Annotated in this window: 104 protein-coding genes and 1 pseudogene (1 of these 105 running past the window's edge); 56 read left to right on the top strand and 49 right to left on the bottom strand. The window is 71.2% G+C overall.

The window, feature by feature from the left end; genetic code table 11:
• The 5 genes from MFF64_RS10960 to MFF64_RS10940 form a co-directional block, all read left to right on the top strand.
• Positions 1-673, top strand: partial view of a muconate/chloromuconate family cycloisomerase gene (locus MFF64_RS10960; protein ID WP_099901076.1) — the 3' portion only. Its footprint begins 497 nt before the window's first position; only the last 673 of its 1170 coding nucleotides appear in the window; its start codon lies beyond the left edge, outside the window; its stop codon occupies positions 671-673.
• Between the two features lie 4 nt (positions 674-677).
• Positions 678-956 carry a muconolactone Delta-isomerase gene (catC, locus tag MFF64_RS10955; protein WP_099901074.1) on the top strand — a complete coding sequence of 93 codons (279 nt, stop codon included), beginning with the start codon at positions 678-680 and terminating at the stop codon, positions 954-956.
• Between the two features lie 277 nt (positions 957-1233).
• The gene (locus tag MFF64_RS10950; RefSeq protein WP_238190763.1) at positions 1234-2580 is read left to right on the top strand and encodes an MFS transporter; all 1347 of its coding nucleotides are present in this window, start codon (positions 1234-1236) and stop codon (positions 2578-2580) included.
• A gap of 78 nt (positions 2581-2658) precedes the next feature.
• Positions 2659-3906 carry an FAD-dependent monooxygenase gene (locus MFF64_RS10945; protein ID WP_099899987.1) on the top strand — a complete coding sequence of 416 codons (1248 nt, stop codon included), beginning with the start codon at positions 2659-2661 and terminating at the stop codon, positions 3904-3906.
• 690 nt (positions 3907-4596) lie between these two features.
• Positions 4597-4893, top strand: coding sequence for a hypothetical protein (locus MFF64_RS10940; RefSeq protein ID WP_099899985.1), 297 nt, complete (start codon positions 4597-4599; stop codon positions 4891-4893).
• A gap of 5 nt (positions 4894-4898) precedes the next feature.
• Here the strand turns inward: MFF64_RS10940 and MFF64_RS10935 are convergent, their stop codons facing one another.
• From MFF64_RS10935 to hppD, 3 genes are all read right to left on the bottom strand, one after another.
• Positions 4899-6626, bottom strand: coding sequence for an ABC transporter ATP-binding protein (locus MFF64_RS10935; RefSeq protein ID WP_238190760.1), 1728 nt, complete (start codon positions 6624-6626; stop codon positions 4899-4901).
• 174 nt (positions 6627-6800) lie between these two features.
• Positions 6801-8264, bottom strand: coding sequence for a methyl-accepting chemotaxis protein (locus MFF64_RS10930; protein WP_099899983.1), 1464 nt, complete (start codon positions 8262-8264; stop codon positions 6801-6803).
• Positions 8265-8849: 585 nt separating this feature from the next.
• A complete protein-coding gene (gene hppD / locus MFF64_RS10925; RefSeq protein WP_238190758.1) occupies positions 8850-9980 on the bottom strand; it encodes a 4-hydroxyphenylpyruvate dioxygenase in 1131 nt (376 codons plus the stop codon).
• A gap of 115 nt (positions 9981-10095) precedes the next feature.
• Here hppD and MFF64_RS10920 point away from each other — a divergent pair, with 115 nt between their 5' ends.
• Both MFF64_RS10920 and MFF64_RS10915 read left to right on the top strand, forming a co-directional pair.
• Positions 10096-10584: an Lrp/AsnC family transcriptional regulator gene (locus tag MFF64_RS10920; protein ID WP_099905416.1), complete on the top strand. Its 489-nt coding sequence runs from the start codon at positions 10096-10098 to the stop codon at positions 10582-10584.
• Between the two features lie 108 nt (positions 10585-10692).
• Positions 10693-11736: a patatin-like phospholipase family protein gene (locus tag MFF64_RS10915; RefSeq protein WP_099905418.1), complete on the top strand. Its 1044-nt coding sequence runs from the start codon at positions 10693-10695 to the stop codon at positions 11734-11736.
• 20 nt (positions 11737-11756) lie between these two features.
• Here the strand turns inward: MFF64_RS10915 and MFF64_RS10910 are convergent, their stop codons facing one another.
• Positions 11757-12188 (bottom strand): CBS domain-containing protein, encoded by a 432-nt coding sequence (locus tag MFF64_RS10910; RefSeq protein WP_099905420.1) that lies wholly within the window; start codon positions 12186-12188, stop codon positions 11757-11759.
• Positions 12189-12320: 132 nt separating this feature from the next.
• Entirely contained in the window at positions 12321-13139 is an 819-nt protein-coding gene (locus MFF64_RS10905; protein WP_099905422.1) for a rhomboid family intramembrane serine protease, read from the bottom strand.
• 488 nt (positions 13140-13627) lie between these two features.
• On the opposite strand from MFF64_RS10905, the gene MFF64_RS10900 reads away from it, so the two are divergent.
• Positions 13628-14233, top strand: a complete 606-nt coding sequence (locus MFF64_RS10900) for a PAS domain-containing protein (RefSeq protein WP_099905424.1) — start codon at positions 13628-13630, stop codon at positions 14231-14233.
• A 60-nt stretch (positions 14234-14293) separates the two neighbouring features.
• On the opposite strand, the gene MFF64_RS10895 is transcribed toward MFF64_RS10900, so the two are convergent.
• The 3 genes from MFF64_RS10895 to MFF64_RS10885 all read right to left on the bottom strand — a co-directional run bounded on the left by MFF64_RS10895 (position 14294) and on the right by MFF64_RS10885 (position 16397).
• Positions 14294-14671 (bottom strand): hypothetical protein, encoded by a 378-nt coding sequence (locus tag MFF64_RS10895; protein ID WP_099905426.1) that lies wholly within the window; start codon positions 14669-14671, stop codon positions 14294-14296.
• Between the two features lie 83 nt (positions 14672-14754).
• A complete protein-coding gene (locus MFF64_RS10890; protein WP_238190757.1) occupies positions 14755-15480 on the bottom strand; it encodes an NUDIX hydrolase in 726 nt (241 codons plus the stop codon).
• A complete protein-coding gene (locus MFF64_RS10885) occupies positions 15480-16397 on the bottom strand; it encodes a PhzF family phenazine biosynthesis protein (protein WP_238190756.1) in 918 nt (305 codons plus the stop codon). Before MFF64_RS10885 ends, MFF64_RS10890 begins: the two co-directional genes overlap by 1 nt.
• Positions 16398-16497: 100 nt before the next feature.
• Between MFF64_RS10885 and MFF64_RS10880 the strand changes: the two genes are divergently transcribed.
• A complete protein-coding gene (locus MFF64_RS10880) occupies positions 16498-17646 on the top strand; it encodes a nucleotidyltransferase family protein (protein ID WP_238190755.1) in 1149 nt (382 codons plus the stop codon).
• 43 nt (positions 17647-17689) lie between these two features.
• The gene (locus MFF64_RS10875; RefSeq protein WP_238190754.1) at positions 17690-18694 is read left to right on the top strand and encodes a DUF2891 domain-containing protein; all 1005 of its coding nucleotides are present in this window, start codon (positions 17690-17692) and stop codon (positions 18692-18694) included.
• 19 nt (positions 18695-18713) lie between these two features.
• On the opposite strand, the gene pdxY is transcribed toward MFF64_RS10875, so the two are convergent.
• The gene (pdxY, locus tag MFF64_RS10870; RefSeq protein ID WP_099902718.1) at positions 18714-19562 is read right to left on the bottom strand and encodes a pyridoxal kinase PdxY; all 849 of its coding nucleotides are present in this window, start codon (positions 19560-19562) and stop codon (positions 18714-18716) included.
• Between the two features lie 217 nt (positions 19563-19779).
• Here pdxY and MFF64_RS10865 point away from each other — a divergent pair, with 217 nt between their 5' ends.
• Positions 19780-21186 (top strand): amidase, encoded by a 1407-nt coding sequence (locus tag MFF64_RS10865; protein ID WP_238190753.1) that lies wholly within the window; start codon positions 19780-19782, stop codon positions 21184-21186.
• A 115-nt stretch (positions 21187-21301) separates the two neighbouring features.
• Positions 21302-21826 (top strand): DedA family protein, encoded by a 525-nt coding sequence (locus tag MFF64_RS10860; protein ID WP_099907588.1) that lies wholly within the window; start codon positions 21302-21304, stop codon positions 21824-21826.
• Between the two features lie 282 nt (positions 21827-22108).
• Here the strand turns inward: MFF64_RS10860 and MFF64_RS10855 are convergent, their stop codons facing one another.
• From MFF64_RS10855 to MFF64_RS10840, 4 genes are all read right to left on the bottom strand, one after another.
• Positions 22109-23113, bottom strand: coding sequence for an ABC transporter substrate-binding protein (locus MFF64_RS10855; RefSeq protein WP_099907586.1), 1005 nt, complete (start codon positions 23111-23113; stop codon positions 22109-22111).
• A gap of 24 nt (positions 23114-23137) precedes the next feature.
• Entirely contained in the window at positions 23138-23923 is a 786-nt protein-coding gene (locus MFF64_RS10850) for an ABC transporter permease (RefSeq protein ID WP_099907591.1), read from the bottom strand.
• A gap of 22 nt (positions 23924-23945) precedes the next feature.
• Positions 23946-24776, bottom strand: coding sequence for an ABC transporter ATP-binding protein (locus MFF64_RS10845; RefSeq protein ID WP_207768241.1), 831 nt, complete (start codon positions 24774-24776; stop codon positions 23946-23948).
• A gap of 128 nt (positions 24777-24904) precedes the next feature.
• Positions 24905-25159 (bottom strand): PepSY domain-containing protein, encoded by a 255-nt coding sequence (locus MFF64_RS10840; RefSeq protein WP_106427162.1) that lies wholly within the window; start codon positions 25157-25159, stop codon positions 24905-24907.
• Positions 25160-25387: 228 nt separating this feature from the next.
• Between MFF64_RS10840 and MFF64_RS10835 the strand changes: the two genes are divergently transcribed.
• Entirely contained in the window at positions 25388-25870 is a 483-nt protein-coding gene (locus tag MFF64_RS10835) for an MmcB family DNA repair protein (protein ID WP_238190752.1), read from the top strand.
• Positions 25871-25902: 32 nt separating this feature from the next.
• Here MFF64_RS10835 and MFF64_RS10830 read toward each other — a convergent pair whose 3' ends face one another.
• Together MFF64_RS10830 and MFF64_RS10825 are read right to left on the bottom strand one after the other, a co-directional pair.
• Positions 25903-26853, bottom strand: coding sequence for a phosphatase PAP2 family protein (locus MFF64_RS10830; protein ID WP_238190751.1), 951 nt, complete (start codon positions 26851-26853; stop codon positions 25903-25905).
• 122 nt (positions 26854-26975) lie between these two features.
• On the bottom strand, positions 26976-27611 hold the full coding sequence (locus tag MFF64_RS10825; protein ID WP_238190750.1) for a PilZ domain-containing protein: 636 nt from the start codon (positions 27609-27611) through the stop codon (positions 26976-26978).
• Positions 27612-27868: 257 nt separating this feature from the next.
• On the opposite strand from MFF64_RS10825, the gene MFF64_RS10820 reads away from it, so the two are divergent.
• A complete protein-coding gene (locus tag MFF64_RS10820) occupies positions 27869-29119 on the top strand; it encodes an MFS transporter (RefSeq protein WP_099907579.1) in 1251 nt (416 codons plus the stop codon).
• Entirely contained in the window at positions 29116-29826 is a 711-nt protein-coding gene (fhuF, locus tag MFF64_RS10815; protein ID WP_099907577.1) for a siderophore-iron reductase FhuF, read from the top strand. Before MFF64_RS10820 ends, fhuF begins: the two co-directional genes overlap by 4 nt.
• A gap of 92 nt (positions 29827-29918) precedes the next feature.
• Here the strand turns inward: fhuF and MFF64_RS10810 are convergent, their stop codons facing one another.
• Together MFF64_RS10810 and MFF64_RS10805 are read right to left on the bottom strand one after the other, a co-directional pair.
• Complete coding sequence (locus tag MFF64_RS10810) at positions 29919-30716, bottom strand: DUF4915 domain-containing protein (protein ID WP_238190749.1); 798 nt, start codon at positions 30714-30716, stop codon at positions 29919-29921.
• A 1025-nt stretch (positions 30717-31741) separates the two neighbouring features.
• Positions 31742-32641, bottom strand: coding sequence for a LysR family transcriptional regulator (locus tag MFF64_RS10805; RefSeq protein WP_099904749.1), 900 nt, complete (start codon positions 32639-32641; stop codon positions 31742-31744).
• Positions 32642-32864: 223 nt separating this feature from the next.
• Between MFF64_RS10805 and MFF64_RS10800 the strand changes: the two genes are divergently transcribed.
• From MFF64_RS10800 to MFF64_RS10770, 7 genes are all read left to right on the top strand, one after another.
• Positions 32865-34385, top strand: coding sequence for an ABC transporter substrate-binding protein (locus tag MFF64_RS10800; RefSeq protein WP_099904757.1), 1521 nt, complete (start codon positions 32865-32867; stop codon positions 34383-34385).
• Between the two features lie 11 nt (positions 34386-34396).
• On the top strand, positions 34397-35311 hold the full coding sequence (locus tag MFF64_RS10795; protein WP_099904752.1) for an ABC transporter permease: 915 nt from the start codon (positions 34397-34399) through the stop codon (positions 35309-35311).
• Positions 35308-36228, top strand: a complete 921-nt coding sequence (locus MFF64_RS10790; protein ID WP_099904754.1) for an ABC transporter permease — start codon at positions 35308-35310, stop codon at positions 36226-36228. Before MFF64_RS10795 ends, MFF64_RS10790 begins: the two co-directional genes overlap by 4 nt.
• Positions 36229-36283: 55 nt before the next feature.
• Entirely contained in the window at positions 36284-37699 is a 1416-nt protein-coding gene (locus tag MFF64_RS10785) for a M20 family metallopeptidase (protein WP_099903204.1), read from the top strand.
• A 258-nt stretch (positions 37700-37957) separates the two neighbouring features.
• Positions 37958-39571: an ABC transporter ATP-binding protein gene (locus MFF64_RS10780; RefSeq protein ID WP_238190748.1), complete on the top strand. Its 1614-nt coding sequence runs from the start codon at positions 37958-37960 to the stop codon at positions 39569-39571.
• A gap of 82 nt (positions 39572-39653) precedes the next feature.
• Positions 39654-40886, top strand: coding sequence for an aminotransferase-like domain-containing protein (locus tag MFF64_RS10775; RefSeq protein WP_099901660.1), 1233 nt, complete (start codon positions 39654-39656; stop codon positions 40884-40886).
• A gap of 108 nt (positions 40887-40994) precedes the next feature.
• Positions 40995-41975, top strand: a complete 981-nt coding sequence (locus tag MFF64_RS10770; protein WP_238190747.1) for a catalase family peroxidase — start codon at positions 40995-40997, stop codon at positions 41973-41975.
• Positions 41976-42066: 91 nt separating this feature from the next.
• Here MFF64_RS10770 and MFF64_RS10765 read toward each other — a convergent pair whose 3' ends face one another.
• The 3 genes from MFF64_RS10765 to MFF64_RS10755 are packed head-to-tail and all read right to left on the bottom strand — an operon-like array spanning position 42067 to position 45147.
• Complete coding sequence (locus MFF64_RS10765; protein WP_099901902.1) at positions 42067-43659, bottom strand: sodium:solute symporter family transporter; 1593 nt, start codon at positions 43657-43659, stop codon at positions 42067-42069.
• Positions 43660-43673: 14 nt separating this feature from the next.
• Positions 43674-43937, bottom strand: a complete 264-nt coding sequence (locus tag MFF64_RS10760; protein WP_099901904.1) for a DUF485 domain-containing protein — start codon at positions 43935-43937, stop codon at positions 43674-43676.
• 46 nt (positions 43938-43983) lie between these two features.
• Positions 43984-45147 carry an NADH:flavin oxidoreductase/NADH oxidase gene (locus MFF64_RS10755; RefSeq protein ID WP_238190746.1) on the bottom strand — a complete coding sequence of 388 codons (1164 nt, stop codon included), beginning with the start codon at positions 45145-45147 and terminating at the stop codon, positions 43984-43986.
• Between the two features lie 257 nt (positions 45148-45404).
• On the opposite strand from MFF64_RS10755, the gene MFF64_RS10750 reads away from it, so the two are divergent.
• Entirely contained in the window at positions 45405-46307 is a 903-nt protein-coding gene (locus tag MFF64_RS10750) for a helix-turn-helix domain-containing protein (RefSeq protein ID WP_238190745.1), read from the top strand.
• A 228-nt stretch (positions 46308-46535) separates the two neighbouring features.
• On the opposite strand, the gene MFF64_RS10745 is transcribed toward MFF64_RS10750, so the two are convergent.
• The 6 genes from MFF64_RS10745 to MFF64_RS10720 form a co-directional block, all read right to left on the bottom strand.
• Positions 46536-47366, bottom strand: coding sequence for a BLUF domain-containing protein (locus tag MFF64_RS10745; RefSeq protein WP_099902126.1), 831 nt, complete (start codon positions 47364-47366; stop codon positions 46536-46538).
• Positions 47359-49092, bottom strand: a complete 1734-nt coding sequence (locus tag MFF64_RS10740) for a putative bifunctional diguanylate cyclase/phosphodiesterase (protein WP_238190744.1) — start codon at positions 49090-49092, stop codon at positions 47359-47361. The genes MFF64_RS10745 and MFF64_RS10740 overlap by 8 nt, the downstream gene beginning before the upstream one ends.
• Positions 49093-49441: 349 nt before the next feature.
• On the bottom strand, positions 49442-50059 hold the full coding sequence (locus tag MFF64_RS10735) for a class I SAM-dependent DNA methyltransferase (RefSeq protein WP_099903988.1): 618 nt from the start codon (positions 50057-50059) through the stop codon (positions 49442-49444).
• A complete protein-coding gene (locus MFF64_RS10730; RefSeq protein ID WP_099903989.1) occupies positions 50056-50835 on the bottom strand; it encodes a PIG-L deacetylase family protein in 780 nt (259 codons plus the stop codon). The genes MFF64_RS10735 and MFF64_RS10730 overlap by 4 nt, the downstream gene beginning before the upstream one ends.
• Positions 50835-51971, bottom strand: a complete 1137-nt coding sequence (locus MFF64_RS10725) for an acyl-CoA dehydrogenase family protein (RefSeq protein WP_238190743.1) — start codon at positions 51969-51971, stop codon at positions 50835-50837. Before MFF64_RS10725 ends, MFF64_RS10730 begins: the two co-directional genes overlap by 1 nt.
• Positions 51964-53199 (bottom strand): glycosyltransferase family 2 protein, encoded by a 1236-nt coding sequence (locus MFF64_RS10720; RefSeq protein WP_238190742.1) that lies wholly within the window; start codon positions 53197-53199, stop codon positions 51964-51966. Before MFF64_RS10720 ends, MFF64_RS10725 begins: the two co-directional genes overlap by 8 nt.
• Positions 53200-53469: 270 nt before the next feature.
• Here MFF64_RS10720 and MFF64_RS10715 point away from each other — a divergent pair, with 270 nt between their 5' ends.
• Together MFF64_RS10715 and MFF64_RS10710 are read left to right on the top strand one after the other, a co-directional pair.
• The gene (locus MFF64_RS10715; protein ID WP_238190741.1) at positions 53470-54114 is read left to right on the top strand and encodes an outer membrane protein; all 645 of its coding nucleotides are present in this window, start codon (positions 53470-53472) and stop codon (positions 54112-54114) included.
• Between the two features lie 477 nt (positions 54115-54591).
• Positions 54592-55692, top strand: coding sequence for a hypothetical protein (locus tag MFF64_RS10710; RefSeq protein WP_099901831.1), 1101 nt, complete (start codon positions 54592-54594; stop codon positions 55690-55692).
• A gap of 37 nt (positions 55693-55729) precedes the next feature.
• Here MFF64_RS10710 and MFF64_RS10705 read toward each other — a convergent pair whose 3' ends face one another.
• A complete protein-coding gene (locus tag MFF64_RS10705; protein ID WP_238190740.1) occupies positions 55730-56923 on the bottom strand; it encodes an MFS transporter in 1194 nt (397 codons plus the stop codon).
• A gap of 91 nt (positions 56924-57014) precedes the next feature.
• On the opposite strand from MFF64_RS10705, the gene MFF64_RS10700 reads away from it, so the two are divergent.
• Positions 57015-57572: a TetR/AcrR family transcriptional regulator gene (locus MFF64_RS10700; RefSeq protein ID WP_238190739.1), complete on the top strand. Its 558-nt coding sequence runs from the start codon at positions 57015-57017 to the stop codon at positions 57570-57572.
• Positions 57573-57806: 234 nt separating this feature from the next.
• Here MFF64_RS10700 and MFF64_RS10695 read toward each other — a convergent pair whose 3' ends face one another.
• Positions 57807-58382, bottom strand: coding sequence for a cytochrome b (locus tag MFF64_RS10695; RefSeq protein WP_099902327.1), 576 nt, complete (start codon positions 58380-58382; stop codon positions 57807-57809).
• Positions 58383-58565: 183 nt separating this feature from the next.
• Here MFF64_RS10695 and radA point away from each other — a divergent pair, with 183 nt between their 5' ends.
• The 6 genes from radA (at position 58566) to MFF64_RS10665 (ending at position 66882) form a co-directional block, all read left to right on the top strand.
• Positions 58566-60020 (top strand): DNA repair protein RadA, encoded by a 1455-nt coding sequence (gene radA / locus MFF64_RS10690; protein ID WP_238190738.1) that lies wholly within the window; start codon positions 58566-58568, stop codon positions 60018-60020.
• A 118-nt stretch (positions 60021-60138) separates the two neighbouring features.
• Entirely contained in the window at positions 60139-60732 is a 594-nt protein-coding gene (locus MFF64_RS10685; protein ID WP_099904125.1) for a CvpA family protein, read from the top strand.
• A gap of 259 nt (positions 60733-60991) precedes the next feature.
• A complete protein-coding gene (purF, locus tag MFF64_RS10680) occupies positions 60992-62494 on the top strand; it encodes an amidophosphoribosyltransferase (protein ID WP_099904127.1) in 1503 nt (500 codons plus the stop codon).
• Between the two features lie 19 nt (positions 62495-62513).
• Positions 62514-63287, top strand: coding sequence for an SDR family NAD(P)-dependent oxidoreductase (locus MFF64_RS10675; RefSeq protein ID WP_099904123.1), 774 nt, complete (start codon positions 62514-62516; stop codon positions 63285-63287).
• 582 nt (positions 63288-63869) lie between these two features.
• The gene (locus tag MFF64_RS10670) at positions 63870-66386 is read left to right on the top strand and encodes a sensor domain-containing protein (protein ID WP_238190737.1); all 2517 of its coding nucleotides are present in this window, start codon (positions 63870-63872) and stop codon (positions 66384-66386) included.
• A gap of 91 nt (positions 66387-66477) precedes the next feature.
• Entirely contained in the window at positions 66478-66882 is a 405-nt protein-coding gene (locus MFF64_RS10665; RefSeq protein WP_099907956.1) for a dihydrofolate reductase family protein, read from the top strand.
• A 309-nt stretch (positions 66883-67191) separates the two neighbouring features.
• Here MFF64_RS10665 and MFF64_RS10660 read toward each other — a convergent pair whose 3' ends face one another.
• Entirely contained in the window at positions 67192-67680 is a 489-nt protein-coding gene (locus MFF64_RS10660) for a P-loop NTPase family protein (RefSeq protein ID WP_099907955.1), read from the bottom strand.
• Between the two features lie 102 nt (positions 67681-67782).
• A complete protein-coding gene (locus MFF64_RS10655; protein ID WP_099907953.1) occupies positions 67783-68649 on the bottom strand; it encodes an SDR family oxidoreductase in 867 nt (288 codons plus the stop codon).
• Between the two features lie 120 nt (positions 68650-68769).
• Between MFF64_RS10655 and MFF64_RS10650 the strand changes: the two genes are divergently transcribed.
• Both MFF64_RS10650 and MFF64_RS10645 read left to right on the top strand, forming a co-directional pair.
• Positions 68770-69666: a LysR family transcriptional regulator gene (locus tag MFF64_RS10650; RefSeq protein WP_099907951.1), complete on the top strand. Its 897-nt coding sequence runs from the start codon at positions 68770-68772 to the stop codon at positions 69664-69666.
• A 208-nt stretch (positions 69667-69874) separates the two neighbouring features.
• A complete protein-coding gene (locus MFF64_RS10645) occupies positions 69875-70045 on the top strand; it encodes a hypothetical protein (RefSeq protein ID WP_165795868.1) in 171 nt (56 codons plus the stop codon).
• A gap of 13 nt (positions 70046-70058) precedes the next feature.
• Here the strand turns inward: MFF64_RS10645 and der are convergent, their stop codons facing one another.
• The 3 genes from der to MFF64_RS10630 all read right to left on the bottom strand — a co-directional run bounded on the left by der (position 70059) and on the right by MFF64_RS10630 (position 73024).
• Entirely contained in the window at positions 70059-71405 is a 1347-nt protein-coding gene (der, locus tag MFF64_RS10640; protein ID WP_099907949.1) for a ribosome biogenesis GTPase Der, read from the bottom strand.
• 99 nt (positions 71406-71504) lie between these two features.
• Positions 71505-72299, bottom strand: coding sequence for a tetratricopeptide repeat protein (locus tag MFF64_RS10635; protein ID WP_165795869.1), 795 nt, complete (start codon positions 72297-72299; stop codon positions 71505-71507).
• A 131-nt stretch (positions 72300-72430) separates the two neighbouring features.
• Entirely contained in the window at positions 72431-73024 is a 594-nt protein-coding gene (locus MFF64_RS10630; RefSeq protein ID WP_099907945.1) for an NnrU family protein, read from the bottom strand.
• A 101-nt stretch (positions 73025-73125) separates the two neighbouring features.
• On the opposite strand from MFF64_RS10630, the gene MFF64_RS10625 reads away from it, so the two are divergent.
• Positions 73126-74283 (top strand): glycoside hydrolase family 183 protein, encoded by a 1158-nt coding sequence (locus MFF64_RS10625; RefSeq protein ID WP_099907943.1) that lies wholly within the window; start codon positions 73126-73128, stop codon positions 74281-74283.
• A 64-nt stretch (positions 74284-74347) separates the two neighbouring features.
• Positions 74348-74941, top strand: coding sequence for a COG3904 family protein (locus tag MFF64_RS10620; protein ID WP_099907941.1), 594 nt, complete (start codon positions 74348-74350; stop codon positions 74939-74941).
• A 182-nt stretch (positions 74942-75123) separates the two neighbouring features.
• On the opposite strand, the pseudogene MFF64_RS10615 reads toward MFF64_RS10620, so the two are convergent.
• Positions 75124-75546 (bottom strand): annotated as a pseudogene (locus MFF64_RS10615) (EamA family transporter).
• 169 nt (positions 75547-75715) lie between these two features.
• Here MFF64_RS10615 and MFF64_RS10610 point away from each other — a divergent pair.
• The 3 genes from MFF64_RS10610 to MFF64_RS10600 all read left to right on the top strand — a co-directional run bounded on the left by MFF64_RS10610 (position 75716) and on the right by MFF64_RS10600 (position 79367).
• A complete protein-coding gene (locus MFF64_RS10610; protein WP_238190735.1) occupies positions 75716-76897 on the top strand; it encodes a cupin domain-containing protein in 1182 nt (393 codons plus the stop codon).
• A 107-nt stretch (positions 76898-77004) separates the two neighbouring features.
• Positions 77005-77928, top strand: a complete 924-nt coding sequence (locus MFF64_RS10605; RefSeq protein WP_099901833.1) for a LysR family transcriptional regulator — start codon at positions 77005-77007, stop codon at positions 77926-77928.
• Between the two features lie 101 nt (positions 77929-78029).
• Positions 78030-79367 carry a globin-coupled sensor protein gene (locus MFF64_RS10600; RefSeq protein WP_238190733.1) on the top strand — a complete coding sequence of 446 codons (1338 nt, stop codon included), beginning with the start codon at positions 78030-78032 and terminating at the stop codon, positions 79365-79367.
• On the opposite strand, the gene MFF64_RS10595 is transcribed toward MFF64_RS10600, so the two are convergent.
• The 3 genes from MFF64_RS10595 to MFF64_RS10585 form a co-directional block, all read right to left on the bottom strand.
• On the bottom strand, positions 79354-81456 hold the full coding sequence (locus MFF64_RS10595; RefSeq protein WP_238190731.1) for an FUSC family protein: 2103 nt from the start codon (positions 81454-81456) through the stop codon (positions 79354-79356). The genes MFF64_RS10600 and MFF64_RS10595 overlap by 14 nt on opposite strands.
• Before the next feature lie 109 nt (positions 81457-81565).
• The gene (locus MFF64_RS10590) at positions 81566-82348 is read right to left on the bottom strand and encodes a TIGR04290 family methyltransferase (RefSeq protein ID WP_238190729.1); all 783 of its coding nucleotides are present in this window, start codon (positions 82346-82348) and stop codon (positions 81566-81568) included.
• Positions 82345-82956, bottom strand: a complete 612-nt coding sequence (locus tag MFF64_RS10585; RefSeq protein ID WP_099906113.1) for a histidine phosphatase family protein — start codon at positions 82954-82956, stop codon at positions 82345-82347. The genes MFF64_RS10590 and MFF64_RS10585 overlap by 4 nt, the downstream gene beginning before the upstream one ends.
• A gap of 294 nt (positions 82957-83250) precedes the next feature.
• Between MFF64_RS10585 and MFF64_RS10580 the strand changes: the two genes are divergently transcribed.
• From MFF64_RS10580 to MFF64_RS10560, 5 genes are all read left to right on the top strand, one after another.
• Complete coding sequence (locus MFF64_RS10580) at positions 83251-83655, top strand: hypothetical protein (RefSeq protein WP_099906115.1); 405 nt, start codon at positions 83251-83253, stop codon at positions 83653-83655.
• 19 nt (positions 83656-83674) lie between these two features.
• On the top strand, positions 83675-84586 hold the full coding sequence (locus tag MFF64_RS10575) for a polysaccharide deacetylase family protein (protein ID WP_099906117.1): 912 nt from the start codon (positions 83675-83677) through the stop codon (positions 84584-84586).
• Between the two features lie 210 nt (positions 84587-84796).
• A complete protein-coding gene (locus MFF64_RS10570) occupies positions 84797-86800 on the top strand; it encodes a methyl-accepting chemotaxis protein (protein ID WP_238190727.1) in 2004 nt (667 codons plus the stop codon).
• Positions 86801-86968: 168 nt separating this feature from the next.
• Positions 86969-87091, top strand: a complete 123-nt coding sequence (locus tag MFF64_RS10565) for a ribbon-helix-helix protein, CopG family (RefSeq protein ID WP_133123645.1) — start codon at positions 86969-86971, stop codon at positions 87089-87091.
• A gap of 496 nt (positions 87092-87587) precedes the next feature.
• Positions 87588-87737 carry a hypothetical protein gene (locus MFF64_RS10560; RefSeq protein ID WP_165795820.1) on the top strand — a complete coding sequence of 50 codons (150 nt, stop codon included), beginning with the start codon at positions 87588-87590 and terminating at the stop codon, positions 87735-87737.
• 4 nt (positions 87738-87741) lie between these two features.
• On the opposite strand, the gene MFF64_RS10555 is transcribed toward MFF64_RS10560, so the two are convergent.
• Positions 87742-88575: a PIG-L deacetylase family protein gene (locus MFF64_RS10555; protein WP_238190725.1), complete on the bottom strand. Its 834-nt coding sequence runs from the start codon at positions 88573-88575 to the stop codon at positions 87742-87744.
• 5 nt (positions 88576-88580) lie between these two features.
• Positions 88581-89510 (bottom strand): glycoside hydrolase 5 family protein, encoded by a 930-nt coding sequence (locus tag MFF64_RS10550; protein WP_238190722.1) that lies wholly within the window; start codon positions 89508-89510, stop codon positions 88581-88583.
• Between the two features lie 176 nt (positions 89511-89686).
• Here MFF64_RS10550 and MFF64_RS10545 point away from each other — a divergent pair, with 176 nt between their 5' ends.
• The 3 genes from MFF64_RS10545 to MFF64_RS10535 all read left to right on the top strand — a co-directional run bounded on the left by MFF64_RS10545 (position 89687) and on the right by MFF64_RS10535 (position 92815).
• Positions 89687-91081, top strand: a complete 1395-nt coding sequence (locus MFF64_RS10545; RefSeq protein ID WP_238190720.1) for an amidohydrolase — start codon at positions 89687-89689, stop codon at positions 91079-91081.
• Between the two features lie 188 nt (positions 91082-91269).
• Positions 91270-92043 carry a ferredoxin--NADP reductase gene (locus MFF64_RS10540; RefSeq protein WP_099901263.1) on the top strand — a complete coding sequence of 258 codons (774 nt, stop codon included), beginning with the start codon at positions 91270-91272 and terminating at the stop codon, positions 92041-92043.
• Positions 92044-92080: 37 nt separating this feature from the next.
• Positions 92081-92815, top strand: a complete 735-nt coding sequence (locus tag MFF64_RS10535) for an aspartate/glutamate racemase family protein (RefSeq protein WP_238190808.1) — start codon at positions 92081-92083, stop codon at positions 92813-92815.
• Positions 92816-92895: 80 nt separating this feature from the next.
• On the opposite strand, the gene MFF64_RS10530 is transcribed toward MFF64_RS10535, so the two are convergent.
• The 5 genes from MFF64_RS10530 to MFF64_RS10510 form a co-directional block, all read right to left on the bottom strand.
• A complete protein-coding gene (locus MFF64_RS10530; RefSeq protein WP_099904203.1) occupies positions 92896-93345 on the bottom strand; it encodes a Zn-ribbon domain-containing OB-fold protein in 450 nt (149 codons plus the stop codon).
• Positions 93346-93350: 5 nt separating this feature from the next.
• Positions 93351-94517: a thiolase family protein gene (locus MFF64_RS10525; protein WP_099904202.1), complete on the bottom strand. Its 1167-nt coding sequence runs from the start codon at positions 94515-94517 to the stop codon at positions 93351-93353.
• A gap of 2 nt (positions 94518-94519) precedes the next feature.
• The gene (locus MFF64_RS10520; protein ID WP_099904200.1) at positions 94520-95434 is read right to left on the bottom strand and encodes an SDR family NAD(P)-dependent oxidoreductase; all 915 of its coding nucleotides are present in this window, start codon (positions 95432-95434) and stop codon (positions 94520-94522) included.
• A 178-nt stretch (positions 95435-95612) separates the two neighbouring features.
• Positions 95613-97715 carry an acetate--CoA ligase family protein gene (locus MFF64_RS10515; RefSeq protein WP_238190718.1) on the bottom strand — a complete coding sequence of 701 codons (2103 nt, stop codon included), beginning with the start codon at positions 97713-97715 and terminating at the stop codon, positions 95613-95615.
• Complete coding sequence (locus tag MFF64_RS10510) at positions 97702-98907, bottom strand: ABC transporter substrate-binding protein (protein WP_099903681.1); 1206 nt, start codon at positions 98905-98907, stop codon at positions 97702-97704. The genes MFF64_RS10515 and MFF64_RS10510 overlap by 14 nt, the downstream gene beginning before the upstream one ends.
• Before the next feature lie 191 nt (positions 98908-99098).
• On the opposite strand from MFF64_RS10510, the gene MFF64_RS10505 reads away from it, so the two are divergent.
• On the top strand, positions 99099-99962 hold the full coding sequence (locus tag MFF64_RS10505; protein WP_099903679.1) for an IclR family transcriptional regulator: 864 nt from the start codon (positions 99099-99101) through the stop codon (positions 99960-99962).
• Positions 99963-99970: 8 nt separating this feature from the next.
• Here the strand turns inward: MFF64_RS10505 and MFF64_RS10500 are convergent, their stop codons facing one another.
• Positions 99971-101023, bottom strand: coding sequence for an SDR family oxidoreductase (locus tag MFF64_RS10500; RefSeq protein ID WP_238190714.1), 1053 nt, complete (start codon positions 101021-101023; stop codon positions 99971-99973).
• 78 nt (positions 101024-101101) lie between these two features.
• Here MFF64_RS10500 and MFF64_RS10495 point away from each other — a divergent pair, with 78 nt between their 5' ends.
• Complete coding sequence (locus MFF64_RS10495; protein WP_099901943.1) at positions 101102-101467, top strand: MmcQ/YjbR family DNA-binding protein; 366 nt, start codon at positions 101102-101104, stop codon at positions 101465-101467.
• A complete protein-coding gene (locus MFF64_RS10490; protein ID WP_099901940.1) occupies positions 101464-101706 on the top strand; it encodes a hypothetical protein in 243 nt (80 codons plus the stop codon). The genes MFF64_RS10495 and MFF64_RS10490 overlap by 4 nt, the downstream gene beginning before the upstream one ends.
• 20 nt (positions 101707-101726) lie before the next feature.
• On the opposite strand, the gene MFF64_RS10485 is transcribed toward MFF64_RS10490, so the two are convergent.
• On the bottom strand, positions 101727-101888 hold the full coding sequence (locus MFF64_RS10485) for a hypothetical protein (RefSeq protein ID WP_165795674.1): 162 nt from the start codon (positions 101886-101888) through the stop codon (positions 101727-101729).
• Between the two features lie 84 nt (positions 101889-101972).
• Complete coding sequence (locus tag MFF64_RS10480; protein ID WP_099901937.1) at positions 101973-102206, bottom strand: hypothetical protein; 234 nt, start codon at positions 102204-102206, stop codon at positions 101973-101975.
• A gap of 202 nt (positions 102207-102408) precedes the next feature.
• Between MFF64_RS10480 and MFF64_RS10475 the strand changes: the two genes are divergently transcribed.
• On the top strand, positions 102409-103329 hold the full coding sequence (locus MFF64_RS10475) for an oxidoreductase (RefSeq protein ID WP_238190712.1): 921 nt from the start codon (positions 102409-102411) through the stop codon (positions 103327-103329).
• An 8-nt stretch (positions 103330-103337) separates the two neighbouring features.
• Here the strand turns inward: MFF64_RS10475 and MFF64_RS10470 are convergent, their stop codons facing one another.
• Positions 103338-103748 (bottom strand): phospholipase A2 family protein, encoded by a 411-nt coding sequence (locus MFF64_RS10470; RefSeq protein WP_099902752.1) that lies wholly within the window; start codon positions 103746-103748, stop codon positions 103338-103340.
• A 357-nt stretch (positions 103749-104105) separates the two neighbouring features.
• On the opposite strand from MFF64_RS10470, the gene MFF64_RS10465 reads away from it, so the two are divergent.
• Positions 104106-104318, top strand: coding sequence for a hypothetical protein (locus tag MFF64_RS10465; protein WP_099902754.1), 213 nt, complete (start codon positions 104106-104108; stop codon positions 104316-104318).
• Here MFF64_RS10465 and MFF64_RS10460 read toward each other — a convergent pair whose 3' ends face one another.
• Entirely contained in the window at positions 104319-106184 is a 1866-nt protein-coding gene (locus MFF64_RS10460) for an ABC transporter ATP-binding protein (RefSeq protein WP_238190709.1), read from the bottom strand. It abuts the gene before it with no gap.
• A gap of 80 nt (positions 106185-106264) precedes the next feature.
• Between MFF64_RS10460 and MFF64_RS10455 the strand changes: the two genes are divergently transcribed.
• The 4 genes from MFF64_RS10455 to MFF64_RS10440 all read left to right on the top strand — a co-directional run bounded on the left by MFF64_RS10455 (position 106265) and on the right by MFF64_RS10440 (position 111132).
• Positions 106265-107662 carry an amidohydrolase family protein gene (locus tag MFF64_RS10455; protein WP_099902109.1) on the top strand — a complete coding sequence of 466 codons (1398 nt, stop codon included), beginning with the start codon at positions 106265-106267 and terminating at the stop codon, positions 107660-107662.
• A gap of 82 nt (positions 107663-107744) precedes the next feature.
• Positions 107745-108020 (top strand): hypothetical protein, encoded by a 276-nt coding sequence (locus MFF64_RS10450; protein ID WP_099902107.1) that lies wholly within the window; start codon positions 107745-107747, stop codon positions 108018-108020.
• Positions 108021-108125: 105 nt separating this feature from the next.
• Entirely contained in the window at positions 108126-109955 is a 1830-nt protein-coding gene (ilvD, locus tag MFF64_RS10445; protein WP_238190707.1) for a dihydroxy-acid dehydratase, read from the top strand.
• Between the two features lie 13 nt (positions 109956-109968).
• Entirely contained in the window at positions 109969-111132 is a 1164-nt protein-coding gene (locus tag MFF64_RS10440; RefSeq protein WP_238190705.1) for a winged helix-turn-helix domain-containing protein, read from the top strand.
• Positions 111133-111866 lie beyond the last annotated feature (734 nt).

The following is a 111866-nucleotide window of genomic DNA, read 5'->3' as shown; positions in this document are numbered from 1 at the left end:
CGCCGAAGCCGAAGCCAAGCTCGCGGCGAGGCTGCACCGCACCTTCAAGATCAAGATCGGCGCGCAATCGCCGGAGGCCGATCTCGCGCGGCTGGCCCGCCTCGCGAAGGCGCTCACCGAGCGCGCCACCCTGATCGTCGACGCCAACCAGGCCTGGGACGAGACCACCGCCCGGCGCTGCCTGCCGTGTCTCGCCGATCTCGGCATCGCCCTCGTCGAGCAGCCGCTGCCGGCCTGGAACGTCGCCGGAATGGGCCGCCTGCGGGCGCGGGACAGGGTGCCGCCGCTGCTCGCCGACGAGTGCGTGTTCACCTCGCACGACATGCTGGCGGTCGCCGAGGCGGCTGCGGCCGACGCCGTCTCGCTCAAGCTCGTCAAGCATGGCGGCCTCGTGGGTCTGCGCAAGGTCGCGGCGGTGGCGGAGGCCGCCGGCATCGGTCTCTACGGCGGCTGCCTGTTGGAAAGCTCGGTCGGCGCCGCGGCGCATCTGCACGCCTTCGCGGGCCTGCGCGACCTCGCCTGGGGCTGCGAGCATTTCGGGCCGCAGATCCTCACCGGCGACCTCGTCACCGAGCCGCTGGCCTTCCACGACTTCGCGGTGCACCTGCCCGAGGGCCCCGGCCTCGGCGTGACCCTCGATCCCGACAAGCTGCGCCACTACGCCCGGAGCTGATCCCATGCTGTACTGCGTCGAGATGGACGTCGCGATCCCGCACGGCCTCGATCCCGAACACGTCGCCAAGCTGAAGGCCGACGAGAAGGCCAGAGCCCAGGATCTCCAGCGCCAGGGCAAGTGGCGCCACCTGTGGCGGGTGGCCGGACGCTACGCCAACGTCAGCGTCTTCGACGTCGAGAGCCACGACGAGCTGCACGACATCCTGTCCGGCCTGCCGCTCTTCCCGTTCATGACGATGCGCGTGACTCCGCTCGCGCGCCACCCCTCGGCGATCGGCTGAAGCACCTCGGATCACCGGTGCAGCCGAAACGGCTCTCATCGTGACACCCCTCCTGGTCATCCCGGGGCCGCGCAGCGGAACCCGGGATCCAGACGCTCAGAGAGTACCGAACGAAGCGGAACGCGGGCCCTCAGTCCTGAATGCCCTCTGGTTCCGGGTTCCGGGCTCCATTGCGCGGCCCCGGAATGACCAGGAGAGCAGAAAGCCTGTCGATCGTGTCGACAGATCACAGCGCAATCATGCGCGATACCAAAAAATATCAGGAGGAAACCAGCCCATGCCCAATCCACGCAGCATCGACGTCCAGGACGTCATCAACCGCCACGGGGTCTCCCGCTTCCAGATGCGGATCGTGCTCCTGTGCTTCCTCGTCGTCGCCATCGACGGGTTCGACACCGCCGCCATCGGCTACATCGCCCCGGCGCTCCGCGCCCAGTGGGGGGTGAGCCAGGCGCAGCTCGCGCCGCTGTTCGGCGCCGGGCTGTTCGGCCTGATGATCGGCGCCTTCCTGTTCGGCCCGCTCGCCGACCGGGTCGGCCGCAAGGCGATGCTGATCGTCACCACGGCGTTCTTCGGCCTCGCCAGCCTCGCCTCGGCCTGGTCGACCTCGATCGAGATGCTGACGATCCTGCGCTTCGTCACCGGGCTGGGCTTGGGCGGCGCGATGCCGAACGCCATCACGCTGACCTCGGAATACTGTCCCGAGCATCGCCGCTCGTTCCTCACCATGGCGATGTTCTGCGGCTTCACCGTCGGCTCGGCGCTCGGCGGCTTCGCGGCGGCGCACCTGATCGCCGATTTCGGCTGGCCCTCGGTGCTGGTCATCGGCGGCGTGCTGCCCCTCGCGCTGGTGCCGGTGCTGATGCTCGGCCTGCCGGAATCGGCGCGCTTCCTCGTGCTCAAGCAGGCCCCGGCCGAGACGGTCGCGCGGCTCCTCGCCCGCATCGCCCCGGCGGAAAATTTCTCCGGCGCGGTCTTCACCGGCATCGCCAAGCCCAAGGGCTCGCCGATCGGCCAGCTCTTCCAGCCCGGCCTCGTCGCCGGCACGCTGTGCCTGTGGCTCACCTTCTTCATGAGCCTGCTGATCTTCTACCTGCTGTCGAGCTGGCTCCCAACCATCATCAGCAGCGCCGGCCTCACCCTCAAGGAGGCCTCCCTCGTCACGGTGATGCTCGCCACCGGCGGCACCGTCGGCGGGCTGGTGCTGGGCACGCTGATGGACCGGATGAACCCGCACGCGGTGCTGGGCCTGTCCTACCTCGCGGCCGCCGGCTTCGTGGCCCTGATCGGCAGCGCGACCAGCTCGGTGCCGCTGCTGGTGGTGGCGGTGTTCGGCGCGGGTTTCTGCGTCGCCGGCTCGCAGATCGGCATCAACGCCCTCTCGGCGAGCTACTACCCGACCGCGAACCGCGCGACCGGCGTCGCCTGGGCCAACGCCGTCGGCCGGGTCGGCTCGGTGGTCGGCTCGATGATCGGCGCCTCGCTGATCGGCCTCGGCCTCGGCCTGCCGGCGACCTTCGGCATCGTCGCGGTACCGGCGCTGATTGCGGCTGGCAGCATCCTGCTCAAGGGACGGCTCGGCACCCCGGCAGCCCGCCTCGCCCCGGTGCTCCAGAGCCCGTGAGGCTCCCTTGCCCTGCGCGAGGCGCCATCGCCCCGCGCGGGCTCCTCGCGTCCGTGAGCCGTCCCAGGGAGATCCGACATGACGCCGACATCCTCCGCTTCCGCCAAGCCCCTGCGCGTCGCCGTGATCGGCGGCGGCATCGGCGGCCTGACCCTCGGCCTCGCCCTGCGCGCCCACGGCCTCCGAGCTACCATCTACGAGCAGGCGGCGGAGCTCGCCGAGATCGGCGCCGCCGTGGCGCTGTCGGCCAACGCGACGCGGGAGCTCGACCGCCTCGGCCTCGGGCCGGCGCTCGCCGCCGTCTCGACCGAGCCGACCGAGCTGATCTACCGCGACGGGCGCAGCGGCGCCCGCATCGCCGCCCACCCGGTCCGGAAAGGCGGCGCCTACCGGGCCAGGTTCGGGGCGCCGTATTACGGCGTGCACCGGGCCGACCTGCAGAAGGTCCTGAGCGGGGCGCTCGCCGGCGAGGACCTGCATCTCGGCCATCGCCTCACCGCCCTCGATCAGCGCGGCGACGCGATGGCGCTCACCTTCGCGAACGGCGCCGAGGTGGAGGCCGACCTCGTGATCGGCGGCGACGGCGTGCGCTCCGAGGTGCGGCGCTGGATCACCGGCGGCGAGACGGTGCGCTATTCCGGGACCAGCGCCTTCCGGGGCGTGGTGCCGATGGGCCTGCTGCCCTCGCTGCCCGACCCTGAGGCGATCCAGTTCTGGATGGGGCCGGACGCGCACCTGCTGCACTACGCGATCGGCCGCCAGGCGGATTCCGTGAACTTCTTCGCCGTCGTCGAGGGGCCGGAGCGCTGGACCTCCGAGCGCTGGCTCGCCGGGATCGCACCGGGCGAGCACCGCGCGGGCTTTTCCGGCTGGCATCCGGCGGTGATCGAGATGCTGGACGCCCTGCCCCAGACCCAGCGCTGGGGCCTGTTCGTCACCGATCCGCTGCGGCGCTGGCACCGCGGCCGAGCGGTGCTGATGGGCGACAGCGCCCATGCCATGCTGCCCCATCATGGCCAGGGCGCCAACACCACGATCGAGGACGCCGTGACCCTGGCCGAACTGCTGGCGGCCGGCGGCGCGCGCGATCTCGACGGGATGATGCGGCGCTACCAGGCCTTGCGGCAGACGCGCACCCGCACGATCCAGCGCAGCGCCTGGGCAACGAACCGCCTCCTGCACCTGCCTGACGCGGTCGGCCCCTCCGGCCTGGCGCAACGCGACGCCCGGATGGCACGCTTCCCCGAGGATTTCGGCTGGATCCACGCCTTCGACACGCGGGTCACGGTCCTGGAGGGAGCGGCGGGGGATTCCCGGGCCGCCTGACCATTCACCACCCCCGGCTCACCGCTTCGCAGGGCCATGGCCGCCTCGCCGCCCCGCCCGCGGATCTCCGCCACGAGGTCGCACAGGACCTCCTCGGTGCGGGCGGTGACGAGCCCGATGTCGCTGCTGGCGCCGGTGATCACGATCACCCGCTCGGAGAGCGTCTCGGGGCGACGGGCCATGAGGCCTCGAGGAGCCGGGGCGAGATGGGCCGGAGCAAGAGCCGCCGCGCCGGTCGCTCCGCCGATCCGCACGGCCAATACCGCAAGTCCTGGGAGATACAGGAAAATAATCTCCGACATCATCGGCTCGACAGGCGTCAAGCCAGACGATCGTCGGCCCTCGCCCCCTGACGCAGGACGCGGCACCGGGCCGGCAGTTCGACCGTTCATGCGACCGTCGCCTCGCCGGACCTCCTGTCGACACCGGTCGACGGTGCGACGACTTGACTCTCACCAACGAAGAGCCGAGAAGTCCGCGGTCCACCGGGACCTCGCATCGCATGTATTATTGTGCACAGCCTTGCATCATAGTGACTGGCAGCGGTCGGAATCCGACGTGACCTGCTTGGGAGCAGCCTGTCTCCGCTACGCGAGGGGCGCGACATCTTCGGACGCACGCCCTACGCCGTTAGGCCTAGGCTGTGAGTCTGAATGTTTCTAACATAGATCAAGTACTACCTGTGCGCGTATGATCCTGACATACGACGCGACGACGGCCGCCAAGGGCCGTCCCCCCACCCCTCCCCGCGCCGCGGAGCTGCTCGCGCACGTCCTGCGCGACCTCGCCTTGTCCTACGAGGCTGAGTGCCCTGGCGGCTTCGCACGCTTCCGGCAGTCGCTGTCGGTCGAGTCGCTGGCGGTCATCGCCCGCTTCAGCGGCTCGGGCCTGACCGACGAGGCGGCGCTCGCTCTGGCGCGCCAGGTGCACGAGACGCTGCTCGACGTCGAGGAAGACGTCTGGGCGCTCCACACCGCCGCGCACTGAAGAAGCTACTCCGCGGCGACGACACCGCCCTGCGCCGCGTGCAGGCGCCGGTAGGCGCCGTTCGCCGCCACCAGGGCCTCGTGCGAGCCCTGCTCCAGGATTCGCCCGTTCGACACCACGGCGATGCGGTCGGCGTGCCGGATGGTGGCGAGGCGGTGGGCGATGACGAGGGTCGTGCGGCCCTCCGTGAGTTCGGACAGGGCCTGCTGGATCTCGCGCTCGGTCTCGGTGTCGAGCGCCGAGGTCGCCTCGTCGAGGATCAGGATCGGCGGGTTCTTCAGGAAGACCCGGGCGATCGCCAGCCGCTGCTTCTGCCCGCCTGAGAGCTTGACGCCGCGCTCGCCCACCACCGTGTCGAGGCCGTCGGGCAGCATCGCGATCAGGGCGTCGAGCCGGGCCCGGTGCGCCGCCTCCCGGATCTCCGCCTCGCTCGCGTCGAGGCGGCCATAGGCGATGTTCTCGCGGATCGTGCCGGCGAACAGGAACACGTCCTGCTGCACGATGCCGATCTGGCTTCGCAGGGATGCCAGGGTCAGGTCGCGGATGTCGTGCCCGTCGATGCGGATGCGCCCGGCCTCGACCTCGTAGAAGCGCGGCACCAGCGAGCACAGGGTGGTCTTGCCGGCGCCGGACGGCCCGACGAAGGCCACGGTCTCGCCCGCCCCGACCGCGAGGTCGACCCCGTCGAGCACCGGCCGGCCGTCGCCGTAGCCGAAACGCACGCCCTCGAACCGGATCTCGCCGCGCAGCGGCGGCGCGGGAATCGCGCCCGGCCGGTCGACGATGTCGGGGGCGGTGGCCAGCAGCGCCATGTAGCGGCGGAAGCCCGCGATGCCCTTGGGGTAGGTCTCGACCACCGCGCTGATCTTCTCCAGCGGCCGGTAGAAAACCCCGACGAGGAGCAGGAAACCGACGAAGCCGCCGGGGCTGAGGTCGCCCCGCACCACGAAGGCGGCGCCGCCGAGCAGCACCACGATCTGGACGAGGCGCATGCCGAGATAGTTGAGCGACAGGCTCGCCGCCATGATCTTGTAGGCTTCGAGCTTGGTGGCGCGGTAGCGCTCGTTGTCGGCGGCGAACAGGCGCCGCTCGTGGGCCTCGTTGGCGAAGGCCTTCACCACCCGGATGCCGCCGACATTCTCCTCGATGCGGGCGTTGAAGGCGCCGACCCGGCCGTACTGCGCCTGCCAGTTCTGGGTCATGCGGCCGCCGTAGCGCACGGTGACGAAGGCGATGACCGGCAGGATCGCGGCGGTCATCAGCGCCAGCGGCGGGTGGACGAGGAGCATCAGCCCGAAGGCGCCGAAGAGGGTCATCACGGCGATGAACAGGTCCTCGGGCCCGTGATGGGCGACCTCGCCGATCTCCTCCAGGTCCTTCGTCACCCGGGCGACGAGGTGGCCCGTCTTCTGGTTGTCGAAGAAGCGGAACGACAGCGTCTGCAGGTGGTCGAAGGCGCGGGCGCGCATCGTGGTCTCGATGTTGATGCCGAGCACGTGACCCCAATAGGTCACCACCACCATCAGCCCCGCATTGGCGACGTAGAGCAGCGCCAGCCCCCCTGCCGCGAGCAGGATCAGGCTCCAGTCCTGGCTCGGCAGCAGCACGTCGACGAAGGCCTTCACCGCCATCGGGAAGCCGAGCTCGAGCAGGCCCGACAGGATGGCGCAGCCGAAATCGAGGAGGAACAGGGCCCGGTACGGCCGGTAATAGGCGAGAAAGGCCTTCAGCATGTCGATCCGCGTGGGGAAATCGGGACGCGGGCCGGGGGCACGCGCCGAATCCGTCAATAAGCGGGACATCCATAAGCGGGAAACCTCGCGCGCGACAGGGCCGAGACCCGCGGCCGTCGTGTCGCTGGGCCGGCCCCCATTGTGCTCGGAGGCGGTCCGCTCACACGCCTCCGGTCACGCGACCAGCCAGCAGGCGGCCTCGCGGACCTGACGGGTCGTCGCGTCGAGCGCCTGCGTCGTGCGGGCGATCTGCGTCATGGCCTGCCCGATCTCCGTCACCGCGCCGGACATGGCCTGCATGGCCGACGAGATCTCCTGCGCCACGGCCGATTGCTCCTCGACCGCCGCGGAGATGGCGCCGGAAATCTCGTCCACGTGCCGGACCGTGCCGGCGATGCCGGTGATCGCCGTCGCCGCCTCCCGAGCGGCATTCTGCATCTGCCCGATCTGGGCCCGTATCTCGCCGGTGGCCCGGGCGCTCTGGTCGGCCAGCGCCTTGACCTCCGTGGCGACGACCGCGAAGCCGCGGCCGGCCTGTCCGGCCCGCGCCGCCTCGATCGTGGCGTTGAGGGCCAGGAGGTTCGTCTGGCTCGCGATGCCCGAGATCAGCGTCACCACGTCGCCGATGCGCTGGGCGGCGGAGGCGAGGCCGCCGACGACGTCCGAGGTGGCGTTGGCCTGCTCCACGGCGTTCCGGGTCATCTGCAGGGCCCGCTCCACCTGCTGGCCGATCTCGCCGACCGATGCCGCCAGTTCCTCGGCTCCGGCCGAGACGGCCTGCGTGTTGTCGGAGGCGTCCCGCGCCGCCTTGGACGCGGTCTCAACCTGCCGGGCGGTCTCGGACACGGCGGACGCGACGCGATCGATCTCGCCCTGCAACTCGGCGCGCCGCATCCGCTCCGTCACCGCGGCCGTGACGTCGGCGGCGAACTTGACCACCTTCACGAGCTTGCCGGCGGCGTCGAAGACCGGGTTGTAGGTGGCCTGGAGGTAGATGTCGTGGCCGCCCTTGGCGACGCGGCGGTACTCGGCGGCCTGGAAATCACCGGCCCGCAAGCGCTCCCAGAACGCCCGGTAGTCGGGGCTCTCCCGCTCTTCCGCGGGCACGAACAGGCTGTGGTGCCGGCCGACGACCTCGTCGAGGGCGTAGCCCGTACCCGCGAGGAAGTTCGCGTTGGCGGTGATGATGGTGCCGTCGAGGTGGAACTCGATGATGCTCTGCGACCGGTCGAGGGCGCGCAGCTTGCCCTCGGCATCCGCGCGCCCGATCTCCTGCCGCGTCACGTCGGTGGCGAACTTGATCACCCCGTAGGGCTTGCCGTCGCGCCCGATCAGCGGATTGTAGGAGGCCTGGAACCAGACCTCGCGCAGATCCTTGCCGATGCGCTTGAACACCGCCGCATGGTACTGTCCGTCCCGGAGGGACTGCCAGAACGCATCGTAGCCGGGCCCCCGATCCGCGTCCTCGACCAGCATGCTGTGGTGCCGGCCCACGATCTCCTCGAGGCCGTACCCGACGATGTCGACGAAGGTCTCGTTCGCCCAGACGATCGTGCCGGACAGATCGAACTCGATGACGGCCTGTGACCTGAGTGCGGCCTTCAGCTTGGCACGAGTGTCGTTGTTCTTGAAAAACATGTTTGCCTCGGCGCGGATCGAGGGGAAGCCGGAACGTTCCCCGAGTATCACCGAGACGTTAAGTCGTTTCTGAAGCTCCTGCGGAATCAGGAGGTTGCATGGGAAGGACGCCGCATAGGAAAATTCTCCGCCCTGAGCACGAATGCTCCCTTTGGAGTTTTTTACTTTAGGTAAGCAGATAAGAATATCTTCTTATTTCATGATCACGATGACCGAACTCGCGGTAACGAGAACGATTTACAGGATTCAAGCAATGTCGATGTGCTTTCCGGAAGACGCGCCTCTCGGACGATCGATTGTGACGCTTGGTCAGCTCGCATCGCGCTCGGCGCCGGTCACACTCCGGTGACTGATCGGCGAAGCCTCACCCGGGGGCCATCACGCCGGCCACCCGCAGCACGGCGTCCGCCGAATCGCGTACCCTGGGTTGTCGAAATCCAGGCCGGGGTTGTCGACGCGGGGGCGATAGATGACCCTGCGTCAAGTCGCCGCCACGGGACGCATCGTCCGGAGCGAACCCGCCCACGGCCCCGTGTCCCCTTTCCGGGCCGCCTGCCGCCGCGGGCGGCAGGCGGCCGTTCCCCCTCAGGCCGCCGCGTCGCGGCCAGCATCGGCGGCGAGCACGCCGCGGCGGATCTGGTCCTCCTCGATCGACTCGAACAGGGCCTTGAAGTTGCCCTCGCCGAAGCCGTCGTCGCCCTTGCGCTGGATGAACTCGAAGAAGATCGGCCCGATCGCGTTGGCCGAGAACAGCTGCAGCAGGATCTTGGTCATCCCGCCCTCGACCACGCCCTCGCCGTCGATCAGGATGCCGTTCCGCTCCATGCGCTCCAGCGGCTCGCCGTGGCCGGGCAGGCGGCGATCGACGCGGCGGTAGTAGATGGAAGGCGGCGAGGGCATGAAGGCGACGCCGCCGTCCCGCAAGGCCTCGATCGTCGCGTAGATGTCGCGGCAGCCGCAGGCGATGTGCTGGATGCCCTCGCCGTTATAGGCGTGGAGGTATTCCTCGATCTGGCTCTTCGCGTCGGCCGATTCGTTGATCGGGATGCGGATCTTGCCGTCCGGCGAGGTCAGCGCCTTCGAGAACAGGCCGGTCTGCTTGCCCTCGATGTCGAAGTAGCGGATCTGCCGGAAGTTGAAGATGCGCTCGTAGAACCCGGCCCAGACGCCCATCCGGCCGCGATGCACGTTGTGGGTCAGGTGGTCGAGGTAGTAGAGCCCGAGGCCTTGCGGAGCCGGGTCGCGCTCGCCCAGCCACTCGAACTCGGCGTCGTAGGGCGAGCCCTTCGCGCCGTAGGTCTCGACGAAGTAGAGCAGCGAGCCGCCGATGCCCTTGATCGCCGGCACGTCGAGGGTCTTCCCTCCATCCGCCGGGTCGGCCGGCTCGGCGCCGAGCGAGACCGCCCGATCGTAGGCGGCCTTCGCGTCGACCACCCGGAACGCCATCGACGGTGCGCAGGGGCCGTGGGCGGCGACGAAGCGGTGGCCGTGGCTGCCAGGCTCCTCGTTGACGAGATAGTTCACGTCGCCCTGGCGGTAGACCGTGATCGCCTTGGTGTGGTGACGCGCCACCGCGGAGAAACCCATGGCGCGGAAGAGGTCGTGCAGGGCCTGCGGCTCGGGATGGGCGTATTCCACGAACTCGAACCCGTCGGTGCCCATCGGGTTGGCGGCGGTGAGCTCGGCGGCGGGAGCGTCGTGCGGATAGGGGCCCATCGTCGTCCTCCGTGCTGATGCTCCGCATCACAGCATGGACGGCCCGCGCGGGGCGTGCGAAATCCGGGCGCCGGCCCGGGCTCCACGCACGGATCGTGCACGGACGAAGCCCCCGATGACCGATCCTCTCACTCTCGACCGGTTCGACCTGAAGATCCTCGCGGCTCTCCAGGAGGATGGCCGGCTCGGCAACCAGGAGCTCGCCGAGCGGGTGCACCTTTCGGCAAGCCAGTGCTCGCGCCGCCGCCTGCGCCTGGAGGAGCGCGGGGTGGTGCGGGGCTACCGGGCGGAGCTGGCGCCCGACCCGCTCGGTCTGCGCGTCACGGTGTTCACCAAGGTCGCGCTCGCCACCCACAACCGCGACAATGCCCGCCGCTTCGCCGAGCTGGTGCGCGGCCTCGACTGCGTGCTGGAGGCCCACGTGATGACCGGCGACAGCGACTACCTGCTGAAGCTGATCGTGCCCGACCTGAAGGCGCTCTCGGCCCTGGTCAACGACGTGCTGCTGCCGCACGAGAGCGTGGCCCACGTCCATTCCTCGGTGGTGCTGGACACGCTGAAGGAGGGGGCGGCGCTGCCGCTGCCGCGGGTGCCCGCGACGTGACGCGATGGAAACCGCCGGGGATCGTGATGAAACCTCCGCCGTTGACGAACGCTTGATGGATCCGGGCCACACTGGAGCGCGGGACAGGCCCGGCAGAGGTCAGGCGCCATGATGTGGGACGGCATCGCACTCTTCTCCGGCGCGCCGGTGCGGCGCTCAGCGGACGGCGTGCTCGGTGCCGCGGGCGTGCCCGTGCCGCAGCCGCCCCGGCGGGCCAAGGTCGGCCTGGCGCTCGGCGGCGGGGCCGCCCGCGGCTGGTCGCATATCGGCGCGATCGAGGTGCTGCAGGAAGCCGGCATCCCCATCGACGTGGTGGCGGGCTGCTCGATCGGGGCCGCGGTGGGCGCCTGCCACGCCGCCGGCAAGCTCGGCGAATTGCGCGACTTCGCCCTGTCGCTGACCAAGCGCCGGGTGATGGGCCTGCTCGATTTCCACATCAGCGGCTCGGGACTCATCGCGGGCGAGCGCCTGCGGCGGCTCCTGGAGCGCGACCTCGGCAGCGCCCGCATCGAGGACCTGCCCCTGATCTTCGCGGCGGTGGCGACCGAGCTCGGCACCGGCCACGAGATCTGGCTCACCCGCGGCGGCCTCGTCGAGGCGGTGCGGGCGTCCTACGCGCTGCCGGGCATCTTCGATCCGGTGAAGATCGCCGGGCGCTGGCTGATGGACGGGGCGCTGGTCAACCCGGTTCCGGTGACGGCGGCGCGCGCGCTCGGCGCCGACGTGGTTCTGTGCGTCAACCTCAACGGCGACATGCGGGTGCGGGGCACGGTGATCCAGTCGCACGGGGCCGAAGGGGCCGACGCGGTGATGGAGGCCGCCGCCGAGGCCGCCGTCGCGATGCCGGAGGAGCCGCGGCGCTGGCCGCTGATCGGCGGCCGGCGCCAGAAGCCGAAACCCCGGCCGGAGGCCGGGGCGCCGAGCGGCATCGCCAGCGTGATGGTCGACGCCTTCAACATCACGCAGGACCGGATCTCGCGCTCGCGGCTCGCGGGCGACCCGCCCGACGTGATGATCAACCCGAAGCTCGCCCAGATGGGACTGTTCGAGTTCCACCGCGCCGAGGAATGCATCGAGCTCGGCCGCCAGGCCACACGGCGCCTGCTGCCGGAGATCCACGAGATGATCTCGGCGGCCGTCGCACCGGTGTGAGGCGGCCGCCGAAATCGCCGTCAGGCCGTGGCGATGTACTCGCGCAAAGCCCGGTGCTCGGCCTCGACCGACTCGATGCGGTGCTTGACCACGTCGCCGATCGACACGAGGCCGACCAGGCGGCCGTCCTCGACCACCGGGACGTGGCGGAAGCGCCCGTCGGTCATCAGCTCCATCACCTCGTCGATGGCGGTGGCGCGGGTGCAGCACACCACCTTGGCGGTCATGTGCCGGGAAACGGGCGCCTCGAGCGCCGCGCCGCCGCCACGGACCACCGCCCGGATGATGTCGCGCTCCGAGAGCATGCCGAGAACGGTCTGGCCGGCATCGCTCACCACCAGGGCGCCGATGCCCTTCTCCGTCAGGAGGGCCGCCGCCTCTGCCAGCGTGCGGTGGGGCTGAACGGTCACCACGGTGCGGCCCTTCTGCGACAGGATGCGCGCAACGGTCATCAACACCTCCCTGCTCGGGCCCCGCCGGCCTCAGCGGTCCGGGCGGGACGCTCGTTCGGAGGGAGAGTGTGTGACCGCGCGCCGGACGACGCAAGCACCCCGGAAGTCGAAGCGAAGAATCCTTGCTCCGAATCAACGTCGTCCGAGCCGGTCGACCAGGGGAAGCATCAGGAACCCGACGACGAAACCGCCGAGATGCGCGTCCCAGGCGACCGCGGAATCGCTCAGGCCGAGCGGCAGGGCGGCGAGGCCGAACAGCAGGTTGGTGACGAACCAGATGGCGAGGAACACCACCGCCGAGCGGTTGCGCAGGAGCTCGGGAATGGTCTGCAGCCGCGTCGGCACCGGGCGCTGCCACGGCACCGCCGCCGGACCCGCCATCTCGACCGGCTGGAAGGCGAAGCGCACCGCCGCTGCCATCAGCCCCGACACGCCGGCCGAGGCGCCGATCAGCGGCACCGTGCTCAACGGGTCGATGAGGACGTGGAGGAAGCCGCCGGCAGCGGTCGAGACCATGGCGATCAGGCCGTAGCGCCAGGCGCCGCAGCGCCGCGCCACCGGCGTCCCGAAGGCCGCGAGCCAGACGCTGTTGAGGAGCACGTGGGCCCAGGAGCCGTGCAGGAGCGCGTAGGTGACAAAGGTCCAGGGCATCCCGCCCGGATCGGCCACCAGATAGGCCGCGAAGGCCTTGCGCGCCTCGACCTCGAGGGCGCTTCCCCCCGAGGCAGCGGCGGCCTTCAGCACGTCCGCGGCCCGCCCGGGGTCGAGGGCGAGGGTCCAGCGCGCCGGCACCAGGGCGAGGTCGAGGAGCAGGGTGATGTCCCAGACGTCGGGCAGCACCTGCCGCACGGCGTGGATCAGCACCAGGATCCCCACCGAGGCGGTGACCACGGCGGGCATGTTGAACACCGGCACGCGCGGCGGTCGCGGGAGGTCGGGGGTGGCATCCATGTCCGCACCATTGCGGGGCCCAAGGCCCGACCGCAAGACCCGACCGCAGGGGCAGACGCCGCCGCGGGCCCGGCGCACCCCCGAAAGAACACGCCCGGCGCCACAAAAAAAGGGAGAGCGTTGCCGCTCTCCCCGAAAGAGGGTGCCTCCGTGCCCGGCCGCTCTGGCCGAACGCGGAACGCCGTCAGGACCGTGACGACGCGGGCCGGGACCGGCCCTCACCCCTTGGCATGCGGGCGGGCATAGGGTGGACTTTCCGCCTCTGCCAGCCCGAATTCGCTGTCGCCTACGACAATCGCGCAGGTGTGGGAGAAACGCAACATTTATGACTTGGTAACCTTAATCAAACCTTACGCTCTCGCGGCTCGGCCGTTCGGCATACGGTCTGCTGAACCGAATCAGCTGAGCCGGTCGTCGTCCCGAAATGGGACGGAGACCGGCGGCCCCTGGACCGCCCGATCAAAAAGTCCGTGCCAGACCGAGACGCCATGAAGCACCCGACCAGCCGCATGCTCCACGCCTACTGGAACGGCCTGCGCGGCGCCCGCGCCGCGCCGGAGCGGGGCGAGATCGAGCCCGGAGAGATCCGCCACGTCCTGGCCGACAGCCTGATCCTCGAGATCGACGCGCCCCGGCACGCCGCCACCGTGCGGCTCGCCGGCACCCGGCTCTGCGCCTTGTTCGGGGCCGAGCTGCGCGGCCTCTCCTTCGCGGGCCTGTGGGGCGAGGCGCCGGCCGCCGACCCGTGGCGGCTCGTCGAGGTGGTGATCCAGGAAACCGCCGGCGTGGTGGTGGGCCTCGTCGGGGTGACGGAGGCCGGAGAGACGATCGACCTCGAATTGCTGCTCCTGCCCCTGCGCCACCGGGGCAAGACCCAGGCCCGGGTGATCGGGTCGCTCTCGCCGGCGGTGATCCCGACCTGGCTGGGCCTGCGCCCGATCGTGGCCCTGCGCACCGTGTCCCTGCGGATCCTCACCCCCGAGGCGAACGCTGCCGCCCCCGCCCCGCTCGCGGCGCCGCCACCGGCGGCCAACGACGAGCCGGGCCCCGAGCGCCGCAAGCGCTTCGTGGTGCACCGCGGCGGGCGGCTCTGAACGGATCCGCGCCGGTCGTGCCGAATTGGGGAGGGTGCGGGGCGGTGCCCTCCGGGCGGATCAGGCTCGCGTCGCCGCCTCCCGCAGCCGGTCCCCGGCCTCGCCGTAGCCCGAGACCGCCGCGGCCCGGTTGGCGATGCCGCGGCTGAGAACGATCCATTCGAGGTCGTTGATCGCCTTGACCAGCCGCTCCCGCTCGGGCGCGTCCGCCTCGTCGTCGGGCGCGGCCTCGGCGAGGTTCACGGCGGCGATCAGCACCTGGTCGCGTCCGTCCTCGATCCGGGGGTCGCGCTCGACATGGCCGCGCACGTCGTCGTCGAAGCGCTTGATGACGGCCCAGGGCAGCGCGTCAGCGCTGCAACCCGACGGGTAGCCCCGGGCGACGAGCCGGGCCTGCGCCGCAGCCTCTCGGACGAGTTCGACGAGCTTGGCGACCATGGCCACTCCGTATCGGGGCTTCGGAGCGGGAACCCGCGAGATCGCCCGCGGGTCCCGCAGGCAGAGTACTTGCAGGACGAGCGTCACCGCGCCGACCGGCTGTCCTCCGCCCCGGCGAGCACGCTTGCGAGGTAGTGCCGGACGAAGCCTGGCATCCGCGCGGGATCGAGATCCGCCGCGTCGCGCACCCCGACGATGGCCGACAGCTCCGGCTCCGCTTCCGCCGCGAGGTGGGCGGCGATGCGGGCCCGCACGCTCGCCTCGTCCTCGGCGAGCTGCACCGGGCGCAGAAGGGCCATCAGGCCGCCGTCGCGCACGATCACCCAGCCGGGATCCGGCCCTTGCGGGGCGACGAGGCCGGTCTCCTCCCGCAACTCGCGCAGCGCGCTCGCCGCGAGGTCGACCTGTCCATCGGGGCCGATATCGGTCGGGTCCGGCGTGCCGCAGGGGAAGTAGACCCGCCCGGCCGCGGCGGTGTGCGGTCCCATCTCGCCGAGGAGGAAGGTCCCGTCCCGGGTGCGCGGCACCGCCGCCGCGAAGACGTTGAGGACGCTCCCGTCCGGGAAGCCCCAATCCTTCAGGGCGGTGAGGGAGGCGTAGTCGGCCTCGAACAGGTCGGCCTCGAGCACGCCGTCGGCGAGGGCCCAGCGGCGCAGCATCAGAACCGTGCCGTTGAACATCGCCGGGCGGGCGGCGCGGCGCTTCTCCCAATGGGCCATGATGGCGGCCCGCTCGTCGCGGGCCCAGGGCCAGTCATGGGCGACCATCCGGGCGTCGACCCGGCGGGCCGGGGTGAGGGTAAGGCTCATCAGAGGTGCAGCACGCCCTCGGAGACCAGGACGGCGCCGCCGCCGATCTCGGCGGCGCGCAGGGCCCCGTCCTCGATCGTGAGCTGGAGCGCGATCTCGCTCGGCCGGCCCATCTCGAACCCTTGCGCGATCGTGAGGTCGTGCGTGCCGCTGCCCAGGGGCTCGAACTGCATGAGCGCCCCTGCGAAGGCCGCGACCGCGCCGCCGGTCGCCGGGTCCTCCGCGATGCCGGCAGCAGGGGCGAACATCCGGGCCCGGAAGCTGTGACCCGCCTCCCCGGTCTCGCCGGTATAGAGGAAGACCTTGGCGCCCGGCCCGAGGGCCTGCACCATCGCCTCGGCGCTGGTGCGGGCCCGCCCCAGGGCGTCGAGGCCCTGGACGGGCACGAGGTGGAACGGCGTGCCGGCGCTGTAGCGGCTCGGCCGGTGGCGGGCAAAGCCGATCTCGGACGGCGACAGGCCGAGGGCCCCGGCGAGAACTGTCGCGTCCGGCTCATCGCCCCAGCTCTCCGGCAGGCGCGGCAGGCGGAAGCGGGCGCGGCCGTAGCCCTCACCGTTCTTGCCCTCCCCGATCTCGACCACGCAGGGCACCACGCCGACCTGCTCCTCGAGGCCGAACGCTACCGCGTCGGCGACCTCCGCCCGCCGGTCGCCGAGGGCGAGCAGCACCGCGGTGCCGACAGTCGGGTGGCCTGCGAAGGCGAGTTCCTGGGCCGGCGTGAAGATCCGCAGCCGCGCCCGGTGCCGGGGCTCGGTGGGCGGCAGTACGAACACCGTCTCCGACAGGTTGAACTCACCTGCGATGGCCTGCATCGCGGCATCGTCCAGCCCCTCGGCGTCGAGCACCACCGCCAGCGGGTTGCCGGCGAGGGCCGTATCGGTGAACACGTCCAGGGTGGCGTAGCGGCGTGCGGGCATCCGGTTTCCGTCCTTCCGAAGCTCAGTGCGCGAGGCAGCACGGATCGGGTGGGCGGTGCAAGTCCCTCCCACCGCACGTCTCGCCTGTCGCATGGCCGTTGTGAGCCCCCGCGAAGCGCGTTATGGCTTTTCGCGAAAGAGCCATAACGGCCCGGCGATACGGCGGATCGACCTGCAATCCAGCACGCTCTACGCGCAGCTCGCCCAGCGCTGTCGCGACGGTCGCTTCACGACGGCTTTCGATATCGACGGCCGCTTCGAGGCGACCACCGTGAAGGGGCGCCGCCACTGGTACTTCGTCACCTCGGTCGCCGGGCAGCGGCAGCGGCGCTATGTCGGGCTGGCCGACGACCCGGAGGTCGCCGCCAGGGTCGAGAATTTCGCGCATGTCCGGGACGACCCGCGGATACGCCGCAGGCTCGTCGCCACCCTCGTCCGCGAGGCCTACCTGCCGCGGCCGGTCGCCGAGACCGGCGAGGTTGTCCAGGCACTGGCCGATGCGGGCTTCGTCAGCGTGCGCGGCGTGCGCGTCGGGACGGTGGCGTTCCAGTGCTATGCCGGGCTCCTGGGCTGCCGCCTGCCGAACGGCATGCTCCAGACATCCGGCGCGGATTTCGCCCGGTTCCACTCGATCTCTCTCACAGTGGCGGACACGATCCCGCCGGTGCTCGAGGTGCTGCGGGCCGTCGACCCGACCTTTCGCCCGGTGCCTCACCAGGGCGACGCCATCTGGGCAATGCGGTTCGAGACCCGCACCGGCTGCCGGGTCGAATTCCTGACGCCGGACCGCGCCGGCGACGAGCATGCGGGCCGCCCGGCGACGATGCCGGCTCTCGGCGGCGCCGCGGCCGAGCCGCTGCGCGACCTCGACTTCCTGATTGACCGGCCGGTGCGCGCGGTGATGCGGCACGGGCCGGGCATCGCCGTCGCGATCCCCGCCCCGGTGCGCTACGCGGTCCACGAGCTGATCGTGACGGCCTGCCGCGACCCGCGGGTCGCATCGAGTGCAGCCAAGCGCCGGAAGGACCTACAACAGGCCGCGACCCTGATCGACGCGCTTGCCGCCGACGGCCGGTCGACCGATCTCGGTGACGCGCTGCACGAGGCCTGGGGCCGCGGCCCGTCATGGCGGGCCGCCCTCGAGGCGGGCGTGGCGCTCTCGGTCGGGATGGAGGGCGTCGAGGCCGTGCGGGATCCCCCGCGGCGAGCCCTCGCGGCGAGCGGCGAGACGCCCGACGACGACCTCTGAAAACGATCCGACCCGGACCGACTCCGAAGACCAGAGACAAACGATGCCCCACACCCTGACCCCCGAGACCGCCGCCCGCTTCGCCGCCCTCACCCTCGGCCACGTCACCCGGGAATACCCGAACAAGCCGGACCACACGCTCGCCGGTCCCGAGGACGCCCGCACGCCGGCAGACCTCCACCCGGTGTTCTACGGCAGCTTCGACTGGCATTCCTGCGTCCACGGCTACTGGCTGCTCGCCCGCGTGCTGCGCCGCTTCCCCGAGGGGGCGCAGGCGCAAGCGATCCGCGCGCTGTTCGACCGGCAGCTGACGCCGGAGAAGGTCGCGGGCGAGTGCGCCTATCTCGACATGCCGACGGCACGAGGCTTCAAGCGGCCCTATGGCTGGGCCTGGGCCCTCAAGCTCGCCGACGAGCTGGCGCGGCTGCCCGAGCCGCGCTGGTCGCGGGCGCTGGCGCCGATGGCCGGGATCTTCGCGCAGCGCTTTCGCGATTTCCTGCCGCTCTCGCCCTATCCGGTCCGGGTCGGCACGCATTTCAACACCGCCTTCGGCTTGCGCATGGCGGCGGATTACGCAGAAGGAACGGAGGATGCCGATCTGACGGAGCTGTTGCGCGTCACCGCCGCGCGCTGGTACGGCACGGACGCCGATTGCCCGGCCTGGGGCGAGCCGAGCGGCGACGACTTCCTGTCCTCCGCGCTGATCGAGGCCGAGTGCCTGCGCCGCCTGATGCCGGCGGACGACTTCCGGCCCTGGTTCGACCGCTTCCTGCCTCGCCTCGCCGAGCGCGAGCCCGCAACCCTGTTCCGGCCGGCTACCGTCACCGATCGCAGCGACGGCAAGATCGCGCATCTCGACGGGCTGAACCTCAGCCGCGCCTGGTGCCTGCGCGCGCTCGCCGGCGCGCTGCCGGCCGACGACGCCCGCGTGCCGGTGCTGCGGGCGGCGGCGGAGGCGCATCTCGACGCGGCGCTCCCGCACCTCGCCGACGACTACATGGGCGAGCACTGGCTCGCGAGCTTCGCGCTCCTCGCCCTTGAAGCGTGAACCTTGGAGGCCTGATCCCTCACACCGCCTCGACCGGGAACGTGCGGCTCGGCGCCACGAACTCCTCCTGCGCCGCCACGGTCAGGATCTCCCGCGCGCCGGCCTCCGCGGTGCGGCGCAGGAGGCCGTAGATCGAGGCGGCGGCGGCGCCCAGGGCCTCGCCGGCCGAGCGGCTGCGGGCGTAGTGCACCAGGAACAGGGCCGCGGTGGCATCGCCCGCGCCGTTGACGCTGAGCGACAGCCGCGGGGTGCGCAGGCGCCAGAACTGGCCGCCGGCGCCGGCCAGCATGTCGATGCTGTCGTCGGGCGTCTCCTCGGTGTGGAGCGAGGTCACCAGCACCACCTTCGGCCCGCTCGCCTGCACGGCGGCGACCGCCGCCTTGGCGTCGGCGAGCGTCCGGGTCTCGATGCCGCTCAGGTAATCGAGCTCGAACTGGTTCGGGGTGATGATGTCAGCCGCCGGCACCGCGTGGTCGCGCATGAATTCCGGGATGCCCGGGCGCACGAACACCCCGCGGCCGATATCGCCGATCACCGGATCGCAGCAATAGAGCGCCGCCGGGTTGGCCTCCCGCACCCGCGCCACCGCCCGCAGGATCGCGGTGCCGATATCGGCCGAGCCCATGTAGCCCGACAGGACGCCGTCGCAGGAGGAGAGCACCCCGCGCTCGGCGATGCCCTCGACCAGCTCCTCGATCGCCGGCCCGTCGAATACCCGGCCGCGCCAGGCGCCGTACCCGGTGTGGTTGGAGAACTGCACCGTGTGCACCGCCCAGACCTCGACCCCGAGCCGCTGCATCGGGAAGACCGCCGAGGCGTTGCCGACATGGCCGTAGGCGACGTGGGACTGGATCGACAGGACGTTCATCGCGGCACGAGACCTCGCGGGGGCACCAGGACCCGCACGATTCCCGGAACCGGACGCTCCTGGCAACCGTGCAAGTCGTGCAATCGTCCGAGTCCTGCGATCGTCCAAGTCCTGCGATCGTCCAAGTCCTGCGATCATCCGAGCCCTGCGGGAGCGGGCCGGCGGGCACGAAACCTGCTCCGCGGCCGACGATACCGCCGCGATCAGGGAGGCGAGAATGGAACCGGAATTGACGCCAGGATCCGGCACGGATCTGGTCGCCCAGGGCGCGCCCACCGCTCTCGAGCTGTCGCGGGGCTTCGCCGAGGGCAGCCTCTCCCCGGTCACGGTGCTGGAGCGGTCGCTGGAGCGGCTCGCCGTCGTGAACCCGGCGCTCAACGCCGCGATCCTGGTCGATCCCGAGACGGGGCGGCGCATGGCCGAGGCCTCGGCCCGGCGCTGGCGCGAGGGCCGGCCCCTGAGCCCCCTCGACGGGGTGCCGGTGGCGGTGAAGGACACCAACCACGTCGCCGGCTGGCCGACCCGCTACGGCGCCGCCACGACCACGGACGCGCCGGCGCAGGAGGATTCCCCCGGCGTGGCCCGCCTGCGCGAGGCCGGCGCGGTATTCTTCTGCAAGACCGCGACACCGGAATTCGGCTGGAAGGGCATCACGCACGGGCCGCTCACCGGCGTCACCCGCAACCCGCACGACCCGTCGCGCACGCCGGGCGGGTCGAGCGGCGGCTCGGCGGCGCTCGTCGCCGCAGGCGTCGTGGCGCTCGCCACCGGCGGCGACGGCGGCGGCTCGATCCGCATCCCGGCAGCCTTCACCGGCCTGTTCGGGCTCAAACCCACCTTCGGCCTCGTGCCCTACGGGCCGACCTCGCTCGGCTGGCTTCCGGTCTTCGGCGGCCTCTCGCGGGACGTGCGCGACGGCGCCTTGATGCTCGGCCTCCTCGCACGGCCCGATTGGCGCGACGCCTTCGCGGTGCCGCACCCCGAGGTCGATTACCTCGGCGCGGCCGAGGCGGGGGTCGCGGACTTGCGCATCGCGGTGTCCCGGGACCTCGGCTTCCCGATCGTCGAGCCCGCCGTGGCGGCGTCGTTCGAGCACGGCGTCGCGGCCCTGGCGCGGGCCGGCGCCCGGGTGCGGGAGGTCGCCCTCGACCTCTCGCCCCTGCGCGACGCCCTGGACGTGATCTGGCGCGCGGCCTTCGCCGGCAGCCTGCGGCACCTGACGGGTGCGGAGCTGCAGCGCCTCGAGCCCGACCTCCTCGACCTCGTCGTCTCCGCCCGCGACCTCACCGCCGCGCACCTGCAAGGCGCGCAGGACGCCGCCCGGGCGCATTGCCAGGCGATGCAGCGTTTCCACCGGGACCACGACCTCCTGGTGACGCCGACCCTTCCGATCCCGGCCTTCGCGGCCGGCCGCAACACCCCGGACCCGGCTCGTTTCCCGCGCTGGTACGACTGGACGCCGCTGACCTGGCCGTTCAACCTCAGCCGCCAGCCCGCCTCCTCGGTGCCGTGTGGCAGCGCGGACGGCCTGCCGGTCGGGCTGCAGGTCGTCGGGCCGCTCTTCGGCGAGGCCCTGGTGCTGCGCGCCAGCCGCGTCGTCGAGCGGGCCATGAACGACGCGTGAGGTCCGGCGCGCGGGTTCATGCGGCGCTCACGCGTCGCGTGTAGGCAGGACGGGCGGAACGCCGCCCCGGCTCCCGACTTGTCCCGCCATTCCGCTCACCCAAGGTCAAGGATCCATGGATTTCGAGAGCTTACGCACCACGGTCCTCGACTTCGTGCGCGACCACCAGGCCTGGGCGCCGGTGATCACCGGGATCATCGCCTTCTGCGAATCCCTGGCTGTGCTCTCGCTGCTGGTGCCCGCGACCGTGATCCTGATCGGGATCGGTGCGCTGATCGGCTCCGGTGCGATCCCTTTCCTGCCGGTGATGGTCGGGGCGGCGATCGGGGCGATCCTGGGCGACTGGGTCTCCTACGAGATCGGCCGGTACTACAAGGACGGCGCCAAGCGGATCTGGCCGCTCAGCCGCTACCCCGAGATGGTGCGGAAGGGCGAGACCTTCTGCCAGCGCTGGGGCGCCTGGGCGATCTTCGTCGGCCGCTTCATCGGCCCGGCCCGGGCAGTGGTGCCGCTGGTGGCCGGGGTGGCGCTGCTGCCGCGGCTGGCCTTCTGGCTCGCCAATTTTTCCTCGGCCTTTGTCTGGGCCTTCGCCTGGCTGGCGCCGGGGGCGGGCCTGATCGACTGGCTGCGGCAGACTTGACGAACTGGTACTGGCGACTTGTCGGAAGACGTCGCGGCGAAATCCATCGAGAGGATGACAGCCGCCAACGTCGCGACCCGGCGGCGGGCATTGCGAGACCTTACGCCGCAAAGTCGCAATCGAGCCGTGCAGCCTGAACCGGACGGCCGCCGAAAGGGGTAGCATCTCGCCGAGGCCGACGCAGTCCTCTACCGCGCCAAGGCCGCCGGCGAGGGCGGCCTGGCGACCACGCCCGAGCCGCGCAACTCCACGACCCGGGTGGGATGGGCGTGCGACGACTGCTCAGCCCATCGCCCGCTTGATGAACCGGTCCTCGAACGTCGTCGCGAGGTCGATCTTGGCGCCTTGCAGCTCGGGATCGAGGGTGCGGACCAGCTCCAGCACGCTCGCCATGCCCTCCTGCGTCGGGATGCCGGTGCGGGAATAGCTCTCGAGCGAGTTCTTCACCGCCTGCACGTAGAGCGGCTTGTCGCCGAAATGGTAGGCCGGCGGCACGGTGTCGGCGATCTCCTCGGGAGAAGCGGCGACGATCCACTTCAGGGCCTTGGCGAAGGCGTTGACGACCTTCTGGGTGCCGGCGGCGTGGTGCTCGATCCAGTCCTGCTTGGTGTAGACGACGGCCGCCGGGTTCGGCCCACCGAACAGCGCCCGGGTGCCGGCCTCGGTGCGGGTGTCGATCAGGACCTTGATGTCGCCGTCGGCCTCGAGCTTGGCGATCACCGGGTCGAGGTGCGAGATGGCGTCGATCTCGCCCTTCTTCATCGCCGCGATCGCGCCGGCGCCGCCGCCGACCCCGATCAGGGCCGCGTCGGTGGCCTTCAGCCCGGCCTTGATCATCGCGTATTGCGCGGTCAGCGCCGTGGAGGAACCCGGCGCCGTCACGCCGATCTTGCGGCCCTTGAAGTCGGCGGCCGACTTCACCGTGTCGGCGAGGTCCTTGCGCACGCCGATCACGATGGCGGGGAAGCGGCCGAGCTCGCAGACCGCCCGGACGTCCTGGCCCTTGGCCTGCATCCGGATCGTGTGCTCGTAGGCGCCCGTCACCACGTCGACCGAGCCGCCGATCAGGGCCTGGAGCGAGCGAGCCCCGCCGCCGAAATCGTTGATCTCGGCCTCGACGCCCTCCTCCTTGAAGAAGCCCTTCCGCTCGGCGATCGTCAGCGGCAGGTAGTAGAGGAGCGGCTTGCCGCCGACGCCGATGCGGACCTTCACGGTATCGGCCCTGGCCGGCACCGCCGGGGCGAGGGCCAGGGCGGCGGCGCCGGCGAGGAAGCTGCGGCGTTGCATCTTGGAAAATCCTCCCTTTGTCTCTCAGCTCTGGCCGCCGGCTTGCGGGCGCCAGACCAGGAGGCGGTTCTCGATCAGGGTGACGATCGTGTCGATCACGATGACGAACACGGTCAGGATCAGCATGCCGGCGAAGACTCCGGTCACGTCGAACACGCTCTCGGCCTCGTGGATCTTGTAGCCGAGCCCGGCCGAGGAGCCGAGATACTCGCCCACCACCGCCCCGACGAGGGCGAAGCCGACCGCGGTGTGGAGCGAGGAGAACATCCAGGTCAGCGCCGAGGGCCAGTAGACGTGGCGAAGCAGCCCGCGCTCGCTCATCCCGAGCATCCGGGCGTTGTTGAGCACCACCGGGCTCACCTCGCGCACGCCCTGGTAGACGTTGAAGAACACGATGAAGAACACGAGCGTGAAGCCGAGCGCCACCTTCGACCAGATGCCGAGCCCGAACCACAGGGCGAAGATCGGCGCCAGCACCACCCGCGGCAGGGCGTTGGCCGCCTTGATGTAGGGGTCGAACACCGCGGCGAGCAGCGCGTTGCGGGCGAACAGGAACCCGAAGGCGATGCCGCCGAGGGCTCCGGTGACGAAGGCCAGCACCGTCTCCTGCAGGGTGATCCAGAGATGCCCCCAGATCTCCGGGTTCGACATCTCGGTCCAGGTCCGCTTGAGCACGTCGACCGGGGTCGAGAAGAAGAACTGGATCTGCTTCGGCGCGCCGAGGATCGGGTAGACGGTGAGCACGTGCCAGATCGCCAGGCCGACGAGGCCGACGAGGATCTGCAGGGCGAGGAGGCCGAGGCGGTTCACGAGAGGGGTCTCCGATGAGGCGTCACGCGGGGCCGCCCGCATAGGCGCGGGAGACCTCGACCCGCAGGCACGACCAGATCTCCTTGTAGAGGGCGTGGAATTGCGGCTCGAGGCGGATCTCGCTGATGTCGCGCGGGCGGGCGAGGTCGACCTTGAACTGGCCGACGATTGCAGCGGCGGGTCCGGCCGAGAGCACCACCACCCGGTCGGCCAGCGCGATCGCCTCCTCGAGGTCGTGGGTGACGAACATCACCGCCTTGCGGTTGGCCGCCCACAGCTCCAGCAGCAGGTTGCCCATGATCTGCCGGGTCTGCGCGTCGAGCGGCCCGAAGGGCTCGTCCATCAGCAGGATCTCGGGGTCGCGGATCAGCATCTGGGCGAGCGCCACGCGCTTGCGCTGGCCGCCCGAGAGCATGTGCGGATAGCGGTCGACGAAGGCCGAGAGCCCGACCTTGCCGAGCCAGTCGCGGGCCCGGGCCAGGGCTTCCGAGCGGGGCACCTTCTGCGGCTCCAGGGCCACCGCGACGTTGTCGAGCGCCGTCTTCCACGGCATCAGGGCGTCGGCCTGGAAGAGGTAGCCGGCGCGGGCGTTCAGCCCTGACAGCGCCGAGGAGAACACCGTGACGCTCCCCGAGGCCGGCTTCAGCAGGCCGGCGGCGGCGTTGAGCAAGGTCGACTTGCCCGAGCCGGTCGGTCCGACCACCGCCACGAACTCGCCCGGCATCACCCCGAGATCGATGCCCTCGACGGCGACGTAGCGTTTGCCGCCCTTCAGGGTGAAGGCGATGCTGACGCCTTCGAGCCGGACCGCGGCGTCGTCATGGCCGAGCGCCGTGCCGCCGACCAGGCGCATGCCGGCCCGCCCCCCTTTGCGTCCCTCGGCGGCGCGCTGCCCCACCATGCGTCTCGTCTCCCTCCCGTCGCCCGGCCGTCTCGTGCGGCTCCCGGCGGGGCCGACCATCGGCGAGCGGGCCCACGAGATCAACCGCTACGTCCGTCGCGCCACCCGGTTTCGGGACGCATAGGCCCGGCCGACGTCCCAGGCGACCGGTCGGCGGGAGCGGGAGCCTGCCCGGCGATCACCGCGGGGGCGTCCCCACTCCCGAACAGCTCGTCGATCTCGTGGTGGAAGATCAGGGGCAGACCGGTGAGGCACAGGAGCAGCATGAACAGGGTCGAGATCAGGCTCGACCAGGTGTGCACGAAGGCCCAGGCGCGGACGCTGGACGCTCTCATCCGTTTCTCCTCGCGCGGCCGCGCCGGATCCCCGGCGCAGTTTTGAATCAAAAATAAACTTCTGATTCTGCTCGCTTTTCCGCAGCGATGGCTAACCGTCGGTGCGGTCCTGCGCAAGGGGCGCGCCGCCTGCGACACGGGCCGCAGGTGACAACGGAGGGTGAAGCTGATCCGATGGTGTTCCCGATTCGATCCTGTGCAACCCGTCAGCAGCGCCCGTCCACAGCCTTGTCCGCCGCCCTCGCCCTCTCGCTCCCCGTCGACCGCCGCCAATCGCCGACCGCGCTCGGCGTCCAGCGCGGCGTGCGGCGCCTCTTCGCCGAGCTCGGGCACGTCACGATCCCGGAATTCACCCTGGCCAACGGCCGGCGTGCCGACCTGATCGCGCTGGGCGGCTGCGGCAAGCTGACGATCATCGAGATCAAGTCGAGCGTCGCGGATTTCCGCGCCGACCGCAAATGGCCGGATTACCGCGACTTCTGCGACCGCTTCTACTTCGCGGTGCCGGAGACCCTGCCGGTGGAGATCCTGCCCGAGGAGACCGGGCTCATCGTCGCCGATGCCTTCGGCGCCGCGATCCTGCGCGAGCCCCCGGAGCATCCCCTCGCCGGCGCCCGCCGCAAGGCCGTGACCCTGCGCTTCGCCCACGCGGCGGCGGGCCTGCTCCACGCGCTCGCCGATCCGGGCTCGATCCGCGAGGGCGCGCTGTAGGCGCGTTGCGGGAGGGCGGGTCCTGCGCCGCATCACGACCCGTGGGCGGCCACGCCTTCCCCGCGCGCCGCGGGCCAGGCCGGGACCTTCCGCAATCCGGCCGCATTCCTGGCCGAACGGCCGAGGAAGCCGGCCGCCACGATCGCTAGGATCGCGATCACGGCGCCCGCGCCGACATCGACGAAGTAGTGTCCCCCATCGATCGGAGTCGAGGCGATCATCATCGCGTTCAGGGCGAGGCCGGGCCAGCGCGCGATCCAGGATATCCAGAAGTAGCGGATGAACAGCACACCGAGCGCTGCGTGGAAGCTCGGGAAGGTGATGATCCCTTCGATGCGATCGAGGGTGACGCTCCGGAGCGTGCCGTCGCGAAGACCCGACAGATCGGCTAGGTGAGCGTAAGCGGCGGTCGGGTTCAGCCTGGGGAAGTCGTCTGGTTGCAGCCCGAGATGCACGAAAATCGCCATCGCCGGCATGAGGGCCGAGAGCAGTATGGTGACCAGCCCCGCGATCATGAAGGCCAGCACGAATTCTCGCGCCGCGTTCAGCCGCCCGCCGAATCCAAGGACGACCACCACCAGGATCATCTGCGGCATCAGGCTGCGATAGGCCAGGGACAGCGCGGAGCCGAGCCACGGCCGGTCGTTCAGGCCGTGCAGGTAGGCCAGCCAGTCGAGGCCGAGCGACCGGTCGAGCGCCAGGAAGGTGTCGTCCCAGAGCGGACCGCCGGTGGCAGCCACCGCGTAGGAGAGGAGGGCCGCGCAGGCGCTGAACGCGATGATCTGCGCGACGCACGACAGGCTGACCGCGAGCCGTGGATCGGGGCGCCGGGTGGCGTAGAAGGTCGCCAGCACTTCGAGCCCCGCGCAACTGACGGCGGGGAGGAGCGTGCTCGCGGCATCGAGGGCGAGCCCCGCCGCGCACATCCATGCCGCGGCGAGGACGGCGGCGGCCAGGATCAGCAGCCAGAGACGGGCCCGCACGCGATGGAAATCGGACGGTGCGGCGAGCCCCCGTCTCGAGCCTTGGCCGCCCGTGATCTGGTCCGACGTCACCGCGCGCGCACCTTCATCGCCGCACGACAAGTCATGAATCGAGGCCATTCCTACAGGACCAGGTTCTCGTCGAACCGGTCTGGCGACAGCGGCAGCCGGAACTCGACCGCGAGGCCACCCTTGAACTGGCGCACCACCCGCGCCGGCGTGCGGCCGACGACCACGCTGGAATCGAGCGGAAGCTCTCCCTCGCAGGCCAGGGCCGCGCCGGAGAGCGAGACGTCGATGATGCGGGCGGCGACCTCTTGTCCGCCCTCGAGCCGCAGGGTGGCGAGGGCCTGGCGCGGCACCACGCGCTCGTGCCGCCGGTCCTCTGGCAGGCCGAGCTCCGCCCGGTTGGCGAGCCAGGTCAGCTGCGAGGCGATCTTGTCGCGCTTGCGCGCCGTGGCGCTGACCGCCACCGCGACGCCGTCCGGCAGGAGCCGGGCGACTTTCCCCTCGATCCGCCCGACATGCTCGAGATAGATCACGATGCGCTCGCCGACCGCACCGCCCACCGCGCAGGTCAGGCGCACCCCGCCGGGGGACATGTCGACGGTCTGGCAGGGATATTCCTGCCGGTCGGAGAGCATGTAGCGCCCGAGCAGGGCCACGGCCACGCGGCGATGCCGACGCTGGTCCGCCGCCGCCTGCCGGGCGAAGAGACGCCCGCTCGTCGGCGCGACCTGACCCATCACGCTCGCCATGACGCTCGATCCTCCCGACGCGAAACGGGCCTCGCACGTCAGGATGCCTGGGAAGGGTTAAGCAATCGCCGTTGCCCGTCCCTGTCGCCGTGACTACGGCGAGAGATCCGACCACGCGCCGCGGCTGCGCGGCCTTGCCGGCCGGGGGCCGGGACCGTAAGCTCAAGTCCCTGTACACAAAGAAGAATTAGTGTGATTCCAAAGTACCCCCACGGCGGCGCGATGCACGAAGTGGCCGGTCCGGGCATCGTCGCGCCGTGACGCAGGCCGTCGCGCTCCGCGGCGCGCGCGGCCTGCTGGCCGGGTTGCGCCCGCTCGCCCCGTTCTTCTGCCTGTACGTGACCTTCGGGGCCACGCTCGGCTTCCTGTCGGGCGGGGCGCCGCTGATCCTTCGGGCGCGGGGTCTCGACCTCGCCGAGGTCGGGCTCCTGCAGCTCATCAACCTGCCGGTCGGGCTGACCTTCCTGTGGGCGGCCGTGCTCGACCGGGTGCGCCTGCCGTTCCTCGGCCGCCGCCTCGGCTGGATCGTCGCGGCGCAGGGCGCCACGGTCGGGCTGCTGGCGATCTTGAGCCTCGGTGAGCACTGGCCGCTGCCGACGCTGCTGGCGCTCGCCATCGCCACCTGCGCCTGCGCCGCCACCATGGACATCGCGCTCGAGGCCCTGGTGGTCGAGACGGTGCCGGCGGAGCGGCGGGCCTTCGTCGCCTCGGCCAAGCTCTGCGGCGCCTCCCTCGGCGGCATCCTGGGTGTCGGCGTGCTGGTCGGCTCCTACGACGCGCTCGGCTGGCCGGCGGCGCTCCTCGCCTGCGCCGGGCTCGACGCGCTCTGCCTCCTGCCGATCCTCGCCTATCCGGAGGCGCGGCTGCAGGGGGCCGGGGGCGTGCCGGAGCGCTGGTCGGGCTCGTTCGAACGCCTGCGCGTGCTGACGGGCCGCATCGCGGCGCTCGGCGCCTATTTCGCCGCCGCCTACCTCATCGCCGGACCCAACACCCTGGCGCTGCTCGATCTCGGGGTGCCGCTCGGGCAGGTCGGCTTCCTCACCGGCACCATCCTGCCGGCGGTCAACCTGGTGATGGCGCTGATGGCCGGCGGCCTCGCGGCCCGGTTCGGCACCGTGCGGCTGATCGCGCTTGGCGGAGCCGGGGTGCTGGCGGCCGGCGGCCTGATGGCGGCGGCCTGCCTGCTTCGCTCCGAGGAACTGGCCGTGACCGCCACGGTCCTGAATTTCGTCTTCGGCGGCTTCCTCGGGGTGCCGGTGTTCAACATGATCTATCGCTGGGCGCAGGGACCGCGGCCCGCCACCGACTACGCGCTCCTGTTCGGCGCCGCCTTCTTCGCGGCGATGCCGCTGCGGGTCGCCGCCCCGGCGCTCGCCGGCTGGGCCGGCTGGCCGGGCTACTTCACGGCGGCGATGCCGCTCTACGCCGCGGCGCTCGTCTGGCTCGCGCTCCAGATCGGCCGCACCCTGCGGGCCGACCGGGCGGGTGGGGGAGGATCCCCGCGATGATCCCCGACCGCGCGGCGCACATTCCCGACGTCGCAGCCCACGTGCCGGCCTCGCTCGGCACCTATCGCGACGGCGTGGCTTTGGGGACCGACGGGCCGGCGACGACGCCCCTCGTGGCCTTGCGCGATCCCGCCGTGTTCGACGCCACGCTGGCGGCCTTCGAGGCCGGGCTCGGCATCGGCCCCAACACGGTCGACCGGCGGGCGCTGGTCTCGTACTGGAGCCAGTTCTACCTCGCGCCACTCGCCACCCCGGTCATGACGGCGCTCGTACGGCTCGGGCGGCCACTCCCGCTCGCCTTCGCGACGACGAGCCTCGAACTCGACGCGGACGGCCGCCCGGCCCGCTTCCTGGTGCGGCCCGCGGCGCCGGACGGCGCTCGCGCCGGTCTCACCGGCCTCGTCGAGGACCATCTGCGGCCCTTCGTCGAGCTGTGCCGGGCGCAATGCGGCATCGCCCCCCGGGTGATCTGGGGCAACGCCGCGGTGATCCTCGACTACGTCGCCCGCGAGCTCGGCGAGCCCGAGACGATGGCCCGCCCGGAGGTCGCGACCTGCCTCGGCTGGCGCGGCGGGACCGCTTGCGCACTCAGTCCGCTGGCCCAGGCCCTGTGCGATCGGCGACGGCGCACCTGCTGCCTGCGCCAACGCGTGCCGGGGGTGTGTTCCTGCGGACCGTTATGCCCGCTCGAGCGGTGCCGGCGGTGACCGATGCCGGACCGCTCACCGACCTCGCAGTCCCCACCGGCGCTGCGTTCACCGTCCCTCTCGCCGCACCGCAGCATTCGATAGGCCGACGACTACGTCAGCTCGATGATTTGATAGACTTCATCGCTCATTTGCTCCACGTCGACGAAAATCGAATGCTTCTTCAGCCGATCGTAAACGTGAATGCCCGGACGTTGAAGGGCGCGGCGGTCATGCTCGGCGGACAGCAGCATCTCGTTCGTGGCCAAGTTGCTCTTGCGGCTGGTCGTCCGCCGTCTGCTGCTTCCGATCAGGATGAGACGGTCCGTGATATACAGACCCCTGGCATAACCATTGATCTTGAGGATCGACTTCGGGCCGAAAGCCGAGCCCTCCCGGAACTCGATCAAGCTTCCCGTCAAAGAATCGACGACATAAATGTTATTATCATAGAAGAACACACTATGCGGCTGATTGAGCCCGTCGAAGAGCACCTCCCCGGACTTCACGTCGTAGACACAGCCATCCCTTAATCCTCTTTTTCTACTTGCTCCGAATTTCGAAGCAACCAGGCGATCGTTCGCCCAGCATATGTCGTTGATGTGTTCGACATCTAACCCGAACGCGTCGAATTCCGACGGGAGGGAGCAGATTCCCTGGTTTTCCTTGAGGATGAGGTTGCCTCCCGTGGAGACGCAGATCAGATCGGTCCCGTCAAGCGCGATTCCATGGATATCCTCGACATTGGGGATCGTCTTGTAGCCCAGGACATTATAGGTCCTGTCGACGTAGGCGATCTGCTCAGCGGCACCCTGAAGAGCGATCGCGATCCGGTCTCCGTCGACGACGGCGCCGGTCGTCCCGACGATGTCGGTGCGACCAAGACCGAAGCCTGCGAGCGCGATGTTCACGATCGCCTCGCCGGAGCAGGCAACTGTCAACTCTGCAAAATTGGTCTGCGACCTGTCGCCGTTATTGCAAAACGTGACCAGGAATTTTGTTTCTTGCATTGATGCTTACTCTGTCTTACGAGCTAGACGCGGCCGATAGAGAGGAGAGCATAGATTTTTATTGGCTACTCGCGCTCTTATAATTTCAAGGAAAGGTGCGACACATAGGAAAATGGTCTTGCGACTCAGGTCGCGATTGCAATAATCAATAAAAAATTTTTCAATACTGAAAAATAAGCTGGATTCGATAAACGATAAAAAATATTTATATTCCATTTCTGCATTTTTACATTGACACATATCGATCAAAAATTTTGGAAAGTTTTTTTACCGCGAATATTTTGCAATGCATATTTATATTTATTATTATGGTCTTTCAACTCATTGACTTTTATTATGTAGACACACATCGCGTGACGAAAAAAATCCTTTGGATTGCCGCCGCGCCAACCGATAGCCCTCTATCATTCCTAGTGCACGCCGCCGCGCGAGCACAAGTCCTGCGAAACATGCATATGGTATCGATATGGCTTTGTCACGACCTCTCATTGCAAAGATCGTCACAAGCATGACAAACAGGCGGAGTAGCGGCCTGGATCAGGCTATGGAGTTTTCATATAAAACAAAACGGGCTCGCGATAATTTGAAAAATTTCGTCGCTCCGGCGGGTCTACGATGGGCGTGATGGCAAACTGAGCATGACGTGCGACAGTCGCCGTTCTTGAAGCCGGCCTTTCCCGCCACGAGGTAGATCACGCCACGACAGTTCCCCTCCGTCCGTCGCATCGTCGATAATGCTCTAACAGAAATACTCTTATTCTTCCTCGGTGGATCGGGCAAGACGGCCGCGAGTACAACCGGGTGAAATATCCTCGAGAAGACGCCTCACGAGACGTCTATCGGGGATCGTATATGCTCATACACTGGATATGTATCAGTCTGGCGTTAGATTTTGATGCGGCGGCGCCTCTCCGGCGAGGCATTCCTCACCCTTGCACCGGCGGCAAGGCCGCCAACAGCGCGCCCAGGAACGCCTGCACCGCCCGCGGCAGCCGCCGGTCGCGCATGGTCTGGACCTCGATGCCCCGGGCGAGGCTGCGGTGGGACCGGATCGGCAGCGCCCGGAACTCGCCGCGCGCCACCTGACCCTGGAGCGCGACCGAGGACACCAGGGTCAGGCCGCGGGTGCGGCGCAGGAAGGGCAGGATGGACGAGAGGGTGTTCGTGGTGAGCGCCGGCTCGATCGCGATCGCTTCCGCCGCGCAGGCCGCGTCGAGGATGGTGCGCAGGGTGGTGTCCCGCGGCAGGAGTGCGACCGGATAGGCGGCGACGTCGGAGAGGCCGATCAGCCCACGCCCGGCGAGCGGATGATCGGGCGCGCACAGCGCCACCATGTCGAGGCTGGCGCGGTAGGCGACCGCGGTCTCGGTGGAGGGCTCCAGGCTGAAGGTGAGCCCGAGATCGGCGTCGCCCTGGACTACCCGGTGGGTGACCTGGCCCGGCGGCAGCACGCTCAAGTCGAAACGGATGCCCGGATGCCGGGTGTGGAACGCGGCCATCGCCTCCGGCACGAGGTCGATGGCGAAGGCCTCGGTGCAGGCGACCCGCACCAAGCCGCGCCACAGGCCCTCCAGCTCCCGGATCTCGGTGACGACCTGCTCGGCACTCGCCAGCACCTGGTGGGCGTGGCGGGCCAGGAGCTCGCCCGCCTGGCTCAGCACCATGCCGCGCGGCCGGCGCTCGAACAGCAGGCAAGCCAGTTCCGCCTCGAGGTTGGCGATCTGCCGGCTGATCGCCGAGGGCGCGACATTGAGACGGGCGGAGGCCGCCGCGATCGTGCCGTCGCGGGCGACCGCCAGGAAGTAGCGCAACGCCGTGGTCTGCATCTCCCGTTCGCGCCTCGCCCCTGCCTTGCCGTTTCGGCAACGAGCCTATCGACAAATTCGACTTGCTGCGATCGAATCTGCGCAACATGCTGGCAGGGTGAATTTTGCGGCAGTGCACCATGACGGCTGGAAACGCCCGCGCTGCCCTCGACGAAGTGGAGCCGACATGCCGACACGGATCGAAGCGGGCCAGAATCCGGTGAGCCACGTGCGGGCGGACCGCATGCGCAAGACGGGTGCGCTGCTCGTGGGCCTCCTCCTCGCCGGCATCGCGGGTCCGGCCCTGGCGGGCAAGGCCACCGACACCCTGGTCTACGCCTCGGACAGCGAGCCGGAGAACCTGAGTCCCTACCACAACAATCTCCGCGAGGGGGTGATCCTGGCCCGCAACGTGTGGGACACTCTCCTCTACCGCGATCCCAAGACCGGCCAGCACCAGCCGATGCTCGCCACCGCCTGGACCTGGGTCGACCCGGTAACCCTGGATCTCACGCTCCGCGACGGCGTGACCTTCCACAACGGCGATCCCCTCACGGCCGAGGACGTCGCCTTCACCTTCAACTACGTGCTGACGCCCGAGGCGAAGATCGTCACCAAGGGCAATGTCGACTGGATGAAGTCGACCGAGGTGACCGGCCCGCACAGCGTGCGCATCCACCTCAAGGCGCCGTTCCCGGCCGCCCTCGAATACCTTTCCGGCCCGACCCCGATCCTGCCGGCGGCCTACTTCAGACGAGTTGGTCTCGACGGCTTCAGCAAGGCGCCGATCGGCACCGGTCCCTACCGCATCGTCTCCGTCGAGAGCGGCAAGGGCGTGAAGATGGTGCGCAACGACAAGTACTGGCCGGGCAGCCCGATCGGGAAGGCGACGATCGGCAAGCTCGAGTTCCGCATCATCCCGGACGGCGACAGCCGCATGGCCGAGCTGATGACCGGCGGCGTCGACTGGATCTGGCGCGTGCCGGCCGATCAGGCCGAGCAGCTCAAGAGCGATCCCACCCTGACCGTGGTCTCCGCCGAGACGATGCGGGTCGGCTACCTGCAATTCGACGTGCAGGGCCGCGCCACGGAGGCCTCGCCCCTCAAGGACGTGCGGGTCCGCCAAGCGATCGCCCACGCCATCGACCGCAAGGCGATGGTCGACAACCTGGTGCGCGGCGGCGCCCGGATGATGAACGCGATGTGCTTCATCGAGCAGTTCGGCTGCACCGAGGAGGGCGTGCCGACCTACGCCTACGACCCGGCCAAGGCGCGGGCGCTCCTCAAGGAGGCCGGCTATCCCAACGGATTCGACATCGACCTCGCGGCCTATCGCGAGCGCGACTACGCCGAGGCGGTCATCGGCTACCTGCGCGCCGTCGGCATCCGGGCCAAGCTCAACTACCTGCGCTACGCCGCCTTCCGCGACGCGCTCAGGGCCGGCAAGACCTCGATCGGCTACCAGACCTGGGGCTCGTTCTCGATCAACGACGTCTCGGCCTTCACCGGGATCTATTTCCGCGGCGGCGAGGAGGATCTGGCCCGCGATCCGACCGTGATCGCCGACCTCCAGGCCGGCGACACCAGCGCCGATCCGGCGATCCGCAAGGCCAAGTACAAGCAAGCGCTGACGCGCATCGCCGCCCAGGCCTATGCGCTGCCGATGTTCTCCTACCCGTCGAACTACGCCTTCAGCGCCGACCTGAACTTCACCGCGCAGACGGACGAGGTGCCGCGCTTCTTCGCCGCGTCCTGGAAGAAGTAGGAGGGGGCGCCATGCTGGGCTTCGCGCTGCGGCGCATCCTCGTCGCGGTCGGCGTCGCGCTGACCGTCTCGGTGGCGAGCTTCATGCTCCTGCACCTGTCGGGCGACCTCGCCACCGCGATCGCCGGCCCGGAAGCGACGGGCGAGCAGATCGTGGCGGTCCGCGCGCAGCACGGGCTCGACCAGCCGCTGGTGGTGCAGTTCGGTGCCTGGGCCTGGCGGGCGCTCCACCTCGATTTCGGCCGCTCGTTCTACTTCCCCGAGCAGGTGACCGACCTGCTCGCCGCCCGCATGCCGGTGACCCTGACGCTCGGGGTCATCGCGCTCGCGGTGGCGCTCCTCGTCGCCATCCCGCTCGGGGTGCTGGCGGCGTTCTACCGCGACACCTGGCTCGACCGGGCGGCGCTGGCCGTCTCGGTGCTGGGCCAGGCGATGCCGAGCTTCTGGTTCGGCCTCACCCTGATCCTGATCTTCTCCGTCAACCTGCGCTGGCTGCCGGTCTCCGGGAACGCGACCTGGAAGCACTTCATCCTGCCGGCGGTGGCGCTCGGCTACTACGCCATGCCGGCGGTGATGCGGCTCACCCGCAACGGCATGCTGGAGGTCCTGTCCTCGGACTACGTCCGCACCGCCCGGGCCAAGGGTCTGCCGCCGCGCAAGATCCTGATCCGCCACGCGCTGCGCAACGCCGTGATCCCGGTGATCGCGCTCGCCGCGGTGCAGTTCGGCTTCATGCTCGGCGGCTCGATCGTGATCGAGGCGGTGTTCTCGCTCCAGGGCCTCGGCCAGCTCGCCTGGGAATCGATCGCCCGCAACGACTTCCCGGTGGTCCAGGCGATCGTGCTGGTGCTGGCGATGATCTACATCGCCCTGACGCTGGCCGCCGACCTCCTCAACGCCCTCCTGGATCCGCGGCTGCGCTCATGACCATCCGGCCCGCCTCCCCCCTCGCAGCGGCTCCCGCCGAGATCGTCCTGCCTCCGGCGCGCTCGCCGGCGGCCCTCGCGCTCCGGCGCGGCCTGTCGCATGGCGGCTTCCTGATCGGGGCCGGCATCGTCGGGTTCGTGGTGCTGATGGCGCTCGCAGCACCCCTCGTCGCCCCGCACGACCCCTACGCCCAGGACGTCTCGCGCCGGCTGATCCCGCCGATCTGGCACGCCAAGGGCAGCGTCGAGCACCTCCTCGGCACCGACAAGCTCGGGCGCGACTATCTCAGCCGCCTGATCTACGGCAGCCAGATCTCGCTGCTGATCGGGCTCTCGGCCGCCCTGATCTCGGGGGTGATCGGCACGGCGCTCGGGGTGCTCGCCGGCTACTATGGCGGGCGGGTCGACGCGGTGGTGAGCTACATCGTCACCACGCGCCTCGCGATGCCGGTGGTGCTGGTGGCGCTCGCCATGGCCTCGCTGGTCGGCGGCTCGCTGAAGGTCGTGGTGCTCGTGCTGGGCCTGCTGCTCTGGGACCGCTTCGCGGTGGTCACGCGCGCCGCGACCCGGCAGGTGCGCAATCAGGATTTCGTCGCCGCCGCGAAGGCTGCGGGCTTTTCCCCGGTGCGGATCCTCGCCCAGGAGATCCTGCCCAACATCCTCAACGCGCTGATCGTCGTCGCGACGCTGGAGATGGCGCACGCGATCCTGCTCGAAGCGGCCCTGTCCTTCCTCGGCCTCGGCGTGCAGCCGCCGCTGCCGTCCTGGGGGCTGATGATCGCCGAGGGCAAGCAGTACATGTTCTTCCAGCCCTGGGTCATCACCATCCCGGGCGTGGCGCTCCTGATCCTGGTGCTGGGCATCAACCTGCTGGGCGACGGGGTGCGCGACATCACCGCCCCGGAAGGCCGGCACTGACCTCCCCTCCCCTTTGCCCTCCCCCTCCGCACGCGTAGAAGAAGAGAGTTCCTCCATGTCGCGACGCGACGCCATCGGGCTGGCCCACCGGCACTACGACGAGGGCGGCTTCCTCGCCGTGCTCCTCGAGGCGGTCGGCCTGCCGACCGAGAGCCAGGCCCCGGGCCAGGGGCCGGCGCTCGCCGCCTACCTGACCCGGTTCATGACACCCCTGGTGTCGCGCCTCGGCTTCCAGGTCCGCCTTCTCGACAACCCCCAGGAAGGCCGCGGACCGTTCCTGATCGCCGCGCGGCACGAGGGCGACGACCTGCTGACGGTGCTGACCTACGGCCACGGCGATACGGTGCGGAACTACCCCGAGCAGTGGCGCGAGGGCCTGCACCCGCTTCAGGTGACGGTCGAGGGCGAGCGCTGGTACGGCCGGGGCACCGCGGACAACAAGGGCCAGCACCTCATCAACCTCGGCGCCCTCGAGGCGGTGATGCAGGCCCGCGGGGGCAAGCTCGGCTTCAACGTCAAGCTCCTGATCGAGATGGGCGAGGAAGCCGGCTCGCCGGGTCTGCACGAGATCTGCCGTCGGGAGGCAGAGGCGCTCTCCGCCGACCTGCTGATCGCCTCCGACGGGCCGCGGCTGGAGGCGGCGCGGCCGACGATGTTCCTCGGCTCCCGCGGCGGCACCACCTTCGAGCTGGTGGTGAACTTGCGCGAGGGCGGCCACCATTCGGGCAACTGGGGCGGGCTTCTGCGCAATCCCGGCACCGTGCTGGCGAACGCCATCGCGACCCTCGTCGACGGGCAGGGCAAGATCCTCCTCGATGCGTTGCGTCCGCCGCCGATCCCGGCGGGCGTGCGGGCGGCGCTCGCCGACATCACGGTCGGGGGCGATCCGAACGCGCCTGCGATCGACGAGGGCTGGGGCGAGCCGGGCCTGAGCCCGGCCGAGCGGGTCTTCGGCTGGAACACCCTTGAGGTCCTGGCCTTCAAGTGCGGCGACCCGGACGGGCCGCAGAACGCGGTGCCACCTCACGCCAAGGCGACCCTGCAGCTGCGCTTTGTCGTCGGCACCGACTGGCAGGGCGTGCTGCCGGCGATCCGCCGGCATCTCGACGCGAACGGCTTCCCCATGGTCGAGGTGCGGGCGACCCGCGGCGAGGTGTTTCGCGCCACCCGCCTGCCGGTCGAGGATCCTTGGGTGACCTGGGCCTTGTCCTCGATCGAGGAGAGCACGGGCAAGCGCCCGGCGCTCCTGCCCAATCTCGGTGGATCGCTGCCGAACGACGCCTTCTCGGAGATCCTCAGGCTTCCGACGCTGTGGGTGCCGCATTCCTACCCGGCCTGCGCACAGCACGCGCCGAACGAGCACCTTCTGGGCCCCCCGACCCGCGAGGCGCTGGGGTTGATGGCCGGGCTGTTCTGGGACCTCGGCGAGACCGGGCCGGGGGTTCTGGCGGCGCGCCGGGCGGCGGGCTGAGAGGCCGGCCGCAACTCGCGGGCAAAGGCACTGCGAGACGCTCGTGATCCCGCTCGCAACCTCATCCTGAGGTGCGAGTGAAACGAGCCTCGAAGGAGGGCTCCAGAAAGCTCGGCGATATCTGGAGGCCTCCTTCGAGGCCGCTACGCGGCACCTCAGGATGAGATCGAGTGTAGAATCGATCAAGATCAAGCAAATCGTGCAGTGTCACAACACAACACGAGTCGTCCGAATGCTGAGGCACGCAGAGGGCCAGCGATGAGCGAACCGGTCGTCCAGATCCGCAACCTGACCCTCGCCCTGCCGCGGGGCGCCGACCGGCCGCATGCGGTCGAGGACCTGAGCCTCGACCTGATGCCGGGAAAGATCCTGTGCGTCGTCGGCGAATCGGGCTCGGGCAAGTCGATGAGCGCCTACGCGCTCACCGGCCTGCTGCCGCGCGCGCTCAAGGTCACGGGCGGCGAGATCCGGTTCGAGGGCCGGGACCTGCTGCGCCTCGACGAGCGCGCCTGGCGCGATCTTCGCGGCCGGCGGATCGCGATGATCTTCCAGGAGCCGATGACGGCGCTCAACCCGGTGATGCGCATCGGCGACCAGATCGCCGAGATGTTCGAGGCCCACGGTCTCCTCACTCCCAAGGAGCGGCGCGAGCGCGCGGTCTCGCTCGCCGGCGAGGTCGGCCTGCCCGATCCCGAGCAGATCGTGAAGGCCTATCCCCACCAGCTCTCCGGAGGGCAGCGCCAGCGGGCGATGATCGCGATGGCGCTGGCGCTGGAACCCGCGGTGCTGGTGGCCGACGAGCCGACGACGGCGCTCGACGTCACAACGCAGGCGCAGATCCTCAAGCTGATCCGCACCATCCAGCAGCGCCGCAACATGGCGGTTTTGTTCATCACCCACGATTTCGGCGTCGTCGCCGACATCGCCGATCACGTCGCGGTGCTCCAGCGCGGCCGGCTGGTCGAATCCGGCTCGGCCGAGGCGGTCCTGCGCCATCCGCAAGCCGCCTACACCAAGGCGCTGCTCGCCGCGGTGCCGAGCCTGACCCCGCCGAAGCGCGAGCCCATCACCGCGGCGCCGGTCGCCCTCTCGGTGGCGAACCTCGCCAAGACCTACGCCACCCGCGCCGGCCTCCTCGGCAAGCCCCGGGTGGTGGCGGCGGTGAAGGAGGTCAGCTTCGACCTTCGCCGCGGCGAGACCCTGGGGATCGTCGGCGAGTCGGGCTCCGGCAAGTCGACCACGGCGCGGCTGGCGATCCGTTTGATCGAGCCCGACCACGGCACGGTGCGCCTCGGCAGCCTCGACTTCACGGCGCTCGGGGCCACGGCGCTCCGCGACGAGCGCCGGCGGATCCAGATGATCTTCCAGGACCCCTTCGCCTCGCTCAATCCCCGCCGCACCGTCGAGCAGATCATCGCCGGCGGCCCGATCGCCCACGGCACCCCGGCCCGTCAGGCGCGGGCGCGGGCGCGCGAGCTCCTCGACCTCGTCGGCCTGCCGCCGAGCGCCGCCGAGCGCTACCCCAACGCCTTCTCGGGCGGTCAGCGCCAGCGCATCGGCATCGCCCGGGCGCTCGCCATGGAGCCCGACGTGCTCGTCGCCGACGAGGCGGTCTCGGCCCTCGACGTCTCGGTCCAGGCTCAGGTCCTGGCGCTGCTGGAAGACTTGAAGCAGCGCCTCGGCATCGCGATGCTGTTCATCACCCACGACCTGCGCGTGGCGGCGACGATCTGCGACCGGATCGCCGTGATGCACCGGGGCGAGATCGTCGAGATGAACCGCACCGAAGCCCTGTTCCGGGCGCCCGAGCATCCCTACACCCGCAGCCTGCTGGCGGCGGTGCCGGGGGCGCTGTTCGCCGAGACGGCGTGAGGGGCGAAAAGATCGCCCGCATCTCTCGCGCAATCCGGTGGTAGATCCGCGCGGCCACCCGAACCCCGCGAGCCCGACCACCATGGTGCCGTCCTCCCCCCTCCCCGCCAGCCCCGCTCCACGGCCGGCCTTCGCCCGGTGGATGGGCACCACGAACCAGATCACCCGCACCTTCCTCGCCGCCGGCGCCATCCCCGACCTGATCAACGTCGCGGGCGGCTTGCCCGACCCGGACGTCTACCCGACGGAGCGCATGGCCGAGATCGCCCGCCGGGCGGTCGCCGAGCATCCGGACGAGGTCCTGGGCTACGGGCCGGTCGAGGGCCTGCCGGCCTTGCGCGACGCTCTCGCCCGGCGCCTCGGTTCGCCCGCCCTGCCGCTGACGCGCGACAACGTGCTGGTGACCACCTCCGGGATGCAGGCCCTCGACCTCGTCGGCAAGGTGCTGCTCGACGAGGGCGGGCTGATCGCCGGCCAGCACCCGACCTATCTCGGCGCCCTCGACGCTTGGCGGCCCCGGTCGCCGACGTTCCGCAACCTCGTTCTCGACGCACCCGGCTTCGACGCCCACCGCGCGCTGACGGGCGCGCAATTCGCCTACGCGGTGCCGAACTTCTCGAACCCCACCGGGCGCCTCGTCGGCCTGGAGACGCGCCGGGCCCTCGTCGCGGCGGCGCACGACACCGGCACCTGGCTCGTCGAGGACGATCCCTACGGTACCCTGCTCTACGACGGGGCGCCGCTGCCGCGCCTGATCGAGTTGTCGGCGCAGGCCGCGCCGGGCGCGCCCTATGCCGGCCCGGTCGTCTCCATGGGCACGCTGTCGAAGGAAATCGCGCCCGGCCTGCGCGTCGGCTGGATCGTCGCGGCGCCCGCGATGATCCAGGCGCTGACGCTCGCCAAGCAGGGCTCGGACCTGTGCACCAGCGGCGTGACGCAGCGCATCGCCCTCGCGGCGATCGAGACCGGGCTGATCGAGGCGATCCGGCCGGCCGTCGTCGCGCTCTACCGCGCGCGCCGGGACGCGCTCTGCGCCGCGCTCGAGGCTCACCTGTCCGCGTGGTTCACCTGGGAGGTGCCGGTCGGCGGCATGTTCGTCTGGGCGACCGCCAAGGATCCGGGCCTCGACACCGATGCGCTGCTCCCGCACGCTCTCAAGGCCGGGATCTGCTACGCGCCGAGCAGCGTCTTCGACGCGTCCGGGGCGAACCGGCGGGGGATGCGGATCAACTTCACCCTCAACCGGCCGGAGCGGCTGGACGAGGGGATGCGGCGCTTGGGGCTGGCGGTCGCCGCGCTCCGGGGCGCGGCCTGATCCGGCCCGTCACCGATCGGAAACGATCCGGGCACGGATTGGAATCAGACTTGCTATAAAGTTGCGCGCAATTCAAAGTGCCCTCGATACAATCGAGGAAGCGCCTCCATGATCCGGTCCTTCTCCCTCCTGGCCAGCGCCGCCATGCTGGCCTCCTTCACGGTGCCCGCAGCCGCAGAGGAGGCCGATCCGGCCGCCATCGTCGCCCTGCAATTCGCCGTCAGCGGGGACCACAAGGGCGTGCGCGCGAGCGGCGCCAAGGGCGTCTGCCTCAAGGGCAATTTCACGCCCAGCGCCGACGCGGCGGGCTTGTCGAAGGCGGCACAGTTCTCCAAGACCGTGCCGGTCACCGCCCGCTTCTCGATGGGCGGCGGCAACCCGAAGATCTCGGACAAGACCAAGGCGACCACCCGCGGCTTCGCGATGCGGATGCAGGATCCCGCCGGCGACCTGACCTTCGTGATCATCTCCGCCCCGGTCTTCTCGACCAAGACCCCGGCGCAGCTGCTCGAATTCCTCCAGGTCCGGGCGCCCGGACCGGACGGCAAGCCGGATGCGGAAAAGATCAAGGCCTTCGCGGCGAAGAACCCCGAGACCGGCCGCCAGGCGGCGTGGCTCAACGCGCGGCCGGTGCCGGCGAGCTTCGCGGGCACCGATTACTGGGCGGTGCACGCCTACACGCTGACCAATGCCAAGGGCGACAAGACGGTCGCCAAGCTGAAATTCGTCGCCGCCGACAAGGCGACCCTCTCGGACGAGGAGCTGAAGGCCAAGCCCGATTCGTTCTACGCCGACGAATTGAAGGAGCGGCTGGCGCGGGGGCCGGCGCGGTTCGACCTCGTGGCGATCCTGGCCGAGCCGAACGACCCGACGACGGACGTCACCGCGACCTGGCCGGAGGACGAGCGCAAGCAGAAGACGCTCGGCACCCTGGCGATCACGGCCATCGAGCCCGACGCCACCTGCGACGCCGCCACCTTCGACCCCGTGGTCGACCTGCCCGAGGGCATCGCCGGCCCGGCCGACGACCCGATGTTCGCGATCCGCTCACCGGCCTACGCGGTGTCGCTGTCGCGGCGCTCGAACTGAGACGCGTTCCGGAAGGGACGCGTCTCAGAACGGGTTTTCGCAAGGCCGCATCCCGACGAGGCCCCGCCCCCGAGGGGGCGGGGCCGAGGGCTCACGCCGAGACCGCCGGCGCCATCGCCGCTACCGGCGCCCGCCGCCGCTCCATCACCGAGACCGCCACGGCCGTCAGGAAGGCGAGCGGCATCGTCACGATGGTCGGCGGATCCAACGGGAAGATCGGCGCGGGATTGCCCAGCACCTTCACCCAGACCGGCGGGCCCAGCACTGTGAGCAGGACCGCGCCGACGAGGCCGGTGACGCCGCCGGCGATCGCCCCGCGGGTGGTGAGCCCGCCCCAGTACAGCGCCAGGATCAGCAGCGGCAGGGTCGAGCTGCAGCTCACCGCGTAGGCGAGGCTGATCATGTAGGCGACGTTCTGGCTCTGGAAGGCGATGCCGAGCAGCACCGACAGCAGCCCCAAACCCACGGTGGCGAGGCGCGAGACCCGGATCTCGCTGCGCTCGGTGGCGCTGCCCCGGCCGAGGATGCGGGCGTAGAGGTCGTGGCTCACCGCCGAGGCGCCCGTGAGGGTGAGCCCCGCCACCACCGCCAGGATCGTCGCGAAGGCCACCGCCGAGACGAGGCCCATCAGGGTGTTGCCGCCGAGGGCGTGGGAGAGGTGGACGGTCGCCATGTTGCCGCCGCCGCGGATCGCCCCCTTGGCGTCGAGATAGGCCGGATCGCCGGCGACGATGGCGAGCGCCCCGAAGCCGATGACGAAGATGAGGGCGAAGAAGCCGCTCTGGCACATCACCGCCCAGAACACCGAGACGCGGGCGGCGCGGGCATCCGGCACGGTGAAGAAGCGCATCAGCACGTGAGGCAGGCCGGCGGTGCCGAGCATCAGGGTCATGCCGAGCGACAGGGACTGCCAGACGCTGCCGGCATAGACCTGGGGCATCATGATCGCCTCGTGCTTCGGATGCACGGCGATCGCCCGGGCGACAAGGGCATTGTAGTCGAAGCCGAACGAGGCCAGCACCAGCAGCGAGATCGCGATGCCGGCGCTGAGCAGCAGCACCGCCTTGACGATCTGCACCCAGGTCGTCGCCACCATGCCGCCGAACATCACGTAGCAGATCATCAGGGCGCCGACGAGAACTTGCGCGTAGAGGTAGTCGAGACCGAACAGGAGCCGGATCAGCTGGCCCGCCCCGACCATCTGGGCGATGAGGTAGAACATCACGATGACGAGGGTCGCGACCGCCGTGAAGATCCGGATCGGCGTCTCGGACAGGCGTGTCGAGAGCACGTCGGCCACCGTGTAGCGGCCGAGCTTGCGCAGGCGCTCCGCCACCAGGAACACCACGAAGGGCAGGCCGGTGGCGTAGCCGACCGCGAAGATCAGTCCGTCGAAGCCCGAGGCGCAGATGAGGCCGGCAAGCCCCAGCAGCGCGCCGGCCGAGATCATGTCGCCGGCGAGCGCGATGCCGTTCTGGAAGCCGGAGATCTGGCCGCCGGCGGCGTAGAACTGGTCGGCCGAGTTGGCGCGGCGCGCCGCCCACCAGGTGATGCCCAGCGTGACGAGCACGATGGCGACGAACATCGTCACCGCCACGGGATTCATGCCGCCGCCGGCTTCGGCCGCGAGCGCCGGGGTGGCGGCGGCCGCGAGGGCGAGGCCGGGAAGGAGGGATCTTGACATGATGTGGTGCTCCGTCAGCGCGCGGTGAGACGGTTGGCGATGAGGACGTAGGTGCCGGTGAGCACCATCGTCGACAGGATGCAGAGGAGCCCGAAGACGGTCGCGACCGTGACCGCCAGCCCGGGGGCGACGGCCTTCGTCATCGTCTCGGGCGAGGCGATGAAGGTGCCGACGAAGCCGGCGTAGATCAGGGTCTGGATCGCCGCCATGATCCAGCCGAGCCGCGCCTGCGGCAGCTCGTCGTTCGAAGATCGCGCAAGGGTGTGGTCCGCGGACATGACTCCGGCCTCCGTCTCTCGAAGAATAGGAAAGGATGGTGTGCGGCTACTCGGCCGCCTTCGGGAACTCTTCGGTGCCCGCACCGACCACGCGGCCGAAGCCGTTGTTGACACGGCTGCGCTGATACTTGTTCAGCCAGGTGCTGAACTGGACCGGCAGCATATCGTAGGGGCGCTCCTCGCCGAGCACCATGGCGGCGTAGACCGGCCAGTGCGGGTTGGCGAGCATCGGCCGGCCGAGCATGACGAGGTCGATCCTCCCCTCGCGCAGGATCGCGTCGGCGTAGACCGGGTCGGCGAGGTTCCAGTTGGCGGCGGTCAGCACGCCCGCCTCCTCGCGGATGCGCTGCGCCGCCGGGACCATGAAGCCCTCCTCGTCCCAGGGCGTCTGGGCCCGGCCGGAATTGCCGCCGAACGACACGTCGACGAGGTCGAGGCCCCGCGGCGCCAGCAGGCGCGCGAGTTCCACCGATTCGTCGAGGGTCTGGCCGCCCGGGGCGAACTCGGTGACGCCGAAGCGCATCGAGAGCGGCAGCCGCTCGGGCCACTCGGAGCGCACCGCCTCGAACACCTCGACGAGCAGCCGGCTGCGGCCGGCAAAGTCGCCGCCGTATTCGTCGGTGCGGCGGTTGGCGAGCGGCGAGAAGAAGCTCGAGAGCAGGAAGCCGTGGGCGCAGTGGATCTCGAGCCACTGGAAGCCGGCCTCCCGCGCCCGGCGCGCCGCCTCGGCGTACTGGCGCACCACATCCCGGATGTCGTCGTGGGTCATCGCCCGGGGCACCCGCGGCATGATCCCCCCGAAGGCGTCGGCGGAGGGGCCGATCACCTCCCAGGCGTCGGGATGGTCCTCGGGCAGGTGCCCGCCGCCCCGCCACGGCGGCTCGACGCAGCCGCGTCGCCCGGTATGGCCGAGCTGGATGCCCGGTGCCGCGCCGACCGACGACACGAAGCGGGCGATGCGGGCGAGCGCCTCGCCCTGCGCGTCGTTCCAGATGCCGGCGCAGTGGGTCGACATGCGGCCCTCCGGCGAGACGGCGGCCTGTTCCACCACCACGAGGGCGGCGCCGCCCGCCGCCTTCGAGCCCAGATGCGCCAGGTGCCAGTCGGTCACGAGCCCGTCCGGCGAAGAGAACTGCGTCATCGGCGATACGGCGATCCGGTTGCGCAACGAGACGTCGCGGACCCGGAGTTCGCTGAAGAGAGAGGACATCGCGGTTGGGCCTCCACTCCCGCACGTCCCCTCAAGCTTCTGCCCGAGGAAAATACGGGTTGCTCTAAAATCGGTCGGTCTCGACAAGAAACGGGCACTCAGGTGCCCGCTTCTCTACCAGCGACGACTTGTTCGCCACGAAGACTGCCCGTAGCCTGTCCGGGCGTTCTTCCAAAATCGCGCCGCGGTCGATCAGAATCCGGCCAGGGCCGGGCAAGAGGATCCCGGGAGAGCGCCAGACCGGGACGCGAGAGACCATGTCGCTGACGACGATGCAGACGCGGGACATCGGCGCCTGGCCGAAGAACGTGGCACTGGCTCGCAGCACCGGGCGGGGCTGGCGCAACATCCACGCCCAGCACGTCGCGGTGGAGCCGTGGACCGGCACGCTCGATCCGGTCGGCAATCCCTGCCTCGGCTACTGCGTCAACCGTCCGGCGCAGGTCCACCGGCGGATCGGGCGGGGCGGGCCGGCCGAGACCCGCACCCTGCGCCCGCGGCAATTCCACCTGATCCCGGCCCACGACGAGAGCGAGTGGCAGCGCCGCGGCCGGTCCGAGATGCTCGCGATGCATCTGAGCCAGGACCTGATCGACGAGACCGCCCGCCGGATGTGGAGCGCCTCCGCCACGCGGGTCGCGCTCGACGTGCCGCTCGGCACTGCCGACCCGCTGCTGGAAGAGCTCGCGCTGGCGATCCTCGACATCATGCGCGAACCGCCGGATCCCGCCTCGAACCTCTACGTCGACGAGCTGGTTCACGCCATGGTGGTGCGGCTGGTGCGGACCTACACGGCGAACGGCCGCTCGGCGCGCCCCGGGCCGGACGCGGACCAGCCCGACCGCGCCGACCTCGCGCGGGTGCGCGACCTCGTCGAGGCGCACCTGGCCGAGGATCTGTCGCTCGAGACCATCGCGCGCGCGGTCGGCGTCTCGCCGCGCTCCCTGTCCCGGGCCTTCCTGCAGCACTGGGGCACCACGGTGCACCAATACGTGCTGTCGCGCCGCCTGGAGCGGGCCAAGACGATGCTGCGCGCGACCGACCACACCATCACGTCGATCGCCCTCGATACCGGCTTCTCGAGCCAGAGCCACCTGGCGACGGTGTTTCGCAAGGTGACGGGGCTGACGCCGAAGGAGTTCAGGCTGGACGGAAGGTAATGGGGAAGCCAGGCGCGAGGACGAGCGCCCTTCGACTCAGATGATCGCCGCCAGGGATCGTCATCTCATCCCATCCATGACCCCATCCTGAGGTGCCGCCAGCGGTCTCGAAGGAGGGCTCCAGGAATCAAGCAGACGGCTGGAGGCCGCCTTCGAGGCTCCCTGCGGTCGCACCTCAGGATGGGGTCGTGGGTGGGCCGGGATATGACAGGTGCGTCGAACGCCCCCTCAGGCCACCGACCGCACCACCCCTCGCGGCGCTTGGCTCACGCTCTCCCGGCGCACCGCCTCCGCCTCCCGGCACAGCGTCTCGGCGAGCATCCGGGCGCGCTCGGCCCAGTGGTCGCGCTCGGCGCGCAAGGCCGCGAGCTCGTCGCGGCCCGAGGCAAGCGCGACCGCGAGGTCGTCGACCTCGGCCGACAGGGCATGTGCTCGGTCGCGCTCGCGGGCGAGCGCAGTCCGCAGCACCGCGAGCGCCGCGGACCCCGCCTCCGGCGGAGACGCCGCAGCCGGACGAGCAGGCGCAGCCGGCGGGACCGGAGCCGAGGCCGGCGGCGGAGCCTCCGCCGAGGCGACAGCGCGAGGCCCGGACAGAGACTGCACCGGCGCGGGCGCGACCGTGATCGGGACGCCCTCCTCCTCCAGCACGAGGCCGTGCAGCATCGCGAACACCCCGTCGCCGTCGAGGCGGGTGAGGTCGAAGCCGCTCTCGGCGGCGAGCCCGCACCACAGGGCCTGGCCACGGGCGGACTGGCCCACGAAGGCCATCGACCAGTCGGGGAAGCCGCGGGTCTCGGCCGGGCCGCATTGCAGCACCGTGACGTCGCCGTGGCGTTCGTCGCGCTGGATGCGCTCGAAGGTCTCCTCCACGCCGGCCCGCGGCCCCTCCAGCACCTGCGCGAAGGCGCCGCCGTTGAACATCAGCGCCCCGGTGACGCCGGCCGTGCGGTTGTTGCGCTGCGAGGCATCGAGGATCTGACGCACGGCCGCCGTGACCTCGTGGTCCGGGCCCTGAAGCAGGTTCTTGCTGGCATAGACCAGGCGGTACAGGTCACTCATGACGGGCTCCGGGAACGGGGGCGGAGAGGAGGCTCAGGAGGTCGTCGGCCGCCAGCGGCTTGCTGATGAGGTAGCCCTGCACGTCGGTGCAGCCCTCGGCCCGGATGCGCCGCAGCTGCTCGGGCGTCTCGACGCCCTCCGCCACCGTGGTCATGCCGAGGCTGCGGCCGAGGCCGGCGATCGCCCGGATGATCGCCTCGCCGTCGGCCTTCGTCCCCGGGTCCTTCTCGGCGCAGATGTCGGTGACGAAGGAGCGGTCGATCTTGATCTTGTCGAATGGGAAGGCGCGCAGGTAGCTGAGGGACGAGTAGCCGGTGCCGAAATCGTCCATCGACACCCGCACCCCGAGGCTGCGCATGCGGTGGAGGGTTTGCAGGGTCTTCTCGTTGTCCTGGAGCAGCACGCCCTCGGTGATCTCGATCTCGAGCCGCGACGGCGGCAGGCCGGCCTGGGACAGGGCCGACATGATGGTCTCGACGAGGCGGTCGCTCTTGAACTGCGCCGGCGAGACGTTGACCGCCACCGACAGGGGCTGCGGCCAGGACGCGGCGTCGCGGCAGGCCTGGCGGATCACCCATTCGCCGATCGGCACGATCAGGCCGATCTCCTCGGCCAGCGGGATGAAGTCGATGGGCGAGACCAGCCCGCGCTCCGGATGGTGCCAGCGGATCAGCGCCTCGCAGCCGACCAGCCGCTCGTCGGCGAGGTTGAGCTGGGGCTGGTAGTGGAGCTGGAACTCGCGCCGGGCGAGCGCCTGGCGCATGTCGAGTTCGAGGCGCCGGCGCGCCTGCATGCGCGCATCCATGGCCGGCTCGAAGAACCGGAACGTGCCCCGCCCGTCGAGCTTGGCGCGGTAGAGGGCGAGGTCGGCGTTCTTCAGCAGCCGGTCGGCGTCGCTTCCGTCGGCCGGCGCCAGGGCGACGCCGACGCTCGCCCCGATCGAGAGCAGCTGGCCCTCGATCATGTAGGTGCGGCCGACGAGGTCGACGATGCGGCGCGCCAGCGCCTGGGCCTCGCCGGGCGCGGTCACGCCGGCCTGCAGCACCACGAACTCGTCGCCGCCGATCCGCGCGACGGTATCGCCGGCCCGGACCATCGAGCGCAGGCGGTCGGCCACCTTGTGCAGCAGCGCGTCGCCGACCGGGTGGCCGAGCGTGTCGTTGACCGGCTTGAAGCGATCGAGATCGACGAGGAGGACGGCGCAGCCTTCCCCCTTGCGCTCGAGGCGCACCAGAGCCGCGTCGAGGTGCTCGCGCAGCTGCAGGCGGTTCGGCAGGCCGGTGAGCGGGTCGAGGCGGGCGAGCGCGTGGGCCCGGCTCTCCGCCTCCCGGCGGGCGCTGACGTCCTCCAGCACCAGGGCGACGCCCTCGTCCGGGACGGCGTGCATCTCGACCTGGACGCTGTGACCGCCCGCGGCCACGTCGAGGACGGCCCGGCCGCTCAGGCGCGCGACGATCTCCCGCACGGGCAGGCCGGAGCCGGCGCGGGCGAGGCGCAGGAGCCGGCGAAGGCTGGGCGCGCCGCCGAGGCCGAGCCGTTGCAGCAGCGCGAGGGCCGGCGCGGTGGAGACGGCGACGCGGCCGTCGGGGTCGATCAGCAGGACACCGTGCCGGACGGCATCGAGGCCGCGGGCGAGACGCTGGGGCGCGGCGGGGTCCGGCCCGTCCGCGCGCAGGGGTGCGCAGGCCGGAGCGAGGCGCGGCTCGGCCGACAGGAGGGCTGTCATGGGGGCGTGTCGGGCTCCGCGAGGGGCGCCGGCTCGGCGCGGGGTCGATACGGGGTAGGAATATACTGCCGCGATTAACGCTTCGTCTCATCCGGCAGCGGACCGGAAGATCCGGCGCCAGATCTCATGCTGCCGGAACACCATTCAGCCGGCTCCGTCAGTATGTCCGACTGCAACGAAGCAAGCGACGACAAGCTCCGCCGCGGTTTCGGTGCATGGCTAATGGATCGTGATCGGCTCGGGTCGGCCGAATAGCGTCCCGGATGGGGGGACGGGCTCGCGGGAGATCGACAGGTGCGGCGCCATCGACCCCGGCTTCACGGAATCGCGTGGCAGGAAGACGATCGCGTCAGGGTGCCGAGCCGGACGCGCCGGGCACCGCCTCCCGGCTCCGCAGCACGTCGAGCCGGTACGACGCGGTGCGGATCGGGCGGTCGACCGCGAGGCGGGCGCGGGTCTCGCGGATGAACAGGTCGGCGGCCTCGTCGCCGGTCAGGGGGTAGTGCGTCTCGCCGGTCCAGTGCACCAGGACGACGTCGCCGCCCGGAAGCAGGCTCTCGCGCACTCGGCCGGCGAGGCGGGCGACGTCGCCGGCATCGAGGTAGTAGACCACTTCCGACAGGAGGATCAGGTCGAAGCGGCCCTCCGGCCACTCGCCCGGCACCTGGGCGCGCATCAGGCGGACGCCCGGCAGGTCGCGGCAGCGCGTGCGGGCCTGGGCCAGGGCGGCCTCGGCCACGTCGAGGGCGGCGAGGGTGTCGCAGCGGGGCGCGAGCGCCGCCGTCAGCACCCCGATCGAGCAGCCGATCTCGAGGCCGGCTTCGTACTGCGGGCGCGGCAGGGCCGCGAGGGTGGCGGCGTACTTGTCGCGCTCGTAGGGGCTGGCAGCGAAGTTCCACGGGTCGGGATCGGCGGCGTAGCGCTCGTCGAAGTAGCCGGGCGGCAGCGAGGTGGTGTGGCGGGTCATCGCAGCCTCCCTAACGAGCGACGTCGAGGAAGGTCTCCAAGGAAGATCTCATGGTCCCGCGCGAAGCGGGCGAGCATCGCCGGCTCCAGGCGAAAGCCCTGCGGATCGTCGGCGATCAGGTCGGTGGTCTGCGAGCGGTGGGCGGCGATGGCCGCGGCCTTGGCGCGGAGATGGTGGGAGATCGCCAGGCGGGCGCCCCGGGGTTCCTCGCCGATCTCGGTCTCCGGCGGCAGCGTCCAGCCCCAGACCGGGTAGGCGTAGAGGGAGACGGTGCCGAGGAATCCTCGGCCGAGGAGTTCCCGCGCGCGGCGGGCGAGCGCCGCGCTCGCCGCGTGGTCGCAATGCGGGTCGTGCGCCCAGGTCACGAAAAGGGCGCCCGCGCCGCAGGCCCGGGCCGCCTCCGCGATCGCCCCGGCGGCCGCCTCGGCCTCGGGACCGGAGGCCGGCACGAACCGGTCGGGCAGGCGCAGGAAGGCAATGTGCTCGGGGCTCAGGCCCAGGCTCGCCGCCGCCGCCAGGGTCTCTGATTCGCGTAGATTCCGCAGGCGCTCGGGCGGGTGGCTCTTCGAGTTCGGGTGAGAGCCGATCCCGTCGCTCACCACGACGAGCCGGACCGGGATTTTCTGGGCGCAGGCTTCGGCGATGAGCCCGCCGCAGCCGAGACTCTCGTCATCGGGATGGGGCGCCACCACCACTATCCCGCCGGCCGGCACGAGGTCGCGTAAAGAGCGTACCGGCAGCGCCTCGGCCGCCGCGAGGAAGGCGTCGGCCCGCATCAGCGCGGCTCCCAGAGCGTGGCGACCGGTCCGTCGACGGCGAGGATCGTGGCAGCGGCGCCGGTCAGCGCCCGATCGGGGGCGGGCTGGCGCAGATAGGTCGCGAGGTCGCGCGACAGCCGCTCCAGGGGATGGCCGCGCAGGAAGCCCTGGAGGCCGACGGAGCGCTGGGCGAGGCCCAGCACCTCGAGCCCCGCCCGCTCGACCGCGAGCCGGGCAAGGTCGACGAAGGCGACGATGCGCTCCGCCGGCAGGACCTCCTCGGAGACGAGGCCGGCCGCCCGGCCGACGAAGAGCCGGGCGCCTTCGAGCGCGATCGCTCCCTCGCCGAGGCGGGCGAGCTGGTGAGGATCGTCGCCCCGCCCGGTTCGGGCGAGGTGGCCGCGCCAGGCCTCGAACACCGCGTCGATGCCCCCGAGCTGCACCGCCGCGAAGCGCCAGGCACCGCCGGAGAAGTGCGGCTGGCGGTGATAGTCGTCCGGCCCGCCGAGCCGGGCCAGGGGCGCGAGGCCGGTGAGGTCGACGGTGCCGGTGGCCGAGGCGCGCATGCCTTGCGCGCGCCAGGCCGAAAGGTCGGCCCGGCTCCCGGGCTCGAGGGCGACGACGAGCATCAGCGGCGCTGCGTGCCCGGGCCGGCGCGCCGTCACCAGGGCGCGGGTGACGTGGCCGGCCCCCGACGCGAAGGTCTTGACCCCGGCAAGCCGCCCGTCCTCGCCGAGGACGAGGCCGCCCGCCGCCGGCTCGGTGTTCCACACCCCGAACAGGTGGCCGGCACGGGCATCGCCGAACAGGGCGCGCCGCTCCGCCGGGGCGGCGTAGCGGGCGACGAGCTGGAGCGCGTTGACGTGGCCCTCGTAGAGCCGGCCGAGGGCCAGGCTGCCGACGCCTATGAGGCGCAGCACCTCCGCGAGGTCGGCGGCACCCGGCTCCTGCCCGAGGCCGGCCCCACCCTCTCCCGTCGGAACCGGGGCGGCGAGGAGGCCGGCCCGAGCGAGGTCGGCCACGTCCTCGGCCGGGAAGCCGTCGTCGCGGTCCTGCGCGTCGGCCCGCTCGGCGGCCAGGATCGCGATCCGGCGGGCAGCCGCGACGCTTCCCTCGGCCGAAGGGGGCGTCGCGCGACGGACGGCCTCACGCATTGCCGGCCTCCTCCGACGCCCGGCCGAGGGCGGGGCGGGCGCGCGTGGGCCGGAGGGTGCCGAGGAGCCGCAGGCTCCGTGCCCCGCGCCGCAACCCGGCGAGCAGGAGGCGGGCGGCGCGGATCTGCCGGGGCAGCGCCCGCGGGCGCAGGGGGTGACAGGCGAGGAGCGGGCTCGCCGCCTCGATCGCCGCGAGGCGGGCGCCGAGGGTGGGGAGGCCGGCGATGCGGTGCGCCTCGGCGCGCGGCACGCGCAGCCAGGGCGCCCAGAGCCCGGTGCGCGCGAAGCGTCCGGCTCCGTGCAGGCGCCGCAGCCGGCGTCCCCAGGCGTACCGGAACAGGGCGCGGCTCAAGGGCTCGAGGCGCGGGTCGCAAGGGGTCTCGGGCACGGCACAGCGTTGCCGCATCGTGTCGGCCGCGCCGCCCGGGGCGCGGCCGTCGAGCCGACCCGAGGTGACGACGACGATGTCGGGGGCGTGGCGTATCCGAGCATCCGCCCGCAGGAGCGCCGCCGCGAAGGCCCTGTCCTCGCCCAAGGGGAGCGCCGGCATGCCGCCGGCGGCGCGGTAGGCGGAGAGGCGAACCGCGAGGCTCGCCCCGGAGCGGGTCGCGTGCCGCGGCCAGGGATCGTGCGCGACCGGGTCGATCAGGGATTCGAGGGCGACGAGCAGCGCCTCGTAGGTGCCTTCCAGCCGCCCGCGGGCGTGGAGCGCGTCCGGCAGGCGCGCGGCCTCGGCCTCGTCGAGCGTGATCGTTCCGGCGGCCGCGTCGGCGCCTCCCGCCAGGGCCGCGAGGTTGCGCGCGACCCAGTCCGGCGGCACGCGGCTGTCGGCATCGGTGGTCAGGATCACGCCGTCCGGCACCGTGCCGTCGAGCCGGCCGACGACCGGCGCCACCTCTTCCAACCAGAGGGCGGCTGCCTCCATCGCCTCGCGCCGAGCCCAGCCGGCATGCGCCCCCGCGAAGTCGCGCTCGATCACCCGTACCTGCACCCGCAGGGCGGGCACGAGGGCCGCGACGGCCTCCGCCGTGCCGTCGGTGCAGTTGTTGAGGAACAGGACGATCCCGAGGCCATCCGCCCCGATCTCCTCCTGCGCGGCCAGCGCGCGCAGGCAGGCGCCGATCCGGGCGACCTCGTTGCGGACCGGCACGGCGACGATGCAGCACGGCGCGGGCGAGCCGCCGGATACCGGCCTCCGGGTTCGGCCCCGGTCCTCTGGATTGGTCACGCGCGGCGTCTCCGGGGGGCCCGAGCCGGTCGCGCCGGCCGCCCTCGCGGATTAACCTATGTCATACTCCACCCCAGTCTCTAGGGTGCGACCAAATTGACCGCCTCTCCCTGGAGCGCCGACCTGCTTCCCGCGACCGATCGACGGGATGCCGGCCGGCTCGGCCGCTCCGTTTCGGGACGGCCGGCATTTCCGCCGCTCGGTTTGCAGTTACAAACCTCCGCCGCGTCCCCCGATGCGAAGCGGCCCGCTCTCGGCTATCGTGGCGGCATGACCGGACGCGCCGATTCCCGCTCCCGCCGCCGCCTCGCGGCCTGCCTCGTCCTCGGCCTCGGCGCCCTCATGCCGGATCCCGGCCTGGCGCAGGGCCTCGCCGGCTTCGGGTACCTGCCCGTCTTCGCCTGGCCCAAGGGCCTTGGTGAGAGGGGCCTCGAGGAGGGACCCGGCGAGGATGGTCGCTGGTCCGGCTCCTATGCCCGGCTGTCGACCGGGTTCGAGGCGGTGTCGTCGCGGCATTTCGGCAGCTATGCCGGGCCGACCATCGGCTTCGAGGGCGGGCGGCTCTGGCAGGAGGGCCGGTTCGTCTACGGCATCGCCGGCGGGTTCGATTACCTCGCGGCGACCTCCGGCGGCCTGACCCCGGGCTTCGGGGGCTTGAGCTACACCCGCGACTTCGCCGGCGCCGTGCAGGTGAAAGTCGGCACGCTCCTGACGCCGGACGTGCTGCTCTACGCCCGGGCCGGCGCGGCGGCTTTGCACGGCACGCTCCGGGCCGGGGCGACGCCGGTCTCAGCCCCGTTCTCGCGCGACGACATCGCGGTCCTGCCGAACGCGCATGTCGGGGTCGAGTGGGCAATCACCGACCGCCTGTCGGTTGCCGTCGAGGCGGGCGTGGTGGGCGGCGGCCTGCGCTGAGCCGGGCACGGCAACCGTCATTCACGCAACTCAACATTTCGCATTGAACCAGAAACGCATTCGGCAACAATTCCATCCAAAAATAAATCTCCCCTGACGTAGATCACCGATCGACAAGCCGGATCACCGGCAAAATCATGGAGATAGGACGCCTCCCGATGGCAGGGAGGCCCGACTCTTCTCCTGCAGGACCGGGTTTTGCTGGGAACCCGGGCCAGGACGCCGCAAAATCGCCTGGTTCGGGCGCGCATCCCTGCTTCAGGAACGGTTCCGCCTGAGCCGTGACCGACGGCATTGGTGGAACGGGGCTGCCGCACCGCACCGTGCCGGCTCGGGCAGACCGACGCCCTCCGGGGTGCCGGCGCATGCATGGGAGATCCGCATGATCCCTGACCGGACGATGCCCGGCGCATCTCCCCAAGACCGGGTTGCCCGACCGGACGGACGCCTGCGCATGGACCGGCGCTGAGGCCTCCGATGCGCCGCGCCATCATCCATATCGGCACCCCGCGCACCGGCACCTCGTCGCTGCAGATGCTGCTGCACATCCGCCGCGACGACCTGCACCGGACAGGCATCCTGTACCCCGCGCTGACGCCGGCCTCCGCCGCCGACCCGCATGTCAGCCACCAGCATCTCGGCGAGACCCTGGACGGGCGCCGGCCGCGGCGCGAGCGGGGCGAGCTGATCGACCGCCTCGACCGGGCGCTCGCCGAGAGCCGGGACGACGTCGTCCTGCTCTCCTACGAGAGCCTGTGCCTGCTGCCGCCCTGGCACCGGGCACCACGCCTCCTCTGCGGCCTGTTCGAGCGCCGGGGCTTCCGGCCCGAGATCCTGATGACGGTGCGCCCGCAAGGAGCCTACCTGCAATCGCAATACACCTGGCGGATCCAGTTCCTGCGCGAGGCGCGGGCCTTCGCGACGGCGTTCGAGGCCGAGCTGCGGGCGCGGCGGTACGATTACTGGCGCGGTCTCAAGGGTTGGGCGCGGGCCGCCGCGGGGCGCGTGCACCTCGTGCCGGTCCAGGACCGGCAATCGCCGGCCCCGCTGATCGAGCGGATCGCGGTCGAGCTCGGGCTCGCCGATCGCCTGCTGCCGCTCCTCACGCCGTCCGACCTCGCCTACCGCACCAACGAGAGCCTCGGGCCGATCGGCGTCGAGGTGTCGCGCCGGTTGCGCGCGGAGGGCGCCGGCGGCACGCAAGGTCTCGCCCGCGCGGTGACCGCCCGCATCGACGCCCTGGCGCACGAGCGCGGCTTCGATGCCGAGCCGTTCCGGGCCCTCGACCCGGCGATGACCGCGCGGGTCGCCGAGGCCTACGACCGGCAGAACGACGCCCTCGCCCGCCGGGTCTGGGGCACCGACTGGAGCACCCGCGTCGCCGAGCCGCCGCCCCGGGAGGTGAACGAGCTGGCGCGGCTCGGTCCCGGCAGCGGGCAGGAGGTCCAGGTCGCGGAGATCCTCGGGGCGATCCGGAGCGAGTTCGGCACGCGGTTCCCGGTCGAAGCGTCGGGCCTGCGCGGCTGCATCGGGGGGGCGGCGTCCCGGCTCGTGCACTTCGCCAGGAGAATCCTGTGACGAGAATCCTGTGACGAAGACCCTGTAAGCGGCGTTCCTACGCCGCCGCCATCCCCCGCCCCGACTGCGCCCGCAGCATCCCGAGCCCGGTCAGGCTCACCACCAGGATCGCCGCCGCGTAGAGGTCGGCCGTCGCCGCGTAGCCGAGGGCGCGGGCGAGGAAGCCGGCGCCGACCGCCGGCAGGCTGAAGGCGAGATAGCTCTGGACGTAGAAGGCGGCGAGCAGGCCGGCGCGCTCGTCGGGCTCGGCGAGGGGCATGAACGTGCCGAGGCAGCCGAGGAAGCTGGCGCCGAAGCCGCAGCCGGTGACCAGGGTCGCGACGATCAGCACCGGCACGCTCGCTGCATGAATGCCGGCGACGACCCCGACGACGCCGAGCGCGGTGGCAAGCACTCCGAAGGTCAGGTTGTCCCGCGGCGGCGCGGCGCGCCGAAGCAGCACCGAGACCGAACCGGCCACCATCAGGGCGGTGACGACGGCCCCGCCGGTGAGCGGCGCGCGGCTGCCGGTGGCCGCCGCAACCACCGAGGGCACCAGCGAGAGGTAGAAGCCGCCCAGCGTCCAGTTGGCGATATTGATCGGCGTCACCAGGGCCAGGGGCCGCCGGATCCGGGGCGGGACGGCCATGCGGGGCTTGAGCGACGCCAGCGCCCCTGGCCGCGTCGCGGCACTCTCGGGGATACGCCAGATCGCCAGCGCCAGCCCGGCGAAGGTGCAGAGCAGGAGGCCGTAGACGAGGTGCAGCGGCAGCGGGGCAACCTGGATCAGCGCGCTGGTGCCGAGCGCGCCCACCGCCATGCCGGCGAGCGGCGCCACCGCGTTGACGATCGGACCGCGGGCGCGGTCGACATCGACGAGGGCGGCGCCCAGAGAGGCGGCGGCGATGCCGGTGGCGAGCCCCTGCACGATCCGGGCGACGACGAGCCAGCCGGGCCCGTTCTCGACGAGGAGGAACAGGCCCATCGCTGCGGCCTCGAGCCACAAAGCCCCGGCGATCACCGGACGGCGCCCGAGATGGTCGGAGAGCGAGCCGGCGACGAGCAGCGCCTTGAGCAGGGCCACCGCGTAGACCGCGAAGACCAGGGTGACGAAGACCGGGGAGAGCGCCAGGGTCTCCTGGTAGATCCGGTAGAGCGGCGTCGGGGCCGCCGCGGCGGCGAAGAACGCCCCGAGCGTCACGGCGTGGACTGCGAGCGGGTCGACCCGCCGGGATCCTTGACCTGTGCGCATCGCTGTGCCCCTAAAGCAAATCCGTTGCGTTAAGGATCTAGCGCCGCGGCGCGCTAAAAGCAAATATTTTGCGTTTGGAGAATCGATGGCGATGGCGGAGAGGGAGGCAGGGCCGCGTCCGGGCGGGCGCAGCGCGCGGGTCCAGGCCTCGGTCCATCGCGCCGCGCGGGACCTCCTCGCCCGGATGGACCGTGCCGCGGTGACGATCCCGCTGATCGCCGCGGAGGCCGGCGTCACGCCCTCGACGATCTACCGGCGCTGGGGCGAGCTGAACGAGCTTCTCGCCGACGTCGCGGTCGAGCGGCTGCGGCCGGACATGGTGCCGGTCGAGACCGGCAGCGGCCGCGGCGACCTCCTCGCCTGGGCCGAGCAGTACGCCGAGGAGATGTCCTCCGGGATCGGCCGCGAGATGATCCGCGACGTGCTCGCCGCCGAGGGCGAGACCGGCCCCCGGCGCTGCTGCAGCTACGCGCGGCAGCAGATTGCCGTCATTGCCGAGCGCGCGGCGGCGCGCGGCGAGGCGTTTCCGGACATCGACACGGTCCTCGACCGGGTCATCGCGCCGATCCTGTTTCGCATCCTGTTCGACGAGGCGCTGGCGACGGAGCGGGTGGGGGGTTTGGTGGAGAATGCATTCACCGCCGCTTGAAATGGCGTCTACTTGATCTGTCCGATGAAACATAGAGCGCACCTCCCCTCTCCGGTGCAGGAGAGGGGCCGGGGGATCGAAGATCCCGCGTGAGGGTGGGACGCTTCAGTGTAAAACTTAAACAGTCGTGCTGCCAGCAAGGCGGTTCAGATCCATTCTGAACCGTAGCACCCTCACCCCTACCCCTCTCCCACACGGGAGAGGAGATCCCGAGCTTTACCTTATCAGATCAGATCAAGCGGAAGCCTCGTCACCCCCAGCCCCCCGCCGCGGCCACATCCGCCCCATCACCTCGTCGCGGCGGACCCACGCGTGCCAGGCGACCGCCAGCAGGTGCAGGCCGAGCACGAGCCCCAAGCCCCATCCGATCCAGTAATGGGCGCCGTAGCCCGCCTGCGACAAAGCCTTGTCGATTGGAACGAGGCGCGGGAAGGAGAACACGCCGAACCACGGCAGACCGTAGCCGCCCGCCGCCGAGTAGACGTAGCCGCTGAGGGGCAAGAGCAGCATCAGGGCGTAGAGCGTCAGGTGCGCCAGCGTCGCGGCGGCGTGCGCGCTACGGGACGGCGGTGCACGGTAGGCCGGCTCGCCGGCGACCAGCCGGTAGACGAAGCGCAGCGGCAGGAGCAGCAGTACCGTCAGGCCGAGCGACTTGTGGATGTCGAGCAGCTCGCGCCGCGGCGAGGTGCCGGGCACCTGCCAGGCGGCGTAGATCCCGAGGCCGAGCGCCGCCACGATCAGGGCCGCCATCAGCCAGTGGAAGCCGCGCTGGACGCGGTCGTAGGTGTAGGTTCGGCCTGGCCGGGACATCGGGCGCGCATCCGTGACGCGGGAGAGTAAGCCCAAGCTTTCGCGGGGGATTGGGACACGAGCGCGGCGGGTTCGTTTCCGGACCGTCGCGGGGCGCGGTTGCAGCGGCGCCCTCCTCGGGACATATCAGGAACACATGAGGCTGCCGGCGCGCGGCCACCTTTCTTCGGAGATCCGCCGCCGATGGCGAAGAACCACCAGACCTTCGCCTGCCAGTCCTGCGGCGCGGTCTACAACCGCTGGCGCGGGCGCTGCGAGGCCTGCAACGGCTGGAACACGATCGTCGAGGAGACCGGTGCGGCAAGCCCCGTCTCCGGGCCGGTCGCGACGAGGCCGAGCCGGGCCCGGGGCCGGATCTTCCCGCTCGAAGGCCTCACCGGCGAGGTCAAGGAGGCGCCACGGACCTCGTCCGGCATCGCCGAGCTCGACCGGGTCACCGGCGGCGGCTTCGTGCGCGGCTCGGTGATCCTCCTCGGCGGTGATCCCGGCATCGGCAAGTCGACGCTGCTGATGCAGGCCTCCGCGGCGCTCGCCAAGCGCGGCGAGCGCGTCGCCTACATCTCGGGCGAGGAGGCGGTCGGCCAGGTGCGCCTGCGGGCCGAGCGGCTCGGCCTGTCGAGCGCGCCGGTGGAACTCGCCGCCGAGACCAATGTCGAGGACATCATCGCCACACTGAGCCAGGGCCGGCCGCCGGCGCTCGCGATCATCGATTCGATCCAGACGATGTGGACCGAGACGGTGGAATCGGCCCCCGGCACGGTGACGCAGGTGCGCGGCTCGGCCCAGAGCCTGATCCGCTTCGCCAAGACCTCGGGCACCGCCGTGATCCTGGTCGGCCACGTCACCAAGGACGGGCAGATCGCCGGACCCCGGGTGGTCGAGCACATGGTCGACGCGGTGGCTTCCTTCGAGGGCGACCAGGGCCACCATTTCCGCATCCTGCGCGCGGTGAAGAACCGCTTCGGTCCCACCGACGAGATCGGGGTGTTCGAGATGACCGACGGCGGCCTGTCCGAGGTGCCGAACCCCTCGGCCCTGTTCCTCGCCGGGCGCGACCTCGCGGCGCCGGGCACCGCGGTCTTCGCCGGGATGGAGGGCACGCGGCCCCTCCTCGTCGAGATCCAGGCCCTGGTGGCGCCCTCGGCGCTCGGCATGCCGCGGCGCGCCGTGGTCGGCTGGGACCCCAACCGCCTCTCGATGGTGCTGGCGGTGCTGGAGGCCCATGGCGGCATCCGGCTGGGCGGCCACGACGTCTATCTCAACGTCGCGGGGGGCCTGCGCATCAGCGAGCCCGCCGCCGACCTTGCGGTGGCGGCGGCCCTGGTCTCCTCGCTCTCGGGCGCTGCTCTGCCGTCGGACGCGGTGTATTTCGGCGAGGTCGGCCTGTCGGGGGCGATCCGCCCGGTGGCGCAGGCCCCGGCGCGGCTGAAGGAGGCGCAGAAGCTCGGCTTCGCCAAGGCCTTGATGCCGCAGGGCCGGGAGGGAGCGGGCCGCGACGGGTCCGAGAAGGGCTTTCCGGCGGAGAGCCTTCGCCACATCGCCGACCTGGTGGCGGGGGTCGCCGCCAGCGGCAAGCCGGTCCGGGGCGGGCGGCGCCCGCAGCAGCGGATGCCAGCCTACGACGATGAGGACATCTGAGAGGGCCTGCCTGTCAGCCCGAGGGTGACGGATCGTGTCCGGCAGCGTATACAACCCCGGCGGTCAGGGCAGCCGCGACCCCGAGGCAACGCTACAAGCCCCCGAACCGTTCCTGCCGATGCCGTTCTCCGTTCTCGATCTCGTCGTGCTGGGTGTCGTCGTCATCTCCGCGCTGCTCGCGGCGGTGCGGGGCTTCACCCGCGAGGTGCTGGCGATCGTGGCCTGGGTCGCGGCGGCCGGCCTCGCCTGGTACCTGCACCCGCTGCTCCTGCCGACCGTCAAGCAGCACGTCTCCAGCGACACCGTCTCGCTGGTGGTCTCGATCGCCGCGATCTTCCTCGTCACCCTGCTGGTGGTCTCGGTGATCACCGTGAAGATCTCGGACCTGATCCTCGATTCGCGCATCGGCGCGGTCGATCGCAGCCTCGGCCTCGCCTTCGGGGCGGCCCGCGGCTTCCTGATCTGCGTCATCGGCTGGGTGTTCCTCGCCTGGCTGGTACAGGGCAAGGTGCCGGACTGGGCCCAGCAGGCCCGCAGCCGCGAGATCCTGGAGAATAGCGGCCAGAAGCTCGTGGCGATGCTGCCGGACAACCCGGAGGGCCTGCTCAAGCAGTTCCGCAAGCCCAAGCCCGAGACCGATCCCGGCACCGACGCGCCGGCGGAGGCCGATGCCCCGCCCCAGCGCCGCACGGATGCCAGCCCGCGCCGCTGACGCGGCCCGTTCAATCACCCGACCGATGCAAGGGCGCCCGACCGGCGCCCTTTGCATGTGAGGTACGCCGCGCAGCACACGTTTGACGCCTTGGTTCCGTCGACAGCAGCGATTACATAGCCGGCGCGAGGCGAAATTTCGGGCCTGAGCGGCCTGGAACCTGCTTCGCTCAGGCGAATCAGGCCCGCGCGCGGATAGTCGGCGCGCGGGGTCGGCGAGGCGAGGCCGTGCGGTGACCGGCCACCAGGGGCTTCTCATCATGTCAGCACGCAGCGAAACCTTCCGGGGTGCCCCCGGGGCGAGCGAGGCGTTCGGCGGCGATCTCGACCTCGACGGCGACACCCTGCGCGAGGAATGCGGCGTCTTCGGTATCTACGGCCATCCGGACGCTGCCGCGATCGTGGCGCTCGGCCTCCACGCCCTGCAGCATCGCGGCCAGGAGGCGGCCGGCATCGTGTCGTTCGACGGCCGGGTCTTCCACTCCGAGCGCCGCATGGGCCTCGTCGGCGATTCGTTCTCCGACCTCGCCACGATCGAGCGCCTGAAGGGCCAGGCCGCGATCGGCCACGTGCGCTACTCGACCACCGGCGAGACGATCCTGCGCAACGTGCAGCCGCTCTTCGCCGAGCTCGAGACCGGCGGCCTCGCGGTCGCCCATAACGGCAACCTGACCAACGGCCTGCTGCTGCGCCGCCAGCTCGTGCGCGACGGCGCCATCTGCCAATCGACCTCCGACACCGAGGCGATCCTCCACCTCGTCGCCCGCTCGCGCCACGTGCGCATCGTCGACCGGGTGATGGACGCGCTGCGCCAGATCGAGGGCGCCTACGCGCTCGTGATGATGACGAACAAGAAGCTGATCGGCGCCCGCGATCCCCTCGGCATCCGCCCGCTGGTGCTCGGCGAGCTCGACGGCCGCTACATCCTGGCCTCCGAGACCTGCGCCCTCGACATCATCGGCGCCCGCTTCGTGCGCGACGTCGAGAACGGCGAGATGGTGGTGATCTCGGACGACGGCATCGAGTCGATCCGCTTCGCCCGGGCGCAAGCCGTGCGGCCCTGCATCTTCGAGTACATCTACTTCGCCCGGCCCGACTCGGTCGTGAACGGCAAGAACGTCTACACCGTGCGCAAGAACATCGGCGTCGAGTTGGCGAAGGAATCGCCGGCCGAGGCCGACATCGTCATCCCGGTGCCGGATTCCGGCGTGCCGGCGGCGCTCGGCTACGCCCAGCAGACCGGGCTGCCCTACGAGCTCGGGATCATCCGCAACCACTATGTCGGCCGCACCTTCATCCAGCCGACCCAGTCGGTGCGCGAGCTCGGCGTGCGGATGAAGCACTCGGCCAACCGCGCCGCGGTCGCGGGCAAGCGCATCGTGCTCGTCGACGACAGCCTGGTCCGCGGCACCACCTCGGTGAAGATCGTCCGGATGATGCGCGAGGCCGGCGCGAGCGAGGTGCATTTCCGCATCGCCTCGCCGCCGATCACCCATCCCGACTTCTACGGCATCGACACGCCGGAGAAGGAGAAGCTGCTCGCCGCCACCCACGACCTCGAGAGCATGCGTCAGTATATCGGCGCCGATTCGCTCGCCTTCCTGTCGATCGGTGGGCTCTACCGGGCGATGGGCGAGGAGAGCCGCGACGCGGCCTGCCCGCAATACACCGACCACTGCTTCACCGGCGACTATCCCACACCGCTGACCGACCTCGCGGTCGCCTCGCCGCGCCGGATGGCGATCCTCGCCGAGGCCGACTGACCCCGAGGCCGACCGACCCATGTCCGACACTCCCCTCCCCGGCACCCCCCCCTCTGGCAAGCCCCTGGCGAACCGCATCGCCGTGGTCACCGGGGCCTCGCGCGGCATCGGCCGCGCGGCGTCCCTGGCGCTCGCCGAGGCCGGCGCCCACGTGATCGCGGTCGCCCGCACGCAGGGCGCGCTGGAAGAGCTCGACGACGCCGTGCGGAATGCGGGCGGCTCCGCCACCCTCGTCCCGCTCGACCTCTGCGACTACGACGCCATCGACCGCCTCGGCGCCGCCATCCACGAGCGCTGGGGCAGGCTCGACGCGCTTGTCGGCAATGCCGGCGTGCTCGGCAAGCTGATGCCGCTCGGCCATATCGACCCGAAGGTCTGGTCGAACGTGATGGACGTCAACGTCACGGCGAACTGGCGCCTGATCCGCTCCCTCGACCCGCTGCTGCGGCGCTCGGATGCGGGCCGGGCAGTGTTCGTCACCTCGGGCGCTGCCTCGTCGTGCCGGGCCTATTGGGGACCCTACGCGGTGTCGAAGGCGGCGCTCGAGGCGCTGGTGCGCACCTATGCGGCCGAGACCGCGACCACGCCGGTGCGCGCGATGCTGCTCAATCCCGGCCCCCTGCGCACCGCGATGCGCAAGGCCGCGATGCCGGGCGAGGATCCCGACACCCTGCGTACGCCGGAGGACCTGGCGCCCCACATCGTCCGCCTCGCGAGCCCGGACTGGACCGAGAGCGGCGCGATCTACGACTTCCCGACCGACCGTGTCCTGACGCCGCAGAAGCCAGCCTGATACGCTGTCCGGAAGAGATCGTCCGGCCAGACCTCGGGGATAGGACAGCATATCACCCGCCCGTGCGGTGGAGCCAACGGCTCCACACGCCCGAGCGACGCCGATTTCCGCATCGTGAGAGCGATGGCCTGAAGCGATCGCTCGGAAATCGGTCGAGCGGGGCAGAATCGCGGCGTGGTCCGCCGCAACCCGCATCGATGCTTCATCATCGAGCAGGCGTCCTCTCTCGATACGGGAGAGGGGACGCGCGACGGCTCAGTCGATTACCTGACAAGGACGGATCTCGACGTCGCCCGGCCGCCCCCCGGGAAGCCGTGGAGCGCGGCGCGCGCCCCCGCTTCGGCCCGAATACTTGTTTTATGTCTTTCCAGTATTTCGCGACACGAAAATGAGCATTTAACGCTCATCTACATCGGTACGTCGAACCGATGTGCCAGTGTTGATGTTTTTCGTCTCTAAAGGTTCTCACTTAAGACTGTTTTAGTGTCCGCTTCGGCAAGAAGGACGGACGGGCATACTCGCCCCCAGGTCCCCAGGGCAAAACCGATGAAGGAACGGACAGCCGCACCCGCAAGCACCGACGTGCTGTACCGTCTCCTCGTCCAACGGGCGGCCGACTACGCGATCTACATGCTCGATCCGAACGGCGTGGTGGTGAGCTGGAATGCCGGGGCGGCGCGGCTCAAGCAGTACGCCGCCGCCGAGATCGTGGGTGAGCACTTCTCGTGCTTCTACGGTCCGGAGGACCGGGCGGCGGGCCTGCCCGAGGCCGGCCTGCGCCAGGCCCGCGAGACCGGGCAGTCCGAGGCCGAGGGCTGGCGCTTCCGTCGCGACGGCACCTCGTTCTGGGCCGACGTCGTCATCGACGCGATCCGGGACGATGACGGCCGCCTCATCGGTTTCTCCAAGATCACCCGAGACCGCACCGACCGGCAGCGCCTGCTCCAGCAGCACCGCGAGGAGGAGCGCCGGTTTCGCCTCCTCGTGCAGGGCGTGAGCGATTACGCGCTCTACATGCTCGACCCGGCTGGGATCGTAGTGAACTGGAATTCCGGGGCTGAGCGAGCCAGCCAATACACGGCTGCCGAGATCGTCGGCAAGCACTTTTCATGCTTCTACGGTCCGGAGGACCGGGCGGCGGGCCTGCCGGAGGCCGGCCTGCGCCAGGCTCGCGAGACCGGGCGGTTCGAGGCCGAGGGCTGGCGCTTCCGCCGCGACGGCACCTCGTTCTGGGCCGACGTCGTCGTCGATGCCATCCGGGACGACGACGGCGCCCTCCTCGGCTTCGCCAAGATCACCCGCGATCGGACGGAGAAGCGCGCGCAGGAACTCCGGGTCGTCGAGGCCAAGGAGGCCGCCGAGCGACACCGCGACGAGCACGCCGCCGCCTCGGCCTTCCTCGACAGCGTGATCGCCACCATGCCGTCGAGCGTCGTCGTCCAGGATGCGGCGACGGGGCTGATCCGGCTCGCCAACCTGCAGGCCGAGCTGCTGCTCTGCCGCTGCGCCGGCGAGCTGGTCGGCCGGCCGGCGGCGGGGGTGCTGCCGACGGCCCTCGCGGCGATGATGAACGCCGCCCTCGCGGCGCCCGGCGGTCCGGCTTCCGCCACCACCGTCGAGGCGCCGGTCGAGACAGCGTGGGGGCCGCGCATGCTCCGGATGCGCGCCCTGGCGATCGGCGGACGGGGTGAGCAGCCCCTCTTCGGCCTGCTCATCGCCGAGGACATCAGCGACGAGCACGCCGCGAGCCTGCGGATCCACCATCTCGCCCATCACGACGGGCTGACCGGCCTGCCGAACCGCGAGGACTTCCGCCAACGGCTCGGCGAGGCGCTGGCGGTCGATGCCGCCCACGCCGACGCCACCATGGGACAGAGTACGGCGGTGCTCTGCATCGATCTCGACGACTTCAAGTGCATCAACGACACCCTCGGCCACCCGGTCGGCGACCACCTGCTGCGCGTCCTCGCCAAGCGTCTCCAGGACAGCCTGCGCCCGGGCGACACCCTGGCACGCCTCGGCGGTGACGAGTTCGCGGTCGTCGCCTCGGTCGCCGGGGCGGGCGCCGAGGCGACCGCCCTGGCAGACCGGCTGATCGAGACGGCGCGCCAGCCGGTCGAGATCGACGGGCACCGGATCGAGATCGGCCTCAGCATCGGGATCGCCCTCGCGCCGGAGAATGCCGACACCGCCGACGAGCTCCTGCGCTGCGGCGACCTCGCGCTCTACGAGGCCAAGCGCAACGGCCGCGGCCGGCACGCCCGCTTCCACAGCGCGCTCGAAGCCTCAGCCCGCTACCGGCGCCTGATCGAGACCGACCTGCGCGGGGCGATCGCCCGGCGCGAGCTCGGCCTGCACTACCAGCCGATCGTGCGGGCGGAGGACGGCGAGACCATCGGGTACGAGGCGCTCCTGCGCTGGCGGCACCCGACGCGGGGCCCGATCTCACCCCTCGACTTCGTCCCGATCGCCGAGGAGACCGGGCTGATCCACGAGATCGGCGCCTTCGTGCTGCAGGAGGCCTGCCGGGAGGCGAGCCGCTGGGCGAGCGGCTGCAGCGTCGCCGTCAACCTGTCGCCGGTGCAGTTCCGCAGCACGGCGCTCGCCGCCCAGGTGGCCTCGGCGCTCGCCGCCTCCGGCCTGCCTGCCGGCCGGCTCGAGCTGGAAATCACCGAATCGGTGCTGCTCGACGCCTCGACCAACAACCTCGCGCTGCTGGGGCAGCTGAAGCAGCTCGGCGTCCGGATCGCGCTCGACGATTTCGGCACCGGCTATTCCAGCTTGAGCTATTTGTGCGCGTTCCGGTTCGACAAGATCAAGATCGACCGTTCGTTCGTGCGCGAGATCTGCGACAGCCGCGAGGCCGTGGCGGTGGTGCGGGCGATCACCGGGCTCAGCCGGAGCCTCGGCATTGCCACTACCGCGGAGGGCGTCGAGACTCCCGAGCAGGCCGCCTGCCTGCGCCGGGAGGGCTGTACCCAGCTCCAGGGCTACCTCTACGGCAAGCCGATGCCGGCGAGCGCGCTGCCGGAGGGCCGGGAGACAATCGTGGAAGCGGCAATCATGGCAACGAACGAGGCCCTGCTCTCTGGCACGTGAGCCCGGCCTTCGGCCGGCTGGCCCTCGGCCGGGCGGGCGGGCTATCACTCGGCCGCGGCCCCTTGGACGCGGACCGGAGGAAATCGAGCCGATGATCGACGTGCGGGCGATGTGCGCCATCGGGCAGCGGGGCCAGCTCGGCCTCCACGGGCGGCTGCCCTGGGAGGGCAATACCGACCCGCTCTACGTCGAGGACGTGACGCGCTTCTTCGCCGTGACGCAGGGCCACGTGCTGATCGCCGGGCCGAAGACCATCGAGGCGGTGCCGGACTTCGCCTATCGGGACCGTACGATCGCGATCATCCGCTCGCACGAGGACCCGCGGGCGGTGCTGGCGCGCTATCCCGGCCGGCGCATCTATGTCGGCGGCGGCATCGCGGTCTGGAACGTCTACGCGCCGTTCATCCAGCAATGGGACATCACCCGCCTGCCCTATGACGGCGAGGCGGATCGCTGGTTCGATCCGGCCTGGCTGGTGGGGCGGGGGCGGGACTGAAGCCCGACCAGCCGTCAAGGCCGACCAGACATCCCGCGATACGATCCCCGCTCGATCTATCCCGGAACAATGGAGCGCGGGATCCCGTCTCCCGTGTGGGAGAGGGGAGACGCGCGCTACCCTGACTTCGAACGGATCAAGCGGAAATCGTGTGAAACCGCCGCACCTTCGAACGGACGCGTTCGAAGGTGCCAGGCAAGCCCGACCGGGCGCCGGCGCTGATGCGCCGGTCGCCGTCGCATCGACATGGCTATGCGACGGCGCGAGGGCATGAGATCAACCCTCCGATCCGGAGCAGTCGCGGAGCGATCACGGCACGAAGGCAGCGACGTCGCCGCGGGCGCGCAGATGCGCCCTCTCACCCGTGAACGCGAGATAGAGCCGTTCATGGCCCATGAACGACGACGAGGTGGCCCGGGTCCAGTACTCCAGCGCCCAGGCCAGCAAGTCGCTCTGATCGCTCGGGGTCATGCCGCGCCGCAGGCCTCGCGCGAGCAGGCCGGCCCGGCACTCGTCCCACGGGATGTCGAGCCAGATCAGCCTGGTCGCGCGCACCAGAGCAACCTCGGCGAGCCAGCCGTAGACGCCCTCGATGATCCACGCGTCGCTCGCCGCGATCGCGGCGACGCGCGCCTTGGCATCGGCTTCGTCGCGCTTGCGTCCGTCGGGATGCCAGTGAACGAGATCGAGGTCGTAGACCGGCCGTTGCAGGGTCTGCCCCAGGCGCTCGGCCAGCGTGCTCTTGCCCGAGCCGCTGTTGCCGATGATGACCCAACGGGCGGGGAGAGGAGGAAACATCGTCTCACCTTCGCACTGCCACGGTCCGGTTTCCACACCGGGCAGTCCGCCGCCGGGTCGAACCGATCGGGCTTCGGCCCGAGCCCCCCGCGCGGGCGACATTCAGGGCGTTGCGTGTGCGACGCTGGCGGCGAAGTCGCGGTAGGAGCGCAAGGGGCGGCCGAGCATCGCGGTCAGGCGCTCGCGGTCGCCCGCCTCCGGGATCATCCCGTCGGTCTGGAAGCGCTCGCTCATCAGGCGCATGTCGAAGGCCATCCAGGGCGGCATGAAGCGCCGCAGGCTCTGCTCGAACGCGGCCGCGTCGTCGCCCCCATAGGCAATCGGGCGGCCCAGCACCTCCGACCAGATCGCAGCGACGTCCGGCCCGGTCAGGGTCTCGGGCCCGACGAGGTTGAGGCGCACGAGCGGTGCGGCGGTCTGCTCGCGCCGGATCAGCTCCAGGGCCGCGATCTCGCCAATGTCGCGCGCGTCGACCATCGCCAGCCCCTTGTGGCCGAGCGGCATCGGGTAGACGCCGTGCTGGCGCACCACGTCGGTGACCGTCCGGTCGTTGTCGATGAAGTAGGCCGGGCGCAGGATGGTGGCCTCGAACCCCATCCCCTCGAGCATGCGCTCGACACCGAACTTGGCCGCGAAATGCGGCACGTTCACGGAGAGGTCGCTGTGGATCACCGACAGGTAGACCACCCGCGCGATTCCCGCCTCGCGGGCGAGGTTGAGGGCGATCAGGCTCTGGGTGAATTCGTCGGGCACCACCGCGTTGAGCAGGAACAGGGTGGAGACGCCCGAGAGCGCGCCGCGTAGCGCGTCGACGTCGAGGAGGTCGCCCTTGGCGACCGCGACGCCCGCCGGGAGATCCGCCTTGGCGGGATCGCGGACGAGGGCGCGCAGATCGGCGCCGCGCTGCGCGAGCTGCTGGACCACGTGGCGGCCGATCGTGCCGGTGGCGCCGGTAACGAGGATCGTCATGGGATGGCTCCGGATTGGTCGTTGAACACACAAGCAGAATGAGTGATCCAGGATCGTGCCGATAGACGTCCGAGCGGGACGTTCCGTCTCGTGAGTGGAACGGCCTCTTGGATGGAACGGATGGACCTGCTCGCGCTCGCCGATTTCACCCTCGTCGCCCGCCACGGCGGGTTCGGGCGCGCCGCCCGCGCCACGGGCCGGCCGAAGGCGACCCTGTCGCGCCGGGTCGCCGAGCTGGAAGCCGATTTGAGCTTGCGCCTGTTCGAGCGCGGCGCGCGGGTGCTGACGCTGACGGAGGAGGGACGGGCGCTCCATGAGCGGGCCGGCGCCCTGCTGACCGAGCTCGACGAGACCGCAGCGGCGATCGCCGCGGGCGCGGCCCGCGCCCGGGGCCGGCTCCGGATCAGCGCGCCGCTGCTGTTCTCGCAGATCGCCATGGGCAAGGTGGCGGCGGATTTCGCGCTGAAGTGCCCGCAGGTCCGCCTCGCGGTGACGACGGAGGACCGGGCCGTCGACATGGTCGAGGAGGGCTACGACCTGGTGATCCGGGTCAACCCGGATCCGGACGAGGGCCTGGTCGGGCGGGTCTTCCTGCGCGACCGGATGGTGGTGGTAGCGAGTCCCGGCCTCGCGCGCCCGGCGGAGGGGGGATGGGCTCCGGCGGTGGTGCGGACGGCGCAGGATCGGATGGGGGAGAACCGGGTGGTCTGGACCCTGGCGGGCGGGGCGAGCCTCGCCGTCCTGCCGGTGCTGGCCCTGTCCTCCCTCGTGATGATCCGCGACGCGGTCCGCACCGGTGTTGGCGCCGCGCGCCTGCCGGTCTCCCTCGTCGCCCCCGACCTCGCCGCCGGCCGGCTGGTCTCCTGGGGCGTCGTGGCGGGATCGGACATCGCCCTGTGGGCGCTCTACCCATCGCGGCGGCTCCTCAGCGCCCGGGTCTCGGCCTTCCTCGAGCACCTGAGGGAGACCTTTCCGACGGGGGAGCCGGAGGAACTGGCGGCCTACGTGGCGGGATGAGGCCCACGCCCGGGATTGATCGGGGAGAGGAGAAGCCGGGGCCGGTGTCGCCGCGGATGCGTCCCCGGCCCCCACGACCATCGGCCCAGCCGGCAAAGCTTTCTCGGGCCTGCGAGATTCGGCCTGCCGCCCGGTCATTGGCGGTCGCCAAGGAGAAACGAACGCGGTAGATTCGTCCGCAACCAGTCAAAACGGGGGTGTTCAGGCGATGGGCGAATCCACCGACCGGTTCAAGCGCGCGCCGAAGCGCAAGACCGCGCAGGCGCGCACGCTCACGGTGTCGGCCGAGGCCAAGGCGGCCTACGAGAAGCTGATCCGCGAGAAGGAGGAGCGCGAAGCTTATGCCCGCAACCTCCCCGCCGACCAGAAGCCGCGCTGATCCTCGTTCAGCCTCACGCGCCCTTGTCGAACGGGTTCTTCGAGGTCCGGAGCGACAGGCGGATCGGCACGCCCGGCAGGTCGAAGGCCTCGCGCAGGCTGTTGACGAGGTAGCGGGTGTAGGATTTCGGCAGCGCGTCGAGCTGGTTGCCGAACAGCGCGAAATGCGGCGGGCGCGACTTCACCTGCGTGGCGTAGCGGATCTTGATCCGCCGGCCGGACACCGCCGGGGGCGGGTTGGCCTGCGTCGCCTCGCTCAGCCACTGGTTGATCTTCGCCGTCGAGACGCGGCGGTTCCACACCTCGGCGGTCGAGACCACGGCGTGCATCAGCCGGTCGATGCCTTCGCCGGCGAGGCCCGAGAGCGGCACCACCGCCGCACCCCGCACCTGCGGCAGCAGGCGGGTCGCCTTCTCCTTGAGCTCCTTGAGGAGCCCCGGCTGGTCGGCGACGAGGTCCCACTTGTTGAGGCCGATGACGAGGGCGCGTCCCTCCGACTCGACGAGGTCGACGATGGTCAGGTCCTGCTTCTCGAACGGGATCGTGGCGTCGAGGAGCACCACCACGATCTCGGCGAAGCGCACGGCGCGCAACCCGTCCGAGACCGCGAGCTTCTCCAGCTTGTCGTCGATCCGGGCGCGGCGGCGCATGCCGGCGGTGTCGTGCAGCTTGATCCGCCGGCCGCGCCACTCCCAGTCGAGCGAGATCGAATCGCGGGTGATGCCGGCCTCGGGGCCGACGAGCAGCCTGTCCTCGCCGAGCATCCGGTTGATGAGGGTCGACTTGCCGGCATTGGGCCTGCCGACGATCGCGACCTTGAGGGGCTTGCCCTCTCGCCCTTCCTCGTCGTCCTCGTCGTCGGGCTCCGGCAGCACCGCCTCGAGGGCGTCGAGGAGGTCGCCCATGCCCTCGCCGTGCTCGGCCGAGAGCGGGACGGGATCGCCGAGACCCAGCGCGAAGGCCTCGTAGGCGCCGGCCATGCCGGCCCCGCCCTCGGCCTTGTTGGCGAGCAGGATCACCGGCTTGTCGGCCCGGCGGACCAGCTCGGCGAAGGGCTGGTCCGCCGGCAGCAGGCCGGCGCGGGCATCGATCACGAACAGGACCGCGTCGGCCTCCGCGATGGCGGCCTCGGTCTGGGCGCGCATGCGGCCGGCGAGCGAATCGGCCTCGGCCTCCTCCAGCCCGGCGGTGTCGAGGATGCGGAAGCGCAGGTGGCCGAGGCGCACCTCGCCCTCGCGCCGGTCGCGGGTCACACCCGGCCGGTCGTCGACCAGGGCAAGCTTCTTGCCGACGAGGCGGTTGAACAGCGTCGACTTGCCGACGTTGGGACGCCCGACGATCGCGACGATGGGCATCGACATGGAGGTCTTCCTGAAAATAGCAGCGGGCGGGCACGCCGCGAGGCGCGCCGCCCTCCTAGACGATGATGCGGGACGAAAGGGTCCCGCGCTACGGGATTTCTAGCGCGTCGCCTCAGGGGCCGGAGCCTCGGGGGCCGGGGCTTCCTCGTGGGTGTCGGGGTCGGGCGCGGGCACGGGCGTCCCGAGGAGGGTCGGCGGCGGCGGCGCGGCGGGCGCCGGGGCCGCCGCCTCGGTCACCTGCACGGGACCGCCGGCTACCAGGCCGACATAGATCTCGAGCCGCTGGCGCAGGCCGGCGGGGGTCTCGCGGTCGGCGGCGATCTGGTCGAACCAGCGGCCGGCGCCCTCGACGTCGCCCTTCCTGAGCGCCACGAGGCCCAGCATCTCGCGGGCGGTGTGGCGGAAGGCGCTCGACGGGGCGGCGAGGCTCTGGAGGGTATTGAGCGCGCCGGCATCGTCCTTGTCGACGAGGAGCAGCGCCCCGCGCAGGCGGGCGAGGTCGCGCAGCGACTGGCCGATGGCGGTGTCGTCGGCGATCGCCGCGTAGGCCTTGGCACCGGCGGCCGGGTCGGCCTTGCCGGCCTCCGCCGCGGCGCGCAGGCGCGCCAGCAGGCGGTAGCCGAACGGCGCGTCGGCGGCGACGCCCGCGAAGGCCTTCTCGGCATCCTCCGGCGTGCCGCCCTTGGCGCGGCGCAGGGCCTCCTCGAAGCGCAGGCTCGCCGCCTCGGCCTGCTGTCCTTGCGCGTGCTGCCAGTAGCGCCAGCCGCCGACACCCAGCACCACCAGCACCGCGAGACCGATGAACACGCCGCTGTAGCGCGACCAGATCTGGGCCAGGCGGTCGCGCCGGTACTCGTCGTTGACCTCGCGGATGAACTCGTTCTCGCTCATGATCTCTGGGCTCGCCGCCACCAAGGACCTGGTGGGCTCTTCGCCGCGACCGCGCGACAGGGCCGGTCGCGTAGCACAGTCCCGGCGGGAAGTCAGGCCTGCCCGGCGGGAAGTCAGGCCTGCCCGGCGGGAAGTCAGGCCTGGCCCGGCCAGACCGCGACGCCGATGAGCCAGGGATGCAGCACCCGGGCGAACACGAACCACGCCGCGACGCCGATCACCACGGCGAGCGCGTCGTTGCGCCAGCCCGCGGGCGCCGCCGCCGGCCCGCCATGCGGCTTCACCTCGTCCCGGCGCTTGGCGCTGATGCGGGCCATCACCGCCCAGGCCAGGATCGCCCCGAACAGGATGATCGAGCCGAGGTCGCCGTTGGCCAGCAGATGGGCGGTCGCCCAGATCTTCACGCCGAGCAGCATCGGATGCTTGAGCCGCGCCTTGATCCGTCCCGGCAGATAGGCGGCGACGAAGCAGATGAAGGCGAGAAGCACGAGCAGCAGGGCGAGATGGCGGGTCCAGACCGGCGGCGACCAGATCTCGAGATAGCCGTTCGCCCGGTACTGACCGTAACCGATCGAGAGGACGACGAGACCGAGGAGCGAGGCCACGGAGTAGCCGATCTTGTAGGGCCCCTCCCCCACCCGCTCGATCAGCGCGGCGCGGGGGCCGCGGGCCATCGTGAAGGCATGGGTGCCGAGGAACAGCACGAGGCCGACGATCAGGAGCAGCATCGGAGAAAAACCTTCCGGGACGGCGGCCGGCTCGAGCGAGAGCCGAAAGCAAGCCTCAAGCAATCTGGCGCAGCCTCGGACGACGAGTCCAGGGATGCCGCATGCTCCATCGCCTCCTCTTCGCGTGTCTCTGCGTCGCGGCCGTGACGGTCCTGCCGGCCGCGGCGGAACCGCCGCTCTCGGCCCTGACGCTGGTCGGCCCGGCCCACACGGTGTTCAAGGCGGGACGCGACGCCTGCGACGGCCACGACGTGCCGGACGCTCCCGCCCGGGCCCTGCGCGAGGCCGATGGCGGGATCGCGCTGTTCGGCATGCATTACCGCAACCGGGCGCTGCGCGGCCGCGACTTCGACACCCTGAAGCTCGATTGCCGGATCGTGCTCGACTCGGCCTTCAAGCCGGAGCCCGAGGCCTTCGACGACCGCACCTGGATCACCGCGACCTGGACCGAGGACGGCACGCGGGTCGAGGCGCTGCTGCACGAGGAGTACCACGCCGACGACCACGGCCGCTGCCGCACCAAGGGCACGCTGGCCTGCTGGTACAACGCCGTGCTCGCCGCCCGCTCGACCGACGGCGGGCGCAGCTTCACCCGCACGACGCCGCCGACGGTGATCGCGGCGCCGCCCTTCCGCCAGGAGGTCGAGCAGGGCCGCCACCGCGGCTTCTTCAACCCCTCGAACATCGTCGCCGACGGCCGCTACCGCTACTTCTACGCCTCGACCACCGGCTGGACCGGCCAGCCCTTCGGCGTCTGCCTGTTCCGCAGCGACGACGTCACCGAACCCGACCGCTGGCGCGCCTTCGACGGCAAGGGCTTCACGGCCCGCTTCCCCAATCCCTACCTGAAGGGTGCGAAACCCGTCGGCGCTTGCGCCCCGGTGGCGCCGTTCCCCGCCCCGGTCGGCTCGGTGAACCGCCACCGCGGCACCGGCGCCTGGATCGCGGTGTTCCAGGCCGCCGCCGGCGGCGTGTTCCCGCGATCCGGGATCTACTGGAGCACGTCGCGCGACCTCCTCTCCTGGGACGCGCCGCGCCTCCTGATCGCCGGATCCACCCTCTACGACGATCCCTGCAAAGCCGGTGGCGAGCTCGTCAGCTATCCCTCCCTGATCGATCCCACTGCGCCCGGCCGCAACTTCGACACCGTCGGCGACACGGCGACGCTCTACTACGTCACGCTCAAGACGAAGGGCTGCGAGGTCACCTCCGACCGCGACCTCGTGCGGCGGCCGGTGGCGATCAAGGTCTGGCCGTGAGCGCCCTGGCCTTCCGGCTCACGCAGCGTCACAATGCCGTTGGGGAAGCGCGGGAGGAACGGCGATGCGGTGGCGTGCCCTGGCACTCGTGGCAGCCGTCTTGATGACGGGCGCCGGCCCCTCGCGAGCGATGAGCCTGTCGGAGAGCGGCGACCGGGTGATGCTGGCCGGCTCCATCGTGCCGGGCGACGGCGAGGCCTTCGCCCGCTTCCTCGCCGGGCCGCACGCCCAGCCGCTGCGGGTCGTCTACCTCGACAGCGGCGGCGGCAAGGTGCTGGAGGGCATCGCCATCGGCCGGGCGATCCGCCGCGCCGGCCTCGTTACGGCGGTGGACGCCCATGCGGCGCGGTGCGACAGCGCCTGCACGCTGATCTTCGCCGGCGGCGTGCGGCGCTACTACGTCCACGGCGATGACGTCTACGAGGGGATGTCGGGCCGCTCCGGCCTCGGCTTCCACACCGCGCACCGCCCAGGCAACCGGGTCGAGGCCAGCACGCTGAACGAGCGCGGCACCGACGCCATGCGCCGGTTCTACGGCGAGATGGGCCAGCCCGGCGCCGCGACGCTCGTCGACAAGGCGGCGTTCAACACGCTCTACCGGCCTTCGGGCAGCACCGCGCTCAGCCTCGGCATCGCGACGAGCTTGCAGGCGCCTTGAGCGGCGGCGCTACCGCGCAGCCTCGCTCGGAGATCGCGTAGTCCGGCGATCGGCGATTGCTGGCCTCGACGAGGGCTCCGGAGGGTTCGGAGCGTGTTCGATCGCCGGGATTATCCTTCTTCCCACCCACGACCTCATCCTGAGGTCGTGGGTGGGAAAAGGGAGATTCGGTCCTTCTTCCCTCACCCCCGCCAGGTGAGCAGGTAGGCTCCCACCGCCACCAGCCCGACCCCGAGCCAGTTCACCCCCGACAGGCGCTCGCCGAGCAGCGTCGCGCCGAACACGGCCACCAGCACGATCGACAGCTAGTTGAGGGTCGCGACCTGCGCCGCCCCGCCGATCTTGAGGGCGCGGAAGTAGCAAGCCCAGGAGCCGGCGGTGGCGAGGCCCGAGAGGCTTAAGTAGCCGAGGTTGCGCCCGGTCAGGCTGCGCAGGGCCTGCCATTGGCCGGTGGCGAGGCAGAGCGCCCCGAGGGCGAGCAGGATCACGATCGAGCGCATGAAGGCGACGGCGTCCGATTCCGCCCCGGCGCTGCCGGCCCGGGCCAGCACCGCCGTGAGTGCGGTGAACACCGCCGAGACCAGCGCCCAGACCTGCCAGGACATCCCACACCCCCTCGTTCCCGCCACGTGCGGCATCATGAATGATCGGCATGCGCGAATGCCGACAATGCGTTTCACTGGCGCACCGCCCTGCTCCAGCTTCCCGCATCACGGTCCGACCGGGCCTGACGGATGGCGACCGGCTCAAGGCCGGCGCGATGGGGGACGCACCATGGACCAGACGCGGCGGCTGTTTCTGGGAACGGCGGCGCTCGGCGCCAGCGTGATGGCGACGGGCGCGAAGGCGCTGGAGCACGACCACGGCAATCCGGGCGATGGCGGCTTCGGCCGCCAGGCGGTCTCGCTGCCACCGGGGGCGAAGGTCGCCTACCACGATCCCCAGGATGTCGGAGCGATGCCCGACTTCCGCTTCTCCCTCGACGGCAACCGGCCGAAGGTGACCTCCGGCGGCTGGGCCAAGGAGGCGACGGTGCACCAGTTCCCCATCAGCAAGGGGATCGCGGGCGTGCATATGTTCCTCGAGCCCGGCGCCTCGCGCGAGCTGCACTGGCACGCCATCGCGGCCGAGTGGGCCTACGTCATCGACGGGCGCTGCCAGACCGTGGTGCTCGATCCGTCGGGTGCGAGCGAGATCAACAACTACGAGCCCGGCGACCTCTGGTACTTCCCGAAAGGCCACGGCCACTCGATCCAGACCATCGGCGATAAGCCGTGCCACTTCATCCTGTCCTTCGACAACGGCGCCTTCTCGGAGCACGGCACGTTCTCGATCACCGACTGGATCGACGTGACGCCGAAGGACATGCTGGCGCTGGATTTCGGCCTGCCGAAGGACGCCTTCGACGCCTTCCCGAAGGGCGAGGCCTACATCCAGGCCGGTCCGGTGGTGCCGGTCTCCGACGCCCTCGACGCGCCCTGGCCGAAGGAATCGACCCACAAGTTCCGCCTGCTCAAGGACCCGCGCGCGGTGCGCGAGTTCGAGGGTGGCACCTTCCGCCTCGCCACGGTCGACGAGTGGCCGATTCAGAAGACGATGTCGGGCGGCGTGATGACGATCAAGCCGGGGCAGATGCGCAAGCTGCACTGGAACGTCAACGCCAACGAGTGGCACTACTACCTGAAGGGCAAGGGTCAGGTGGCCCTGTTCGGCTCGGGCGGGCGCGGCAAGGTGGCCGAGTTCAACCCCGGCGACGTCGCCTACATCCCGATGGGCTTCGGCCACGCGATCAAGAACATCGGCGACGAAGACCTCGAGATCGTCCAGACCTGGGACAACGGCAAGTTCGAGGAGATCGACCTCGATAACTGGATCAAGTCGAGCCCGCGCTACCTGTTATCGAACAACTTTGCGGGCGTGCCGGGTGACATGATTACGAAGCTGAAGCGGGCATAAAGAAGGCCATCCGGACCCGCGCGTGAACCCTCCACCCCTGCGGGGGAGGGTTGACCCGTAGCGCCCCGCCTGGTCCTCACCGCCCTCGTCCGCTACAACCCGCGCCCGTGAATTGGGACGCGTTCGACTTCAAGCTCCTCATCGTGTTCGACGCGATCATGCGCGAGCGCCACGTGACGCGCGCCGGCGAGCGGCTGGGCCTGAGCCAGTCGGCGGTGAGCCACGCGCTGCAGCGCCTGCGCCGGGCGCTCGGTGACGAATTGTTCGTGCGCGGGCCCGAGGGCATGAGCCCGACGCCCCGCGCCCTCGACCTCGCCGAGCCGGTGCGCCGCGCGCTGGCCGAGATCGAGGGGGCTCTGCACCAGGACCGGTTCGACCCGGCCTCGTCCAGCGCGAGCTTCCGCCTCGTCCTCAACAACACCGCCGCCGTTGTCCTGGCCGCGCCGATCGCCGAGTGGATCGGCCGCCGGGCGCCGTCCCTGAGCCTGCACATGAGCCCGAGCGGCACCGTGAGGGTCGACGACCTCCTGGATCGCGGCGACATCGACCTCGCGATCGTCGGCGCCGGGCGGGTCGAGGGCGAGCGCTTCGGCACCACCACGCTCATCCGGGACGGGTTCGCGGTCGTCGCGCGGCGCGGACATCCGGCCCTGGCCTCGCCTCTCACCTACGAGCGTCTCGCGGCGCTGTCGCACCTGGTGGTCTCCTCGACCGGCGACGATGTCGGCTTCCTCGACGCGATCTTAGGGAGACGGGGACTGCCGCCGCGGCGCGTCGCGATGGCGGCGCCGTTCCTGTCGGCGGCGCCGATCCTCTCCCGCTCCGACCTGGTGGCGGTGATGGCCGAGCGGATCGCCCGCACCTTGGCGACGGTGCACCCGGTCGCCTGCGCGGCCTTGCCGGCGGATCCGGACCTGCCGGTCACCCGCTCGGTCCTGGTCTGGGCCCGGCGGGTCGAGCGCCAATCCGATCATGCCTGGCTGCGCCAGCAGGTCGCCGAGTGTGCCCGCAGCCTCGCGGCCGAGGCGTAAGATATAACACGTGATACATCGCGCCCCACTCTATCGGCGGTAACCGAAAATTTATCGAACTGCTCGCATCAGTTGTGCACCTGAACAGGTGCAACTGAACCATGGATCAGACGGTCGTCGCCGCCGAGCAGAACCGACGCTTCGCCACTTTCGGCCTCACGCAGGACGACCTCGCTCGCCTGCGCAGCCTCGCCGGCTTCGCGCGGGAGCGCTTGCCGGGGCTCCTCGCCGAGTGGAACGCCCGCTTCGCCGCCTGGCCGGAGATCCAGGAGACCCTGCGCGATCCGGAGGTTCACGCGGTCCGGGTGGCGCATTGGGTGCGGGTGGTGGGCGGCGATTTCGGCCCGGATTTCACGGCCTCCGCCGAGCGGCTGGCCTTCGTCTTCTACGCGCGGCGGGTGCCGGCCTACGCGGTCGCGATCTGCCACGCCACGGTGACGGCAGGGCTCGCCGAGGCCCTCGGCCCCGCCGGTCCGCGACGGCTGCTCGGGGGGAAGGCCGAGGCGGCGCTTCAGGGCGCCCTCACCCGGGCGGCCTGGCTCGACCTCGAAGTGCTGCTCGAGACCTACGCGGCCGCCGAGCAGGCCAGCCGGCGCAGCACAACCGCCGCCCTGGCCCAGGCCTTCGAGGAGCGTGTCGGGGCGGCGATCGGTGCGGTCGCCGACCAGGCCCGCTCCCTCGACGGCACCGTCGGCGCCCTGTCGCGCAACGCCGCGCGCTCGACCGAAGCCGCCACCGCCGTGGCGGCGGCGGTGATCGAGGCCTCGGCCGGGACCGAGCAGGTGGCGCGCTCCGCCGAGCAGTTGCGCGCGGCGATCGCCGAGATCGCCGGCGAGGTCGGCCGCTCCCACGCGGTCGCGCAGGACGCAGTGACGCTGTCCGACGCGGTGGCGGCGCGGGTCTCCTCGCTCGCCGAGGCGGTGGCGCAGGTGGGCGAGGTGGTGACGCTGATCACCGGCATCGCGGCTCAGACCAATCTGCTCGCGCTCAACGCCACGATCGAGGCCTCCCGCGCCGGGGCGGCCGGCCGCGGCTTCGCGGTGGTGGCCGCGGAGGTGAAGGCGCTGGCGCAGCAGACCGCCCGGGCCACCGGGACGATCGCCGGGCAGATCGACGCCATGCGGGCGGCGGCGGGCGGCTCGGTCGAGGCCATCGCCCGCATCCGCGAGACGATCGGGCGCGTCAACGAGAGCAGCGCGATGATCAGCGCCGCGGTCGAGGAGCAGAGTGCCGCCACCGCCGAGATCGCCCGCAGCACCCGCGACGTCAGCGCCGGCACCGACGAGGTCGCCCGCCTGATCGACCGCGTGCGCGAGGACGCCGGCGGCACCGCCGAGGCCGCCGCCCGGGTCACCGACTCCACCCAGGATCTCGGACGGCAGGCGGAGGCGATGAGCGCGGCGGTGGGGGCGTTCTTAGGCGAGGTCAGGGCGGCGTGACGCCGCCGATCCCCGCCCGCTTCAGCGTCCCGGCCAGGAGCTCGACCTGGGCGGCGATGCGCCCGAACGCTGCCGAATCCGCGCCTTCGGGCTTCGGCGGCAGCCTCTCGCCGCTCGCGGTGCGGGCCAGCGCCTGGGCCAGCCAGTCGCGCCAGGCGCGCCAGATCGCGGCGTCCGACCCCGCCGGCTCCGGCTCGTGGCGCAGGATCGCCAGGCGGCCGGCCATGCGGCGCAAGGTGGCGTCGGCGACCATCGCGGCCTCGATGCGGGAGCGGCCGCGCCGGCGCGGCTCCTGCAGCGCGCGGGAGAGCGCCGCCTCGAGGTTGTTGCTGGCAAGCCCCGCCGCCCGGGCCGCGGCCTCGGCGGCGGCGGACGGCCCCTCGCCCAACCGCTCCGCCACCACGGCCTCGGCGTAGCGGGCATGGGTTGCCAGCGCGGCGCGGAGCGCGTCGCGCACGCGGCCCGGCTCCCAGAGCGGCCACAGCAGCAGGCCGGCCAGCACCGCCACCGCGCCGCCCAGCACCGTGAACAGGGCCCGCATCCCGACGATCTCCCAGGAGGAGTGACCGGGCTCGACGAGCTCCACCAGCACCACGACGAGGGGCGTCAGGCAGGCGATGAAGGTGCCGTAGCTCACGCCCCTGGCGGCGAAGCCGACCACGCTGAGCGGCACCATCATGGCGGCGAGGATCGGCGGCGAAGTGGCGTAGAAGGCGAGCACCGCCCCGATCACCCCACCCAGGACCGTGCCGCCGATGCGCTCCAGCGCCCGCTGCCAGGTGGCGGCGTAGAAGGGCTGCATCGTCAGCACCACCGTGATGGTGAGCCAGTGGGTGAACGGGCCGGGCCACCAGAAGGTGAGCGCGAGGGCCGGCAAAGCCACCACGGTCGCGCGCACGGCGTGGCGCAGGTTGGCCGAGGACCAGGTCAGGTTGGCGCGAATCGGCTGGAGCACGGCCTCGCGCCAGGGCGGGGCCGGCGCGCCGGCGAGCCCCCCGCCGCCGGCGAGGTCCTCCGGCCCCGACAGCTTGGCGCCGATCCGCACCCGGTCGAGGATGCGCTCGGCCATCCGGCGATAGGCCGGGTCGGCGTCGGGGGCGGGCCTCGCCCGGGCGAGCACCCGCTCGATGCGCCGGAGGTCCACCGGCCGGTCGCGGCGGATCGCCCTCCCCAGGATCTTGAGGAGCGGCGGCAGCAGGCGCAGGAGCCTGGCGGCCTCGGCCCGCTGCGCCGGGGTGGCGCGCTCGAGGTAGTCCGACAGGGCGATCATCACCCCGAACAGCTGCTCGGCCGCCTCCAGCCGGATCAGCGCCCGGGCATTGCGCTCCGAGAGCCGGGCGCGACTGCGGGCGAGGTCCAGCACCAGGGTGCGGGCGGCCTCGATGGCGTCGCGCACCGCCCGGCGGTGGCCCCGCGCATGGGCCTCCCAGACCGCGAGGTCGGCCCCGCTCGTGTCGGCTCCTGGCGGATCGGCCGAGAGCCGGCGCAAGTCGCGGGCGAGGCGCGACAGGCCGCGCCAGACGCCGCCGATCGCGGTGTGGGCGGGCCTGTAGGGATGGAGCCGCCACACGACCAGGGCCAGGAAGGCGGCCCAGAGCCCGCCGGCCCAGAACATCGCGGCGACGACCGCCCCCTGCTCCACGCTCAGCGCCCGGTCGAGGGCGAGGCAGAGCACCACCACCAGCACGTTGCCGACGGTCTGGGCCGGCACGCCCCAGACCCGCGCGAAGGTGCAGCAGAAGATGACGACGAGCGCCACCGGCAGGACGAGGGCCGGGCCGTAGCCCTCCATCACCCCGAAGGCGCCCCAGACGATGCCGCCGAGGCCCGCGAAGGCGAGGAGCGCCTTGAGCCGCGGCCGGATCGGCCCGCCGATGTCGCAGAAGCAGGTCAGGTTGGCGGCGAGCGCCATGGTGAGGAGCGGCGGCCAGGCCAGCCACCATTCGAGCAGGATGATGCTCGCGAAGGCGACCGCCGCCCGCAGGCCCTCGGCGACGTTGATGCCGGTGAGGTCCGGCGCCACCGGCAGCCGGGCGAGGTCGGGGCCCGGCTCGCGCAGGGTTCCACGGCGGAGGGGCAAGGGCTTCATCGAACGGGAGGGGTCACGGCGCGCGGAGGTCTCGACAGGGCCTCGGCGAGCGTGGCAAGCCGCGTGCCCCGCGACCCGTTATAGGATGCGGGGCCGCCCCGTGTACCGATCAGGCCTCTGGGCGCACCGGATAGGCCGGCCGGCCCGCGACCGGCATCGCGGTCCGGCGGCAGAGATAGACCTCCTCCTCCGGATGCGCCTCGATCCGGAAGCCGGAGGCCCGCAGCATCGCCTCGGTGCAGGCGCGGTTGGGCGCCCACCAGTTGGTCGGGTCGCCGGCGTAACGCCGCTCGATGAAGTGCAGCTTCGGGTAGCCCGGATCGTCGAAATGGCCGGCATCGAAGAAGTCGTAATCCTCTGCCACCGGCGCCACCGTGCCAGCGCCCCGCTGCATCGACTGGAACACCATCAGATCGCCGGCGACGTGGGCATGGATCAGGTCGAGAGCCAGCAGCGGGTGGCGCAGGTGGTAGAGCACGCCCATGAACAGCACCACGTCGAAGCGCTCAGCCAAAGCCCCGACGTCGTAGACCGAGAGGTTGCGGAACTCGATCTCGGCGCCCAGCGCCTCGGCGGCGAAGCGGGCTTGGGCCAGATAGCGCTCGTCCTCGTCGATCCCGAGCACCCGGGTCGCGCCGCGGCGCTTCATCTCGACCGCGTAGAAGCCAGCATTGCAGCCGATATCGAGCACCGTCTTGCCGGTGAGGTCGGCCGGCACGGCGTCCGCGAAGGTCCGCCACTTCACCATCGGGTAGTCGCCGAGGAAGTGGCCGGGCGCCGTGAACACGCCGGGCGCGATCTCGATGTTGTGGAACCAGGGGCCCAGGGCCTCGGCACGTTTGCGCAAGGACTGGGCACGCAAAGTCGCGTCGGTCATGCTGTCGTCGGTCATGCGTGGTGTCCCAGGAACGCCCGCTCGTTCAGGCTCTCGACCTTGGCGCCCCAGGCGCCCAGCACCAGCACGCTCACCGAGGCCGGGCCGATCTCGAAGCGCTGCATCCCGTCCGCCCCGAGCCCGAGGGCATGGGCGATGACGAGCTTGATCACGTCGGCATGGCTGACGAGGGCGAGGCGGGCCTCGCCGTGGCGGGCGCGCAGGTCTTCCAGCCCCCGCAGCACGCGGGCCTGTGCCTCCAAAGCCGTCTCGCCCCCCGGCGGCCGGGTGACGTGGCGGGCCTGGTTCCAGCCGGTCCAGGCGGGATCGCCGTGCAGGTCGTCGAAGCTCTGCCCGGCCCAGGCGCCGAAATCGATCTCGTTCAGGGCCGGCAGGATCTCGACCGCGAGCCCGGCCCGGGCCGCGAGCGGGGCGGCGGTCTCCTGCGCCCGCTCCAGCGGCGACGCGTAGACCGCCGCCAGTCCCTCGCCGGCCAGCCGCGCAGCGAGCGCCTCGCCTTGCGCCCTCCCCTCGCGCCCAAGCGTCACCCCGGGCATCCGCCCGCACAGAACGCGGCCGAGCCGGTCGTGGGCGGCGTGCCGCACCAGGAAGAAGGTCGTGGTCATGTGCCTCCGACTCACCCTCGTCCGAACGCCAGATAGGCCGGGGCACAGGGGCGGCCATGGGTGGGATGGATACTGGCGGGTAGTTTTTTCGAATGGGCTCGGCGGGGCTGCGCGGTGGATGCGGATCCAACGCCCCTCTCCGGTCCATCCACGCCCGTTCCGGCCGAGGAAGGCGTGAGCAGGGACGACAGGCCGACTTCCCGTACACTGGCGCCCACGAGCGGCCGCGCTAGGTTCGGGACCGTGCCGACGCCCGGCTCCAGACCGTGCAGCACGCTCCGGAGGATCCTCGCCATGCGCCCGACCAAGCTCCTCGCTCTCATGGGCGCGCTCGCCTGCGGCGTGGTCGGTCTCCCGGCCGGCGCACAGGGTATCCGCAACGCCCCGCCACCCCGGGCTCTGGAGACGGCGGCCTACGTGTTCGCGGCGGCCAATGTCTGCGGCTACCGCATCGGCACCGCGCCGTTCGAGGCCCTGCTCGCGCGCTACCAGGTGTCGATCGAGGACGTGCGCCCGCCCCGCGGCCCGTTCGGCGCCAAGGTGCAGACGATCTTCGCCCTGATGTCGAACCAGATGATGCAGAACCGGGACGCCGCCTGCCGGGCAGTGGCCGGGGAGTACGGTCCCGAGGGCAACATCGCCCCGGGCATCCTCCTGCCCGCCGCCCGGGAGGAGGCGCCGCCCGCCAGACAGCCTTGAAGAGAGCACGGAGACACGGATGAGCGACGAGGCCAGCCGCCCGCAAGGACGACAGCACGGGCGCTACGCCTACAGCCCCCTGCCGCGCCGCCCTCCCTACGACTGGCCGGGGGCCAAGCGGCTCGCGGTCTACGTCGCCCTCAACGTCGAGTGCTTCGATTTCGGCGGCGGCCTCGGGGCCGAGCTGGCGCCGGGCGGGCCGCAGCCGGACGTGCTGAACTACGCCTGGCGCGACTGGGGCAACCGCGTCGGGGTGTTCCGCCTCGCCGAGCTGTTCGACGCGCTGTCGCTGCCGGCCTCGGTGCTGGTCAACAGCCGCATCTACGCCGAGTGCCCCGGCCTGATGGACGTCTTCCGCGCCCGCGGCGACGAGGTGGTGGGGCACGGCCGCACCAACGCCGAGCGCCAGGGCACCCTGCCGGAGGACGCGGAGCGGGCCCTGATCGCGGAGGCCACTGCGATCCTGACCCGGGAAGAGGGCCGTGCGCCGGCGGGCTGGCTCGGCCCCTGGATCTCGCAGAGCCGCGCGACCCCGGACCTTCTCGCCGAGGCCGGCTACCGCTACCTCCTCGACTGGTGCCATGACGACCAGCCGACCTGGTTTTCCACCCGCGGCGGACGCATCCTCTCGGTGCCCTATCCGCAGGAACTGAACGACATCCCGTCCATCGTCGGGCGCAAGGATTCGGGGGCCCAGTTCGCCGAGATGATCGTCGACACCTTCGAGGAGATGCGCGCCGCCGCCTCCGCCGCGCCGCTGGTGATGGGCATCGCGCTCCACCCCTACCTCGTCGGCCAGCCGCACCGGTTGCGGCCGCTGCGCCGGGCGCTGGCGCATATCGCGCAACACCGGGAGGAGGTGTGGATCACCCGCGCCGGGATGATCGCGGATCACGCCATCGGGCTGCCGGACGGGATGGTGCCGGGGTAAGGCGCGGCTCCTCGCGTCTGCGGGGCAGGCGCCGAACGGATTGCCGGCGTCCGTAGCCTCTTACAAGGAATCATGCCTCAGGGGAAGTCAAGGGCGCCGTTGCAAGACCGTCCTGCGATATGACAGCCCTCTACCGGACGGCCGGCTCGTAACCGATAGTTAACGGCACATACTCATGATGCGTGAATAATTTCACATCTGGGTAATGCCATGTTGCGCAGGCTGACCGTTCGATCCCGCCTCTACGTCGGCTTCGCGTCGTTGATGGTCATTGCGGCCTCCTTGGGCGGCTTCTCGATCTACCAGCAGGCCGGCCTCGTCGAGCAGTACGAGCGTCGGGCGCTGCTCGACGACCTGTCGCGCTCCGCGCTCGCCGTGATCGTGTCGACGAAGACGATGTCGGGCCAGGCGGAGCAGTACCGGCTCTCGCCGCGGCCCGAGCTGATCGCCGGAATCGACGCGGAGCGCCAGGCGATCGAGGAATCGGGGGATCTCATGGCCAAGCGGGCGATCGCCGAGGATCGCCGCCGGCTCTACGGCGAGATCCGCGACCAGGCTCGTGACCTGAAGCCCGACCTGCAGCGCCTGGAAGCGGCGGGGCGCAGCATGGCGGAGACCAAGGACAAGCTGTTCAAGGGCGGCGACGAGCTGACCCGCGCCACCACCGCGATGCTGGCCGAGATGCGGACCCGCGCCAGCGACGCACAGGTGCTCCAGGCCGCCGCGGCCGAGAGCGCCGTGCTGCTGGTGCGGGTCGCCAATTGGCGCTTCCTGGCGACGCAGGATCCGAACGGCCCGGCGACCTTCGCGACGAATGCCGGCAAGGCGGAAGCGGCCCTCAAGGCCCTGCGCGGGACCGACTCCACGGGTGCCTTCGCGCAGCCGATCCGCGCGGCCGAGCAGGCGCTCGCGGCCTACGTCACCGCCTTCCAGGCCTACAGCGTGGCCTTGGGCGAGAGCCAGAAGGCCTACGATTCCGGCATCAAGCCGCGCGTGACGGCCATCGACCAGGCGACGAAGACCGTGCGGGCCAAGGTGGAGGCCGTGGTCCGCGAGATCGCCGCCGACACGCAGGCGATGACGGCCCGGACGCGGACGATCCAGCTCGTCCTGATCGCCGTCGCCCTGTCCCTCGGCGCCGGCCTCGCGTTCCTGATCGCCCGCAGCATCGTCGGGCCGATCGGCGGGATGACCGCGGCGATGAAGCGCCTGGCTCAAGGAGAGACCAACCTGACCGTGCCCTCCCGCGACTCCCGGGACGAGATGGGCGAGATGGCCCAGGCGGTCGAGGTGTTCCGCCAGAACGCCATCGCCCGCGACCAGCTGGAAGCGCAGCAGCGCGACGAGCAATCCGCCCGCCAGCGCCGCGCCGACCGGGTCGACCAGCTGGTGCGGGGCTTCCAGCACCGGGTGGCGGACTCGCTCGAGATCGTCACCTCGGCCGCGACCGAGCTCGACGCCACGGCCCGCACCATGACGGGCGTCGCCGACATCACCAGCACCCAGGCGCAGGCCTCCAGCACCACCGCCGAGCAGACCGCGGCCAACGTCCAGATGGTCGCGGCGGCGGCCGAGGAGATGGTGAGCTCGCTCCAGGAGATCGAGCGGCAGGTGCTGCGCTCGAACGAGGTGGCCGGCAACGCCACCCGCGAGGCCGCGGCGACCGACGCCGCCATGACGAGCCTGAGCGCCGCCGCCACGCAGATCGGCGCCGCGGTCGCGACGATCACGGCGATCGCCGACCAGACCAACCTGCTCGCCCTCAACGCCACGATCGAGGCGGCGCGTGCGGGTGCGGCCGGCCGCGGCTTCGCGGTGGTGGCGGCCGAGGTGAAGGAGCTGGCCGCCCAGACCTCCCGGGCGACCGTGGAGATCGGCGGGCAGATCAACGCGATCCAGGCGGCCACCGGCCAGGCGGCCGGCGCCATCGGGCAGATCGGCCAGACCATCGCGACGATCAACGAGATCAGCGGCATGATCGCCGCGACGGTGACGGAGCAGACCGCCGCCACGGCCGAGATCTCGCGCAACGCCTCGCAGGCCGCCCAGAGCACCCAGGACGTGACCGCCGCGATGGCCGGCGTCCTCGGCTCCGCCAGCGAGACCGGCAGCGCCGCCTCCCAGGTGCTGATGGCTGCCGCCGAGCTCGCCACGCAGTCGCTCACCGTCAAGCAGGAGGTGGACGGCTTCCTGCGCGATATTCAGGCGGCCTGACGCTGCGGCGGTCGCGGGCGCCGAATCTCGATCACCGGCCCCGCCGCGGCGACGCAGCGGGGCCGTTTCGCTTCCTGTTCATCTTCCGCTTCCGATCCGGACTGGACCGAGGAACGGCAGGGGGCGACGCTCCAGCTCATCACCCCGCGCGCCCTGACGGGCGAGCGGGTGCGGGTCAACCTCACGATCGACAAGGGTCTGCTGCGTCAGGCCGACGAGGCCGCGGAGGCACGGGGCCTGACCCGCTCGGGCCTGATCGAGGATGCGCTCGCGGCGACGATCGGGACCTGATCCGTCCTCTCACGACGGATCCATCGGCGGTCGCCGGGAGCCCGGGGGTCCGCGGGACGTGATAGGGGCGTCGGCAGGTGTCGAGGCCCGCCTACCCGCGAGAATGGGCAGCAACGGCGCCAGGCCTTGGCCGTATCCGTCGCAACGTCACCGTGCCGATTCCGATGCCTCCGCCGCCGATCGGCTTCATCAACCGGACCTGTGGGCGTGGCTGCTGTTCAAGAGCAAGTTGTCGGAAAGATTCAGGGGCAAAACGACTTTGTGCGCTGGCGCACACCGGGCACCAGCAGTCCGCGGCTGGCGAGTGACGAATGTTGACATTCATCACCCCTCCAGTAGGTTGCTCGACATGCGGCCGGGCCGGCCGCGACCTTGAGTTGGGCTCCGCCCCCTCGCTCCGCTCAAGGCCGTGGATCGGTCCGGCCGTACCCGTTTTCGCGATGCCCGCGAGGTAAGCCGCTTTACGCCGGGTGGCGTTTCTGGCACCGCCCGGTTCATGTCGCTGCGCGCCTGCCTCGTCCTCGCCCTGCTCACCGGCCTCGCGGGCTTGAGCCTACGCCTCGCCATGCCGGTCACACCGGTCGACCAGGATTACCGCGACGTGGTCGCGTTCTACCGCGCGATGCCGGTCGGCAGCGGACACTGACGCCTCAGCCGATCGCCCGCCCCGCCGCCTCGGCCAGCGCCCGGAAGCGATCGCCGGTCAGGCCAAGCCCCCAAGCCTCGTAGAGCAGCCGCCCGCCATTCGGCAGGGTCTCGAAGCCGCCCTCCGGCGCCTCGCGAAAGCGCTCGAGGGCGATCGGAAATTGGTTCAGGGTCGCGGCCTGGCTGACATGGGCGGCGAAGAGCTCGGCCTTGAAGGCGCAATCCTCGGGGTCGAGGTGGAGCGCGATCGCCCGCCGCGGCGGGTCGGTCGGCAGGAAGCTGCCGGCGTCGAACCCATCCGGGCCGGCATGGTAGAACGGCATCTCGATCACCGCGAGGCGCTCTGGCCCGAGGAGCCGGCGGGCGCCCCGGAGGCCGAGCGCCACGGCGTCGTGGTCCGGGTGGCCGCCCTCGTAGGCGTGGGTCAGCGCCACCGTGATGCCGCGCTCGGTGAAGATCTCGGCCAGACGCCGGGCGAGGGGCGCGATGATCTCGGCGACGCCCTGGTCGGGATAACGAAGGGCGATGCGCCGCTCCGGTGCGATCCTCGCGAGGGTCAGCGCCGCATCCAGCTCCCGGGCACGCGCCGCCGCGTAGGCGGCGGGATCGGCGAAGCCGTGGCGCGTGGCGTCCCGCCCGTCGCGGGGGACGCCGTCGGTGACGTGGATCACCGTGAGGCCGGAGAGGCGCGGCAGCTGCGCGCCGCAGCCGATGCTCTCGTCGTCCGGGTGGGCGACCACGAGCGCGGCGTGCTCAGCCGCCACCGGCCCGCAGGCCGGGTCGGCGAGGGCTGCCAGGAACCGCTCGGCGGCCGGCGAGGTCGGGGCGATCGCCGTCATCGCGGTCAGATCGCCGGCTGCGGCCCGAGGGCCGGCCCGGGCCGGATCATCCCGGCATAGCGCCGGACCATCGCGGCGCAGAACTCGGCGAACTCCTCCTTCACCTGCGGCGGGCTGGTGTGGTGGGGGGCGATGCCCCGGTGCTCGGGGGTGAAGCAGAAGGTCACGGTCACGTCGAACTCCGCCAGGGCCTCCATCTGCCGGTCGAACCAGTCGAGGGCATCGGGCCGGAACGAATCGGCCCAGGACAGGCCTGTCCGGAGATACGTCACTCCGAGCCGCCGCATCCAGGCCACCGCCTCGTCGAGCCGGTGATCCTGGTAGTGGAACCACTGGCACAGGCCCAGCGCCGGGGTGTGGCGGGCGAAGTGCTCGAGCGCCGGCTTGGGCGTGCCGTCCTCGCGCAGCAGCCCCATGTAGAAGTGCCGGTAATAGGACGAGCCCTCCGCCTCCCGGTGCCGGGTGGTGGCGCCCCAGGCCTGCGGCAGGTCGTAGAGGCTGTACCAGTGGATCCGCGGCGCCCGGCCGACCAGCAGCTCGGCGGTACGGTCGAGGCCGAAGACCTGCACCTCCTCGGCGCCGAAGGTCGAGACGCCGACCTCGGTGACCCAGATCGGCTTAGGGGTCACCGCCCGGATCTCGGCGATCTTCGCCGGCCACTCGTTGATCTGCCAGAGGTTCCAGTCGAGCGGAAAGCCGTGCACCGCCACCACGTCGACGTGGTCGAGGGCGCGCCGTCCGTCGAGCATCCGGATGAAGGTCGGATCGATCGGCGAGATGCCGCCCAGCACCGTCGGCAGGTGCGGCGCCTCCGCCTTCACGGCACGCGCCGCGCAATCCAGCGTGTCGGCGAAGAGCGACCAGCCCGGATCGATCTCGGGATCCCAGTGCGACTTGTTGTTGGGCTCGTTCCAGATCATCGCCGCTTCGATCATGCGGGCCTCGTCGCGAAAGGGCAGGGAATTGGGGGTGGGGAGTATGGTGGCCCGTCATGGCGGCAGGCCGGGCGCGGTGCAAGCCGTCCGCCGCTGGCTTCGGACCCCGGACCGGGCGTATCGTGACGTCAGATCGAGGGCGTGGCGGCAAGCGGGCCGGATTCGGGGAGGATGTCATGCTTCGCATCGGATTGCGCGCAGCGAGAGGATTTCGGGCGGAGAGCGTCCCGGTCGAGCCGGCGCGGCGGGCGCTCTTGAAGGGCGCCTGCACCTGCGCCGCCCTGGCCTTCCTGCCCCGGGCGGCCGCGGCGCAGGCCGCCCCCGCTCCTGCCCGGCCGGTCCACGCCGATCTCGACGCCGCAGCGAGGCAGATCGAAGCGGCGATGATCGCCTGGCGGCGCGACATCCATGCCCATCCGGAGCTCGGCAACCGCGAGCGCCGCACCGCCGCCCTGGCGGCCCAGCACCTGCGAGGCCTCGGCTACGAGGTGCGGGAGGGCGTCGGGCGCACCGGAATCGTCGCCGTGCTGAAGGGCGGGGCCGGGCCCGGCCCGGTCGTCGCGCTCAGGGCCGACATGGATGCGCTTCCGGTGCGCGAGGAGGTCGACCTGCCCTTCGCCTCGAAGGCCCGGGCCGTATGGGGCGGCCAGGAGGTCGGCGTGATGCATGCCTGCGGCCATGATTGCCACGTGGCCATCCTGATGGCGGCGGCCCAGGTGCTCGCGGCCCACCGCGACCGCCTGCCCGGCACGATCAAGCTGCTGTTCCAGCCCGCCGAGGAGGGCACGGTGGGAGAGGGCGTCTGCGGCGCCCGCCTGATGGTCGAGGAGGGCGCGATGCGCGACCCGAAGCCCGACATGGTGTTCGGCCTGCACGTCTCGAGCGCGCTGCCGACGGGGAGCATCGGCTACCGGCCCGGCAACGCCATGGCGGGGGCGGACCGCTTCCAGATCAAGGTGACCGGGCGCCAGACCCACGGCGCGATGCCGTGGAACGGCGTCGACCCGATCGTGATCGGATCGACCATCGTCACGACGCTCCAGACCGTGGTCAGCCGCGAGACCGACGTCGCGCGCAGCCCCGCGGTGCTCAGCGTCGGCATCTTCAAGGGCGGTCTGCGCAACAACATCATCCCGGAGACCGCCGAGCTTGAGGGCACGCTCAGGACCTTCGGCGAAGCGCAGCGCGCCACCGCCAAGCGCCGGGTCACCGAGATCGCCCAGTCGATCGCGACAGGCATGAACGGCAAGGCCGAGGTGACCTGGGACGAGAACGGCTACCCGCCGCTCCACAACGATGCCGCGCTCACCGCCCGATGCGCCCCGACGCTGGCGCGCCTCTTCGGCGAGCACGCGCGGCTGGTGGATCCCGCCATGGCGAGCGAGGACTTCCCCTACTTCGCGAAGGAGGCGCCCGGCTTCTTCTACTTCGTCGGCATCACCCCGCCGGGCACCGACCCCGCCAAGGCGGCGCCCAACCACTCGCCGCGCTTCACCGTCGACGAGGCCGGGCTGATGACCGGCCTGCGCGCCACCCTGCACCTCGTGGCGGATGCGACCGGGATGGCGTGAGTGCGGGATGGCGTGAGTGCTTGCTGCCTGGAAGCATTCCGAAGAACAGGCGATTTGTCCTGCGGCTTGACGGCCACGCAGACCTCGCTTGTGCGACGACGCCTTGACGGCGATGCCGCACCTGCGAGATGACCTCTCCCAAATCGAGAACCGACGACCCGTCGAACGCCTTCAGGATTCCTGGCACGATGAGCAACTTCAACGAGGAGCGCGTCCTGTCCGTCCATCACTGGACCGACTCGCTCTTCAGCTTCCGCACGACCCGCGACCCGTCGTTCCGCTTCCGCAACGGCGAGTTCACGATGATCGGCCTCAAGGGCGAGGGCAAGCCGCTCCTGCGCGCCTACAGCGTGGTCAGCGCCAATTACGAGGAGGAGCTGGAGTTCTTCTCCATCAAGGTGGCCAACGGCCCGCTCACCTCCAAGCTGCAGCACCTGAAGGTCGGCGACCCGATCGTGGTCAGCCGCAAGGCCACCGGCACCCTGGTGCTCGACAACCTGATGCCCGGCCGCAACCTCTACCTGCTCGGCACCGGCACCGGCCTGGCGCCGTTCCTGGCGATCATCAAGGACCCTGAGACCTACGAGCGCTTCGAGAAGGTCGTGCTCGTCCATGGCTGCCGTCACGTCCAGGAACTCGCCTACGGCGAGACGATCACCGAGACGCTGCCGAACCACGAGCTGATCGGCGACATGGTCCGCGATCAGCTGATCTACTACCCGACCGTGACCCGCGAGCCGTTCCGCAACCGCGGCCGCATCACCGACCTGATGACCTCCGGAAAGCTCTTCGCCGATATCGGCCTGCCGATGATGTCGAAGGAGGCCGACCGCTTCATGCTCTGCGGCAGCCCGGACATGATCCGCGACACCCGCGACCTGCTCGCGGGCGCCGGCTACATCGAGGGCAACCACGGCGAGGCCGGCCACTACGTGATCGAGAAGGCCTTCGTCGAGAAGTAGCGGCGTGATAGGCCGGATGCGCGAGGAGAAACTGTCTTTGCGCATCCTGCTCATCAACCCCAACACCACGCCCGCGGTCACCGAGCAGGCGGCGGTGCATGTTCGACACATCTTCCACCGCCGGCTGATCCCGGCGGAGGTCGTGCCGGCCACCGGCCGGTTCGGCGCCCGCTACATCGCGAGCCGCGCCGCCGCGGCCATCGCCGGCCACGCCGCCCTCGACGCGCTGGCGGCGCATGTCGGAGGTTGCGACGCGGTCTACCTCGCCTGCTTCGGCGACCCCGGCCTTCTCGCCCTCAAGGAAGTCTCGCCGGTGCCGGTCGTCGGCATGGCGGAGGGGGCGTTCCACCTCGCCTGCACGCGTGGACGACGCGTCGGCATCGTCACCGGCGGCGTCCTCTGGAAACCGATGCTGACCGAGTTCGTGGCGATGCTCGGCCTCTCCGAGCGCCTCGCCGGCATCCGCACCGTGGCGCCGACCGGCGGCGAGATCGCCCGCGACCCCGACGCGGCTTTGGGCCGCTTGGCCGCGGCCTGCCGCGACTGCGCGGAGATCGACGGCGCCGACGTGGTGGTGCTCGGCGGCGCGGCGCTGGCCGGTCTCGCCGAGCGGGTTCAGCCCCAGGTGGATGTGCCGGTGATCTGCTCGGTCGAGGCCGGGGCGCGGGCGGTGATGGCCGCCGCGGGGCTCGCCGGGGCGCGTTCGTCTCTGCCGCCAACCGAGAGTGTGGGGCTGTCGGAGGAACTGGCGCGGTTGCTGCGCGGCGATTGAGAGGAGAACCCGCGCCTCTCATTCTCCCGGACGGCCCTGGCCCGCATGGGCCCCGACATCGGTGCCGGCTCGCCCCGCCCCTAAGCCTCCGGCTCCATCCACGGCGGATCCCCCTCCCCGACCGGCCGGAAGCACGGCACCGGCGTGCCGTTCTTCGACGAGGCGAAGACCAGCCGTACCGGCTGGCCGATCGCGAGCTGTCCGGCCTCGCACGCGACGAGGCTCGTCAGCATCGTCGGCCCTTCCGCCAGGGTGACGTAGGCGATCGCGCGGGGCGGGTCCTCGCGGGCGAGCACGGTGAAACTGTAGATCGTGCCCTCGCCGGAAGCCTCCTCCCAGGCGGTCTCGCCGAAGCAGAACGGGCATAGGGAGCGCGGATACCAGTGCGCCTTGCCGCAGGCGGTGCAGCGGCGCAGGAGGAACCGGCCTTCCTTCGCCGCCGCCACGAAGGGCGCGGATTCGGGGCTCGCCGGCGGGTCGGGCCAGTCCCCGTCGCGCAGGGTGAGGCAGGTCGAGGAAATCCGGGCCATGCGTCTCACTCCCTCCCGAGCACCAGGGTCGCGGCGCCGTGGCGGCTGCCCAGCAGGCCGCCGATCCCGGTCGCCACGGCGAGGTCGCAGTTCCTCACCTGGACTGCCGCATGGGCCTCCCCGCGGAGCTGGCGCACAGCCTCGATCACCTTGGTGATGCCGCCCCGGTTGGCCGGGTGGTTGTTGCACAGGCCGCCGCCATCGGTGTTGAACGGCAGCCGGCCGCTGCCGGAGATCAGGGTGCCGTCGGCGACGAAGCGCCCGCCCTGCCCCTTCTCGCAGAAGCCCAGATCCTCGAGCTGCATCAGCACCGTGATGGTGAAGCTGTCGTAGATCGAGGCGTACTTGATGTCGGCCGGGGTCACCCCGGCCTCCGCGAAGGCGGCGGGCCCCGAATGGCGCGCCGCCGACCAGGTGAGATCGACCTCGCCGCCGAGCTGCCCTTTCTGCGCCTCGCCCGCTCCCCTCACCCGCACCAGTGGGCGCTTCAGGCTGCGGGCGATCTCGGGCCGCACCACCACGAGCGCTCCGCCGCCGTCGCTGACGACGCAGCAATCGAGCCGGTGCAGCGGATCGGCGACCATCGGCGAGGCCAGCACGTCCTCGACGGTCACCACGTCGCGCAACATCGCGTGCGGGTTGTGCTGCGCATGGTGCGAGGCCGCGACCTTGATCCAGGCGAGCTGCTCCGCGGTGGTGCCGAACTCGTGCATGTGTCTGCGAGCGCAGAGCGCGTAGAGGTTGACCGTGGTCGGGCCGAACGGCGTCTCCCATGGGCTGTCCGGCGCGTCGGCGATGACGGGCCGGGCCGCGGTACCGGAATGGCCGGCGCTGCGCGGCCGGCCGGCGAGCGTGATCAGCGCGACGTTGCAATGGCCCATCGCGATGGCCTGCGCCGCATGGGCCACGTGGGCGATGTAGGAGGCGCCGCCGATGTCGGTGCTGTCGAGGTGGCGCAGGCGCAGGTTCATGTAGTCGGCCATCGCCAGCGGTCCGAGGCCCGGGGCATCCCCGGCGCAGAAATAGCCGTCGACGTCGTCCTTCGTGAGCCCGGCATCGGCGAGCGCCCCGGCGGCGGCTTCGGCGTGGAGCTGGGCCACGGACTTGTCGGGGGCCTTGCGGGTCGGGTGCTCGTAGGCCCCCGCGATGAACGCGCGTCCGTTGATCGTCATGGTCACACCGGGTCCCAGGAGAACACGTCGGGGCTGCGGTCGAGGGGGGCGAGGTGGCCGGAGAGCGCCGGCATCCCGTGCTCGGCGATGGTCTCCGGCGTCCAGCCCTCGCCCCGGTGCACGCCGCGCACCGGGCGGGGATGGTTGAACACGAACAGCTCGTTGTGGCGGGCGGCGAAGATCTGGCCGGTGACTTGGGCGGCGGCGTCGGAGGCGAGGAAGACCGCGAGCGGCGCGTTCTTCTCCGGCCCCATCGCCTGAAGCTTGGCGACGCGGGCCTTCTGCTCCGGGGTCTCGGCCGGGATCGAGCTCGTCATCCGGCTCCAGGCGAAGGGCGCGATGCAGTTCGAGCGCACGCCGAAGCGGCCCATGTCGAGGGCGATCGACTTCGACAGGGCGGCGATGCCGAGCTTGGCCGCCGAGTAGTTCGCTTGGCCGAGATTGCCGATCAGTCCCGAGGTCGAGGTCATGTGGACGTAAGCGCCTGCATTCTGGCGCCGGAAGGTCTCGGCGGCGGCGCGGGAGACGAAGAAGCTGCCGTTGAGGTGGACGTTGATGACCGACAGCCACTCCTCGGGGGTCATCTTGTGGAAGATCTGGTCGCGCAGGATGCCGGCATTGTTGACCACGATGTCGAGGCGGCCGAACGCGTCGAGGGCCGTGGCGACGATGCGCTGCGCGGCCTCCCACTCGGCGACCGTGTCGGTGCTGACCACCGCCTCACCGCCCCGCTGCTCGATGATCGCGCGGGTCTGCTCGCCCGGCGTCGCCGAGGTCTCACCGAGGCCGCTGAGGCTGGCGCCGACGTCGTTGACCACCACCTTGGCGCCGGCGAGCGCCATGGCGAGCGCGATCTCCCGCCCGATGCCGCCCCCGGCTCCGGTGACGAGCGCGACCTTGCCGTCCAGCATGCCCATGGAGCTCTCCTTTATTGCCTGCTCCAGCGCGGCGGGCGCTTCTGGAAGGCCCGGTGGCCCTCGCGGTCATCGTCGGGGACTTGCCCCCGAGCGCGGGCCGCCTCGCTCGCCGATCGTCCCCGCGGAGGGGGGAAGCGTTCCGACGCTTCATCCCGAACCTGCCCGGCCGAGCCCCCAATCACCCCGCCTCCCCCACCTCGATCACCGCGTCCGCCGCGAAGGCCCCCTCCGGCAGGGCGAAGACCGGGTTGAGATCGATGGAGGCGAGCCGCGGCCCCGCCGCCACGGCGAAGACCGAGAGGCGCGACAGCATCCGGGCGAGCGCCGCGACATCGCAGGGCGGCCGGCCACGGGCGCCGGTGAGCAGGGGGGCGGCCTTGATCGAGCGGATCATCGCCTCGGCGACGTCCTCGCCGAACGGGCAGCGCCGGAAGACCACGTCGCGCATCACCTCGACGAAGACCCCGCCGAGGCCGACCATCGCCACCGGGCCGAAGACCGGGTCGCGCTGGATGCCCATGATGCACTCGACCGCCCCCCTGACCTGGCGTGCCACCAGCACGCCCTCGATCCGGGCCGCAGGCGCGTGGCGGGCGGCGCGCTCCAGGAGCGTGGCGTGGCCGCGCCGGACCGCGTCGGCGTCGGACAGGTCGAGCAGCACACCGCCGATCTCGGTCTTGTGCAGGATGTCCGGCGACAGGACCTTCATCACGACGGGGAAGCCGAAGGATTCGGCCGCCGCGACCGCGGCATCGGCATCCGCGCAGGCGGCCTCCGGTACCGTCGCGATCCCGGATGCGGCGAGCAGGCGCTTCGCCTCGGCCTCGCTCGGGTTCGTCTCGGGGAGCCGGACGGGCTCGCCCGCCGGCACTGCTGCCGGCTCCGACGCCGAGAAGCTGGCGCCGAGGCGGCCCATCGCGTCGAGAGCGACCACCGCCCGGGCCGGGTCCTCGTAGAGCAGGTAGCCGTCGGCCTCGTATTCCCGGTTGCGCTCCTCCGAGGCGAGGACCGAGAGAGCGTAGAGCCGGTCCGGGTGGCGCGCCTTGACGGCGTTGAGCTGGGCGCGGATCGCCGGGGCCATGCTGGGGGCGCCGCCGATCTGGGTGAAGAAGGCCAGGATCGAGGAATAGCCGCCGTCGGCGATCATCGATTCGGTGAAGCGGCCGATCAGCGACAGGTCGTTGAAGGCCTGCGCAGTGCAGTCCACCGGATTGCGCGGGGCGGCGATGGGCAGGATCGCCCGCAGGCGGTCCTGCGCCTCCTCCGGCATCGGGGGCATCGGCAGGCCGACCGCCTCGGCGGCGTCCGAGATCAGGACGCCGGCGCCGCCCGAGATGGTGATGACCCCTAAGCTGTTCGGCACCGGGTAGATCCGCCGCGTCGCCGCGTAGGCGATGTCGATCAGTTCCTCGGTCGAGCGGGCCCGGATCGCTCCGTGCTCGGCCAGCACCGCGGAGAAGACCGCGTCGTTGCCCGCGATCGAGGCGGTGTGCGACTGCGCCGCCGCGCGGCCGACCGCGCTGCGGCCGACCTTCATCAGGATCACGGGCTTCCTCGCCCGCCGGGCCGATGCCAAGGCGTCGGCGAAGGCCGGCCCGGCCGAGACGCCCTCGGCGTAGGCCATGACGACGTCGAGGTCGTCGTCCTGCGCCATCCAGGCGATCACGTCGGCGACCGACAGGTCGGCCTCGTTGCCGGTGGTGACCAGCATCCCGGTACCGATGCCCCGGGCGCGGCAGGCGGCGAAGAGGTGGGTGCCGTAGGCGCCCGACTGGCTGGCGATGCCGATGCGCCCCGGCAGCGGCAGGCCGCCCTCAAGGGAGGCGGAGAAGATCGGGTAGAAGCCGGCGGCCGCGTTGAACAGGCCGAGGCAGTTCGGCCCGAGGAGCCGCATCCCGTGCCGCCGCGCCGCCGCGACGAGGGCGGCCTGGTCTCGCGCCCCCGCCTCGCCGATCTCGGCGTAGCCCGCCGTGAACATCACGGCGAAGCGGGTCCCGCGCGCGCTCAGCTCCTCGACCGCCTGGAGCGCCGCCGCGCCCGGTACCGCGATCACCGCGACGTCGGGCGCCTGCGGCAGGGCCGCGACGGAAGGGTAGCAGGCGAGGCCCTGCACCTCGGCCCGGTTCGGGTTCACCGGCAGGATCGCGCCCGTAAAGCCGGCGCGCAGCATGTAGGCGATCGGCCGGCCGCCGATGCGGGTCGGGTCGGCGGAGGCGCCGATGATCGCGACCGCGCCGGGCCGGACCAGGGCGGCAAGATCGGCGGCGTCAGTTCTGGACATACGGGCATCCGCCTTCGCCGAGCGGCCGGAACGCCTCGTCGCCCGGGACCGTGGCGACGAGCTCGTAGAGGTCCCACCGGCTCCTCGACTGGGACGGTTTCTTGAAGCGCATCAGGTACATGTCATGGACCATGCGGCCGTCGACCCGGACCTTGCCGCCTTGCGCGAAGAAGTCGTCGACCGGCGTCGCGCGCATCGTCGCCATCACGGCGGCGGAGTCGGTGGTGCCGGCGGCCCGCACCGCCTTCAGGTAATGGGTGATCGCCGAGGTCACGCCGGCCTGGTAGGCGGTCGGCATCGCCTTGCGGCGGGCGAAGAACCGCTCGGCATAGGCCCGGGTCTCCGGCGTGCGGTCCCAGTAGAAGCTCTCGGTAAACAGCGTGCCCTGGAGCACGTCGAGCCCGAGGGATGCCGCATCGGTCAGCGTGACCTGGAGCGCCACCATGGTCTTGTCGGACTGCATCAGGCCGAATTCGTTCGCCTGCTTGACGGCGTTGGCGAAGTCGCTGCCGGAATTGGCGAGCGCGATCACCGCGGCCGGCGAGGACTGCGCCTGGAGCAGGAAGGACGAGAAATCGGGGTTGTTGAACGGGTGCCGGACCTTGCCGAGGACGGTGCCGCCTGACGCCTCGACGGTCTTCGCGGCGTCGCGTTCGAGGGCGTGGCCGAACGCGTAGTCGGCGGTGAGGAAGAACCAGGTCATGCGTCCGCGGGCCACCACCGCCTTGGCGGTGGTGTTCGACGAAGCGTAGGTGTCGTAGGTCCAGTGCACGCTCGTCGGCGAGCAATGCTTGCCGGTGAGGTCGGACGAGCCGGAGCCGGAGATCAGGAAGATCCTGTTGCGCTCGTGCGTCACGGCCTGGACCGCGAGTGCGACCGCCGAGTTCACGCCCTCGGCGATCACGTCGACCCCTTTCGTGTCGATCCAGTTGCGGACGATCGCCGAGGCGATGTCGGGTTTGTTCTGGTGGTCGGCCGAGATGATCTCGATGCGCCGGCCCAGCACCGTGGGGCCGAAATCCTCCACTGCGAGCCGGGCGGCGGCGACCGAACCCTCGCCGTTGCCCTGGCTGTACTGGCCACTCATGTCGGTGATGATCCCGATCCGGAGCACGTCGCCGTCGGCGCGTGCCGCGGAGGGGACCACGAAGGGCGCAGAGAGCGCGGCCGCGGCGCAGACCGCCCGCAGCATTGCCCAGGCGCCGCGCGCCCGCAGGCTTGCACCGGCGCAGGGCGCTGTCCGGGCCCGTCGGGTCCGTGCCATCCTGGTCCTCCCATGATGTCTGCGCCCCTTGTCCCGGGCCGCGCGCGGATCATCGTTTTCATTCCGTCCGCTGAACGCTATTCTGTACCGTAAACGATGAAGGCGGCAAGGGGGCCGGGGTGCAAGGGGTCAGCTCGGAGGAGCGGAGCGAGGCGACCGGTGACCGGGTGACGGTGATGGAGGTCGGCCGCGAGGTGGGAGCGGTGACGCAGGCCGCGGCGATTCTGCGGGCGATCGCGGGGTCGCGGGAGGCGCTGGGGGTCACGGCGATCGCCCGCGCGGCGGGGGTCAGCCCCTCGACGACGCTCAACATCCTGCGCACCCTGGTGCACGAGGGCTTCGTCGCGCTGGTGCCGGACACCAAGACCTACCGGCTCGGCCTCGGCCTGCTCGAGGTGGCGCGCCCGCTCCTCAACCGCTCGGACGTGGAATTGCTGCAGCCGGGCCTGCAGCAGGTCGCGACGGAGTTCGAGGCGACGACGACCGTCTGGCAGGTGGCGCCCGACGACAAGGCGCTGCTCCTCGGGCGGATCGTCCCGGCGAGCGGCATCCACATCGAGTTCCGCCTCGCCACCCGCCTCCCGGCCTATGCCGGCGCGATCGGCCGAACCGTGGCGGCGGCCGGCCAGAGCGCCGGCGTGCTGCCCCGTGCCACGCTGCGAACCCGCTTCGGGGCGATCCGCTGGCACGTGCCGGTGCCGTTCGAGACCTTCCTGGAGGAGGTCGAGGCCGCCGCCGCCCGGGGCTACGCCGTCGATCGCGGCCACCTCGTCCGCGGCGTGACCTCGGTCGCCGCCGCCCTGTGCGACCGTCACCAGCGCCCGCGCCTCGTGGTGGCCGCCCACCTGTTCCAGGGACAGTTGACGCAGGAGCGGCTTGAGGCGCTGGGCCTCGCCCTGCGCGGGCTCGTCGCGGCGGCGCAGCCGGCGATGTTCGGGGTCGCGGAGGTGTTGGGGCCGGCGCGCCGGGGCGGGGGGCGGTGAGGGTGTCTCTACCGCGGCAGCACCTTCGCCTCCTGCAGACGGCGGATCGCCTCGATCAGCGCCGCGACGCTGTCGACGCTCTCGGTGAAGCCGGCGCGGCGGATCTTGCCCATGTCGGAGACGAGGTCGAAGTCGCTGTGGAACACGAAGTCGCCGAACGACCAGCCGACGGCGCGCTCGTAGGGCGTGTCGACCAGACCCTGCTCGGCGACGAGGCGCGCCCAGGTCGGCGCCTTGTCGGCCATGTGCGAGCTGAGGCGGAGCGGCACCGGCGGCCCGGGGGCTAAGTCGAGGGCGGCAGTGAGCTTGTCCCAGACGCGCCGCCAGCGGAACGGCTCGTGGACGTAGTTGAAGGCCTCGCCCCGCGCCGCCTCGGCGGTCGCGGCCCACAGGCTCGCCCGCGCCAGCGCCTGGACCTCGGTCACCTGGGCGAAGACGCCGTCATAGACGTGGGCCGGGCCGGGGAAGCGGAAGGCCGCGCCCTCCACCCGGCACAGGGCCGCGTAGGCGCCGATCACCATGGCGATGTTCATGGCGTTGCCGGCGGCGTCTCCCACCACCACGTCCGGCCGCAGGATCGCGAAATCGGGGCCGCCGCGGGCGGCGCGCGCGCGCAACTCGTCCTCCTGGGTGAAATAGAAGTTGGGCCCGACGTGGCGCGGGTTCTCGTCCTCGTAGAACGGCGACGGCACCGGCCCGAGATGGACGCCGTAGACCTTCGCGCCCTGGTACAACACCACCCGCTCGAGCGGCGCGCCGGCGGCCTCCAACCCGTCGAGGAGGTGGCGCAGCATCGCGCCGTTCACCCTGGCTTCCTCGGCGAGGCTCGGGTGCGGCGCGAGGGCGGCGTAGAACAGGTGCGTGACGTCGCGGGCTTCCGCAAGGGCGGCGCGGGTCGCGGCCGCGTCCGTGAGGTCGACCGCCACCGCCCCGGGCGAGCCGTGCGGGCGACGGGACAGGGCGCGGGCGCGCCAGCCCGGCGCTGAGGCCAGCGTCTCCATCAGCGCCTTGCCGATGATGCCGTTGGCTCCGGCGACCAGGGCGGTTCGGGTTTCCGACATCGTGTGCGTGCCTCCATACGGACCGGGAGGCAACATCCTCCGGCTGGCCCGGATCCCGCCGGCCGGCGTTGACGGGGGATGAGGAGACGCCCCCGCCGCGAGATCGCACCCCGGAAACCCTCGGTCTGGTTCGAGGTTGCCCGGCGTGCGGCCGGCGCGCTGCCGGGCGTCACGGAGCACGCGAGTGCCACCGGGCCGGTCTTCCGGATCGGCCGGCGGCGGCTCGCCTGGCTGGCGGAGGACGGGGTGTCGCTGGTGGTGCCGATCGAGGAGGACGAGCGGGACATGCTGGTGGCGGCCGAGCCCCGGACCTTCGCGGCGGCGCGAGCCGAGGGCGGGCGCCCTCTGGTGCGCGTTCACCTCGCCTACGCCGATCCCGGCACCCTGGCGCGCCTCCTCGCGCAGGCTGCCCTCACCCTGACCGGAGCGAACCCGATACCATGACCGAACAGCGCGACGTGACCACCCGGGACGGCACCGCCTGGACCTGCATCGAGGCGCTCGCCGACCTACCGGAGGCGGCGAAGGACAAGCTCGCCGGCGAGGGGCGCCGGGCGGTGGTCTGCACGCCGTCGGGCGGCGCGCAGTCGGTGCGGCTGTCCCTGGCCGAGGAGTGGGGCGCGATGCCGGATTCCGACCTCACGGCCGCGATCGAGGCGGGGCTCGCCGACGGCGACGGGTGAGCGCGGCCTCGCCCGATCGGTCACGGGCCACTCGATCGTGGTGATACACTCAGTCCATCATCGCCCACCACTCGCCCTGGGGTCCAGCTTTCGGAGGGCCGCTGGCGGGTGCTGAACAGCAGGATCTCCGGCGCGCGCAGGAAGATCGTGTCATTGCGGATGTCCGGGCGGCGGAACTGCATCCCCCTCCTGGTCATTCCGGGACCGCGCAGCGGAACCCGGAATGACCAGGAGGGGGGATTTCCGTCGTGTCAATGATTCAGCCCTCACCCCACCGGCGGCTCCGGCAGATACCCGGCCGCCCGCAAGGCCGCCTCGACTGCGTCGCACAAAGCGCCGTCGGGGTCGTCGTTGACCGCCTGCGGGGGCGCGAGCGGCACCATCGGCGGAAACTGCGCGATCTCGTCCGGCGGGGCGGCCAGGACCGTTTCCTCCGGCACCGCGTCGCGGTCGTCGGGCAGCTTGTGCGGACGCAAGGTGGAGATCAGCCGGCCGATCATGCGGGTCTCTCACGTCCTCCGTTATATCAGCAGCGGATATACAATCTAAGCGTGCCGAACCAGTCGAGGCAAGCAGGCCAAGGCCAGCACGCAAGGAACGTGCGCGCGACCGGTTTCGATCCACGCCCGCACCCGCCTGCCCTCTTCCCGCCGGGGCGCGCGTTCCCATGTCGGGACTCTCCCGAAGCGAAGGAGCGCGCGGATGCCCTGGACCACAGCCCTGATCCCGCCCCAGACCGGGCGCCGCGCGGTCATCACCGGCGCGACGAGCGGCCTCGGCTACGAGGCGGCCCTCGCCCTCGCCGGAGCGGGGGCCGAGATCGTGATCGCCGCCCGTGATACGGGGAAGGCCGAGGCGGCAGCGGCGGCGATCCGCCGGGCGCATCCGGCGGCCCTGATCGAGAGCCGCGCCCTCGACACGGCGCGCCTCGCCTCGGTGCGGGCCTTCGCGTCGGCCTGGCGGGCGGAGGATCGGCCGATCGACATCCTGCTCCTGAACGCCGGCATCGCCGCGGTGCCGCGGCGCGAGGAGACCGAGGACGGCTTCGAGCGCCAGCTCGCCACCAACTATCTCGGTCATTTCGCCTTGACCGGGCTGCTGTGGCCGAGCCTGCGACGGGAGGCCGGCACCCGGGTCGTGGCGGTGGCGAGCATCGCCCACCGCTCCGGACGAATCGCCTTCGACGATCTGCAGCTGCGCCGGGCCTACGGACCGCAGAGCGCCTACCGGCAGACCAAGCTCGCAATGCTGCTCTTCGCCCTCGAACTCGACCGTCGCCTGCGCGCAGCCGGCTCCCCCGTCCGGTCGGTCGCGGCCCATCCCGGGGTCGCGGCGACTGCCATTGCCCGGCGGGGCGACCGGGCCGGGCCGCTGGCCGAGCGCATCGGCGCCGGCCTGCTCGGGCTCCTCGGCCAGTCGGCGGCTCGGGGCGCCCTGCCGCTGCTCTACGCCGCCACGGCGCCGGAGGCGGAGGGCGGTCAGTATTACGGCCCGGACGGATTATGGGAGGTCCGCGGCCATCCAGGGCCGGCGAAGATCGAGCCCCACGCCGCCGATCCCGAGGCGGCGGCGCGGCTCTGGGCCTTGTCCGAGGCGCTGACGGACGTGACCTACCCGCTCTGACGCCGCCGCTACTCGTCCTCGTCCTCGTCGACCGGCGGGGCCGGGACGGCGTGCCCGATGGAGGGCACCACGACGGTCGGGGCCGCCGCCACCTGCGGCCGCGACGGGAGCACGCCGGCCGCGAAGGCGACGAAGCCCGCCGCATCGCGCAGGTCCTGGGGCTGGTGCGGATCGCGGGAAATCAGCTCGGCCTCGCGCTGCAGGCGGGCGTTGCAGGCCGGGGAGGGCAGGCCGCCGCGGGGCGTGCAGGCGTCGTGCCGGGCGCATGCGGCGTCGAGGGCGTCGATCGGCGGCAGGGGCGCGTTGTTGCCCGGGCCGCAGTAATTGCCGTGGATCAGGAGCGCCGGGGGACGGCCGGACTGCGCGAGGGCGGGCGCGGCGAGGCCGCAGGCGAGGATGAGCGGAACGGCGAAGCGCATCGATCTGGTCTCTCCGGTTGCCCCCGCCAACGGTACCGCAAAAGCGCAGTTCCGTCTTGCGTCCAACCGTCCCGCTTCGGTCGGGGCGGGCACCCGCGAAGATTCGCCGGATGGTTCCTGCCGGACGGGGAGAGGGTCGCCGCCCCGATGAACTGTGTCGATACGGTGTGCGGGACCTCCGGCCACCTCGCTTGAAGGGAGGAATGCGCCCGGGCGGCGCCGATCTTCGCCCACGGCCTAACGCTGGTGCGGATCGCCCGGGCAGGACGATCACCGTGCTCAAGACCGGTTGAACTCCGCGATCCTCGCAACGGTTGGAGGCTTGCCGGACGCGCCCCGCCGCCAGATGTAGGACCGATGATCGCATCCGATTCCGATACGTTTAAGTCCCGCGAGCCGTCGGGCGGCAGCCCGGCCCTCGACGCGGCGAGCCGGGAGCGGCTCGGCCGCTACCTTCAGGCCCTGTACGAACCCGTGCTCGACGAGGGGCTCGACCCCCGCCTCGCCGAGCTGCTCCACCAGCTCGACCGTGACCGGGCCGAGCGGGAGAGCGGTCCCCCCGATCATTGATCACCGGTAGCCGGCGGCCTGCAGCTCGAACAGCTCGGCGTAGCGCCCGGCCGAAGCCACCAGCTCGGCGTGCGTCCCCTCCTCCAGCACCTGCCCGCCGGCCAGCACCACGATCCGGTCGGCCCGGCGCACGGTGGAGAAGCGGTGCGAGATCAGGAGCGCGGTGCATCCCGCCGCGAGATCGGCGAAGCGGCGGAAGACTTCCGCCTCCGCCCCGGCATCGAGGGCTGCCGTCGGCTCGTCGAGGACCAGCACGGCCGCGTCGCGCCGGTAGGCCCGGGCGATCGCCACCTTCTGCCATTCCCCGCCCGACAGCTCGACCCCGTCCTCGAAGCGTCGGCCGAGGCGCTGGTCGTACGCGCCCGGCAGCCGCTCGATCACCGCGTCGGCCAGGGCGCGCTTCGCCGCCGTCGCGATCCCGTCCCGGTCCTCGCGCGCCTCGATGCGCCCGACCGCGATGTTGTCGCCGGCCGTGAAGTCGAACCGCATGAAATCCTGGAAGATCACGCCGATCCGGGCCCGCAGGGATGCGATGTCGTACTCGGCGAGGTCGCGGCCATCGAGCAGGATGCGCCCCTCCGTCGGGGCGTAGAGGCGGGCCAAGAGCTTGACGACCGTGGTCTTGCCGGCACCGTTCTCGCCGACCAGCGCCACCACCTCGCCGGCCCGGATGCTGAGCGACAGGTTCCGCACGGCCCATCGGCTCTCGCCCGGATAGCGGTAGCCGACATTCTCGAACACGAAGCCCTCGCGCAGGCGCTCCGGCACCGGCCGCATGCCTGAGCGGATGGTCGGCGCGATGGTGAAGAACGAGAACAGGTCGTCGAGATACTGCGCCTGGCCGAGCAGCTGCGAGGCGCCGAGCAGCAACCCCTCGACGAGGCCGCGCAGGCGCAGGAAAGCGCCGCCCAGGAACGTGAGGTCGCCGACGGTGAGCGTGCCGGCCAGCGCCTCCCCGGCGATGACGAGATAGGCGGCGTAGTAGGCGAGCGTGCCAAGGCTCGCGAAGGCGCCGCCGGCGAGCGCCCGGTTCCGGGCGAGGTCCCGGTTCTCGGCGAGCAGCCGGTCGGAGAGGTCGCGAAACCGGTCCGAGAGGTGCCCGGCGAGGCCGAACAGCTTCACTTCCTTGGCGCTGTGCGCGTCGGCGCCGAGATAGCGCAGGTAATCGGTCTCGCGCCGGTCCGGGCTGCGTCGCCAGGCGAGGCGGTAGCCACGAGCGTTGAAGTGCAGCTCGTTGAGGAAGGCGGGGATCAGGGCGAGCACCAGGAGCAGCACCAGCCCCGGCAGCATCGTGCCGACCGCGACCGCCAGGGTGATCGCCGTGACGAGGTCCTGGAGCTGGCCGAGCAGCTGGCCGACGAGGTTCGAGCGCCAGGCGACCTGGCGCCGGGCCCGCTCGAGCTGGTCCTGCACCGCGCTGTCCTCGAACTGCTCGAGGTCGAGGGCGGCGGCGTGGGCCATGAGCCGCAGGGTCGTGGCGTTGCCGACCTTCTCGGCCAGCACCCCGTCGACGTAGGAGGTCGCCCGCCCGAGCAGGTCCGAGACGATGGCAAGGCCGAGCTCGACCGCGACGAGGAGCCCGACATGGTGCAGCCGCGGATCGGCGAGCCATCCCGCCACGGGCGGCGGTCCGCTCCGCCCCGCCACCACGGCGTCGACCACGAGCTTGGCGACGTAGAGCATCAGGGCCGGCAGCCCGGCGCGCAGGAGGCGCAGGGTCAGGCTGGCGAGGGTGAGCCGCGGATCGGTCGCGAGGGCGAGGCGGAACAGGGCGGGGAGATGGCGCAGCGGCCCGAGCCGGGCGGCGGCGGCGCGGCGGATCGAGGCGAGGCGGCCCTCGGCGGGGGCCTGCGAGGTGTCCTTCATCCGGGCGATATAGCTCGGCGGAGGCCTTCCGGCCCCGCTCTTGCAATCCCGTTCCCGCGAGCGACGCGAGGGAGGAGCGGATGCAGGTATCGGCGGACGACACGAGCCGGGCGGGAGAGCCGGAGGCCTGCGACCTCCTCCTCCTCGGCGGCACGATCCTGACGCTGGACGAGGCGGACACCACCCTCGCCGACGGCGCGGTCGCGGTGCGCGACCGGCGGATCGCCGCGATCGGACCCCGGGCCGCCCTCGCGGCGCGGTTCCGGGCGGCGCGGACGCTCGATTGCGGCGGGCGCCTGCTGATGCCGGGTCTCGTCAACAGCCACAACCACACGCCGCTGATGATCACCCGCGGGATGATCGAGGATCTCGGCTTCGCGCCGATGTTCACCGCCGGCATCCCGCAGGGTCACCGCCTGACCGAGGGCGAGGCGGAGGCCCTGGCGCGGCTCGGCGTCTACGAGATGCTGCGCCACGGCTGCACCACGATCGTCGATTTCTACCGCTACCCGCAGGCCCTCGCCCGTGCCCATGCCGAGCTCGGCAGCCGGGCGATCGTGGCGGGCCGGGTGCACGATGCCGACCCGGAGGCCCTGACGCAGCGCCGCTACGTCTACGACCCGACCCTCGCCCGCGAGGCCATCCAGGAGAACGCCGACCTGATCGCCGCCTGGGACGGGCACGACCAGGGCCGCATCCGCTGCGACTGGGCGCCCCACGCGCCGGACACCTGCTCGGACGCCTGCCTGGCGGAGGTGGCGGGCCTCGCCGCCGGCCATGGCGGCAACATCCACACCCATCTGTGCCAGAGCCCGGTCGAGGTCGAGCAGGTGCGGGCGCGCTCCGGGCTGACGCCGCCGCAGGCGATGGAGGCGGCGGGCCTCCTCACCCCCGCCCTGCTCGCCGCCCACTGCATCCATATCGAGGCCGAGGACGTCGCCCGGCTCGGGCGGGCCGGGGCCGCCATGGCCTACACCCCGCTCGGCAACGCCAAGACCGGGCGCATCGCCCCGGCTCTCGACCTCGCCGAGGCCGGGGTCGAGATCACCCTGTGCACCGACACCTTCTCGGGCGACCTGTTCGAGGCGATGCGCTGGGGCGTGGCGATGCAGCGGATCCGCCGCGGGGCGCCGGTGCTCGACGCCCGCACGGCTTTGGCCTGGGCGACCGGGAACGGCGCGCGCCGCCTCGGCCTCGGGGCGGAGGTCGGGGCGCTGACGGTCGGGCGGCGGGCCGACATCCTGGTCATGAACACCGACGCGCCGAGCATGGCGCCGCTGATCGACGGGCACGGCCTGCTCGTCTACGGCGCCACCGGCATGGATGTCGGCACGGTGATCGTCGACGGGCGGGTGGTGATCGAGGACGGCGTGCTGGCGACCGCGGACGGGCCGGCGATCGTGCGCGAGGCCCAGAAGGTCTCCGAGGGGCTGTGGGCCCGCTCCGGCCGCCGGCCGATCACCCTGGGCGAAGCGTGAGCGGGGCGGGAGGGAACTTCGCCGGCCGCGCCGCGTCGATTCGGAAGCAGAGCTTCACCGCTTCACGAAGGACGATCTTCCCATGCCGGCCCGCCCCCTCCTCACCCCGCTCCTTGCCCTCGGGCTCCTCGCCCCCCTCCCCGCCCTCGCGCAGCAGAACGCGGTGAGCGAGACCGGCACCGGCGGCGGCCCGGCCTCGACGATCCGGGCGCCCAACACCAGCGCCGTCGGGCAGACGGTGCCGAAGCCCGGCACCCTCGGGCCCGACGAGACCGGCACCGTCACCCCGCGCAACCGCCAGGAGGAGAAGCGCGAGGACCAGATCATGAAGGGCATCTGCATCGGCTGCTCGAAGTAGCGGCCGCCCCGGATCGGTCCTGCGCGGGCCAGTCCTGCATCCAGGGACTTGCGGTGGGCGGGGTCGCGGCGGCATGACGCCGTGGCAGCCTTTCGAAGAGTTCCAATGCCCGCCTATCGCTCCCGCACCACCACCCACGGCCGCAACATGGCCGGCGCCCGCGGCCTGTGGCGCGCCACCGGCATGAAGGACGCCGATTTCGGCAAGCCGATCATCGCGGTGGTGAACTCGTTTACGCAGTTCGTGCCCGGCCACGTCCACCTGAAGGACCTGGGCCAGCTCGTCGCGCGGGAGATCGAGGCGGCGGGCGGCGTCGCCAAGGAGTTCAACACCATCGCGGTCGATGACGGCATCGCGATGGGCCATGACGGCATGCTCTACTCGCTGCCGTCCCGCGACCTGATCGCCGATTCGGTCGAGTACATGGTCAACGCGCATTGCGCCGACGCCATGGTGTGCATCTCGAACTGCGACAAGATCACCCCCGGCATGCTGATGGCGGCGCTCCGCCTCAACATCCCGGTGGTCTTCGTCTCCGGCGGGCCGATGGAGGCCGGCAAGGTCCATCTCTCGACCGGGATCAAGAAGGTCGACCTCGTCGACGCGATGATCGCCGCCGCCGACGACCGCGTCACCGACGAGGACGTGCAGGTGATCGAGCGCTCGGCCTGCCCGACCTGCGGCTCTTGCTCGGGCATGTTCACGGCGAATTCGATGAACTGCCTCACCGAGGCGCTCGGCCTGTCGCTCCCCGGCAACGGCTCGGTGCTGGCGACCCACGCCGACCGCAAGCGCCTCTTCGTCGAGGCCGGCCACCTGATCGTCGACCTCGCCCGGCGCCACTACGAGCAGGACGATTTTTCCGTGCTGCCGCGCGCGATCGCCTCGATGACGGCGTTCGAGAACGCCATGACCCTCGACATCGCCATGGGCGGCTCGACCAACACCGTGCTGCACCTGCTCGCCGCCGCCTACGAGGGCGAGGTGCCTTTCACCATGGCCGATATCGACCGGCTGTCGCGCCGGGTGCCGGTCCTGTGCAAGGTCGCGCCGGCCGTCGCCAACGTCCACATGGAGGACGTGCACCGCGCCGGCGGCATCATGGCGATCCTCGGCGAGCTCGACCGGGCCGGCCTCATCGACACGAGCGTCGGCAACGTCGCCGCCGGCACGCTGAAGGACGCGCTGGCGCGCTGGGACGTGGCCCGCACCACCAGCGAGAGCGTGCGCGAGTTCTACCGCGCGGCGCCCGGCGGCGTGCCGACCCAGGTCGCCTTCAGCCAGGCCTCGCGCTTCGACGAACTCGACCTCGACCGCGAGGGCGGCGTGGTGCGCGATGCCGCCCACGCCTACTCGCAGGATGGCGGCCTCGCGGTGCTCTACGGCAACCTCGCGGAGGACGGCTGCATCGTGAAGACCGCCGGCGTCGATGCCAGCATCCTGACCTTCTCCGGCCCGGCCCACGTCTTCGAGAGCCAGGACGCGGCGGTGGACGGCATCCTGGGCGGCAAGGTCCAGGCCGGCGAGGTGGTGCTGATCCGCTACGAGGGCCCCCGCGGCGGCCCCGGCATGCAGGAGATGCTCTACCCGACGAGCTACCTGAAGTCGAAGGGCCTGGGGAAGGCCTGCGCCCTCGTCACCGACGGGCGCTTCTCGGGCGGCTCCTCGGGACTCTCGATCGGCCACGTCTCGCCGGAAGCCGCCGAGGGCGGCCTGATCGGCCTCGTCGAGCCCGGCGACCGGATCGAGATCGACATCCCGAACCGGCGCATCCACCTCGCGGTCGATCCCGCCGAGATCGAGCGCCGGCGCGCCGCGCAAAGTGCCAAGGGCTGGCAGCCCGCCGCCCCGAGGAAGCGCAAGGTGAGCGCGGCGCTCCGGGCCTTCGCCAGCATGACCACCAGCGCCGCCCACGGGGCCGTGCGGAAGATCTGACCCCGTGGGGATCGTGCGGCTGACGCCTCTCGAAGCCCGCCGGGTCGCCCTGGCGGCGCAAGGCTTCCATGCCGCACGGCCGGCGGCGGCGGGGCACCGCCACCTCGCTGCCACGATCGACCGGCTCGGCCTGCACCAGATCGACAGCGTCAACGTCCTGGTGCGGGCGCACTACCTGCCGGCCTTCTCGCGTCTCGGCGCCTACGACACGACCCTCCTCGACCGCCGGGCCTGGGGCCCGAAGCGCGACCGGCGGCTGTTCGAGTACTGGGCGCACGAATGCTCGCTCCTGCCGCTGGCGCTTCACCCGCTGCTGCGCTGGCGCATGGAACGGGCCGACCGGGGCCAGGCCGGCTATACCGGCATGCGGGTCTTCGCCGGCGAGCGCCGGGCGGAGGCGATGGCCTTGCTCGCGCGCCTGCGCGACGAGGGCCCGCTCTCGGCCTCCGACATCGAGACCGGCCGGGCCGGCTGGTGGGAGTGGAGCGAGCCCAAGCGCATGCTCGAATGGCTGTTCTACGCCGGCCACGTCACCACCGCGACCCGGCGGCGCAGCTTCGAGCGAGTCTACGACCTCCCCGAGCGGGTGATCCCGCCGGACATCCTCTCCCTCCCCGACGTGCCGGAGGCGGAGGCGCAAGCCCAGCTCGTCGCCCTCTCCGCCCGGGCCCTCGGGATCGCCACGGCCGCGGAACTGCGCGACTATTTCCGCCTCGACGCGGCCGACGCAGCCACGGCCATCGCCCGGCTGGTGGAGGAGGGCACCCTGCTCCCGGCGGACGTGCCCGGCTGGCCCCCCGCCTACCTCCACCGCGACGCCAAGGCTCCCCGCCGCATCAACGCCCGGGCGCTCCTCGCCCCCTTCGACCCCCTGATCTGGAAGCGCGCCCGCACCGAGCGACTGTTCGGCTTCCACTACCGCATCGAGATCTACACCCCGGCGACGCAGCGGCAGTACGGGTACTACGTGCTGCCGTTCTTGTTCGGGGAGGAGCTGGTAGGGCGGGTGGATCTGAAGGCGTATCGGGCGGCGGCGCGGCTCATGGTGCATGCGGTGCATTGGGAGCCGGGGGTGCCGGAGGGCGCGCGGGAGGCGTTGGGTGTGGAGTTGGGTATTTTGGCGGGGTGGTTGGGGTTGGGTGAAGTTAGTCAGTGTTGTCGCCTCACGAGCCCCTGAGAGCCCGGGAATCGAAACCACCCATTTTTGTATGGACTCCGCGTGATTGAACCGGCGAATCTGTGAGCCAGACGCGAATTGCCGAGTCGAGCGAACGTGCCGTCAAGCGAGGGAGCTGCCGACGCCCGGCCGAAGCAGAGTTCGCAAAAGCGGTCGCTGGTTCGTCGATAAAGATCCGTCATAGAGCAGCGGCCTGAGCGAACGAAGCACTGACTGCTCACGGTACACGGCGCTGGCACTTGAACACGTGGTCGAGCAGCACTGCGCAACCGAGAGCAATCAGACCGACCTCATCCGCTCAAATGCAAGCTTCCGCTGGCCCCTGAAACTGCCAAGCCAAAGCTCAAGCTGAACTGATAAACGGGGCCGTATGACAAGGCGTAAAGCGCCAAAACGCTTGGGCCGCACCACCTGTGAGTTGGTGCGGCTCGTTTCAACGATCAACAATAACGACTGCCTGTTTCATTCTAGAATGGGCTTTTATATGTAATGCCCTGCACAGATCCCGCTGATAATCCAAATAGGCGGTGTGCGTTTAGCTTCTTCTGCATATTGATCTCTTCGATCGGGACATTGTTCCTGATACCCCAGGTCTCATCGGCGATATTGGCACTGATGATTTCTTCTTTCGAATCGGCCGGGGCGACATCATAACCAAAGACCTTCCTAAAGAACTCGGGTAATTACTCAGGGGTGCGCTCGGTCGCGGCGTGAGGCCGGCGAGGAGCCGATGC

It is taken from the genome of Methylobacterium frigidaeris (genome assembly GCF_022179185.1).
GTDB lineage: Bacteria > Pseudomonadota > Alphaproteobacteria > Rhizobiales > Beijerinckiaceae > Methylobacterium > Methylobacterium frigidaeris.
Note: the sequence above shows the minus strand (reverse complement) of the source record. Positions and strands in the feature narration are given on the sequence as shown.

Coding starts and splice junctions, on each gene's coding strand:
- MFF64_RS10515 (WP_238190718.1), bottom strand. CDS start 97,715: ATGTCCAGAACTGACGCCGCCGATCTTGCCGCCCTGGTCCGGCCCGGC.
- MFF64_RS10470 (WP_099902752.1), bottom strand. CDS start 103,748: ATGCGCTTCGCCGTTCCGCTCATCCTCGCCTGCGGCCTCGCCGCGCCC.
- MFF64_RS10660 (WP_099907955.1), bottom strand. CDS start 67,680: ATGTTTCCTCCTCTCCCCGCCCGTTGGGTCATCATCGGCAACAGCGGC.
- MFF64_RS10460 (WP_238190709.1), bottom strand. CDS start 106,184: ATGAAGGACACCTCGCAGGCCCCCGCCGAGGGCCGCCTCGCCTCGATC.
- MFF64_RS10795 (WP_099904752.1), top strand. CDS start 34,397: ATGCTGGGCTTCGCGCTGCGGCGCATCCTCGTCGCGGTCGGCGTCGCG.
- MFF64_RS10790 (WP_099904754.1), top strand. CDS start 35,308: ATGACCATCCGGCCCGCCTCCCCCCTCGCAGCGGCTCCCGCCGAGATC.
- MFF64_RS10755 (WP_238190746.1), bottom strand. CDS start 45,147: ATGTCCTCTCTCTTCAGCGAACTCCGGGTCCGCGACGTCTCGTTGCGC.
- MFF64_RS10585 (WP_099906113.1), bottom strand. CDS start 82,956: ATGACCACGACCTTCTTCCTGGTGCGGCACGCCGCCCACGACCGGCTC.
- MFF64_RS10895 (WP_099905426.1), bottom strand. CDS start 14,671: ATGGTCGCCAAGCTCGTCGAACTCGTCCGAGAGGCTGCGGCGCAGGCC.
- MFF64_RS10485 (WP_165795674.1), bottom strand. CDS start 101,888: ATGCAGTTCCGCCGCCCGGACATCCGCAATGACACGATCTTCCTGCGC.
- der (WP_099907949.1), bottom strand. CDS start 71,405: ATGTCGATGCCCATCGTCGCGATCGTCGGGCGTCCCAACGTCGGCAAG.
- MFF64_RS10900 (WP_099905424.1), top strand. CDS start 13,628: ATGAAGCACCCGACCAGCCGCATGCTCCACGCCTACTGGAACGGCCTG.
- MFF64_RS10560 (WP_165795820.1), top strand. CDS start 87,588: ATGTCGCTGCGCGCCTGCCTCGTCCTCGCCCTGCTCACCGGCCTCGCG.
- MFF64_RS10940 (WP_099899985.1), top strand. CDS start 4,597: ATGATCCTGACATACGACGCGACGACGGCCGCCAAGGGCCGTCCCCCC.
- MFF64_RS10875 (WP_238190754.1), top strand. CDS start 17,690: ATGCCCCACACCCTGACCCCCGAGACCGCCGCCCGCTTCGCCGCCCTC.
- MFF64_RS10450 (WP_099902107.1), top strand. CDS start 107,745: ATGCCGGCCCGCCCCCTCCTCACCCCGCTCCTTGCCCTCGGGCTCCTC.
- MFF64_RS10735 (WP_099903988.1), bottom strand. CDS start 50,059: ATGACCCGCCACACCACCTCGCTGCCGCCCGGCTACTTCGACGAGCGC.
- MFF64_RS10910 (WP_099905420.1), bottom strand. CDS start 12,188: ATGACCGTTGCGCGCATCCTGTCGCAGAAGGGCCGCACCGTGGTGACC.
- purF (WP_099904127.1), top strand. CDS start 60,992: ATGTCAGCACGCAGCGAAACCTTCCGGGGTGCCCCCGGGGCGAGCGAG.
- MFF64_RS10510 (WP_099903681.1), bottom strand. CDS start 98,907: ATGCTGCGGGCGGTCTGCGCCGCGGCCGCGCTCTCTGCGCCCTTCGTG.
- MFF64_RS10865 (WP_238190753.1), top strand. CDS start 19,780: ATGGAACCGGAATTGACGCCAGGATCCGGCACGGATCTGGTCGCCCAG.
- MFF64_RS10765 (WP_099901902.1), bottom strand. CDS start 43,659: ATGTCAAGATCCCTCCTTCCCGGCCTCGCCCTCGCGGCCGCCGCCACC.
- fhuF (WP_099907577.1), top strand. CDS start 29,116: ATGATCCCCGACCGCGCGGCGCACATTCCCGACGTCGCAGCCCACGTG.
- MFF64_RS10730 (WP_099903989.1), bottom strand. CDS start 50,835: ATGCGGGCCGACGCCTTCCTCGCGGCGGCCGAGGCGCTGCCGGTACGC.
- MFF64_RS10695 (WP_099902327.1), bottom strand. CDS start 58,382: ATGTCCCGGCCAGGCCGAACCTACACCTACGACCGCGTCCAGCGCGGC.
- radA (WP_238190738.1), top strand. CDS start 58,566: ATGGCGAAGAACCACCAGACCTTCGCCTGCCAGTCCTGCGGCGCGGTC.
- MFF64_RS10480 (WP_099901937.1), bottom strand. CDS start 102,206: ATGATCGGCCGGCTGATCTCCACCTTGCGTCCGCACAAGCTGCCCGAC.
- catC (WP_099901074.1), top strand. CDS start 678: ATGCTGTACTGCGTCGAGATGGACGTCGCGATCCCGCACGGCCTCGAT.
- MFF64_RS10540 (WP_099901263.1), top strand. CDS start 91,270: ATGAGCAACTTCAACGAGGAGCGCGTCCTGTCCGTCCATCACTGGACC.
- MFF64_RS10700 (WP_238190739.1), top strand. CDS start 57,015: ATGGCGGAGAGGGAGGCAGGGCCGCGTCCGGGCGGGCGCAGCGCGCGG.
- MFF64_RS10580 (WP_099906115.1), top strand. CDS start 83,251: ATGCGCCCGACCAAGCTCCTCGCTCTCATGGGCGCGCTCGCCTGCGGC.
- MFF64_RS10645 (WP_165795868.1), top strand. CDS start 69,875: ATGGGCGAATCCACCGACCGGTTCAAGCGCGCGCCGAAGCGCAAGACC.
- MFF64_RS10825 (WP_238190750.1), bottom strand. CDS start 27,611: ATGGCGAGCGTGATGGGTCAGGTCGCGCCGACGAGCGGGCGTCTCTTC.
- MFF64_RS10665 (WP_099907956.1), top strand. CDS start 66,478: ATGATCGACGTGCGGGCGATGTGCGCCATCGGGCAGCGGGGCCAGCTC.
- hppD (WP_238190758.1), bottom strand. CDS start 9,980: ATGGGCCCCTATCCGCACGACGCTCCCGCCGCCGAGCTCACCGCCGCC.
- MFF64_RS10840 (WP_106427162.1), bottom strand. CDS start 25,159: ATGAGAGCGTCCAGCGTCCGCGCCTGGGCCTTCGTGCACACCTGGTCG.
- MFF64_RS10495 (WP_099901943.1), top strand. CDS start 101,102: ATGAGGAGACGCCCCCGCCGCGAGATCGCACCCCGGAAACCCTCGGTC.
- MFF64_RS10630 (WP_099907945.1), bottom strand. CDS start 73,024: ATGCTGCTCCTGATCGTCGGCCTCGTGCTGTTCCTCGGCACCCATGCC.
- MFF64_RS10885 (WP_238190756.1), bottom strand. CDS start 16,397: ATGCCCGCACGCCGCTACGCCACCCTGGACGTGTTCACCGATACGGCC.
- MFF64_RS10620 (WP_099907941.1), top strand. CDS start 74,348: ATGCGGTGGCGTGCCCTGGCACTCGTGGCAGCCGTCTTGATGACGGGC.
- MFF64_RS10475 (WP_238190712.1), top strand. CDS start 102,409: ATGCCCTGGACCACAGCCCTGATCCCGCCCCAGACCGGGCGCCGCGCG.
- MFF64_RS10655 (WP_099907953.1), bottom strand. CDS start 68,649: ATGACGATCCTCGTTACCGGCGCCACCGGCACGATCGGCCGCCACGTG.
- MFF64_RS10625 (WP_099907943.1), top strand. CDS start 73,126: ATGCTCCATCGCCTCCTCTTCGCGTGTCTCTGCGTCGCGGCCGTGACG.
- MFF64_RS10550 (WP_238190722.1), bottom strand. CDS start 89,510: ATGATCGAAGCGGCGATGATCTGGAACGAGCCCAACAACAAGTCGCAC.
- MFF64_RS10780 (WP_238190748.1), top strand. CDS start 37,958: ATGAGCGAACCGGTCGTCCAGATCCGCAACCTGACCCTCGCCCTGCCG.
- MFF64_RS10935 (WP_238190760.1), bottom strand. CDS start 6,626: ATGCTGAAGGCCTTTCTCGCCTATTACCGGCCGTACCGGGCCCTGTTC.
- MFF64_RS10455 (WP_099902109.1), top strand. CDS start 106,265: ATGCAGGTATCGGCGGACGACACGAGCCGGGCGGGAGAGCCGGAGGCC.
- MFF64_RS10785 (WP_099903204.1), top strand. CDS start 36,284: ATGTCGCGACGCGACGCCATCGGGCTGGCCCACCGGCACTACGACGAG.
- MFF64_RS10595 (WP_238190731.1), bottom strand. CDS start 81,456: ATGAAGCCCTTGCCCCTCCGCCGTGGAACCCTGCGCGAGCCGGGCCCC.
- MFF64_RS10800 (WP_099904757.1), top strand. CDS start 32,865: ATGCGCAAGACGGGTGCGCTGCTCGTGGGCCTCCTCCTCGCCGGCATC.
- MFF64_RS10675 (WP_099904123.1), top strand. CDS start 62,514: ATGTCCGACACTCCCCTCCCCGGCACCCCCCCCTCTGGCAAGCCCCTG.
- MFF64_RS10490 (WP_099901940.1), top strand. CDS start 101,464: ATGACCGAACAGCGCGACGTGACCACCCGGGACGGCACCGCCTGGACC.
- MFF64_RS10530 (WP_099904203.1), bottom strand. CDS start 93,345: ATGGCCCGGATTTCCTCGACCTGCCTCACCCTGCGCGACGGGGACTGG.
- MFF64_RS10710 (WP_099901831.1), top strand. CDS start 54,592: ATGCGCCGCGCCATCATCCATATCGGCACCCCGCGCACCGGCACCTCG.
- MFF64_RS10920 (WP_099905416.1), top strand. CDS start 10,096: ATGACCGATCCTCTCACTCTCGACCGGTTCGACCTGAAGATCCTCGCG.
- MFF64_RS10905 (WP_099905422.1), bottom strand. CDS start 13,139: ATGGATGCCACCCCCGACCTCCCGCGACCGCCGCGCGTGCCGGTGTTC.
- MFF64_RS10760 (WP_099901904.1), bottom strand. CDS start 43,937: ATGTCCGCGGACCACACCCTTGCGCGATCTTCGAACGACGAGCTGCCG.
- MFF64_RS10650 (WP_099907951.1), top strand. CDS start 68,770: ATGGACCTGCTCGCGCTCGCCGATTTCACCCTCGTCGCCCGCCACGGC.
- MFF64_RS10770 (WP_238190747.1), top strand. CDS start 40,995: ATGATCCGGTCCTTCTCCCTCCTGGCCAGCGCCGCCATGCTGGCCTCC.
- MFF64_RS10860 (WP_099907588.1), top strand. CDS start 21,302: ATGGATTTCGAGAGCTTACGCACCACGGTCCTCGACTTCGTGCGCGAC.
- MFF64_RS10555 (WP_238190725.1), bottom strand. CDS start 88,575: ATGACGGCGATCGCCCCGACCTCGCCGGCCGCCGAGCGGTTCCTGGCA.
- MFF64_RS10600 (WP_238190733.1), top strand. CDS start 78,030: ATGGATCAGACGGTCGTCGCCGCCGAGCAGAACCGACGCTTCGCCACT.
- MFF64_RS10915 (WP_099905418.1), top strand. CDS start 10,693: ATGATGTGGGACGGCATCGCACTCTTCTCCGGCGCGCCGGTGCGGCGC.
- MFF64_RS10725 (WP_238190743.1), bottom strand. CDS start 51,971: ATGCGTGAGGCCGTCCGTCGCGCGACGCCCCCTTCGGCCGAGGGAAGC.
- MFF64_RS10945 (WP_099899987.1), top strand. CDS start 2,659: ATGACGCCGACATCCTCCGCTTCCGCCAAGCCCCTGCGCGTCGCCGTG.
- MFF64_RS10715 (WP_238190741.1), top strand. CDS start 53,470: ATGACCGGACGCGCCGATTCCCGCTCCCGCCGCCGCCTCGCGGCCTGC.
- MFF64_RS10545 (WP_238190720.1), top strand. CDS start 89,687: ATGCTTCGCATCGGATTGCGCGCAGCGAGAGGATTTCGGGCGGAGAGC.
- MFF64_RS10525 (WP_099904202.1), bottom strand. CDS start 94,517: ATGACGATCAACGGACGCGCGTTCATCGCGGGGGCCTACGAGCACCCG.
- MFF64_RS10575 (WP_099906117.1), top strand. CDS start 83,675: ATGAGCGACGAGGCCAGCCGCCCGCAAGGACGACAGCACGGGCGCTAC.
- MFF64_RS10845 (WP_207768241.1), bottom strand. CDS start 24,776: ATGCGCCTGGTCGGCGGCACGGCGCTCGGCCATGACGACGCCGCGGTC.
- MFF64_RS10465 (WP_099902754.1), top strand. CDS start 104,106: ATGATCGCATCCGATTCCGATACGTTTAAGTCCCGCGAGCCGTCGGGC.
- MFF64_RS10890 (WP_238190757.1), bottom strand. CDS start 15,480: ATGAGCCTTACCCTCACCCCGGCCCGCCGGGTCGACGCCCGGATGGTC.
- MFF64_RS10745 (WP_099902126.1), bottom strand. CDS start 47,366: ATGAGTGACCTGTACCGCCTGGTCTATGCCAGCAAGAACCTGCTTCAG.
- MFF64_RS10685 (WP_099904125.1), top strand. CDS start 60,139: ATGCCGTTCTCCGTTCTCGATCTCGTCGTGCTGGGTGTCGTCGTCATC.
- MFF64_RS10610 (WP_238190735.1), top strand. CDS start 75,716: ATGGACCAGACGCGGCGGCTGTTTCTGGGAACGGCGGCGCTCGGCGCC.
- ilvD (WP_238190707.1), top strand. CDS start 108,126: ATGCCCGCCTATCGCTCCCGCACCACCACCCACGGCCGCAACATGGCC.
- MFF64_RS10500 (WP_238190714.1), bottom strand. CDS start 101,023: ATGTCGGAAACCCGAACCGCCCTGGTCGCCGGAGCCAACGGCATCATC.
- MFF64_RS10930 (WP_099899983.1), bottom strand. CDS start 8,264: ATGTTTTTCAAGAACAACGACACTCGTGCCAAGCTGAAGGCCGCACTC.
- MFF64_RS10855 (WP_099907586.1), bottom strand. CDS start 23,113: ATGCAACGCCGCAGCTTCCTCGCCGGCGCCGCCGCCCTGGCCCTCGCC.
- pdxY (WP_099902718.1), bottom strand. CDS start 19,562: ATGAACGTCCTGTCGATCCAGTCCCACGTCGCCTACGGCCATGTCGGC.
- MFF64_RS10570 (WP_238190727.1), top strand. CDS start 84,797: ATGTTGCGCAGGCTGACCGTTCGATCCCGCCTCTACGTCGGCTTCGCG.
- MFF64_RS10705 (WP_238190740.1), bottom strand. CDS start 56,923: ATGCGCACAGGTCAAGGATCCCGGCGGGTCGACCCGCTCGCAGTCCAC.
- MFF64_RS10775 (WP_099901660.1), top strand. CDS start 39,654: ATGGTGCCGTCCTCCCCCCTCCCCGCCAGCCCCGCTCCACGGCCGGCC.
- MFF64_RS10740 (WP_238190744.1), bottom strand. CDS start 49,092: ATGACAGCCCTCCTGTCGGCCGAGCCGCGCCTCGCTCCGGCCTGCGCA.
- MFF64_RS10950 (WP_238190763.1), top strand. CDS start 1,234: ATGCCCAATCCACGCAGCATCGACGTCCAGGACGTCATCAACCGCCAC.
- MFF64_RS10520 (WP_099904200.1), bottom strand. CDS start 95,434: ATGGGCATGCTGGACGGCAAGGTCGCGCTCGTCACCGGAGCCGGGGGC.
- MFF64_RS10805 (WP_099904749.1), bottom strand. CDS start 32,641: ATGCAGACCACGGCGTTGCGCTACTTCCTGGCGGTCGCCCGCGACGGC.
- MFF64_RS10750 (WP_238190745.1), top strand. CDS start 45,405: ATGTCGCTGACGACGATGCAGACGCGGGACATCGGCGCCTGGCCGAAG.
- MFF64_RS10590 (WP_238190729.1), bottom strand. CDS start 82,348: ATGACCGACGACAGCATGACCGACGCGACTTTGCGTGCCCAGTCCTTG.